106 protein-coding genes, 1 tRNA gene and 1 pseudogene (1 of these 108 cut by a window edge) are annotated in these 109,336 nt (G+C 70.9%); 52 read left to right on the forward strand and 56 right to left on the reverse strand.

The features are described 5' to 3' along the window. Positions 1-343, reverse strand: a pseudogene (locus EP26_RS39015) (hypothetical protein); the annotation flags it as partial. Positions 344-463: 120 nt separating this feature from the next. On the opposite strand from EP26_RS39015, the gene EP26_RS06405 reads away from it, so the two are divergent. Continuing rightward, positions 464-928, forward strand: a complete 465-nt coding sequence (locus EP26_RS06405) for a GNAT family N-acetyltransferase (protein WP_043337139.1) — start codon at positions 464-466, stop codon at positions 926-928. A 69-nt stretch (positions 929-997) separates the two neighbouring features. On the opposite strand, the gene EP26_RS06410 is transcribed toward EP26_RS06405, so the two are convergent. The 4 genes from EP26_RS06410 to EP26_RS06425 all read right to left on the reverse strand — a co-directional run bounded on the left by EP26_RS06410 (position 998) and on the right by EP26_RS06425 (position 5,712). Next, complete coding sequence (locus EP26_RS06410) at positions 998-1,735, reverse strand: metallophosphoesterase family protein (RefSeq protein ID WP_043337343.1); 738 nt, start codon at positions 1,733-1,735, stop codon at positions 998-1,000. Positions 1,736-1,820: 85 nt separating this feature from the next. Continuing rightward, entirely contained in the window at positions 1,821-3,464 is a 1,644-nt protein-coding gene (locus EP26_RS06415) for a long-chain fatty acid--CoA ligase (RefSeq protein ID WP_043337142.1), read from the reverse strand. Positions 3,465-3,535: 71 nt separating this feature from the next. After that, a complete protein-coding gene (locus EP26_RS06420; RefSeq protein WP_043337144.1) occupies positions 3,536-4,516 on the reverse strand; it encodes an ATP-grasp fold amidoligase family protein in 981 nt (326 codons plus the stop codon). A gap of 230 nt (positions 4,517-4,746) precedes the next feature. Continuing rightward, positions 4,747-5,712: a Bug family tripartite tricarboxylate transporter substrate binding protein gene (locus tag EP26_RS06425; protein ID WP_052388871.1), complete on the reverse strand. Its 966-nt coding sequence runs from the start codon at positions 5,710-5,712 to the stop codon at positions 4,747-4,749. A gap of 137 nt (positions 5,713-5,849) precedes the next feature. On the opposite strand from EP26_RS06425, the gene phnD (EP26_RS06430) reads away from it, so the two are divergent. From phnD (EP26_RS06430) to phnE (EP26_RS06450), 5 genes are all read left to right on the forward strand, one after another. Then, on the forward strand, positions 5,850-6,836 hold the full coding sequence (gene phnD / locus EP26_RS06430; RefSeq protein ID WP_052388872.1) for a phosphate/phosphite/phosphonate ABC transporter substrate-binding protein: 987 nt from the start codon (positions 5,850-5,852) through the stop codon (positions 6,834-6,836). 14 nt (positions 6,837-6,850) lie between these two features. Beyond that, complete coding sequence (phnC, locus tag EP26_RS06435) at positions 6,851-7,744, forward strand: phosphonate ABC transporter ATP-binding protein (protein ID WP_245624305.1); 894 nt, start codon at positions 6,851-6,853, stop codon at positions 7,742-7,744. Between the two features lie 27 nt (positions 7,745-7,771). After that, positions 7,772-8,752: a phosphate/phosphite/phosphonate ABC transporter substrate-binding protein gene (phnD, locus tag EP26_RS06440; RefSeq protein WP_052388873.1), complete on the forward strand. Its 981-nt coding sequence runs from the start codon at positions 7,772-7,774 to the stop codon at positions 8,750-8,752. Positions 8,753-8,823: 71 nt separating this feature from the next. Next, positions 8,824-9,624 carry a phosphonate ABC transporter, permease protein PhnE gene (gene phnE, locus EP26_RS06445; RefSeq protein WP_281177070.1) on the forward strand — a complete coding sequence of 267 codons (801 nt, stop codon included), beginning with the start codon at positions 8,824-8,826 and terminating at the stop codon, positions 9,622-9,624. Continuing rightward, entirely contained in the window at positions 9,621-10,448 is an 828-nt protein-coding gene (gene phnE, locus EP26_RS06450) for a phosphonate ABC transporter, permease protein PhnE (protein WP_043337149.1), read from the forward strand. The genes phnE (EP26_RS06445) and phnE (EP26_RS06450) overlap by 4 nt, the downstream gene beginning before the upstream one ends. Positions 10,449-10,469: 21 nt before the next feature. Here the strand turns inward: phnE (EP26_RS06450) and EP26_RS06455 are convergent, their stop codons facing one another. Further along, positions 10,470-10,970, reverse strand: coding sequence for a cupin domain-containing protein (locus EP26_RS06455; protein WP_043337151.1), 501 nt, complete (start codon positions 10,968-10,970; stop codon positions 10,470-10,472). Positions 10,971-11,130: 160 nt separating this feature from the next. On the opposite strand from EP26_RS06455, the gene EP26_RS06460 reads away from it, so the two are divergent. Both EP26_RS06460 and EP26_RS06465 read left to right on the forward strand, forming a co-directional pair. After that, positions 11,131-12,090, forward strand: coding sequence for an AraC family transcriptional regulator (locus EP26_RS06460; RefSeq protein ID WP_043337153.1), 960 nt, complete (start codon positions 11,131-11,133; stop codon positions 12,088-12,090). A gap of 70 nt (positions 12,091-12,160) precedes the next feature. Continuing rightward, entirely contained in the window at positions 12,161-13,129 is a 969-nt protein-coding gene (locus EP26_RS06465) for a Bug family tripartite tricarboxylate transporter substrate binding protein (protein WP_043337155.1), read from the forward strand. A 13-nt stretch (positions 13,130-13,142) separates the two neighbouring features. On the opposite strand, the gene EP26_RS06470 is transcribed toward EP26_RS06465, so the two are convergent. After that, a complete protein-coding gene (locus EP26_RS06470; RefSeq protein WP_043337157.1) occupies positions 13,143-14,105 on the reverse strand; it encodes a TerC family protein in 963 nt (320 codons plus the stop codon). A 304-nt stretch (positions 14,106-14,409) separates the two neighbouring features. Here EP26_RS06470 and EP26_RS06475 point away from each other — a divergent pair, with 304 nt between their 5' ends. The 4 genes from EP26_RS06475 to mtnC are packed head-to-tail and all read left to right on the forward strand — an operon-like array spanning position 14,410 to position 16,529. Continuing rightward, positions 14,410-14,679, forward strand: coding sequence for a twin-arginine translocase TatA/TatE family subunit (locus EP26_RS06475; protein ID WP_043337160.1), 270 nt, complete (start codon positions 14,410-14,412; stop codon positions 14,677-14,679). Continuing rightward, entirely contained in the window at positions 14,679-15,290 is a 612-nt protein-coding gene (locus tag EP26_RS06480) for a methylthioribulose 1-phosphate dehydratase (RefSeq protein WP_043337162.1), read from the forward strand. The genes EP26_RS06475 and EP26_RS06480 overlap by 1 nt, the downstream gene beginning before the upstream one ends. Beyond that, positions 15,287-15,823, forward strand: a complete 537-nt coding sequence (locus EP26_RS06485; protein WP_043337166.1) for a 1,2-dihydroxy-3-keto-5-methylthiopentene dioxygenase — start codon at positions 15,287-15,289, stop codon at positions 15,821-15,823. Before EP26_RS06480 ends, EP26_RS06485 begins: the two co-directional genes overlap by 4 nt. Continuing rightward, on the forward strand, positions 15,813-16,529 hold the full coding sequence (mtnC, locus tag EP26_RS06490) for an acireductone synthase (RefSeq protein WP_043337168.1): 717 nt from the start codon (positions 15,813-15,815) through the stop codon (positions 16,527-16,529). Before EP26_RS06485 ends, mtnC begins: the two co-directional genes overlap by 11 nt. On the opposite strand, the gene EP26_RS06495 is transcribed toward mtnC, so the two are convergent. The 4 genes from EP26_RS06495 to EP26_RS31730 all read right to left on the reverse strand — a co-directional run bounded on the left by EP26_RS06495 (position 16,511) and on the right by EP26_RS31730 (position 20,385). Continuing rightward, entirely contained in the window at positions 16,511-16,999 is a 489-nt protein-coding gene (locus EP26_RS06495; RefSeq protein WP_043337169.1) for a hypothetical protein, read from the reverse strand. The genes mtnC and EP26_RS06495 overlap by 19 nt on opposite strands. A gap of 119 nt (positions 17,000-17,118) precedes the next feature. After that, on the reverse strand, positions 17,119-18,795 hold the full coding sequence (locus tag EP26_RS06500; RefSeq protein ID WP_043337170.1) for a M3 family oligoendopeptidase: 1,677 nt from the start codon (positions 18,793-18,795) through the stop codon (positions 17,119-17,121). Then, positions 18,792-19,850, reverse strand: a complete 1,059-nt coding sequence (locus EP26_RS06505; RefSeq protein WP_043337173.1) for an LLM class flavin-dependent oxidoreductase — start codon at positions 19,848-19,850, stop codon at positions 18,792-18,794. The genes EP26_RS06500 and EP26_RS06505 overlap by 4 nt, the downstream gene beginning before the upstream one ends. A gap of 49 nt (positions 19,851-19,899) precedes the next feature. Then, positions 19,900-20,385 carry a HutD/Ves family protein gene (locus tag EP26_RS31730; protein ID WP_052388875.1) on the reverse strand — a complete coding sequence of 162 codons (486 nt, stop codon included), beginning with the start codon at positions 20,383-20,385 and terminating at the stop codon, positions 19,900-19,902. A gap of 443 nt (positions 20,386-20,828) precedes the next feature. Between EP26_RS31730 and EP26_RS06515 the strand changes: the two genes are divergently transcribed. Next, on the forward strand, positions 20,829-21,212 hold the full coding sequence (locus EP26_RS06515) for a response regulator (RefSeq protein ID WP_043337175.1): 384 nt from the start codon (positions 20,829-20,831) through the stop codon (positions 21,210-21,212). 120 nt (positions 21,213-21,332) lie between these two features. Here EP26_RS06515 and EP26_RS06520 read toward each other — a convergent pair whose 3' ends face one another. The 5 genes from EP26_RS06520 to EP26_RS06540 form a co-directional block, all read right to left on the reverse strand. Continuing rightward, entirely contained in the window at positions 21,333-22,997 is a 1,665-nt protein-coding gene (locus EP26_RS06520) for a DEAD/DEAH box helicase (protein ID WP_043337177.1), read from the reverse strand. Between the two features lie 80 nt (positions 22,998-23,077). Then, on the reverse strand, positions 23,078-25,435 hold the full coding sequence (locus EP26_RS06525) for a helicase-related protein (RefSeq protein WP_043337180.1): 2,358 nt from the start codon (positions 25,433-25,435) through the stop codon (positions 23,078-23,080). Between the two features lie 192 nt (positions 25,436-25,627). After that, positions 25,628-27,511, reverse strand: a complete 1,884-nt coding sequence (locus tag EP26_RS31735) for an ATP-binding protein (RefSeq protein WP_169747366.1) — start codon at positions 27,509-27,511, stop codon at positions 25,628-25,630. Between the two features lie 243 nt (positions 27,512-27,754). After that, complete coding sequence (locus tag EP26_RS06535; protein WP_211259389.1) at positions 27,755-28,468, reverse strand: metallophosphoesterase; 714 nt, start codon at positions 28,466-28,468, stop codon at positions 27,755-27,757. A gap of 5 nt (positions 28,469-28,473) precedes the next feature. Further along, positions 28,474-30,063: an ABC transporter substrate-binding protein gene (locus tag EP26_RS06540; RefSeq protein WP_043337184.1), complete on the reverse strand. Its 1,590-nt coding sequence runs from the start codon at positions 30,061-30,063 to the stop codon at positions 28,474-28,476. A gap of 96 nt (positions 30,064-30,159) precedes the next feature. Here EP26_RS06540 and EP26_RS06545 point away from each other — a divergent pair, with 96 nt between their 5' ends. The 3 genes from EP26_RS06545 to EP26_RS06555 all read left to right on the forward strand — a co-directional run bounded on the left by EP26_RS06545 (position 30,160) and on the right by EP26_RS06555 (position 31,283). After that, a complete protein-coding gene (locus EP26_RS06545) occupies positions 30,160-30,615 on the forward strand; it encodes a MaoC family dehydratase (protein ID WP_043337185.1) in 456 nt (151 codons plus the stop codon). 37 nt (positions 30,616-30,652) lie between these two features. Beyond that, on the forward strand, positions 30,653-30,973 hold the full coding sequence (locus tag EP26_RS31740) for a hypothetical protein (protein ID WP_052388877.1): 321 nt from the start codon (positions 30,653-30,655) through the stop codon (positions 30,971-30,973). Positions 30,974-31,055: 82 nt separating this feature from the next. After that, the gene (locus EP26_RS06555) at positions 31,056-31,283 is read left to right on the forward strand and encodes a hypothetical protein (RefSeq protein ID WP_043337188.1); all 228 of its coding nucleotides are present in this window, start codon (positions 31,056-31,058) and stop codon (positions 31,281-31,283) included. Position 31,284: 1 nt separating this feature from the next. Here the strand turns inward: EP26_RS06555 and EP26_RS06560 are convergent, their stop codons facing one another. From EP26_RS06560 to rpmB, 9 genes are all read right to left on the reverse strand, one after another. Continuing rightward, positions 31,285-32,244 (reverse strand): Bug family tripartite tricarboxylate transporter substrate binding protein, encoded by a 960-nt coding sequence (locus EP26_RS06560; protein ID WP_043337190.1) that lies wholly within the window; start codon positions 32,242-32,244, stop codon positions 31,285-31,287. Further along, positions 32,241-33,293 carry an Ldh family oxidoreductase gene (locus EP26_RS06565; protein WP_043337191.1) on the reverse strand — a complete coding sequence of 351 codons (1,053 nt, stop codon included), beginning with the start codon at positions 33,291-33,293 and terminating at the stop codon, positions 32,241-32,243. Before EP26_RS06565 ends, EP26_RS06560 begins: the two co-directional genes overlap by 4 nt. A 47-nt stretch (positions 33,294-33,340) precedes the next feature. Continuing rightward, the gene (locus EP26_RS06570; RefSeq protein WP_052388878.1) at positions 33,341-33,748 is read right to left on the reverse strand and encodes a hypothetical protein; all 408 of its coding nucleotides are present in this window, start codon (positions 33,746-33,748) and stop codon (positions 33,341-33,343) included. Positions 33,749-33,751: 3 nt separating this feature from the next. Further along, the gene (locus EP26_RS06575; protein WP_043337193.1) at positions 33,752-34,111 is read right to left on the reverse strand and encodes a nuclear transport factor 2 family protein; all 360 of its coding nucleotides are present in this window, start codon (positions 34,109-34,111) and stop codon (positions 33,752-33,754) included. A gap of 95 nt (positions 34,112-34,206) precedes the next feature. Then, complete coding sequence (locus tag EP26_RS06580; protein WP_043337195.1) at positions 34,207-35,067, reverse strand: HpcH/HpaI aldolase/citrate lyase family protein; 861 nt, start codon at positions 35,065-35,067, stop codon at positions 34,207-34,209. Between the two features lie 11 nt (positions 35,068-35,078). Next, complete coding sequence (locus tag EP26_RS06585) at positions 35,079-36,272, reverse strand: CaiB/BaiF CoA transferase family protein (protein ID WP_052388879.1); 1,194 nt, start codon at positions 36,270-36,272, stop codon at positions 35,079-35,081. Continuing rightward, positions 36,269-37,117 carry a hypothetical protein gene (locus tag EP26_RS06590; RefSeq protein WP_245624306.1) on the reverse strand — a complete coding sequence of 283 codons (849 nt, stop codon included), beginning with the start codon at positions 37,115-37,117 and terminating at the stop codon, positions 36,269-36,271. The genes EP26_RS06585 and EP26_RS06590 overlap by 4 nt, the downstream gene beginning before the upstream one ends. Then, complete coding sequence (locus EP26_RS06595) at positions 37,114-38,268, reverse strand: aminotransferase class V-fold PLP-dependent enzyme (RefSeq protein WP_043337200.1); 1,155 nt, start codon at positions 38,266-38,268, stop codon at positions 37,114-37,116. Before EP26_RS06595 ends, EP26_RS06590 begins: the two co-directional genes overlap by 4 nt. A gap of 124 nt (positions 38,269-38,392) precedes the next feature. Next, the gene (gene rpmB, locus EP26_RS06600; protein ID WP_043337202.1) at positions 38,393-38,695 is read right to left on the reverse strand and encodes a 50S ribosomal protein L28; all 303 of its coding nucleotides are present in this window, start codon (positions 38,693-38,695) and stop codon (positions 38,393-38,395) included. Between the two features lie 143 nt (positions 38,696-38,838). Between rpmB and EP26_RS06605 the strand changes: the two genes are divergently transcribed. The 4 genes from EP26_RS06605 to EP26_RS06620 are packed head-to-tail and all read left to right on the forward strand — an operon-like array spanning position 38,839 to position 42,534. After that, complete coding sequence (locus tag EP26_RS06605) at positions 38,839-39,591, forward strand: SDR family NAD(P)-dependent oxidoreductase (protein WP_043337203.1); 753 nt, start codon at positions 38,839-38,841, stop codon at positions 39,589-39,591. 10 nt (positions 39,592-39,601) lie between these two features. Then, positions 39,602-41,110 carry an amidohydrolase family protein gene (locus EP26_RS06610; protein WP_043337206.1) on the forward strand — a complete coding sequence of 503 codons (1,509 nt, stop codon included), beginning with the start codon at positions 39,602-39,604 and terminating at the stop codon, positions 41,108-41,110. A gap of 35 nt (positions 41,111-41,145) precedes the next feature. Continuing rightward, complete coding sequence (locus EP26_RS06615) at positions 41,146-41,508, forward strand: nuclear transport factor 2 family protein (RefSeq protein ID WP_043337209.1); 363 nt, start codon at positions 41,146-41,148, stop codon at positions 41,506-41,508. 45 nt (positions 41,509-41,553) lie between these two features. Further along, positions 41,554-42,534, forward strand: a complete 981-nt coding sequence (locus EP26_RS06620) for a Bug family tripartite tricarboxylate transporter substrate binding protein (protein WP_043337212.1) — start codon at positions 41,554-41,556, stop codon at positions 42,532-42,534. A 15-nt stretch (positions 42,535-42,549) separates the two neighbouring features. Here the strand turns inward: EP26_RS06620 and EP26_RS31745 are convergent, their stop codons facing one another. After that, entirely contained in the window at positions 42,550-43,446 is an 897-nt protein-coding gene (locus tag EP26_RS31745) for a calcium-binding protein (RefSeq protein WP_084112361.1), read from the reverse strand. 186 nt (positions 43,447-43,632) lie between these two features. Here EP26_RS31745 and EP26_RS06630 point away from each other — a divergent pair, with 186 nt between their 5' ends. Beyond that, positions 43,633-44,436, forward strand: a complete 804-nt coding sequence (locus EP26_RS06630) for a glucose 1-dehydrogenase (protein ID WP_043337214.1) — start codon at positions 43,633-43,635, stop codon at positions 44,434-44,436. Positions 44,437-44,476: 40 nt separating this feature from the next. Continuing rightward, entirely contained in the window at positions 44,477-46,102 is a 1,626-nt protein-coding gene (locus EP26_RS06635) for a flavin-containing monooxygenase (RefSeq protein ID WP_157033424.1), read from the forward strand. A gap of 3 nt (positions 46,103-46,105) precedes the next feature. On the opposite strand, the gene EP26_RS06640 is transcribed toward EP26_RS06635, so the two are convergent. Next, on the reverse strand, positions 46,106-46,825 hold the full coding sequence (locus tag EP26_RS06640; protein WP_052388881.1) for a GntR family transcriptional regulator: 720 nt from the start codon (positions 46,823-46,825) through the stop codon (positions 46,106-46,108). Positions 46,826-46,974: 149 nt separating this feature from the next. Here EP26_RS06640 and EP26_RS06645 point away from each other — a divergent pair, with 149 nt between their 5' ends. From EP26_RS06645 to EP26_RS06655, 3 genes are all read left to right on the forward strand, one after another. After that, positions 46,975-48,306: an aspartate aminotransferase family protein gene (locus tag EP26_RS06645; RefSeq protein ID WP_043337363.1), complete on the forward strand. Its 1,332-nt coding sequence runs from the start codon at positions 46,975-46,977 to the stop codon at positions 48,304-48,306. Then, positions 48,306-49,322 (forward strand): amino acid ABC transporter substrate-binding protein, encoded by a 1,017-nt coding sequence (locus EP26_RS06650; protein WP_043337217.1) that lies wholly within the window; start codon positions 48,306-48,308, stop codon positions 49,320-49,322. The genes EP26_RS06645 and EP26_RS06650 overlap by 1 nt, the downstream gene beginning before the upstream one ends. Positions 49,323-49,400: 78 nt before the next feature. Continuing rightward, positions 49,401-50,369, forward strand: coding sequence for a Bug family tripartite tricarboxylate transporter substrate binding protein (locus EP26_RS06655; RefSeq protein WP_052388882.1), 969 nt, complete (start codon positions 49,401-49,403; stop codon positions 50,367-50,369). A gap of 47 nt (positions 50,370-50,416) precedes the next feature. On the opposite strand, the gene EP26_RS06660 is transcribed toward EP26_RS06655, so the two are convergent. Next, a complete protein-coding gene (locus tag EP26_RS06660; RefSeq protein ID WP_043337219.1) occupies positions 50,417-51,658 on the reverse strand; it encodes an ABC transporter substrate-binding protein in 1,242 nt (413 codons plus the stop codon). Between the two features lie 275 nt (positions 51,659-51,933). Between EP26_RS06660 and EP26_RS06665 the strand changes: the two genes are divergently transcribed. After that, positions 51,934-53,112 carry a uroporphyrinogen decarboxylase/cobalamine-independent methonine synthase family protein gene (locus tag EP26_RS06665; RefSeq protein WP_043337220.1) on the forward strand — a complete coding sequence of 393 codons (1,179 nt, stop codon included), beginning with the start codon at positions 51,934-51,936 and terminating at the stop codon, positions 53,110-53,112. Positions 53,113-53,223: 111 nt separating this feature from the next. Here EP26_RS06665 and EP26_RS06670 read toward each other — a convergent pair whose 3' ends face one another. Then, on the reverse strand, positions 53,224-54,270 hold the full coding sequence (locus EP26_RS06670; RefSeq protein WP_245624307.1) for a tripartite tricarboxylate transporter substrate binding protein: 1,047 nt from the start codon (positions 54,268-54,270) through the stop codon (positions 53,224-53,226). A 205-nt stretch (positions 54,271-54,475) separates the two neighbouring features. Between EP26_RS06670 and EP26_RS06675 the strand changes: the two genes are divergently transcribed. Continuing rightward, positions 54,476-55,723 carry a Gfo/Idh/MocA family protein gene (locus EP26_RS06675; protein WP_043337221.1) on the forward strand — a complete coding sequence of 416 codons (1,248 nt, stop codon included), beginning with the start codon at positions 54,476-54,478 and terminating at the stop codon, positions 55,721-55,723. An 11-nt stretch (positions 55,724-55,734) separates the two neighbouring features. Here EP26_RS06675 and EP26_RS06680 read toward each other — a convergent pair. The 3 genes from EP26_RS06680 to EP26_RS06690 all read right to left on the reverse strand — a co-directional run bounded on the left by EP26_RS06680 (position 55,735) and on the right by EP26_RS06690 (position 57,427). Continuing rightward, positions 55,735-55,816 (reverse strand) — tRNA-Tyr (locus EP26_RS06680). Between the two features lie 37 nt (positions 55,817-55,853). Continuing rightward, entirely contained in the window at positions 55,854-56,408 is a 555-nt protein-coding gene (locus EP26_RS06685) for a hypothetical protein (protein WP_157033425.1), read from the reverse strand. Then, positions 56,405-57,427 carry a methyltransferase domain-containing protein gene (locus EP26_RS06690; RefSeq protein ID WP_052388883.1) on the reverse strand — a complete coding sequence of 341 codons (1,023 nt, stop codon included), beginning with the start codon at positions 57,425-57,427 and terminating at the stop codon, positions 56,405-56,407. Before EP26_RS06690 ends, EP26_RS06685 begins: the two co-directional genes overlap by 4 nt. Before the next feature lie 182 nt (positions 57,428-57,609). Between EP26_RS06690 and EP26_RS06695 the strand changes: the two genes are divergently transcribed. Together EP26_RS06695 and EP26_RS06700 are read left to right on the forward strand one after the other, a co-directional pair. Then, complete coding sequence (locus EP26_RS06695; protein WP_043337226.1) at positions 57,610-59,277, forward strand: peroxidase family protein; 1,668 nt, start codon at positions 57,610-57,612, stop codon at positions 59,275-59,277. A 20-nt stretch (positions 59,278-59,297) separates the two neighbouring features. Further along, entirely contained in the window at positions 59,298-59,723 is a 426-nt protein-coding gene (locus EP26_RS06700; protein ID WP_043337228.1) for a hypothetical protein, read from the forward strand. Positions 59,724-59,730: 7 nt separating this feature from the next. Here EP26_RS06700 and EP26_RS06705 read toward each other — a convergent pair whose 3' ends face one another. Beyond that, a complete protein-coding gene (locus tag EP26_RS06705) occupies positions 59,731-61,809 on the reverse strand; it encodes a BTAD domain-containing putative transcriptional regulator (RefSeq protein ID WP_052388884.1) in 2,079 nt (692 codons plus the stop codon). 37 nt (positions 61,810-61,846) lie between these two features. Beyond that, the gene (locus EP26_RS06710; RefSeq protein WP_043337231.1) at positions 61,847-63,118 is read right to left on the reverse strand and encodes a YcaO-like family protein; all 1,272 of its coding nucleotides are present in this window, start codon (positions 63,116-63,118) and stop codon (positions 61,847-61,849) included. 232 nt (positions 63,119-63,350) lie between these two features. On the opposite strand from EP26_RS06710, the gene EP26_RS06715 reads away from it, so the two are divergent. The 6 genes from EP26_RS06715 to purQ all read left to right on the forward strand — a co-directional run bounded on the left by EP26_RS06715 (position 63,351) and on the right by purQ (position 67,700). After that, positions 63,351-64,523, forward strand: coding sequence for a hypothetical protein (locus EP26_RS06715; RefSeq protein WP_043337234.1), 1,173 nt, complete (start codon positions 63,351-63,353; stop codon positions 64,521-64,523). Positions 64,524-64,808: 285 nt separating this feature from the next. Further along, positions 64,809-65,588 carry a hypothetical protein gene (locus EP26_RS34670; RefSeq protein ID WP_157033426.1) on the forward strand — a complete coding sequence of 260 codons (780 nt, stop codon included), beginning with the start codon at positions 64,809-64,811 and terminating at the stop codon, positions 65,586-65,588. A gap of 168 nt (positions 65,589-65,756) precedes the next feature. Next, complete coding sequence (gene purC / locus EP26_RS06730) at positions 65,757-66,521, forward strand: phosphoribosylaminoimidazolesuccinocarboxamide synthase (protein WP_043337239.1); 765 nt, start codon at positions 65,757-65,759, stop codon at positions 66,519-66,521. Beyond that, on the forward strand, positions 66,518-66,757 hold the full coding sequence (gene purS / locus EP26_RS06735) for a phosphoribosylformylglycinamidine synthase subunit PurS (protein WP_043337241.1): 240 nt from the start codon (positions 66,518-66,520) through the stop codon (positions 66,755-66,757). The genes purC and purS overlap by 4 nt, the downstream gene beginning before the upstream one ends. Before the next feature lie 3 nt (positions 66,758-66,760). Next, positions 66,761-66,997, forward strand: coding sequence for a hypothetical protein (locus EP26_RS06740; RefSeq protein ID WP_043337244.1), 237 nt, complete (start codon positions 66,761-66,763; stop codon positions 66,995-66,997). 4 nt (positions 66,998-67,001) lie between these two features. Further along, entirely contained in the window at positions 67,002-67,700 is a 699-nt protein-coding gene (purQ, locus tag EP26_RS06745; RefSeq protein ID WP_043337246.1) for a phosphoribosylformylglycinamidine synthase subunit PurQ, read from the forward strand. On the opposite strand, the gene EP26_RS31750 is transcribed toward purQ, so the two are convergent. Then, on the reverse strand, positions 67,701-69,146 hold the full coding sequence (locus EP26_RS31750) for an LCCL domain-containing protein (protein ID WP_052388885.1): 1,446 nt from the start codon (positions 69,144-69,146) through the stop codon (positions 67,701-67,703). A 96-nt stretch (positions 69,147-69,242) separates the two neighbouring features. Between EP26_RS31750 and purL the strand changes: the two genes are divergently transcribed. From purL to EP26_RS06785, 6 genes are all read left to right on the forward strand, one after another. Next, positions 69,243-71,447, forward strand: coding sequence for a phosphoribosylformylglycinamidine synthase subunit PurL (purL, locus tag EP26_RS06760; RefSeq protein WP_408735092.1), 2,205 nt, complete (start codon positions 69,243-69,245; stop codon positions 71,445-71,447). A 5-nt stretch (positions 71,448-71,452) separates the two neighbouring features. Next, positions 71,453-71,686, forward strand: coding sequence for a BolA family protein (locus EP26_RS06765; protein WP_043337248.1), 234 nt, complete (start codon positions 71,453-71,455; stop codon positions 71,684-71,686). Between the two features lie 18 nt (positions 71,687-71,704). Further along, on the forward strand, positions 71,705-72,043 hold the full coding sequence (gene grxD, locus EP26_RS06770) for a Grx4 family monothiol glutaredoxin (RefSeq protein WP_043337250.1): 339 nt from the start codon (positions 71,705-71,707) through the stop codon (positions 72,041-72,043). Between the two features lie 146 nt (positions 72,044-72,189). After that, positions 72,190-73,692 carry an AAA family ATPase gene (locus EP26_RS06775; RefSeq protein ID WP_043337253.1) on the forward strand — a complete coding sequence of 501 codons (1,503 nt, stop codon included), beginning with the start codon at positions 72,190-72,192 and terminating at the stop codon, positions 73,690-73,692. Between the two features lie 33 nt (positions 73,693-73,725). Then, entirely contained in the window at positions 73,726-75,768 is a 2,043-nt protein-coding gene (locus EP26_RS06780) for an NAD(+) synthase (protein ID WP_043337255.1), read from the forward strand. 36 nt (positions 75,769-75,804) lie between these two features. Next, positions 75,805-76,413 (forward strand): cysteine hydrolase family protein, encoded by a 609-nt coding sequence (locus EP26_RS06785; RefSeq protein WP_043337256.1) that lies wholly within the window; start codon positions 75,805-75,807, stop codon positions 76,411-76,413. Here the strand turns inward: EP26_RS06785 and EP26_RS06790 are convergent. From EP26_RS06790 to EP26_RS06815, 6 genes are read right to left on the reverse strand one after another with little or no spacing between them, the layout of a single operon-like run. Further along, entirely contained in the window at positions 76,410-76,721 is a 312-nt protein-coding gene (locus tag EP26_RS06790; protein ID WP_043337260.1) for a DUF4387 domain-containing protein, read from the reverse strand. The genes EP26_RS06785 and EP26_RS06790 overlap by 4 nt on opposite strands. Next, entirely contained in the window at positions 76,721-78,076 is a 1,356-nt protein-coding gene (locus EP26_RS06795) for an acyclic terpene utilization AtuA family protein (RefSeq protein WP_043337262.1), read from the reverse strand. Before EP26_RS06795 ends, EP26_RS06790 begins: the two co-directional genes overlap by 1 nt. Next, a complete protein-coding gene (locus EP26_RS06800) occupies positions 78,073-79,050 on the reverse strand; it encodes a Bug family tripartite tricarboxylate transporter substrate binding protein (RefSeq protein WP_052388886.1) in 978 nt (325 codons plus the stop codon). The genes EP26_RS06795 and EP26_RS06800 overlap by 4 nt, the downstream gene beginning before the upstream one ends. Further along, positions 79,047-80,402 (reverse strand): LLM class flavin-dependent oxidoreductase, encoded by a 1,356-nt coding sequence (locus EP26_RS06805; protein ID WP_043337265.1) that lies wholly within the window; start codon positions 80,400-80,402, stop codon positions 79,047-79,049. The genes EP26_RS06800 and EP26_RS06805 overlap by 4 nt, the downstream gene beginning before the upstream one ends. 16 nt (positions 80,403-80,418) lie before the next feature. Next, a complete protein-coding gene (locus tag EP26_RS06810) occupies positions 80,419-81,624 on the reverse strand; it encodes a CaiB/BaiF CoA transferase family protein (protein ID WP_043337268.1) in 1,206 nt (401 codons plus the stop codon). Further along, positions 81,621-82,562 (reverse strand): HpcH/HpaI aldolase/citrate lyase family protein, encoded by a 942-nt coding sequence (locus EP26_RS06815; protein ID WP_211259390.1) that lies wholly within the window; start codon positions 82,560-82,562, stop codon positions 81,621-81,623. The genes EP26_RS06810 and EP26_RS06815 overlap by 4 nt, the downstream gene beginning before the upstream one ends. 12 nt (positions 82,563-82,574) lie before the next feature. Here EP26_RS06815 and EP26_RS06820 point away from each other — a divergent pair, with 12 nt between their 5' ends. After that, positions 82,575-83,474 carry a LysR family transcriptional regulator gene (locus EP26_RS06820; RefSeq protein WP_043337271.1) on the forward strand — a complete coding sequence of 300 codons (900 nt, stop codon included), beginning with the start codon at positions 82,575-82,577 and terminating at the stop codon, positions 83,472-83,474. 307 nt (positions 83,475-83,781) lie between these two features. Here EP26_RS06820 and EP26_RS06825 read toward each other — a convergent pair whose 3' ends face one another. Then, positions 83,782-84,471 (reverse strand): glutathione S-transferase family protein, encoded by a 690-nt coding sequence (locus EP26_RS06825; protein ID WP_043337273.1) that lies wholly within the window; start codon positions 84,469-84,471, stop codon positions 83,782-83,784. Positions 84,472-84,723: 252 nt separating this feature from the next. Between EP26_RS06825 and EP26_RS06830 the strand changes: the two genes are divergently transcribed. The 3 genes from EP26_RS06830 to EP26_RS06840 all read left to right on the forward strand — a co-directional run bounded on the left by EP26_RS06830 (position 84,724) and on the right by EP26_RS06840 (position 86,682). Then, positions 84,724-85,479, forward strand: a complete 756-nt coding sequence (locus tag EP26_RS06830; protein ID WP_043337275.1) for an SDR family NAD(P)-dependent oxidoreductase — start codon at positions 84,724-84,726, stop codon at positions 85,477-85,479. Positions 85,480-85,549: 70 nt separating this feature from the next. Continuing rightward, positions 85,550-86,437 (forward strand): NAD(P)-dependent oxidoreductase, encoded by an 888-nt coding sequence (locus EP26_RS06835; RefSeq protein WP_043337277.1) that lies wholly within the window; start codon positions 85,550-85,552, stop codon positions 86,435-86,437. 5 nt (positions 86,438-86,442) lie between these two features. Further along, the gene (locus EP26_RS06840) at positions 86,443-86,682 is read left to right on the forward strand and encodes a DUF2188 domain-containing protein (RefSeq protein WP_043337280.1); all 240 of its coding nucleotides are present in this window, start codon (positions 86,443-86,445) and stop codon (positions 86,680-86,682) included. Here the strand turns inward: EP26_RS06840 and EP26_RS06845 are convergent. The 4 genes from EP26_RS06845 to EP26_RS06860 all read right to left on the reverse strand — a co-directional run bounded on the left by EP26_RS06845 (position 86,679) and on the right by EP26_RS06860 (position 91,110). Continuing rightward, positions 86,679-87,596 carry a glycosyltransferase family 9 protein gene (locus EP26_RS06845; protein ID WP_043337282.1) on the reverse strand — a complete coding sequence of 306 codons (918 nt, stop codon included), beginning with the start codon at positions 87,594-87,596 and terminating at the stop codon, positions 86,679-86,681. The two genes, EP26_RS06840 and EP26_RS06845, sit on opposite strands and share 4 nt — an antisense overlap. Next, positions 87,593-88,714 carry a glycosyltransferase family 4 protein gene (locus EP26_RS06850; protein WP_043337283.1) on the reverse strand — a complete coding sequence of 374 codons (1,122 nt, stop codon included), beginning with the start codon at positions 88,712-88,714 and terminating at the stop codon, positions 87,593-87,595. Before EP26_RS06850 ends, EP26_RS06845 begins: the two co-directional genes overlap by 4 nt. Then, complete coding sequence (locus EP26_RS06855; RefSeq protein WP_043337285.1) at positions 88,711-89,760, reverse strand: Ldh family oxidoreductase; 1,050 nt, start codon at positions 89,758-89,760, stop codon at positions 88,711-88,713. The genes EP26_RS06850 and EP26_RS06855 overlap by 4 nt, the downstream gene beginning before the upstream one ends. A 234-nt stretch (positions 89,761-89,994) precedes the next feature. Next, positions 89,995-91,110: a DUF2235 domain-containing protein gene (locus tag EP26_RS06860; protein WP_052388887.1), complete on the reverse strand. Its 1,116-nt coding sequence runs from the start codon at positions 91,108-91,110 to the stop codon at positions 89,995-89,997. 334 nt (positions 91,111-91,444) lie between these two features. Here EP26_RS06860 and EP26_RS06865 point away from each other — a divergent pair, with 334 nt between their 5' ends. Beyond that, positions 91,445-92,242: a molybdate ABC transporter substrate-binding protein gene (locus EP26_RS06865; protein ID WP_043337287.1), complete on the forward strand. Its 798-nt coding sequence runs from the start codon at positions 91,445-91,447 to the stop codon at positions 92,240-92,242. A 44-nt stretch (positions 92,243-92,286) separates the two neighbouring features. Further along, the gene (locus tag EP26_RS06870; protein WP_043337381.1) at positions 92,287-93,267 is read left to right on the forward strand and encodes a Bug family tripartite tricarboxylate transporter substrate binding protein; all 981 of its coding nucleotides are present in this window, start codon (positions 92,287-92,289) and stop codon (positions 93,265-93,267) included. A 16-nt stretch (positions 93,268-93,283) separates the two neighbouring features. On the opposite strand, the gene EP26_RS06875 is transcribed toward EP26_RS06870, so the two are convergent. The 3 genes from EP26_RS06875 to EP26_RS06885 form a co-directional block, all read right to left on the reverse strand. Next, positions 93,284-94,747, reverse strand: coding sequence for an amidase (locus EP26_RS06875; RefSeq protein ID WP_245624308.1), 1,464 nt, complete (start codon positions 94,745-94,747; stop codon positions 93,284-93,286). 96 nt (positions 94,748-94,843) lie between these two features. Further along, a complete protein-coding gene (locus EP26_RS06880) occupies positions 94,844-95,488 on the reverse strand; it encodes a LysE family translocator (RefSeq protein ID WP_043337291.1) in 645 nt (214 codons plus the stop codon). Positions 95,489-95,571: 83 nt separating this feature from the next. Continuing rightward, positions 95,572-96,843, reverse strand: a complete 1,272-nt coding sequence (locus EP26_RS06885) for a hypothetical protein (protein WP_043337293.1) — start codon at positions 96,841-96,843, stop codon at positions 95,572-95,574. Between the two features lie 172 nt (positions 96,844-97,015). Here EP26_RS06885 and EP26_RS06890 point away from each other — a divergent pair, with 172 nt between their 5' ends. Continuing rightward, entirely contained in the window at positions 97,016-98,182 is a 1,167-nt protein-coding gene (locus tag EP26_RS06890) for a fumarylacetoacetate hydrolase family protein (protein WP_043337296.1), read from the forward strand. After that, positions 98,179-98,958 carry an alpha/beta hydrolase gene (locus tag EP26_RS06895; RefSeq protein WP_052388889.1) on the forward strand — a complete coding sequence of 260 codons (780 nt, stop codon included), beginning with the start codon at positions 98,179-98,181 and terminating at the stop codon, positions 98,956-98,958. Before EP26_RS06890 ends, EP26_RS06895 begins: the two co-directional genes overlap by 4 nt. Positions 98,959-99,026: 68 nt before the next feature. Here the strand turns inward: EP26_RS06895 and EP26_RS06900 are convergent, their stop codons facing one another. Together EP26_RS06900 and EP26_RS06905 are read right to left on the reverse strand one after the other, a co-directional pair. Further along, positions 99,027-100,313, reverse strand: coding sequence for an NAD(P)/FAD-dependent oxidoreductase (locus tag EP26_RS06900; RefSeq protein WP_052388890.1), 1,287 nt, complete (start codon positions 100,311-100,313; stop codon positions 99,027-99,029). A 44-nt stretch (positions 100,314-100,357) separates the two neighbouring features. Further along, on the reverse strand, positions 100,358-101,242 hold the full coding sequence (locus EP26_RS06905) for an SDR family oxidoreductase (RefSeq protein WP_043337298.1): 885 nt from the start codon (positions 101,240-101,242) through the stop codon (positions 100,358-100,360). 79 nt (positions 101,243-101,321) lie between these two features. Here EP26_RS06905 and EP26_RS06910 point away from each other — a divergent pair, with 79 nt between their 5' ends. Both EP26_RS06910 and EP26_RS06915 read left to right on the forward strand, forming a co-directional pair. Further along, on the forward strand, positions 101,322-102,122 hold the full coding sequence (locus EP26_RS06910) for a tetratricopeptide repeat protein (protein WP_245624309.1): 801 nt from the start codon (positions 101,322-101,324) through the stop codon (positions 102,120-102,122). Positions 102,123-102,403: 281 nt separating this feature from the next. Next, complete coding sequence (locus tag EP26_RS06915; RefSeq protein ID WP_169747367.1) at positions 102,404-103,876, forward strand: glycosyltransferase family 39 protein; 1,473 nt, start codon at positions 102,404-102,406, stop codon at positions 103,874-103,876. Between the two features lie 75 nt (positions 103,877-103,951). On the opposite strand, the gene EP26_RS06920 is transcribed toward EP26_RS06915, so the two are convergent. Continuing rightward, positions 103,952-105,037: a Zn-dependent alcohol dehydrogenase gene (locus EP26_RS06920; RefSeq protein WP_043337300.1), complete on the reverse strand. Its 1,086-nt coding sequence runs from the start codon at positions 105,035-105,037 to the stop codon at positions 103,952-103,954. A 76-nt stretch (positions 105,038-105,113) separates the two neighbouring features. Between EP26_RS06920 and EP26_RS06925 the strand changes: the two genes are divergently transcribed. After that, positions 105,114-105,902, forward strand: coding sequence for an enoyl-CoA hydratase (locus tag EP26_RS06925; protein ID WP_043337303.1), 789 nt, complete (start codon positions 105,114-105,116; stop codon positions 105,900-105,902). Between the two features lie 31 nt (positions 105,903-105,933). On the opposite strand, the gene EP26_RS06930 is transcribed toward EP26_RS06925, so the two are convergent. The 4 genes from EP26_RS06930 to EP26_RS06945 all read right to left on the reverse strand — a co-directional run. Beyond that, entirely contained in the window at positions 105,934-106,302 is a 369-nt protein-coding gene (locus EP26_RS06930) for a YybH family protein (protein WP_043337306.1), read from the reverse strand. Between the two features lie 74 nt (positions 106,303-106,376). Further along, entirely contained in the window at positions 106,377-107,963 is a 1,587-nt protein-coding gene (gene serA, locus EP26_RS06935; RefSeq protein WP_043337308.1) for a phosphoglycerate dehydrogenase, read from the reverse strand. After that, on the reverse strand, positions 107,963-109,141 hold the full coding sequence (locus EP26_RS06940; protein ID WP_043337311.1) for a phosphoserine transaminase: 1,179 nt from the start codon (positions 109,139-109,141) through the stop codon (positions 107,963-107,965). Before EP26_RS06940 ends, serA begins: the two co-directional genes overlap by 1 nt. Before the next feature lie 66 nt (positions 109,142-109,207). After that, positions 109,208-109,336, reverse strand: the 3' portion of a protein-coding gene (locus EP26_RS06945; protein ID WP_043337312.1) for a DUF1217 domain-containing protein. It continues 660 nt past the right edge of the window; the window shows 129 of its 789 coding nt (coding positions 661-789); its start codon lies off the right edge, out of view — the gene reads right to left on this strand; the stop codon is at positions 109,208-109,210.

Here is a 109,336-nt window from a genome sequence, read left to right on the forward strand (position 1 = left end):
AGACGGTGTCGGGCTTGCCGTGCTCGGGGGGCAGCAGGCGCCAGGGCGCGCGGCCGCCACGGTGCTTGGTGGTGGCCCAGCGGAAGATGGCGTCGAGCCGCTCGCGTGGGGTGCAGTCGAGGGGTCGGCCGCGCTCGGCCATGCCGCAGCCCATGGCGGCGAGGATGGGGGCGAGGGCGGCCCATTCGGCATCGGTCATGGGCGCCCAGGGTCGGGGCGGGGTGAGGCAGGTGAGCGGGTCGAGGTAGATGCGGCGGAGGATGTCGTGGCGGGTGAGGAAGTCGGCGGGGAAGAGGCCGGCGGGGATGGGGTCGGGGCGGCGGGGCTTGCGGCGGAGGGGCATGGCGGGCGGCTCCCGTAGCAGTCCGCGAACATAACAGGAACGACGCCAAAATACAAGGCGCGGGGCTTCCGGGTCGTGCTGGCGGCGGCATACTCGGCGCCAAGACCGTTGCAGGCGCGCATGTTCGAGATCCGCGAAGACGACCTTTCCGGCGAGCCGACCCGGCGGCTGCTGGCCCTCCATCTGGCCGGGATGCATGCCAATTCGCCGCCCGGGAGCGTTCATGCCCTCGACCTGTCGGGGCTGACGGCGCCGGAGGTGACGGTCTGGTCGGCCTGGCAGGGCGATGCCATCGCCGGGATCGGGGCGCTCAAGCTACTCGGCGACGGGACGGGCGAGGTGAAGTCCATGCGGACCCATCCCGACCATCTGCGCCGGGGCGTGGCGGCCGCGCTGCTCGAGCACATCATCGGCGAGGCGCTGGCGCAGGGCCTCGCGCAACTCAGCCTGGAGACGGGGACGGGGCCGGTCTTCGAGCCGGCGCTCGCGCTGTACCGGCGGCGGGGCTTCGTGAACGGCGAGGTCTTCGGCGGCTATCAGGTGAGCTCGTTCAATCAATTCCTCCACCTGGCGCTTCGAGCGTAGTCTCTGAAACTGCTTGGGAATGGCGGGGGTGCATGGTCCCCAGGTCAACCGCTTCGGCCTTGGAATCTCCTAAACCCGCCCGGTCGCGGTCCAGCGCGCCACGCCCGGCTTGCCATTCCGTCGGGCCTGCCCCGCGGCCCGGTCCCAGTCATAGGCGACGGCGTGCAGCGCGGCGGACCATATTCCGCCCGGCTCGCGGGTGACCACCGCGTAGCGGGCGTGGGGTGCCCCGGCCTCGATCGCATGTGGAACCGGATCGTCATCCGTGTAGGCGGGCATCCCGATGCTACCGGGATTCACCACGGTCACGTCGCCGACCCGCACCATGCGCGGCATGTGCGTGTGGCCGCACAGCACGAGGCGCGCGGAGCCGATGCCCGCCAGCCTCGACCGGATCGCATCGTCGGAGGCGAGGACTGCCCGGCCACTCGCCACGTCATCAAGCAGGTAATCGAGATCGCCCCCCGCAGGACTGCCGTGACAGGCGAATACTTCGCCATCCGCGAGCCGCAGCGTCGCAGGCAGGGTTGCGATCCAGGCCATGTGAGCGGCCGACAGCAGCGGGCGGGCGAAGGCGACGGAGCCACTGGAGTCGTCGCCCTCCAAAAGGTTGCGCTCGTGGTTGCCGGCCAAGGTCGGGCATCCCAGGGCGATTTGCGCATCGGCGCTGCCTGCGGGATCGAAGGGCCCGGTGGCCAAGTCGCCCAGGTTGACGACGAGGTCGGGCGCCTGCCGGTGCAGGTCAGACAACACGGCTTCCAAAGCGAGCAGATTGCCGTGGGCGTCGGCGAGGACCGCGATGCGCATCGGCATGAACTCCGTTCAGGATACGATGCCATCGGAGGCGCGGGTCGGGCCCGCGCATGAGGGGTGGGGGTGGCGGCCCCTCCCCTCACCCGGCGCGGCGGGCGTCCTTGTAGCGGGTCTTGAGGTCGGCCTTCCACAGCTTGCCGGTCGCGGTGTGGGGCAGGCTCTCGACGAACTCGACCGCGTCGGGAATCCACCACTTCGCCACCTTGCCCTCGTAGAAGGCGAGGATCTCCTCGGCCGTCGGGGTGGCGCCGGGCTTGGGCTGGACCAACAGCAGCGGGCGCTCGTCCCATTTCGGGTGGGCCATGGCGATGACGGCCGCCTCCTGCACTGCGGGGTGGCCCATAATCAGATTCTCCAGGGTGATGGAGCTGATCCACTCGCCGCCGGACTTGATGACGTCCTTGGCGCGGTCGACGATCTCGATGCAGCCGAGCTCGTCCACCGTCACCACGTCGCCGGTACGGAACCAGCCATCCTCGGTGAAGGCCGCATCGCCGGGGCGGTTGAAGTACTGGCCGGCGACCCAGGGGCCGCGGACCTCCAGCTCGCCGAAGGCCACGCCGTCATGGGCGATCTCCTGGCCCTGGCCGTCGCGGATGCGGATCTCGATGCCGAAGAGGGGACGGCCCTGCTTGCGGGCATAGTCGAGGAAACGGTCGGCGTCCCAATCGGCATTCTCGGGCTTGCGGGCATTGGTGGTGCCGAGGGGGCTCGTCTCGGTCATGCCCCAGGCATGGAGGATGGGGACGCGGTATTCCTTGAGGAAGCCGGCGTTGATGGCGGTCGGCAGCGCGGTGCCGCCAACGACGAGGCGGGGTGGGTTGGCGAAGCGGCGGGAGGGGTCGGCGCGGAGCCAGTTCAGCAGCGCGGTCCAGATCGTAGGGACGCCCGCCGAAAAGGTGACGCCTTCCTCCTCAATGAGACGGTGGAGGCTGGCGGGGTCCAGCTTCGGTCCGGGGAGGACGAGGGAGGCGCCGGCGGCGGCGCTGGAATAGGGAATACCCCAGGCATTGACGTGGAACATCGGCACCACCGGCATCACCACATCCTGCGCGCCGATGTTGAAGCAGTCCTTCTGCAGGGTGCTGATGGCGTGGATCACCGTCGAGCGGTGGGAGTAGAGCACGCCCTTCGGCTCGCCGGTGGTGCCGGAGGTGTAGCAGAGCGAGGAGGCACTGCGCTCGTCGAGCTCGGGCCAGGGGAAGGTCGTTGGCTGGCCGGCGATGAGGCTCTCCTGGGCGAGCAGCTCGCAGCGGCCGCGGAGGGGGCATTCGGCGGGAAGGTCGGCGTCCGTCCCCATGACGATGACGGTGTGGAGGCTGGCGGGGAGCTTGTCGGCCAGGGCCTCGGCGCCGGCGAGCAGGGTCGGGTCCACCAGCAGGTGGGTGTCCTCGGCATCGGCGAGGATATAGGCGATCTGGGCGGGGAAAAGGCGCGGGTTCACTGTGTGCAGGACGGCGCCCATGGCCGAGATGGCGTAATAGGCCTCAAGGTGGCGGTGCTCGTTCCAGGCGAGGGTCGCGATGCGGTCGCCGCGCTTGACGCCGCGGGCCGTGAGGGCATGGGCGAGCTGGGCGGCGCGGGCGGCGATCTCGGACCAGGTATGGCGGACGAGGGTGCCGTCGGGGCGAGCGGAGACGACCTTGGCACCCTGGTGGTGGCGGGCGGCGTGCTCCAGCAGGCTCGAGATCAGCAGCGGTCGGTCCTGCATCAGGCCCAGCATCGTGGTCGTCTCCCCTTGGTTGCTTGGGGGAGACTATCGACGGTGCCGGTGCCCTGGTGCAAGCCGAGGGTTCAGATCCTCCCCGACCACATGTCGCCCATGAAGCGGTCCTGCACCATGCTCGGGAAGCGGATGCAGGCGCTGGCGGGGTAGTGGGTCAGCTCGCCGAACCAGGGCTTGCCGCCGGCGAGGTAGAGGTCGACCCGGACGAAGTCGAAATCCTCGCCGAGGCGGGACGCGATGGCGGCGAGCTGCCGGGCCTCGGGCGGCGGGGTGTAGGGGACGGGGCCGCGCCAGCCGCCGCCCATGAAAGGTAGCGGGCGGAGGTCGTCCGGCGTGTAGAAGCGGTAGCCGTACTGCTCCGTGCCGCGGTCGAGATGGATGGAGAGCAGCCGCGCGCGGCCGCGGAAGACGTAGAATTTGAAGTCTTCCGGCACGCCGCTCGGGCGGTCGCCCGCGATGAGGGACTCAGCCAGCAGACGGTGGGGGAGGTTGTAGTAGCCCCACTCGCCGGTGCGCTTGTAGTGGTCCTCGACGAGCCAGGAATTTGCCTCGCGGATGGCGGAGGCGCGGTCGAGCGTCGCCTTGTCGCGGACAAGAAGGTTCATCTGCCAGCCATGGGCACCCTTCAGCGCGAACTGGTTGGGGAGGTCGTCCCAGACGATGTCTTCGGCGCGGTCCCAGATGCCGTGGAGGGGGATCAGGAGGTCGGCGCAGCCCTTCGAGGCCACGTAGTCGCGGGCGGTGACCTTGTCCGTCGTCAGCGGGATCAGCGGGTTGCGGTCGTTGAGGATTTTCCAGGCGACGTGCTCGTTGAAGGTCCGCGGGTGCCGGAGGTTCGGCGTGTAGCCCAGCGCGGCCTCCATGCGCCGGGCGAGGCGGCGCGCCGCGCGGGGGCGGTCGAGGAAGGGTAGCGCATCGGCGGCGCGGCGGAGGGTGGCAGGGATGGTCTGACGCAATCCTTCAACGGCCGCGCGGGCTGGGGCAGCGATTTCCGCCGGGCCGAGCGGGCGTTCGGCCTGCAGTCCGGCGGGGTGGAGCATTGCGGACATCGACGCACCTTGGTTCTAACCGGACACTAATCCTCAGGACGCGGGCCGGGCAGTCTCTTTATTGGAAATGTCCTGGAATTTATCGGCATTGCACAGGTGACATGTCGTCAATCCGCGTTACGCCGCATTTCATTCTATGGACAAGACGGGCCTCGGCACCACGGCCTTCAAAGTATGTATGACGGTTTCGGATAGTTCCGATGTTACATGGATGTCATCTCTGGGTAGAATCACTCCGCTTTGATATCGGCCTGGCGGATGAGACGGCCCCATAGCTCGGTCTCGCGAGCGAGGAGGCCGGAGAGCGCCGCGGCGTCGCCGGTGGTGAGCGCCACGCCCTGCTGGGCGAGGCGGGCGCGGAGATCGGCATCCTCCGTGGCGGCGCGGAGCGCAGTGCCGAGGCGGGCGAGGATGGGGGCGGGTGTGCCGGCGGGGGCGAAGAGACCTTGCCAGAAGACGGCATCGAAGCCGGGGAGCGTGTCGGCAACGGGTGGGATGTCGGGGAGCAGCGGCTCGCGGCTGGCGGAGGAGATGGCGAGGCCGCGGGTGGCGCCGTCCTGAAGCGCGGGCAGGGCCTCGAGGACGGCCTGGAACATCGCCCCGATGCGGCCGGCGCGGAGGTCGATCAGCGCGGGGGCGCCGCCGCGATAGGGGACGTGGGTGACGTCGATGCCGGCGCGCTGGGCGAAGAGGGCGAGGGCCAAGTGGTTCACCGCGCCGGTGCCGCTGCTGCCAAAATTGAGCTTGCCGGGATTGGCGCGGCACCAGGCGATCAGCTCGGCGGTGGTCTTCGCCGGCACGCTCGGATGGACGTGGAGGACGAAGGCGCTGCGGAAGACCATGCCGATGGGGGCGAGCTCGCGCATCGGCTCGCGCGGGGTGAGGTTCGGCTGGAGGCCGGGGTTGATGGCGAGCGAGGAGGTGCCCATCAGCAGGGTATAGCCGTCGGGCCGGGCCTGGGCCGCTGCGGTGTTGGCGACGGCGGTTGCGCCGCCGACGCGGTTCTCGAGCACGACGGGGACGCCGAGTTCGCGCGAGAGGCGTTCGGCGACGGCGCGGGAGGTGACGTCGGTGACGCCGCCCGGGGCATAGCCGGAATAGACGGCGATGGGGCGGGCGGGGAAGGCATCCTGGGCGCATGCGAGGCGTGGGGCGAGCAGCAGGGGCAGGGCCAGCAGGGTGCGGCGGTCCGGCATCGTTTCCTCCATGGTTGAGCGGAAGCTGCGACGGCGGGGGCGGGCTGGCAAGGGACATGGGGATGTCATCGTTCCATCATCCGTCTGTCACGGGGCATTGGTAGAGGCGCGGCAAGCCTGAACGGAAGAGACCCCCGATGCTCACTCGCCGCCACATCGCCGGCCTCCTGGCCAGCGCCGCCCTGCTGCCTGTCGCCGCGCGCGCCGCGCGCCGGACCCTCGATGCCGATGTGGCGATGCCGCAGGCGGGCGAACGCGCCTGGAAGGCGCAGGTGCCGGTGCTGCGGATCGGCCTTCTCGGCGGCGAGAACGAGAGCGACCGGCTGGGGCGGTTCGGCGCCTACCAGAAGCTGCTGGAGGAGACCTTCAAGCTCCCGGTGCGGCTCTTCCCGGCCTCCGACTATGCGGGCGTGCTCCAGGCCTTCGGCGCGGGGCAGATCGAGGTGGCCTCGATGGGCCCCTCCGGCTATGCGGGCGCCTGGCTCGACACCAATGGCGGCGTCGAGCCGCTGCTGGTGCCGGAGGAGAAGGACGGGTCCATCTCCTATGTCTCGGTGCTGGTGGTGCGGGCCGATAGCGGCGTCACCTCGCTCGAGCAGATGCGCGGGAAGTCGATGGCCTGGGCGGACCCGAACTCGACTTCGGGCTACCTCATTCCGCGCTTCGCGCTGCGGAAGGCGGGGATCGGCGTTGAGAGCGGGCAGTATTTCAGCCGCACGGGCTTCGCCGGCGGGCATGAGCAGGGCGTCGTCGCGGTGCTGCAGAAGCAGTATGACGGGGCGATGACCTGGGCCTCGGGCCAGGGCGACGTGGCACAGGGCTATTCCCGCGGCAACCTGCGGGCGATGGTGGAGAAGGGCATGCTGAACATGTCCGAGCTTCGCATCATCTGGACCTCGGAGCCGATCATCAACGGGCCGCTGACGGTGCGCACGGCGCTGCCGGCGGGGTTCAAGGAAGACATGACGGCCTTCCACCTGGCGCTGCCGAAGAGCCATCCGCAGGTCTACGAGCAGATCGAGCGCGGCGGCGGGACCGGCTACCGCGAGGTGACGCATGCGCAGTTCCAGTTCCTCGTGGACATGCGGCGCGAGGAGGCGAACGAGCGGCGGCGGCGATCCTGACGGGGGGCCGGGCCATGGGCCTGACCGCGGGGTTGCGGCCGGTGGCGGCGCTGGCCCAGGATGACGCGGCCTGGACGGGTGCGCGCGGCATGCTGGAATTGCAGGGGCTGACCCGGCGCTTCGGCGCAACGGTCGCCGTCGACCATGTGGATCTCGAGGTGCCGGCCGGGCAGATGGTCGGCATCATCGGGCGCTCGGGCGCGGGCAAGTCCACGCTGCTGCGGATGATCAACCGGCTGCAGGAGCCTTCCGGCGGGCGGATCCTCTCGGGGGGGCGGGATGTGACGGCGCTTCAGGGGCGGGCGCTCAGGGAGTGGCGGCGCGACTGCGCCATGGTGTTCCAGCAGTTCAACCTCGTCCAACGCCTCGATGTGCTGACCAATGTGCTGATCGGGCGGCTCGCCTGGCAGCGCGGCTGGCGGGCGGCGATGGTGCTGGTGGGGGGGCGCTTCACCGCAGAGGAGCGGGCGATGGCGCTGGCGGCGCTCGACCGGTTCGGGCTGGCCGAGACGGCCTTGCAGCGGGCGGAGACCTTGTCGGGCGGGCAGCAGCAGCGGGTGGCGCTCTGCCGCGCCCTGTTGCAGCAGCCGCGGCTGGTGCTGGCGGACGAGCCGATCGCCTCGCTCGACCCGCGCAACGCGCAGCTGGTGATGGATGCGCTGCGCGACGTGAACCAGCGGGACGGGCTAAGCGTGCTGGTCAACCTGCATCATCTCGATACGGCGCGGGAGTATTGCGACCGGATCGTCGCCATGCAGGCGGGGAAGATTGTCTTCGACGGGACGCCGGCGGCGCTGACGGCGGAGCGGGTGCGGTCGATCTACGGCATCACCGAGCAGGAATTCGCGGCCGAGGCGGAAGCGCGGCGGGCTGCCGAGCGTGCCCCGGCCCCTCTGGCGGTGGCATAGTCCGGGTTTCCTGGACGGAGCTCCCCGATGCTGACGCGACGCGCTGCCCTGGCCGGCTTCATCGCCGCCCCCCTGCTTCCCTGCCCTGCCCTGGCGCAGCGGCGGTCGGTGGATGCGGGGCTCGAATTCCCTGCCGCCGGGGCGCGGGCGTGGAAGGCGCAGCTGCCGCAGCTTCGCGTCGGGCTGCTCGGCGGGGAGAACGAGGCGGACCGGCTGGGGCGGTTCGATGCCTACCGGGCGCTGCTGGAGCGGACCTTCGAGCTGCCCGTCAGGCTGTTTCCGGCGAGCGACTATGCGGGGGTGATCCAGGCCTTCGGGGCGAAACAGCTCGACATCGCCAACATGTCGCCGGCGGCCTATGCGGGGGCCTGGCTCGACACCAATGGCGGCGTCGAGCCGCTGGTGACGACGGAGGAGGCGGACGGCTCTGTCTCCTATGTCGCGGTGATGCTGGTCAGGGCCGATAGCGGGATCGCCTCGATCGAGGGGATGCGGGGCAAGGCGATGGCCTGGTCGGACCCGAACTCGGCCAGCGGCTACCTCATCCCGCGCTTCTCGCTCAGGCGGCAGGGGATCAATCCGGAGCAGTTCTTCGGGCGGACGGGATTCGCGGGCGGGCACGAGCAGGCGGTGGTGGCCGTGCTGCAGCGTCAATACGACGCGGCGGTGACTTGGGCCTCCGGCCAGGGGGATGAGGCGCAGGGCTTCACCCGCGGGGCGCTCAGGGCGATGGTCGAGAAGGGGCTGGTCGACATGAAGCAGCTCCGCGTCATCTGGCGGTCGGACCCGATCATCAACGGGCCGCAGACCACGCGCACCGAGCTGCCGGCGGCGTTCAAGGAGGACATGAAGCTCTTCCACCTGGCGCTGCCGAAGGCGCATCCGGACATCTACCGGCAGATCGAGCGCGGCGGCGGGGCGGGCTACCGCGAGGTCTCGGCGGCCGACTACCAGTTCATGATTGACATGCGGCGGCAGGAGGCGGCGGAACGCCGGCGGCGCAACTGATCCCATCCGTCATCCTCCAGGGCGAGGCCGCATACCAGGCGGCGCGGCGGCAGAAGTGGCGGGCGACGCTGCTGGGGCTCGTCATCCTTGCCGCCTGCCTGCTGGCTTCGGCGCGGGTCAGCGAGGCCTATCCCTCGACGCTGCTCGCTGGGCTGCCGCGGATCGGCGAGTATTTCGGCCGCATCATGCCGGGGCTGCGCTGGGATGCGCTGCTCGGCGGCGTGGAGACGGAGGGCAGCCTCGCCTTCTGGATGTACCGGCTGGACAGCTGGGGCTGGCTGCTCTTCGAGACCGCGAACATGGCGGCGCTGGCGACGCTGATGGGGGCGGGCGCGGCGCTGCTGATGGCCTTCCCGGCGGCGCGCAACCTCGGTGCGGGGCGGGTGGTGAACCCCTTGGCGCGGCGGCTGCTGGAGGCGATGCGGACGGTGCCCGAGATCGTCTATGCGCTGATCTTCGTCTGGGCCTTCGGCGTCGGCGCGCTGGCGGGCATCCTCGCCATCGCCGTGCATACCGCGGGCGCCTGCGGCAAGCTCTTCGCGGAGAGCATCGAGAATACCGGGCTCGGCGCCTGGGACGGGGTGCGTTCGGCGGGCGGGAGCTGGGCGCAGGCCTGCCGCTTCGCCGTGCTGCCGCAGGTGGCGCCGAGCCTGCTCAGCTATGCGCTGCTGCGCTTCGAGATCAACCTGCGCTCGGCGAGCGTCATCGGCTTCGTCGGCGCGGGCGGGATCGGCGAGGAGCTCTACAAGGTGATCGCCTTCAACTACTACGAGGAGATCAGCGCCATCCTGCTGCTCATCATCCTCGCGGTCTTCGCCATCGACCTGCTCTCGGAGCGGCTGCGGCACCGGGTGATCGGGGCGATGCGATGAGCGCGGCGGATGTGGCGGCGTGGCGGGCGCGCATCCCCGGGGCCTTCGGCGGCGGCGCGCGCGGGCGGGTTCTAGCGGTCGTGGGGTGGGCGGCCTTCCTGCTCTGGCTCGGCTGGGTGCTCTGGCATTTCGACGTGACGCCGCGGCGGCTGTGGAACGGGCTGTCGGGGCTGGCGACGATCCTCAGGCTGATGGTACCGCCCTCGCCGGGGGAGTTGTGGGTCGATATTCTGCAGGGCCTGGCGGAGAGTGTCGCCATGGCCTTCCTCGGCACCTTCGTCGCGGCGCTGGTCGCGCTGCCGCTCGGCTTCCTCGGCGCGGGGAATGTCGTCACCAACACACTGTTCCGCTTCTCGCTGCGGCGGGTCTTCGACGGGTTCCGGGGGGTGGACCAGCTCATCTGGGCGCTGGCCTTCGTGCGGGCCGTGGGGCTCGGGCCGCTGGCGGGGGTGCTGGCGATCGCCACGGCCGATGTGGCGGTGCTCGCCAAGCTGAATGCCGAGGCGATCGAGAATGCCGAGCGGCGGCAGGTGGAGGGCATCACCGCGGCGGGGGGTGGATGGTTCGCGCGGCTGCGCTTCGGTCTGCTGCCGCAGGTGCTGCCGGTGATGCTGGCGCAGGCGCTCTATTTCTTCGAGAGCAACACGCGCTCGGCGGCGATCCTCGGCGTAGTGGGCGCGGGGGGGATCGGGCTGCAGATCTCGGAGCGCATCCGAGTGCGGCACTGGGACGAGGTGGCCTTCATCATCCTGCTGATGGTGGCGACGGTCGCTGCGATCGACTGGGTCTCGGCGCGGCTCAGGCGGCGGCTGATCGGCGGCTGACCCGCCGCCGCCAGGCGGGCGCTACTGGTTGCGCGGGTCGTCGGCGGGGTTCACGTAACGGATGCCCTGCGGGCCCATGCCGTGGAGCTGAAGCTCGGTGTCCTCAGTGAACCAGGCGTAGTGGGTCATCCCCTTGGCGACGAAGGAGTAGCCGCCCGCGGCCACCCGCTCGCCCCGGCTCTCGTCCAGCCGGTCGCCGGTACCGACGTTGAAACTGCCGGACAGGACGGTGACGTTCTCATCATTCGGATGGGTGTGGGCGGGGATGCGGAAGCCGGCGGGCACGCGCAGGCGGACAACGTACATGCCCTCCTTCGACGGGTCGCCGTGCAGGACGGCGAGCTGCGCGCCGCGGGCATAGGCGGGCGGCGCCGTCCAGCGCAGCGCGTTGGGCTGCACCGTGGCATGCGGCGAATGGCCGTGCCCGCCTTGCGCCCCGCTATGCGCTGCGCCCTGGGCCTGGGCGGCGAGCGGCGCCACCGCGGCTGCCAGCGCGGCGACTGCAAATTCGCGTTTCCTCATTGCTTACCCTCCCCGCGGTCGTGATCGGGCCGGGGGCAGCCGGGCTGCCGCCGGCATTGCCCCGCGACAAGTTACAATTAGACAATCCGTCGACGGAGACGAATGACCGGGCGGCCGGATGATCTAGCCGGGCGTCCGGCTTGGTGGCGGAGCTCGGCCGATGGACCCGCTCTCGGATGTGCTGCGATCCGTAAGGCTGACCGGCGGCCTTTTCGTCGAGGCCCATTTCACGGCGCCCTGGTGCGTGACCGCGCAGGTGCCGCCCGGACTCTGGGCCGAGCTGCTGGCCGCGCCGTCCGATCTGATCGCTTACCACGTGGTGCTCGAGGGGGAGATGCGGGTCGGCCTCGCGGATGCGCCGGACCTCCTCGTCCAGGCCGGAGAGGTGGTGCTGTTCCCGCGCAACGACGGGCACGAGCTGTCGAGCGGGCCGGGGCTCGCGCCCGTCCGGGCGGATGCGCTGCTGCAGCCGGCGGCGGAGGGCAGCCTGCTGCGCATCCGCCATGGCGGCGGCGGCGTGGCGACGCATCTCGTCTGCGGCTTCCTCGGCAGCGAAGGAGCGGCCAACCCGCTGATTGCCAGCCTCCCGCCGGTGCTGCGGCTCGACTTGCGGCAGAGCGCGGCCTGGGGCTGGGTCGAGGCCTCGGTGCGCTTCGCCGCGGCCGAGCTGGCGGCGGGGCGCCTGCCGACCTCGGATGTGGTGTCGCGGCTGGCGGAGACGCTGCTGCTCGAGGCGGTGCGGCGCTACCTCGCCTCGCCTGGGCCGGCGGGGCCGGGCTGGCTGCGGGGGCTTGGCGACCCCTGCATCGGCCGGGCGCTCGGGTTGATCCATGGTGACATCACCATGCGCTGGTCGGTCGCCGGCCTGGCGCGGGCGGTGGGCATGTCGCGCAGTGCCTTCGTCGAGCGGTTCTGCGCGCTGCTCGGCATGCCGCCGATGCGCTACCTGGCCGCGTGGCGACTGCACCGGGCCGGGCAGGAGTTGCGCGAGAGCGGACGGACCGTCGGGCAGGTGACGCATGCGGTGGGCTATGCCTCGGAGGAGGCGTTCAGCCGCGCCTTCAAGCGGCATCACGGCCTCTCGCCGCGCGAGTGGCGGCAGCAGCGCCTGCCTCAATGACTCGGCGGCTTTACGGGCCGGGCGGGTTCGTGCTGGAAGCGGGGCGAATCTCGTCAAGGGAACGCCGCCCATGCCCATCCCGCGCCGCCTGCTGCTGGGCGCCCCTGCCCTGCTCGCAGCACCCGCCATCGCCCAGGCGCCCTGGCCGGAGCGGCCGTTGCGGCTGGTCGTCCCCTTTCCAGGGGGGTCGACGCCGGATATCGCGGGGCGGGCAGTGGCGGCGCATTTCGGGCAGGTGCTGGGGCAGCCTTGCGTGGTCGACAACCGGCCGGGGGCGGGCGGGAATATCGGCACGGAGACGGTGGCGAAGGCGGCGGATGGGCACACCATCGGCGTCTCGATCAACGGGCCGCTGACGACGGCGCCGGCGCTCTATCCGAACCTGCCCTACGATCCGGTGCGGGATCTGGCGCCGGTCTCGCTGCTGATGCGGGGAGCGCAGCTGCTGGTCGTCCGGGCGGATCTGGCGGTGAAGGATCTCGGCGAATTCCTGGCGAAGGTGAAGGCGGAGCCGGGGAAGTATTCCTTCGGCTCGGTGGGCTCGGGCTCGGGCGGGCATCTCGCCATGATGGACCTGTTGGCGCGGGCGGGCGGGGAGATGCTGCATGTGCCCTATCGCGGCTTTCCGCCGGCGGTGATCGACCTCGTCGCGGGGCGGATCGACGCGATGGTCATCATCGCGGCCGGCATCCTGCCGCAGTTGCGGGAGAGCCAAGTGCGGGCGCTGGCGGTGACGGCGGAGGCGCGGATTCGCCAGGCGCCGGAGGTGCCGACGCTGGCGGAGGCGGGAATCGCGGATGCGGCGAGCTATGCCTGGATCGGGCTGATCGCGCCGGCCTCGACGCCGGGCGAGCGGGTAGCGCGGCTCTCGGCCGAGGCGCAGCGGGCGCTGGCGGTGCCGGAGGCGCGGACGGCGCTGGAGGCGGCGGGGTTCGAGGTGGTGGCGAGTTCGCCGGAGGCGATGCGCGAGTACATGGCGGCCGAGGCGGCGCGCTGGGGCGGGCTGATCCGGCGGCTGGGGATCAGGGCGGAGGCCTGATCCCCTTCCTCGCTCAGGCGGCGCCGGGGCGGGTGCGCCAGAGGCTGAGCGCGATGGAGCCGCCGATGATGCTGCCGGTCAGCAGCAACGCCCATTCGACCGGCACCGCCTTGCCGCCCGCCCACCAGTTCGCCAGCATCTTCGCGCCGACGATCATCAGCACGACCGAGAGCCCGTGCTTCAGGTAGCGGAAGCGATGGATGATGCCTGAGAGGGCGAAGTACATCGCGCGCAGGCCAAGGATGGCGAAGACGTTCGCCGTGTAGACGATGAACGGGTCGGTGGTGACAGCGAAGATCGCCGGGATGCTGTCGAGGGCGAAGACGAGGTCGGTGAGTTCCACCAGAATCAGCACCAGGGCGAGGGGCGTCAGCATCCACTTGCCCGCCTCGCGCACGGTGAAGGCGCTGCCACGGAAGCCGTTGCTCACGGGCAGGTGGCGCTGCAGAAAGCGCAGGACGGGGTTGTCGCGCGGGTCGCCCTCCGGCGCGTTGACGGATTGCAGCATCTTCCAGCCGCTGAAGACGAGGAAGAGGCCGAAGACGACCATCAGCCAGTCGAATTCGCGGAGCAGGCTGGTGCCGAGCAGGATCATCGCCGCGCGCATCGCCAGCGCCCCGAGGATGCCCCAGAACAGCACGCGGTGCTGGTAGGCGGCGGGGACGCCGAATTTGGCGAAGATCAGCACGAAGACGAAGATGTTGTCGACCGAGAGCGACCACTCGATGACATAGCCCGTCAGGAATTCGAGGGCGCGGACCTGGCGGCCTTCCTCCGGCCCGTAGCTTGTCCAGAGCCAGGCGAAGAAGCCGAGGGCGAGGGCGACATAGGCCGCGGATTTCCAGAGCGCCGTGCGCACCGGCACCGCGACGGGCTGGCCGTCCGGGTCCTTGCGGGAGAGGACGCCGAGATCGAGCAGCAGAAGGCCAAGAATGGCCAGGTTGAACCATACCCAGAACCAGATGGACGGCTCCATTGCCGGTGAGCTCCTCACTGGCGCGACGGGCTGGCCTTGCGGAAATCGACGGGCCCGATCGCGCGACGTTGCACGCGATCCGACATCGCACACCCGGCAGCGGGCTCGAGGGCCAGCGGCCGGGCGGCCAGAGGGGCCCGGATCGGAACCGATATGACCAATATGGAAAGGGATGTCAAGCCTGTTGTCATGGGCCTGCCGCCACGCCATCTCCGCGTTTGCTCTATGGGGGCCGGGGCAGTAGTGTCCCGCCCGGTCAGGGCTGCCAAGCGCGGCCACCAACAAAGGGTTATCGGGGCGTCACATGGGTTCCTTCAGCATCTGGCACTGGCTCATCGTGCTGCTGGTCGTGCTTCTGCTCTTCGGCAGCGGCAAGATCAGCACCCTCATGGGCGACCTCGCCACGGGCATCAAATCCTTCAAGAAGAACATGAAGGAGGAGGATGACGCCTCGCTCGCCGAGGGCGCGCCGCCGGCGCCGGGCACGCATCCGACCGGGACGATCCAGGGTCCGGCCGCGACGACGACGCCGCACGCCTCCACCACCACGACGACGAGCCGCCCGGCGGCCTGATGACGGAACTGGCCGAGGCCACGGCGGCGATCATCGCTGCCGGGCAGCGGCTGGACCGCTTCGGTTGGGTTCCGGCGACGGCCGGGAACATCTCGGTCCGGCTGCGGGACGGGACGGTGGCGATCACCCGCTCCGGCGGGCACAAGGGCTTCCTCGGGGCCGACGGGGTGATCCGCGTCGGCCTAGACGGGCGGCCGCTGCGCAAGGGCGACCGGCCCTCCGCCGAGACGGGGCTGCATTGCGGCATCTACCGGCGCTTCCCGGAGGCGGGAGCGGTGCTGCACGGGCATTCGGTGCCGGTGACGGTGCTGTCGCGGCGTCTGGGTGGGAGCATCCGGCTCGAAGGCTATGAGTTGCTGAAGGCCTTTCCGGGCCTCGCCACGCATCAGGCGTCCGTCGGTCTCCCAATCTTCGATAATGACCAGGACATTCCACGACTGCAAGGCGTGGTCGAGGCGCGATGGGCCGAGGACGGCACGGTCCTCCCTGGGTATCTGCTGCGCGGCCATGGTATCTATGTCTGGGGCGTCGACATGCCGCAGGCGCTGATGCGGCTGGAGGCGGTCGAATTCATGCTCCGCTGCGAGCTGGAAGCAAGGAGGCTGTCATGAGCCGTCTGACGGTGTGGGAGGCCGAGGGTGGCCGCGAGCTGCTGAAGACCGAGGATGCGGCAGGGATTGCCGAGGCGTTGCGCGGCATCGGCGTGCGCTTCGAGCGATGGGAGGGCGTGAGCCTCCCCGAGGGCGCTACCAACGAGCAGATCCTCGAAGCCTACCGCCCGCATCTCGACGCGCTGATGGGCGCGACGGGCGCGGGCAGCGCGGATGTGGTGGCGCTGACGCCCGACCATCCGCAGGCGCAGGCGATGCGCGAGAAATTCCTCAACGAGCATATCCATACCGAGGACGAGGTGCGCTTCTTCGTCCGTGGCGCCGGGCATTTCGTCATGCATGTCGACGGCAAGGTCTGGGATGCGCGCTGCGAACAGGGCGACCTGATCAGCGTGCCGGCCAATACCCGCCACTGGTTCGACGCGGGCGAGCGGCCGGATTTCTGCGCGCTGCGGGTCTTCACCGATCCCTCTGGCTGGGTGGCGCAGTTCACTGGCACCGACATGGCGCAGCGCTTCCCCGTTGCCGCCTGAGGCCGTGCCGCCGCGGGTGGTGCTGACGGATATCGAAGGCACCACCACCGCCATCGCCTTCGTCAAGGAGGTGCTGTTTCCCTTCGCGGCCGAGGCGCTGGAGGGGTTCCTCGCCGCGCATGGCGCGGAGCCAGCCGTGGCGGCGATCCTCGATGAGGTGCGGGCGGCGGAGCCGGGGCGGGAGCCGGCCGAGGTGTTGCGCGCGTGGATGGCGGCGGATGCGAAGGTGACGCCGCTCAAAGCGCTGCAGGGGCTGATCTGGCGGCAGGGCTATGCGGATGGGCGGCTCAAGGGGCATCTCTGGCCGGATGTGGCGGGGTGCTTGCGGGCCTGGGCGGCGGGCGGCATCCGGCTCGCGGTCTATTCCTCGGGCTCGGAGGAGGCGCAGCGGCTGATCTTCGGGCATTCCGTCGCGGGCGACCTGGTACCGCTGTTCGGCGGCTTCTTCGACACGCGGGTCGGGGGGAAGCGGGAGCGCGCGAGCTACGACGCCATCGCCAGGGCGCTCGGGGTGGCGCCGGGCGAGGTGCTCTTCCTCTCCGATGTCGCGGAGGAGCTGGATGCGGCGGTGGCGGCTGGGATGCAGGGATGCCAGCTCGTCCGACCGGATGACGGGACCGTCGCCGCCGGGCGGCATGCGGAGGCGCGGGACTTCCCCGAGGTGGCGCGGCGGTTCGGGCTGCCGACTCACAGCCAGGCCGGCTGATCCGTCCCCTGCCCGGCGAAGCGCCGCGGCAGGATGAGGCCGGCGGAGCGCATCAGCCGGCCTAGGCCTTCCAGCGAGGCGAGCGCGAATTCGGCGCCCTGGCGCGGCAGCAGACCGGCTTGCAGCGTGGCGCGGGCGCGGGCGGGCAGGCCGGCCTGGGCCTCCGCGGCGGCGCAGAGCAGGCGCTGCTCGTCGCGCGAGAGATAAGGGCAGCAGGCGCAGCGGATATCGACCTGCCAGCGGGCGCTGCGGGCGATGACGCGCAGCAGGTGGTCGATGGAGAGCGCCGCGTCGGGGATGCCGGGGCCCGCCATCAGCCGCCCCAGCCGGGGCAGCGGGCTCTCGCCATGGCGCACGGCGTCGAGCCAGTCCCGGAGCGCGGTGAGGATGAGGGTCTCGGATGGCCAGAGATCGGCCATGGCCTGGGGGGTGCTGGCGTAGCTGGCGGCGGGGAGTCGGATATGGCCCACGACGGCCTCCCTATGCAGGCTGTTCCCGGCCGCATAGATGCGAATGACTCGCAATGTCAATTAGGTACAGGAGACACGCCTGTGGCCGCCCTGCCCTGGCAGGGCGGCCAGAAGGGGGCTCAGGCGGTCAGTACCGCCTCCGCCTCCCGCACCACATCGGCCAGCGCGCCCGGGGCGAAGGGCGAGATCAGCCCGGCCGAGCGGACGAGAGCCTGGAAGGGGGCGCTGCCGCCGCGGGCGCAGAGGGCGACATAGTCCGCCAGCGCGGCCGGAGCGTCGCGGCGGGCCTTGACCCAGAACTGCATCGCGCAGCACTGCGCCAGCGTGTAGTCGATGTAGTAGAGCGGCGAGTTGTAGATGTGCTGCTTGGCCTGCCAACGGCCGCCCTTTGCCGGGTATTCGAGGTCGCCGTAATCGGTCCAGGGCATGTAGCGGCGTTCGAGGCGCTGCCAGATGGCGTGGCGCTCGGCGGGCGTCGCCTCCGGGTTCTGATAGACCTCGTGCTGGAAGTGATCGACGCAGACGCCGTAAGGCAGGAAGGCGAGCGAGGTCTCGAGGTGCATGCGGCGGAAGCGCTCCGCCGCCCCCTCCCCCACCAGCAGGCCCATATGCGGATAGGTGAGGAATTCGAGGCTCATGGAGTGGATCTCGGCGGCCTCCATGGTGGGCCAGAGTTGGTCGATGCCGGGCAGCTCGCGGCTTTCCCAGTTCTGGAAGGCGTGGCCCATCTCATGGGTGAAGACGCCGATGTCGTGATGCGTGCCATTGAAATTGGCGAAGATGAAGGGGACGCCGACAGTGGGGAAGCTGGTGCAGAAGCCGCCGCCCGCCTTGCCGGGGCGGTTGCGCATGTCGAGGAAGCCGCCCTCCTCCATCAGCCGGTAGAAGGAGGCGAGGCGCAGGTCCATGCGGTCGAACATCGTCTGCGCCGCGGCGACGAGGGTGTCGTGGTCGCCGATGGGCTTCGGGTTGCCCTCGGGGTCGATCAGCGCCTCGTCCCAGTAGCGCAGGCGGTCCCAGCCGAAGCGTTGGCGGCGGGCTTCCAGCAGGCGGGCGATGAGGGGGACGACATGCTCGGCCACTTGGTCGCGGTAGCGGGCGACATCGGCGGCGTCGTAATCGGTGCGGCGGAGGCGGCGGTAGCCGAGGGGGAGGTAGTTCTCGTAGCCGAGCTTCCGCGCCATGCCGTGGCGGAGGCGGACGAGGGCGTCGTAGAGCGAGTCCAGTTCTTCGCCATGAGTGGCGAAGAAGGACCAGCGCAGTTGCTCGGCCTCGTGGCGGGTGGCGCGGTCGGGGTCCTCGGCATAGGGGGCGAGGCCGGAGAGGTTGGTCTCGGTGCCGCGGATGGCGAGCTTCGCAGAAGCCATCAGCTCGGTGTAGCGGGCGGTGAGCTTCGCCTCCTCCTCCAGGTCGGCGGCGATGACCGGGTCGAAGGTGGTGACGTCGGTTTCCCACAGGCGCAGCGTGTGCGGGCCGAGGGCGGCCTCCAGCGCGGCGCGGTCGGGCCATGCGAGGAGCCGGCGCTTCAGCGCCACCTCATGCGCCGTCGCCTCGGGCGAGAGGGTGTCGGCATATTCGCGGGCGGCCTTGGCCTCGGCGTTACGCGTATCCTGGGAGAAGCGCAGATGGACGAGGCTCGACCAACTCTCGTAGTCGCGGCGCTGGCGGTCCCAGGCGGCGAGCGCATCCGCGAGGGCGCCGGCGTCGAGCCGGGCGTCGAGCGCGGCGTGCTCGGCGGCGAGGCTCTCCGGCGTGGGCGTCGGGAAGGCGAGGTCGGCGAAGCGGGGTGTCGTCATGCGGCGAGGCTTTCGAGCGGGCCGAGGGCGCGTTCCAGCAGGGGACGCACCTTGGTGGCGAAGCCCTCGATGCTGCGGAGGGCGAGCGCGGTTGTCGAGGCGCCGGCCTGGAATTGGAGGAGGTAGTGGCAGGGCTGCGCGGCCCTGATCTCGGCCAGCATGCGCTCGGCGATGGTCTCGGCATCGCCGACGAGCATGTGGCGGGCCATGTCCTCGAGGCTCATCTCGCCGGGCCAGGGCTTCTCGATCAGCATGCCGCCCTGCATGTGCTGCTCGCGGTGGCGGAGGCTCTGCGAGAGGCGGATCTGGTAGCGGATGTTCTCGAGGAAGCCCTCGGCCTCCGCCTTGCTGTCGGTGACGCACATATGGCGGAGCGCGCCGAAGCGCAGCCGCGCCGGGTCCTGGCCGGCCTCGCGGTAGGTGGCCTCGAAGCGGGCGCGGGCCTTGGCGAGAAGTTCGGCGGTGTAGTGGCGGGGCGTCACCATCACGACATAGCCGCGCCGGGCCGCCATGCGGTGGAGCTCCGGGTTGTCGCCGGCGACCCAGACCTCGGGCACGCCATTGACCGGGCGGGCGGCGATATGGGTCTCGGGCAGGCGGTGGAAGCGGCCGTCGAAGCTGAAGGTCTCGTTGGCCACCGCCTGTTCCAGCATCTCCATGAATTCCAGGGTGCGGGGCGTGTTCTCGGCGAGATCGGCGCCGAAGCGCTCGAACTCGAAGGGCTGGTAGCCGCTGCCGATGCCGAGCACGAGGCGGCCATGGGTCATCTGGTCCACCATGCCGATCTCCGCCATGAGGCGGGAGGGGTGGTAGAGCGGAACGATGACCACGCCGCTGCCGAGCCTGATGCGGCTGGTCTCGCCGGCGCAGCGGGCGACCATCATCAGCGGCGAGGGGCAGACGCAGTAATTCGAGAAATGGTGCTCGGCGAACCAGGAGATGGCGAAGCCGGCCTCCTCCGCCGCCCTCACCTGGGCGACGGCGCCGTCATAGAGGCTGGCCAGGTCGGTGCCCGGCCCGCGATAGCCCATCAGGTTGAACTGGCCGAAATCCATGAGGCGCCTCCCGCTTTTGCGGAGAGTGTCGGCCCATGGCGCCGGCGCCTCAAGCCTTTCGGTCGAAGCGGATGACGACGCAGGGCACGGTGACGGCGGGGGCGGGCAGGCTGACCGTATCGAGCCGGCGGTAGCCAGGGCCGGCTTCTTCCAGCAGCACTGCGAAGCCGGTGTCGTCGGGGCGGGGCCTGCGGATCTCGACCGAATGCTGCCATTGGGCGCGGTCGGAGATGGCGTTGAGGACCATGCTCGGGCTGCCATGCAGGCGGCAGCGGGCGCGCCAGCCGCCGTCGAACCAGCGGGGCTGGAGCGGCGTGTCGAGGACGAGCGGCGGCTGGCCCTGGAAGTCGAGGGTGAAGCCCTCGCCCTCAATCAGGGTGATGGTGCGGTCCTGGCCGGCGAAGTCGGAGAACTCGGCATCCTTGTCGACCCAGGCAAAAGTGACGAGCCAGCCGGGGCCGCCGACCACATCCGCCTTGCGGCCGGCGCCGTTGCGCCAGGGGGAGACGGTGAGGCCAAAATGGTGAAGGTGCATCGACGGGTCCGGCGCGGCTGGGTTGGGTCTTGCACCCTAATGGAGAGAAAGATCGGGGGAACCCGCTACGTCCTCGCGCGGCATGTCCATTCGACGCAGCCATCGGCCTGCAAGGGGCGACAGCTGCATCTGGGCGGCTGCATCAACCATGGCACGGGGCGCACATCATCGCCGACCGGGCCCGGCTGGAAGCGGCGGCCCGCGAGTGCCATGGCGTCATCCAGGGGGTCAATGCGCGGCTGTGAGAGGCAGGCGCCGGCCCGGATCTCAACGCTGCCGAATGACAGGCAGGTGCCTCGAATGGGAGCGATGCATGCTGCACTCGCATGTGTCCAGTAGTGAACAGACGGGTTGGACAGAACCTTCCATCATCCAGCCGCTTTAGTTGCGCAATATTTCCAGGTCAGAAAAAGACTGAAGTACTCCCGGAGAGGAGAAACGCCATGCATCATTGGATCACACCCAGGCCCTCCCGCGAACTGGCCGGACGACGCGTCCTCGTCGTCGAGGATGAGGCGCTCGTCGCCATGCTGGTGGGGGACAGCCTGGAGGAGGCGGGCGCTACCATCGTCGGCCCTGCCGCTACCGTCGCCGAGGCGCTGGCGCTGATCGAGGATGGCGCGCTGGACGCCGCGGTGCTCGACGTCAACCTGCACGGCCAGCGGATGACGCAGGTCGCCGACCGGCTGGCGGGGATGAAGGTACCTTTCGTCATCGCCACCGGCTACGGCTACGATTGCGAGATCGGCGATCATGCGGGCGCGCCGATGCTGCAGAAGCCGTTCGACCTCGCGCGGCTCACCTCGGCGCTGGTGTCGGTCATCTGACGACGTCATCGGGCGGGGGATGACGGCCAAGGGCGGTTCCGCCGGGCTGGCCGTGCCGGGCCGGGTGGTCCCGCGCCCTGCCCCGGCAGCGCTAGGACAGGGAGCGAGGGCGGGCGGCTGCTACCGCTTCTCGTATTGCCGACGGGGCGCCGCCGGGCGCGGGCGAGGCGTGTCGGCGAGCGGCGGGTCGGAGGGCTGGATGCGGATATGCGCGTCCTTGGCATCGCCCGGGCGGCGGACGGCCGAGGCGAAGCGGTCGGCGGCCCAGGGGGCGACCTCGAAGCGGGTCTCGCGCTCCTGCACCTGGATGCGGCCGATCTCCTGGCGCGTGACATTGCCGCGGCGGCAGAGGAAGGGCAGCACCCAGCGGGGGTCGGCATTGCCGTTGCGGCCGAGATTCATCCTGAACCAGGCGCCGGGGGCGTTGCCGGCCGCCGCCGGGTGGGGCTGGCGGGGCGGCGGGCGGTCGCTGATCTCGGCCAGGTCCTCGGGTGCCGGGAGGGGGGCGCGGAGGGTGCGCATCAAGGCCGCGGCCAGGGCCTCGGGGGACTGGGAGGCGAGGAGCTGGCGGGCAAGCGCCAGGTCGCCGTCGATCGGCTCCTCGGCGGCGAGTTCCGTTGCCTGGACGAGGATGCGGGCGTCGTCCTTCTCGCGGATGGCCTCGGCCGAGGGGGCGGGGCCCCAGGCGGCCTGGACGCGGGCGGCCTGCAACAGGCGCTCGGCGGCGCGACGGCGGTTGTGGGGAACGAGGAGCGCGCTAATGCCCTTGCGGCCGGCGCGGCCTGTACGGCCGCTGCGGTGGAGCAGCGTCTCCGGGTCGTTCGGCAGCTCGGCATGGATGACGAGGCCAAGATCGGGCAGGTCGATGCCGCGGGCGGCCACGTCGGTCGCCACGCAGACGCGGGCGCGGCCGTCGCGGAGGCTCTGCATGGCGCGGTTGCGCTCGGCCTGGGAGAGTTCGCCGGATAGCGCCACTGCAGCGAAGCCGCGTTCGGCTAGGTTGCCGTGCAGGCGCGTCACCGTCGCTCGGGTGCGGCAGAAGACCATGGCCGAGCGCGCCTCGAAAAAGCGGAGGCTGTTGACCACCGCGCGCTCGATCTCGTGCGGGGCGATGATGAGGGCGCGGTACTCGATGTCGCCGTGCTGGGCGCCGGCATCGCCGGCGGCGATCCGCAGCGCGTCCTTCTGGTAGGTGCGGGCGATGGCGGCGATGCCGGCGGGGACGGTCGCCGAGAAAAGGAGGGTGCGGCGGTCCTCGGGCGTCGTCTCGAGGATGGCTTCCAGCTCCTCGCGGAAGCCGAGGTCGAGCATCTCGTCGGCCTCGTCGAGCACGACGGCGCGAAGGGATTGCGGGCGGAGGTTGCCGCGCTCCAGGTGGTCGCGGAGGCGGCCAGGGGTGCCGACGACGAGATGGGCGCCGCGTTCGAGGGCGCGGCGCTCGGCGATCGGGTCAGTGCCGCCGACGCAGGTGACGACGCGGCCGCCGGCCTTGGCGTACAGCCAGGCGAGTTCGCCCTGGACCTGGAGGGCCAATTCGCGGGTCGGGGCGACGACGAGGGCGAGCGGCTGGCCGGGCGCGGGCAGGCGGTCCGTCCCGCCCATCAGCAGGTGGGCCATGGCGAGGCCGTAGGCGACGGTCTTGCCGGAGCCGGTCTGGGCGGAGACGAGCAGGTCGCGTCCTTCGGTCTCGGCCTCGAGCACGGCGGCCTGGACGGGGGTGGGCTCTGCATAGCCACGCTCGGCGAGTGCGGCCTGCAGCGGAGCGGGAAGCGGGGGAAAGGGCATCAAGGTATCCGGAAAACTTACGGCGGGGTCCGGGGCCAGGCTTTGGCCCCGGCGGGGGCACGGGGGCGGAGCCCCCGCTCTTACATGACGAGCTTCGACCGCCTTTGCTGACGCAGCACATCCTCGATCCAGCGATCGAGACGGATGGTCTCGGCCTCGGCCTCGGCGCGGGCGGGGTAGGCGAGCTCGAAGCGGAGCGAGAGCCAGCGCCAGGCGACGAGGCGCTTGTGGACCTTCTCGGCGCGCTCCAGCTCCTCTCGCGCCGCGCGTTCGGGCGCGGGCAGGCGGCCGGCCATGGGCGGCGGCACGGGGCGGCCGGCGCCATGCTCCACTGCCCAGCGGGCGAGACGGGAGACGCCGTTGTCGCGCTCATCGACCGGGCAGAGGGCATAGGTCCAGCGGTCGAGGAGCGACAGGCCGGGGACGCCGTCGATGGCGGAGGCGACGGCCATGGCCTGGGTCAGGTCTGCGAGGCGGTAGTTGGGGTCGTCGGGGCGCAGCACGGCGCGCTTGATGCGGGCCAGCACGCCGAAGAGGCTGTCGGAGCCAATCTCGGCGGCAACGGCGGCGATGATGTCGGCATCGGGCTGCACCTGCGGGCGGATGTCCTCCGGCACCTCGGGCGCGGCGTTCAGCATCATCTTGACGAAGTCGGGGCTGCCGCCGCCGGCGAGGACCGCGACGACGCCCTCCTCGTGCTGGCCGAAGCGGCCGGCGCGGCCGCCGATCTGCTTCACCTCCTGGGTGTTCAGCTCGCGGCGGGACTCGCCGTCGAACTTGCGAAGGGTGGAGAAAACGACGCGGCGGATGGGCAGGTTGAGGCCCATGCCGATGGCATCCGTCGCCACCAGCACATCGGCATCGCCGGTGCGGAAGCGGGCAGCCTCGGCGCGGCGGACCTCGGGGCTGAGCGCGCCGTAGACGACGGCGACGCGCTTGCCACGCTTGACGAGTTCCGCACGGAGGTCGAGCACGTCGCGGCGGGAGAAGGCGACGAGGGCGTCGCCGGTGCGGAGGTCGCCGAGGGCGACGGGCTTCGAGGCGGCGACGAGCGGATTCTTCCGCTGCAGCTTCACCTCGTCCATCTCGTCGTCGCAGAGGCGGGCGATGCGGCGGACGAGCGTCGCGCATTCCGGGGCGCCCAGGACGAAGACCTCGCGGGCGGGGGCACCCATGATGGCGGCCGTCCAGGCGGCGCCGCGGTCGCGGTCGCCGAGCATCTGCGCCTCGTCGATCAACGCCACGTCCACCGGGTTGTGGAATGGGCACATCTCGACGGTGGCGGCCAGGTGGCGGCTGCCGGGGACGGGCAGGCGCTCCTCGCCGGTGGAGAGGGAGGCGAGGACGCCGCGCGTCGCCAGCGCCTCGCGGAATTCATGGGCCAGGAGGCGGAGGGGGGCGAGGGCCATGCCGCTTTCCGACTTCGCCAGGCGGTCGAGGGCGGTGTGGCTCTTGCCGGAATTGGTCGGGCCGGTGACGAGGGTGATGCGGCGGTTCAGCGCGCGGGCAGTCGCGAAGTGGCCGGCATAGCGGTCGAGGGCGGCGACGCGGGCGACGGCGGCGTTGCCAGCGCGGGTCGGCTTCGCCACAGCAGGGCGGGCCAGGCGGGTGCCGGGGGCCTCGGCCTCGCGCCAGGCGGGGACCTGGGGGCGGAGGGCGGTGATCTCCTTCGGATCGAACTCCCACTTCTCCTGGCCCTTGTTGCGGGTCGGGATGCGGCGGGCGACGGGGATCAGGCCTCCGCCGATCCAGCGCAGGACTTCCTTCTCGGTGGCGCCGAGGAGGTTGGGGAGGGCGCGGAACTCGACGAGGCTGCGCTCCCAGGCACGGAGGCGCTGGACCTCCTCGCGGCGCTTGGCGCGGGTCGCGGCCTCGGCCTCGCGGAGGTCGCGGCGGCGGCGGGATTCGACGGCGGCGACGGAATCGAGGAAGGCAAGTTCCGCATCGCCGCGAAGGTCGAAGGCGGCGGCGACCTCGCGGGCCAGCATGGCGTGGCGGTCGGCGGAGAGGCTGCCGGAGCCGGATTCGACCAGCTCGGCGGTGATGGCCTCGAGCGCGGCTTCCGCCGTCGGGCCGAGGTTGCGGAAGCGGCGGACCAGGGCGCGGTCGAGGGCGGCGAGGAGGGTATCGTCCTCCGGCTCCAGCTCGGCGATAGTGCCGGCGGCGGTCTCGACCTCGGCGCGGCGGACCCAGATGCGGCCGGCGCGGTTGGCGAGATCGTTCAGCCGGGCGATCCAGGCACGGCGACGGGTCTCGATGAGGGCGGCGCGGACGGCATCGGCATCGGCCGGCAGGCGCCGCTCGACGCGGCGGATGAGGGCCGGCATCTCACGCGGGGCGACGGCGAGGCCGGAGGCGAGGATCGCGGCCTCGGCGGGGGAATGGCGTGGCGCGGGGCTCTCGGCGTATGCGGAGGGGGCGCCATCGGTATCGGTCAAATCAGGAACTCCGCGGTCCTCCCGATGGAAGGCCGCGCCAGGGAACGAAGCGGGGGATAGGACCTGCCGCCTTATCGGGCCGGAACATCCGCCGGGGTATCGCCCGGCGGAGGTGGCTTGGCAACGTGTCGCAGGTCTGCTGGTTGCATATGGGGCGCCAGGCCCCGCTTCGCCAGGGGTGTTCTGCCGGGGCTATTTCGCGGCGACGAGGCTGCGGCCGCGGATATTGGCCAGGGCATTGTGCAGCTCCCAGGCGCGGAGCGGCTTCTCGACATGGGCATCCATGCCGGCGACGAGGCATTCCTCGACCTCGGCCTGGTTGGCACTGGCGGTGACGGCGACGATGGGCACCCGGCCCCGCGGTCCTGCGGCGGCGCGAATCTGGCGGGCGGCGGTGAGGCCGTCCATCACCGGCATGTGGATGTCGAGCAGCACGGCGTCCCAGTCCTGGGCGAGGGCGGCTTCCAGGGCCTGGGCACCGTCGGGCACCACCTCGACCTCATGGCCGGCGGCGTTGAGCAGGGCACGGGCGACTTCGCGGTTGACCAACACGTCATCGGCCAGCAGCAGGCGGAGCGGCTTGCCGACGGGGAGCAGGGTGGGCTCCGCCTCGGGCTCGGCGGCGGGTTCGGCTCGCGGCAGGGGGAGCTCGGCCCAGAAGCAGCTCCCCTGCCCTTTCTCGCTGTCGCAGCCGATGCTGCCGCCCATTAGCCGGACCAGCCTGGCGGTGATGGCGAGGCCAAGACCGCTGCCCTCGGCCTGCCCGGCGCTGGCGAGGCGGGTGAATTCCTGGAAGAGCGAGGCGCGCTCGGCCTCGGTCATGCCGGGGCCGGTGTCGGTCACCTCGATGCGGGTGAGGCCCCCGGCGGCGGGTAGGATGCGCAGCACGACCTCGCCACGCGCGGTGAATTTCACCGCGTTGCCGAGCAGGTTGAGCAGGATCTGGCGCAGGCGGACCGGGTCGGCCATGACCCAGCCTGCGGCGCGGGCGGCGACGTCCACCCCGAAGGCGAGGCCCTTCGCCGTGGCGGCGGGGCGGATAAGGGCGGTGGCCTCCTCGGCGAGGGCGGCGAGGCAGACGGGAGACGGAGCCAAGGCGACCTTGCCGGCCTCGATGGCGGCGAGGTCGAGCAATTCGCGGATCATGGACATGAGGTGCTCGCCGCTGGCGGTGATTTGCTCGGCGCCGTGGCGCTGGGCAGGGGTGAGGTCGGGGTCGGCCTTCAGGATCTGGGCATGGCCAAGGATCCCGTTGAGCGGGGTGCGCAGCTCATGGCTCAGCATGCGGACGAAGCCGGTCTTGGCGGCGCTGGCGGCCTCGGCGGCGTCGCGGGCGGCGGCGAGCTCGGTGGCGAGGCGGGCAAGCTCGGCATTCTTCGCCTCGAGCGCGGCCTGATGGGCGGCGAGGCTGGCGGCCATGCTGTTCACCTCGGCGGCGAGGCGGCCGAATTCGCCGCCGAAGCGACCGGTTTCGGCGCGGGCGGCGAGGTCGCCGGCGGCGATGCGGCGGACGGCGGCGGCGAAGTGGGCCATGGGCCGCAGCAGCATCCAGCGTCCGGCGAGCAGGGCGAGGGAAAGAGCGATGAAGGTGGCGCCGAGCAGCATGGCCAGCACCTGGAGTTGCAGGGCCCGCAGCGGCGCCTGGATGGCCTCGATCTCGCGGGCGACGGCCAGGACGGCGCCGGTCCCCGGGATGGGTGCGAAGCCGAAGAGGCGCGGCCCGCCAATCAGGCCGGCGCCCTGGCCATGGCCGGCATGACCCTGCAGGGCCTCCTCGAGGACGGTGCCGCGCAGGCTGCGGCCGATCAGCGCCGGGGCGGGCGGGAAGCGTTCCAGGATAGTGCCGGCGGCATCGGCCAGTAGCAGGGAATCGACCCCGACCGGCAGCTGCGGGCTGCCGGCCTCACCCGGGACGGCGAGCGGGCGGGGGCTGGCGGACCGCTCCCGCGCCATGTTCACCGCGACGGCCTGGAGGGCGAGGCCGGCTTCCTCCAGATGCGCCTCGGCATGGCGATGCTGCTCCCACACGGTCAGCATCCCCGGCGGCAGCACGGCAATCAGGATCAGCGCTATCATGCGCAACCGCAGGCTGCCGAGCCGATGCAGGGAAGAATGCCAGAGCCGCAAATCACATATCCCGTGATGGATGGGACACAGATAGTCGAATGGCTCCGTCATTCAACTAAAAGTTATTCAAGGCGCCGCTTACGCACTTTTATGTCCAGGAACTGGTAAGGTTTTCGCTCAACGCAGCTCCGGAGCGGACAAGATGCCGGCCGATGCACGCCGTGGTGGCGGCGCCGGCCCGGCAAGCGGCCTCTAGGCCTGGAGGAAGGCCATCCGGTTGGCTTCGAGCACCAGACAGGTCAGCTCCCGCCCATAGGCGGCACCGGTGTCGATGCCGATGCGGTTGCGGCGGAGGACGGGCCCCTGCGTCGGCGTATGGCCGTGGATGACAACCAGGCCGAGATCGGCCTCCGAATCGAGGAAACCGCCGCGGATGCGGATGAGGTCGTCCGGCGACTGCGCCTTGAGCGGCACGCCCGGGCGGATGCCGGCATGGACGAAGAGGTAGCCGCCCTCGCGGTGCATTAGGGCGAGCGCCTCGACGAAGCGGCGATGCGCGGCCGGGATCAGCGCCGGCCAGGTGGCCGGGTCGCTGTCCGGGTCGATGTCCCAGCTGGCCAGGGCCTCGCGCCCGCCATGCATGCGCCAGTCGGTGACGGCGGCGCGCTCACCGGCCAGCGCGTCGATCATGCTGCGCTCGTGGTTGCCGAGGAGGTTCACGGTGGGAAGGCCGGCGATCGGGTCTCCGGCGGCGAGGCGGGCGATGACGCCGCAGCTATCGGGGCCGCGGTCGATATAGTCGCCGAGATGGATCAGCAGCGGCGCCGTCACGGGACGGGCGGCGAGGTCGGCAGCGACCTGCGCATGGATGGCGGCGAGCTTCTCGTCATGGCCGTGGACATCGCCCACCGCATAGATGCGTCGGCCAGACGGCAGGCGGGCGGGGGCGGATTGGAATTCGGGCATCGGCATCACTCCGCCCGGCGGAGGCCCATGGCGAGGCTCCGCTCGTCCATGCGGGCATCGTAGCGGAGGCCGGCGCGGGTGGCCCAGGCATTGACGAGGTGGAACAGCGGGATCAGCGCGACGTCCTCGCTCGCCATGTGGACGGCCTGGCGGAGCAGGGCCTCGCGCTCCTCAGCGTCGAGGGTCGCGGTGGCGCGGTCGGTCAGGGCATCGAGCGCCGGGTTGGAGTAGCGGCCGGCATTGGAGGCGCCGCGGCGGGCGGCCGGATCGTAGGTGCCGAGCACATTGGCCAGCAGATAGCTCGCCTCGCCGGTGGTGCTGCCCCAGCCGGTGAGGCGCATGGCGAATTCCTGCCGCGCGGCGCGGGCGGAGAAGGCCGACCAGGGAAGGGCCGCAACCTCGGTGCGGATGCCGATGCGGCTCCACATCTGAGCGACGGCCTGGGCGGTGCGGGCGTCGTTCGGGTAGCGGTCGTTGGGGCTGTGCAGCGTCAGGCGGAAGCCCTCGGGATAGCCGGCCTCGGCGAGCAGGCGGCGGGCGCCCTCCGGGTCGAAGGCGGGGACGGGGGTGCCGGGGTCGTAAGAATAGACCCCCGGCGGCAGCCATTGGCCGGCGGGGCGGGCGGCACCCTCCATCACCCGCTCGGCGAGCGCCTGGCGGTTGATGGCGATGGAGAGGGCGCGGCGGATGCGGACATCCTTGAAGGGGTTCGCCGGCAGGAGCTGGCCGGCATTGTCGGTGACGAAGGGCACTGCCGTGTCGCGCGAGAAATCGGCCTGGAGGAAGACCAGGCGGAGGCCCTGGATCTCGAACAGGCCGATGCGGGTATCGGTGCGCAGCCGGGCGAGGTCGGCTGAGGGGACCTGGTCGATCATGTCGACATCGCCGGCGAGAATGGCGGCGGTGCGGGCGGCGTCATTGCCGAGGAAGCGAAGGGTGACGCGGCTCCAGGGCTCGCGCGGGCCCCAATAGGCCTCGTTGCGGGCCAGCTCGGTGCGGTCGTTGGCGGTGTGGGAGAGCAGGCGGTAGGGGCCGGTGCCGATAGCGGCGCGGCCGCCGTTGAAATCCTCCGTCGCGGCGCCCTGGGCGGCGTGGCGGGCGACGATGGCGATGTAGGCGATCTCGGTCGGCAGCAGGGAATGCGGCTGCCTGGTGTGCAGGCGGATGGTCAGCGGGGCAACCACCTCCACCTGCTTCACCATGCGGAGGAAGCTGCCATACCCGCCGGGGCTGTTCGGCACGCTGGGCGCGCGGGCGAGGGAGAAGGCGACATCCTCGGCGGTGAAGGGGCGGCCATCGTGCCAGGTGACGCCGGGGCGGAGGCGGAATTCCCAGACTGTCGGCGAGACGGCGCGCCAGCTCTCGGCGAGGCCGGGCTGGAGCTGCACGCGGGCGTCGCGCTCGACCAGGCGGGAGAAGATATGGGCGGCGAGCTGGGCGTTGGGCGCGGCATTGAAGAAATGCGGGTCGACCGAGGTGGCGGGGGCAGCGACGCCGATGGTCACCGCATCGGCCCCGGTCGTGGCCATGGGGCGCTGGGCCAAGGCAGGCGAAGCGAGCCCCATCAGGGCCAGGGCCCAGAGGATGGGCGACACGCAGTCTCTCCTTGTTCCGGCCTCGGTGCTTATGGCCAAGCCTAGCCCGGTATGCCAGGAATTCCAGCCGTCACGCGCAACACGGGAGAGAGGCGCATGCTGGAGATCGAGACGATCGGGGATCTGCGCGACCATGTCGGCAAGAGCCTCGGGGCCGGGGAATGGGTGACGGTCGACCAGAAGATGATCGACCAGTTCGCCGAGGCGACGGGCGACCACCAGTGGATCCATGTCGATGTCGAGCGGGCGAAGCGGGAGATGCCGGGCGGCAAGACCATCGCGCATGGCTACCTCACCCTCTCGCTGCTGCCGCGGCTGAACCAGAGCATCTTTCGGGTGAAGCAGCGGAGCCGGGGGGTGAATTACGGCTCGAACAAGGTGCGCTTCACGGCGCCGGTGCCAGCCGGGTCGCGGGTGCGCGGACATCTGACGCTGAAGGCGGTCGAGCCGGTTGAGGGCGGGGCGCGGCTGACCATGGAGGCGACGGTGGAGGTCGAGGGGTCCAGCCGGCCGGCATTGGTCGCGGAGACGCTGTCCTTGATCTATGAATAAGGGGTAAGGCCCGCGAAGGGCCGAGGGAGGCCTTTCGATGCGCTTCGCCTGTCTCGCAGCCGGGATGGCCGCCTTCCTCGCGCTGGGGCCGGGTGAGGCCGGGGCGCGGGGGTACCATGGCGGCTACGGGTACCATGACGGCGGCTATGGATATCGTGGCGGGTATGGGTATCGCGGGGGCTACGGCTTCCGCGCCGGGCCGCCGGGCGGGTACTATGGGCCGGGCCATCATGGGCCGCGCTTCTATGGCTATGGATATGGCTATCCGCCGCCGGCGGTCTATGCACCGCCGAGGGTGATCGTGCCGGGGGCCAATCCCTATCCGCCGGCGGGGCCGGATGGCGGGTACAAACGCTAGGGCGTCGACAACCCTTCGGCAGCCTTGGCCGTTAGGCGGACGTCGCGGATCGAATCCCCTGTCGTTCCGCCTTGGAGGACCTATGCCGGATACGAGCTCACCGCCTGCGGGATTCGAGAGTCATTGGGACGCGCACTGGTTCGCGGACAAGTCCGCCGAGTGCCGCCGCATCGCGGCCCTGCTCAGCGATCACACGCAGCGCCAGGCCCTGCTGGCCCTGGCCGAGGATTTCCAGACGCAGTCGGACCATGCCGCGATGCTGGCGCAGATCGCCATCGGGAAGCTGCAGCGGGCGATGCGCTCGCCATGAGCTAATCGAGCTGGATGCCTGCCCGGCGGATGGCCTCGCCATAGCGGGCGATCTCGGTGCGGACCAGCGAGGCGGCCTCGTCCGGGCTGCCGATGGCGGGGTCGAAGCCGGACTCGCGCAGGCGGGCCTGGAGGGCGGGGGCGGAGAGCGCTCGCGCCGCGGCGTCGGACCAACGGCGAAAGGCGGGTTCGGCGAGGCCGGCGGGGCCGTAGAGCATGTACCAGACATCGAGGTCGTAACCGGGGACGCCGCTCTCCATCACCGTCGGCACCTCGGGCAATGCGGCGGCGCGGCGGGCGGTGGTGACGGCGAGGCCGCGCAGCATCCCCTGGCGGATGCCGGGCAGCACCGAGGAGAGCGTGTCGAAATTCACGTCCACCACGCCCTGGGCCAGGTCCATCACCACCTGCCCGCTGCCGCGATAGGGGACATGGACCATGCGGGTGCCGGTCGCCTGCATGAAGAGCTCGGCGGCGAGGTGCTGGCTGGTGCCGACGCCGTTGCTGGCGAAATTGAGCCCGCCCGGCCTCGCTTTGGCGAGGGCGATGAAGCTGGCGAGGTCGCGGGCCGGCGAGTTGGCCGGGACCGTCACCACCATCGGCACGGCGGCGACGAGGGCGATCGGCGTCACGTCGCGCGCCGGGTCGAAGGGCGGGGCGCGCATGGCGAGCGGGACCTGCACCATGTTGCTCACCGTGCCGAGGGTCGCGGTGTGGCCGTCGGGGCGGGCGCGGGCTGTGGCGAGCGCGGCGATAGTCCCTCCCCCGCCGGTGCGGTTCTCGACGGCGACGGGCTGGGCGAAGTCATCCGCGAGGCGGGCGGCGAGGAGACGGGCGAGGATGTCGGTGCCGCCGCCGGGGGCGAAGCCGACCAGCAGGGTGATCGGGCGGGAGGGAAAGGCATCATCGGCCAGGGCCGGTGCGGGGAGCAGGAGCGCGGGCAGTGCCCGGCGCGGGATCATGTGGCGAGCCTCGGCGCGCCGAGCTCGTCGGCCAGGGCGTCGAGCTGGGTGCGGAGCGGGGGCGGGATGGGGATGCCTTCGGCCGTGCGGCGGGTGCGCGTTGCGGCACTCTGCTCGCCGGGGAGGAAGATGCGGTCGATGCCCGGCAGGCGCGCGCTACCGCGGATTTCGCGGGCCAGGGCGTCAACGCGGCGGCGGAACTCCGCCGGGTCGCCGAAGGCGGCGAGGTCAATGGCGAGGATGGCTTGGCCGGTATTCGTCACCGTGGTGTCGTCGGCGTTGAAGTCGACGACGTCGCGGCCCATGGCGGCGCCGTTCAGCGTGCCGGCGAGCAGGCCGAAGATCAGCGCAAGGCCGTAGCCCTTGTAGCCGCCGATGGGGAGCAGCAGCCCCTCCCCTGCCCGCTTCGGGTCGGTGAGCGGCTGGCCCTGGCGGTCGATCATCCAGCCCTCCGGCATGGGTTCGCCGCGCTGGGCCTTCACCTTGACCTTGCCGTAAGCGGCAACCGTCGTCGCCATGTCGAGGATGATGGGCGGCTCGTCCTGGGTCGGCACGGCGACGGCGATGGGGTTGGTGGAGAGCAGCAGCTCCAGCCCGCCCCAGGGCGGCAGGTGGTTGGCGCTGCCGACGGCGAGGTAAAGGCCGATCATGCCGGCCTCCATCACCATCCGCGCGTAAAGGCTGGCGGGGCCGGCATGGTTGCCGTGGCGGACGCCGCACCAGGCGACGCCCTGGGTGCGGGCCTTGGCGATGGCGGTATGCGCCGCCATGGTCGTGGCGAGGTGGCCGAGGCCGTTGTCGCCGTCGATCAGCGCGGAGGCCGGGCGTTCCTCGACGATGCGCGGCGTGGCGCGGGGGTTCATGCCCCCGGCGCGCATGCGGCGCATATACTGGGCGAGGCGGAAGACGCCATGGCCGTCGGCGCCGATCAGGTCGGCCTCGGTCATCAGCCCGGCGACGAGCGCGGCATCGGCGGCGGGGACGCCCGCCGCCTCGTAGATGCCGGTCATGAAGCGGCGCAGCGCCTCGGCGGGGATCCGGTCTGGCATCGGTCGTTCTCTCCCTTTGGGGGCGAGGCTAGACCGGGTGCCGGGACTCAGGCCATGGCCGCCGTCGCGGAGCGCTTCAGCCCGACATATTCGAGCTCCGCGATCAGCGCCGTGGCGATGGCCTGGACGAGGATGAAGGAGGCGCCGAGCCCGTTCGGCGCGATCCAGGCGGGCAGCAGGAGCAGCACGCTGTCGATCGCCCAGAGCGCGTTGCCGGCGACGATGCCGAGCACCAGCAGCCGCGGCAGCTGCGGCCGGGTGCAGGCCCAGCCGAGGACGGCGGCGAAGGCCAGCAGGACGAGGCCGGACTCGCGCAGCAGGGGCAGCGGCAGGTGGAACCACCAGCCGAGCGGGGCGGCGCAGACGGCCATCAGCAGGCCGAGCGCGGCGCAGCTCACCGCGTCGAGCAGGAGGGCGCGGCGGAGGAAGGTGGAGGGGATGATCATGCGCGTCATGGCTCAGGCCTCCGGCGCCAGGTCGATGAAGCCGATGACGCGGGCGAAGCGCCCATCATCGGCGAGCTCGGCGATGTCGGTGCCGGCGGCGACGGCGGGGCCATCCCCGGCGGCGAGCTCCCAGGCGAAGCGCAGGACGCCGTGGTGCGCATCCACCTTGCCGCTGCGGCGGAAGCGGAGGCCGGGGAACTGGGCCTGCGCGGCGCCGATCATGGCGGCGATGCCGTCGGGGCCACGGCCTTCCATCAGCGGGTCGGTGTAGGTCGCGGCCTGGGCGAAGGCCTTGCCGGCGAGGGCGGCGCGGCGGGCGGCATCGGCCTCGTTCCAGCAGGCGATGTAGGTGTCGATCAGCTGGTCATGCATCCTGGTGGCTCCCTTGGCGACCGGCGGGGAAGTCCCGCCGGCGCAGGGAGGATGCAGGGACGGATGGGGCGCCGCGATTACGTGGGAGGTCAGATTCAGCGGGCACGGGCGAGGAGGCGGCGGGCGCGCTCGACGACGGGGAGGTCGATCATCGCGCCCTCGAAGGCGACGGCCCCCTGCCCGGCCGCCAGCGCCTGCTCGAAAGTTTCGATCAGGCGGCGGGCGCGGTCGGCCTCGCCAGCGGGGACGCCGTATTCCTCGTTGATGATCGGCACATGCGCGGGGTGGATGCAGGCGGTGCAGGCGAAGCCGAGCTTCCGCGAGCGTTGCAGGCTGGCGCGGTAGCCGTCGAGGTCGCGGAAATCGGCGAAGGCGCCGATGGAGCCGAGGGGGAGGATGCCGGCGCCACGGGCGGCGGCCACCACCATCATCCCGAAGGGGTAGAGCATGTCGGCGCCGGGCACGGCCTCCAGCTCGGTCGAGAGATCCTCGGAGCCGAGGCCGAGGGCGGCCATGCGCGGATCGGCGCCGGCGATGGCGGCGAGGTGCGGCAGGGCCTGCGGCGTCTCGACGATGCCGATGAAGCGGGTATGGCCCTGCGGCAGGCCGAGGGCGGCCTCGCGCGTCGCGACCACTTCGGAGAGCAGGCGGATATGCTCGGGGCCCATCACCTTGGGCAGCATCAGCGCCGAGACCTCCGGACGGATGGCGGCGGCGATGTCGGGCACGGCGAGGTCGAGCGGGCGGTTGATGCGCACGGCGAGGGCCTGGCCTTCGGCATGCAACGCGGCCGCTGCACCGGGGAGCGCGGCGCGGGCCGCCTCCTTCTCGGCGGGCGGGATGCTGTCCTCGAGATCGAGGATGATCACGTCGGCGCCGCGGGTATGCGCCTTGGCGACGAAGCGCTCGGCGGTCGTGGGGACGAAGAGGAGGGAACGCCAATTCGGCACGGTCATGTTCGGAGTCCTCAGGCGGCGGCGCCGGATTGCAGCATGGCGTCGATCTCGGCGGGCGCGTAGCCGGCCTCCGCCAGGATCTCTCGCGTCTGGGCGCCGAGGCGGGGGGCGGGCCGCGTTTCCTCGCGCATGCCGCCGCGGAAGGTGACAGGGATGCGGGTGCGGCGGATGCGGCCCTCGGTCGGGTGCTCGTCGCCCTGCCAGAAGCCGACATCGCCGAGATGCGGGTCGTCCAGCAGATCGTCGATGGAGTTGTAGCGGGCGGCGGGGACGTCGGCCTCGGCGAAGATCGCCAGCCACTCCGCCGTCGTCTTCTGCGCCAGCGCCTCGACCTGGAGGGTGAAGTAGTCGGCGGCGTTCTGCGTGCGGGTGATGGGCGTGGCGAAGCGCGGGTCGGTCCTCAACTCGGGGCGGCCGATGGCGTCGAAGAAGGCGAAGGCCTGGCGGTTGTCGTTCGGGCGGATGGTGATGAAGCCATCCCGCGTCGGCAGGGGGCGGTAATCGGGCGAGAGCAGGCGGGCATCGCCGCTCGGACCCTCGGGCGGGTCGAAGGTGGCGGCGCCGAGATGCTCGCTGGCGACGAAGCTCGCCATGGTCTCGAACATCGGCACCTCAATCGCCTCCCCCTGCCCCGTCTTCTCCCGGCGGTAGAGGGCGAAGCCGATGCTCTGCGCGGCGACGAGGCCGGTGATGTGGTCGGTCATCACCATGGGGACGAAGCGCGGCTCGCCGATGGCGCGCTCGAAGGTGCCGGCGACACCGGAAAGGGACTGAATGATCGGGTCATAAGCCGGGCGGTTGGCGTAGCGCCCGTCGGTGCCGAAGGCGACGATGCCGCAGTGGATGAGGCGCGGGTTCGAGGGCGCGAGCGAGGCATGGTCGAGCCCGGCGCGGGCGAGCGCCGCCGGGCGGACGTTGGAGACGAAGACATCGGCGCCGGCGATCAGGCGCTTCAGCGCAGCGAGGCCTTCGGGCTGCTTGATGTCGAGGACGATGCTGCGCTTGTTGCGGTTGAAATTGATGAACTTGCCCGACATGGCGGGCGAGCGGCTGCCGGCGGCGAGGTAGCGCAGGATGTCGCCGCCCGGCGCCTCCACCTTGATGACCTCGGCGCCCTGGTCGCCGAGGGTGCGGGTGCAGATCGGCCCGACGACGACGGTGGTAAGGTCGATGACCCTGATGCCTTCGAGCGGCCCGCCGCTCACGCCGCGAACTCGCAATCCAGCTGGCCGCAGAGATTGCCATTGCGGTCCTGCACCCAGGTCGCCGTCTTTCCTGCTTCGGGTACGCGGCCGCAGAGGGTGATGGTGTCGCCGACATAGATCGGTCGCGTCAATCGTGCGGTGAAGCCGGTGAGGCGGCCCTTGGTGTGCGCCACGGCGGCGTCGAGGAGGAGCTGCATGGTCAGCCCGCCATTCTGCACGGTGGCGGGGTAGCCCTCCTCGCCCCGGGCATAGTCGGCGTCGTAGTGGATGCGGTGGGCGTTCCAGGTCAGCGCCGAGTAGCGGAAGACCAGCGGCGGGGAGAGGTGCCGCTCGACGCTCCAGGCGGCGTCCGCCGGCGCGGGGCTGGGCGGGGCGACGGGGCTCGCCTCGCCAGGCTTCGGCGCCTCGCGGTAGACAGCGTCGAATTCCTCTTCCGCCACCACCTGGCCGGCGACGCGGTAGGTGTGGCGCATCGTGAGCACGGTGATGAAGCCAGTGCGCGCCTGCTTCGGCAGGATGGCGGCGACCTCGGCGGTGCGCTCCACCATCTCGCCGATGCGCATGGTGCCGGGGATGGTCACGCGGCGGCCGGCGCCCATGCGGCGGGGCAGCGGGATGGGCGGCAGGACCACGCCGGGGTTGGGGTGGCCGTCCGGGCCGATATCGGACTGGCGCGGAGCCTCGTTGCCGAAGAAGACGAACCAGTGGGGCGGCAGCGCATCGCCCTGGCGGAAGCCGGCTGGATCCATGTCGAGCATGGCGGCGATGCGGCGGACCTGGCCGAGGGAGATGTCCTCCTCGACGACGCGGCTGCGGCCGACCCAGGCTTGCAGGTCGCCGCTCATCGGCCGCTCCATTCGGCGAGCAGCGCCTCCATGATGCGGTCCACATCCTCCATGGAGTTGTAGCCATGGAAGCTGAAGCGGATGCGGCCGCGGCCGTTCCAGGCCCAGACTCCGCGCTGCACCAGCGCCTCCGTCAGCGGGCCGGCGCCGGGGCAGGCGATGCAGACGCTGGCGCCGTGGCGGGCGGGGTCGCGCGGGGTCGTGCTCGGGATGCCGGCCGCCTCCAGCCGCGCGAGGAGCGCCGTCGTCAGCTGCTGGATATGGGCCTGGGCGGCGCCCTGCGGAAAGCCGGCGAGGTAGTCGAGCGCCTCGGCCAGGACATAGACGGCGCCATGGGCGGGGTTGCCGCGGGAGAAGCGCATGGCGTCTGGCAGCAATCGCAGGCCGGCGGCGTAGTCGGGGCGGCCCATGTCGTCGATGGAATGCCAGCCGGCGGTGCTTGGCGCCCAGCCGGGCTGGCGGTCGCGGTTCCAGTAGGCGATGGCGGTGCCGGTCATGCCGAGCAGCCATTTGTAGCTGGCGGCGAAGGCGAAATCGGCGAGGCGCAGGTCGATCGGCAGGTAGCCCGCGGCCTGGGTGTGGTCGACAATCAGCAAGGCGCCGACGGCATCCGCGGCGCGGCGCAGCGCCGCCAGGTCGTAGCGCTCGCCGGTGAGGTAGGAGACGTGGGAGACGGCGATCACCCGCGTCCGCTCCGTCACCGTGGCAGCGAGAGCGGCGGCATCGTTGGCGCGGGCGTAGCGGATGGCGATGTGCGGGTGGCGCTGCAGGGCGACGGGGGCGACGAGGGAAGGATATTCGTCGGGGTCCACCACGATGTTGTCGCCGGGCCGCCAGTCGAGGCTTTCGACCAGCATCGACATGCCCTCGGCAACATTGGCGACCAGGCCGATATCCTCGCGCGCGACGCCCCAGGCGGCGGCGACGAGGCTGCGGGCGCGCATCACCTCGGCATCCTGGGCGTGGCGGCCATGGGGGCCGCGGCTCTTGTCGGCGGCGTAGCGGGCTAGCGCCGCGTCATGGCGGTGGAGGAAGGCGGTCTCACCCCCGGCGCAGACATGGGTGATGCCGGGCGGGATGCGGAAGCCGCGCGGGTCGAAGAGCGGCGCGGCCTTCGCCGCGGGGCGCACGGCCTCCGCCAGGGTCGACATGGCTTGGTTCCTCCCGAGTTGCGCCGGATGATAGGCGGATGACGGGTTTCGGCAAGCCGGGGGCGGGGCAAACGCAAAAAGCCGGGCTTTCGCCCGGCTTCCTATCGCGGCAGGTAGCGGCGGATCAGGCCGCGGCGCCTGCCTTCTTCGCCTGGGCGCGGATGATGCGGCGCTTCAGCACCTGCGCCTCTTCCGGCAGGCGGCGGTTCGGCGTGCCGAGCAGGAAGGCGTCGAGGCCGCCATTGTGCTCGATGGTGCGGATGCCGTTGGTCGTCAGGCGCAGCTGGATGCTGGTGGCCAGCACGTCCGAGAAGAAGGACGTCTCCTGCAGGTTGGGCAGGAAGCGACGCCGCGTCTTGTTGTTGGCGTGGCTGACGTTGTTACCCGTCAGGACGCCCTTGCCGGTGATGCCGCAGCGGCGGGCCATGATGCAAATCCCAAGCGCAATGGCGCGCGGCACGGAGCCCACGCGCGGGTGGTGTTGAAGGTGGGGCGATATGCCCTGCGCCGGGGGTGGCGTCAAGGCCGAGCTTGCGCGAGGCTGGCGGAAACACCAGGGGAGAGACGCCGATGCGACTTGCCAACAAGATCGCCCTCGTCACGGGGGCCGCCTCCGGCATGGGGGCGGCGACGGCAAGGCTGATGGCCGCCGAGGGGGCGAAGGTGGCCGTCGCCGACATGCTGGAGGCGGAGGGCGGGGCCGTCGCCGCCGCGATCGGGGCGGCGGGCGGGGTGGCGCGCTTCCTCCGGCTCGACGTCGCGGAGGAGGCGGATTGGGAGGCGGCGGTCGCGGCCGTGACCGGGGAATGGGGCGGGCTCGACATCCTGGTCAACAATGCCGGCATCTCGGGCAGCGCGACCAACGACCTCTACGATACCGGCCTCTGGGACCGGATCATGGCCGTCAATGCGCGCGGCACCTTCCTCGGGGTGAAGCATGGCGTCGCGGCGATGCGGCGGCGGGGCGGCGGCTCCATCGTCAACCTCTCCTCCATCTCGGGGAATGTGGGACAGGAACGCATCCACTGCGCCTACAATGCCTCCAAGGCTGCGGTGCGGCTGCTGACCAAGTCGGTGGCGGTGCAGGAGGGCGCGGCGAAGATCCGGGTCAACACCGTCCATCCCGGGCTGATGCCGCCGATGCGGACCTCCGGGGCGACGGCCGACCCGGTGTTCCGGGCGAAGATGCTGGGGCATGTGCCGCTCGGGCGCTCGGGCGAGGTGGATGAGGTGGCGCGGGCCATCCTCTTCCTCGCCTCGGACGAGGCCTCCTACGTCACCGGGGCCGAGCTGCATGTCGATGGCGGGTATTTGGCCTGTTAGGGGGCGATGGATGGCGGTTTCGGAGAAGGGCTTCCTGCTGGTTCGCGGCGCGCTGCTGGCGGATTCCTCCAGGCGGCGGGGCGAGCCGGCGGATGTGCTGATCGAGGATGGGGTGATCCGCGCCGTCGGCATGGGGCTCGCGGCGCCGGAGGGGACGCCGGTCTTCGAGGCTGCGGGGCTGCTGATGCATCCCGGCCTGGTCAACGCCCATACCCATGGTCATAGCGGCCTCTCCAAAGGGATGGGCGATAATTGGACGCTGGAGTTGCTGCTCGCCGCCTCGCCCTGGATCGGCGGCGGGCGGAGCATTGAGGACAAGAAGCTCACCACGCTGATCTGCGCCGCCGAGATGGTGGCGAAGGGCTGCACCGCGGCCTATGACCTCTACTACGAATTCCCCCTGCCCTCCCGTGACGGGCTGGATGCGGCGGCCTCGGCCTATGCCGAGGCGGGGATGCGCGCGGTGATCGCGCCGATGGTCGCCGACCGGACCCTCTACGAGGCGATCCCCGGGCTGATGGACGCGCTGCCGGAGGCGTTGCAGGGCCAGGTGGCGCGGCTGCGGGCGATGCCGGCCGAGCAGACGCTTGGCGCCATCGGCGAGGTGCTGAAGCATTGGCGCTGGTCAGGGCAGGACATCCGCGCTGGCGTCGCGCCGACCATCCCGCTGCATTGCGCCGACGAATTCCTCTGCGGCTGCGCGCGGCTGGCACGCGAGCATGGCGTCGGCCTGCACAGCCATGTCGGCGAGAGCAAGGTTCAGGCGGTAGTGGGCAGGCAGAGATACGGGAAGACGCTGGTTGCGCATCTCGATGCGCTCGGGCTGCTGGGGCCGGACTTCACCGCGGCGCATGGCGTCTGGATGGATGATGACGACCTGCGGCGGATGGCCGACCGCGGCGCCTCCATCGCGCACAATCCGGGCAGCAACATGCGGCTCGGCAACGGCATGTTCCCGCTGCGCCGGGCGCTCGATGCCGGCTGCAATGTCGGCATCGGCACCGACGGGGCGAGCAGCGCCGACAACCAGAACATGTACGAGGCGATGCGCTATGCCTCGATGCTGTCGAAGGTGCAGACGCCCGATCCGCGATTCTGGGCGACGAGCGACGAGGTGTACCGGGCGGCGACCATCGGCTCGGCGCGGGCGCTCGGCTTCCGCGACATCGGGCTGATCGCGCCGGGCTACAAGGCAGATATCGTCTTCCTCGACCTCGGCAGCATCAACTGGGTGCCGCATCACTGGTCGACCAACCAGATCGTCCATAGCGAGGATGGCGGCGGGGTGCGGCATGTGATGACGGGCGGGCGCCTCATCTTCCGCGACGGGCGGCATGTCGGGATCGACTTGGCGAAGCTGGCGCGTGAGGCGGAGGCGGCGCGGGAGCGGCTCGAGGCGCTGAATGCCGAATGGCATGAGCTGTACCTCAGGCTGGAGCCGGTGGTGGCGAGCTTCTGCCCGGCCATCGCGGCGCAGCCCTATCACGCAAGGCGCTATCTCTGCGACGCGCCGGGCTGATATCCTTCTTCCGCCAGAACGGGAGGGGTGAGGAGATGGACACGCAAGCCGTCGCGGCGGAGTTCGCCGCGCTCTGCAAGGCCGGCCGGTTCGAGGAGGCAGGCGAGCGCTTCTGGGCGGAGGAGGTGGTCAGCATCGAGCCGATGCAGGGCGAGATGGCGGTGCTTCGAGGCAAGGCCGCCGTGAGGGGCAAGGGTGATTGGTGGTATGCCAACCATGAGATCCACAGCGCAGAAACCCACGGGCCCTATGTGAACGGCGACCAGTTCGCGCTGCGCTTCCATATCGACGTCACGCAGAAGGCCTCCGGCCAGCGGATGCAGATGGAGGAGGTCGGCCTCTACACCGTGCGGGACGGCAAGGTGGTCGAGGAGCGCTTCCTCATCCGCATGGGGTGAGGCGCTGGCACGGTATTGGCATGGGGAGACGGAACCTTGCCTTGGATGAGCCTCATGCCCCTACCCCGCCGTGCCCTGCTTGCCCTGCCCGCCCTTGTCGGCAGCAGGGCGGCCCTTGCGCAACCCACCTGGCCGGAGCGACCGATCCGCTGGGTGGTGAATTTCCCGCCCGGCGGGGCGGCGGATACGCTCTCGCGCATCCTCGCCGAGCAGATCGGCAGCGGGCTCGGCCAGCCTATCGTCGTCGAGAACCGGCCGGGCGCGGGTGGCATGGTGGGGACGGAGATCCTCGCCAGGGCGCGGGGCGATGCGCACCTGGTGATGATGTCGAGCGCCGCTTCGCATGGGATCGGGCCCGCGCTCTACCCGGCCGTGCCGTACGACCCGGTCGCGGATTTCACCCATGTCGCGCTGGTCGGCACCTTCCCGAGCGTGCTCGTGGTCAATCCCGGCGTGCCGGCGCAGAGCCTGGCTGAGTTCCTGGCGCTGGCGCGAGGGCGGCCGGGCGGGCTCGCCTTCGGCACCGGCGGCAATGGCACGATGAACCACCTCACCGGCGTGTTGCTGGCCCGTGCCGCGGGGGTGGAGCTGACGCATGTGCCCTATCGCGGCTCGGCCCCTGCCCTGGCAGATGCGATGGGCGGGCAGATCCCGGCGGTAATGGAAAGCCTGCCGATCGCCCTGCCGCATCTCCGCGCCGGGCGGCTGCGGGCGCTCGGCACCAGCGAGGCGGCACGCGATGCGGCGCTGCCGGAGGTGCCAAGCTTCGCCGAGGCCGGGTTCCCGGCGGTGCAGAGCACCAACTGGTTCGGCTTCTCCACGGCGGCCGGGGTGCCCGCCACGGTCATCACGCGCTGGCAGGCGGCGATCGAGGCAGCGCTGGCGGACGGGCGCGTGCGGGAGCGCTTCGCCGGCATCGGGGTGGTCCCCGGGCGGATGGGGCCGGCGGAGTACACCGCGCTCGTCAGCGGCGAGCTGGCGCGGTGGCGGCGGGTTATCGAGGAGGCCGGGGTGAAGCCGGACTGACCCGCCGCCCTCCGCTCAGAAAATGAAGTCGCTGGCCTGCAGGGTGTGGTGGCCGGCAAGCTCGATCTCAAAGGTGGTGGGCTGTGGGGCGAAGACGAAGGGCACGTGGAACTGCACGACCGTGTGGTCGCCCTCGGTCACGGCGCGGACCTGCAACGCGCTCCCTCCGGTAAAGTCCCCGCCGCCGAGGAAGACCGGCGCCTGCGTTCCGTCGGTCCAATTGGCATAGGCTTGCAGGTCGATCCTGTCCTGGCCGGGGTGGAAGTCGAGGATCACGTCGCGCGTCGCGGCGTCGGTTCCGGTATCGGAGGCGAAGACGCCGGGGGCCGAGCGGAAGGCGAAATGGAAGACGTCAGCGCCCCAACCGCCCGTCATCTCGTCGCGCCCGAGATTGCCGATCAGCGCGTCGCTCCCGCTGCCGCCGAACAGCGTATCACTGCCGCCCTCGCCGTCGATCCGGTCCTGCCCGGCGCCGCCATAGAGCAGGTCGCCGAAGTCACGCGCCGCGGTGATGGAGCCGCCTGCGCCGCTGGAGGCGAAGACGCCGGCGCCGTCGATGCTGTCATCGCCGTCGCCACCATATACGGTGTCGGATTGATAGCCGGCGAAGATGGTGTCGTTCCCGAGCCCAGCGAAGATCAGGTTGTCGCCCGGGCCGGCCAGGGGGTCGCCGAAGCCGCCTTCGGGCCCGTTGCCGTAGATCAGGTCGTCGCCGCTGTCGGCGAAGATGGTGTCGTTACCGGCGAGCCCATCCACTGTTTCTGCGTGGAACGAGCCGAAGAGCTGGTCGTCGCCCAGGGTTCCGGTAATGGTTGCGGATTGCGGCCTGGTACTTCCTCCAAGGTGGACAGTCGGCCGGGCGATTACTGTATCTTTACTGAAGCCTGTCCTAGGAAGATTTAAGCATTCCAATGCATATTTGCCGAATCACAGTCGCCCCATCGATATTTCCGAATTAATCATTTTGCTGATGCTTGCCGAATCGATCCGGCTGCGGGCCGCCCTGGAGGACGACTATCGGCCGGGTGCGCGGTTCCCTAAGCTGGCGCGAGAGATGCCGCACAGAGCATCCCACGTCCAGGAAACGGAATCGCATCGATGAACAGGCTCGACGGCAAGGTTGCGTTGGTTTCGGGCGCGGCGCGCGGTATCGGCGGCGAGGCCGCCCGGCTGATGGCGAAGGCGGGCGCGGCAGTGATCGTCGCCGACATCCTCGATGAGGCCGGGCGGGCGACCGTCGAGGACATCCGCGCGGAGGGCGGCCAGGCGGAGTACATCCGCCTCGATGTGACGCGCGAGGAGGATTGGCGGGCCGCCATCGGCCTCGCCACCACGCAGTTCGGCAAGCTCGACATCTTGGTGAACAATGCCGGCGTCTTCATCGGAAAGTCGATCGAGGATGTCACACTCGCGGAATGGGACAGGCTCGTCGCCGTCAACATGACCGGCGTCTTCCTCGGCACCCGGCTCGCCGTGCCGGCGCTGCGGGAGGCGGCGACGTCTTCCGAGCATGGCAGCGCCATCGTCAACCTCGCCTCCATCGCCGGCATCGTCGGCTCGCAGCTCGACCCACTCTATTCGATGACGAAGGGCGGGGTGACGCTCTTCACCAAGTCGGCTGCGCTGGAATTCGGGCGCAAGGGCTACCGGATCCGGGTGAACTCCATCCATCCCGGCGTGATCGAGACGGATATGGGCGAGCAGACCTTCGTCGCCCGCGCTCAGCGGACCGGCAGCAACGACACGGCCCCGGCGCGGAAGACCGCCATGGATTCGGTGCCGTGGGGCCGCCTGGGCGTGGCCATGGACATCGCCAAGGGCATCGTGTTCCTCGCCTCCGACGATGCCGGCTACATGAACGGTGCCGGCCTCGTGGTCGATGGCGGCGTGACCGCGGCCTGAACCTTCCGCTCGAACCGAGATTCCAAGGAGCATCGACCCTATGCCCGACATGATGCCCGCTCCGGCCGCCCGGGGCTTCGACGCGCTCATCATCGGCGCCGGCTTCTCCGGCCTGTACCAGCTGCTCTGCCTCAGGGACCGGCTGGGGCTCGACGTCCAGGTGCTGGAGGCGGGCGATGGCGTGGGCGGCACCTGGTACTGGAACCGCTATCCGGGCGCGCGCTGCGACTCCGAAAGCCATTCCTACAACTACACTTTTTCGAAGGAGCTGTTCGAGGAATGGGAATGGTCCGAGCGCTATCCGGAACAGCCGGAGATCATGCGCTACCTGAACCATGTCGCCGACCGCTTCGACCTGAAGCGCAGCATCCGCTTCGGCACTCGCGTCGTGGGCGCGCGCCGTGACGAGGCGGCCAATCGCTGGACGGTGACGACCGAGGCGGGCGAGACGCTGACGGCGCAGTTCCTCATCACCGCCGTGGGCTGCCTTTCGACGGCGAACGTGCCGGCGATCCCCGGGCTCGGCGATTTCGCGGGACGCTGGTACCACACCGGGCAATGGCCGCATGAGGGCGTGGACTTCCACGGCAAGCGCGTCGGCCTCGTCGGCACCGGCTCCACCGGCATCCAGGCGACGCCGGTCATCGCCGAGGCTGCGGCGCATCTCACTGTGTTCCAGCGCACGCCGAATTACAGCGTGCCGGCGCACAACGCGCCGCTGACGCCGGAATTCAAGCAGTGGGTGAAGGGCAACCACGCCGAGCTGCGGCGCATCATGCAGAGCACGCCCAACGGCCACCCCTTCATCATCGAGGATCGTTCGGTCTGGGACGTGAGCGCCGAGCAGCGCCAGGCCATCTACGAGGCGGCCTGGGCGAAGGGCGGCCTGCAATTCCGCGCCGCCTTCCGCGACCTGCTGATCGACAAGGAGGCGAACGACACCGCGGCGGCCTTCCTGAAGGACAAGATCCGCGAGATCGTGCACGATCCGGCGACGGCGGAAGTGCTGGCCGACATCGACCATCCCTATGCGGCGAAGCGTCCGCCGATCGACAGCCACTACTTCGCAACCTTCAATCGCCCCAATGTCGCGCTGGTCGACCTGCGGCGGGCGCCGATCGAGCGCATTACGCCCACCGGCATCCGCACCGCGGCGGCGGAACATCCGCTCGACATCATCGTCTTCGCCACCGGCTTCGACGCCATGACCGGCCCCTTGCTGCGGATGAACATCGAGGGCCGGGACGGCCGGAGCCTGGCCCAGGCCTGGGAGGCCGGGCCGCGCAACTATCTCGGCCTGCAGGTGGCGGGCTTCCCAAACCTCTTCACCATCACCGGACCCGGCAGCCCGTCCGTGCTGTGCAACATGCCGGTCGCCATCGAGCAGCATGTCGAATGGATCACGGATTGCATCGCCCGGATGCGCGCCGAGGGCCTGGCGCGGATCGAGCCGACGGAGGCCGCGATGGATGGCTGGGTCGCGCAGGTCAACGAGGCGGCGCAGGCGACCTTGCTGCCGCAGGCGCATCATTCCTGGTACCTCGGCGCCAATGTGCCGGGCAAGCCGCGCGTCTTCATGCCCTATGCCGGCGGCATGGCGCGTTACCGGGCTATCTGCGACGAGGTCGCCACGGCGGGCTACCCCGGCTTCGTCCGCAGCGCCTGACCCTCAGCCCCTCGCGCGCGTCGGCCGTGGGATGGCGGCGTCGCCCTGGAACTGCAGGGCGCCGCTCAGGAAGGCGGTCATCCGCTCGATCTCGGTCTTCAACTCGAGCGCGGCCTCCTCGCCCGCGCCGCGGCGCAGGGCGGCGAGGATCGCGCCGTGCCGGTGCGCCGCTTCGGGCGGGCTCCCCATGACGATCCAGCGGGCGCCCCAGAACAGGGGGCCGCGCCGCAGCCAGAGCGCCTCGATCATGCCGAGGAGCATCGGCGCGCCGGCCCGCCGGTAGAGGCCGAAGAGAAATTCACGGTCCTTCTGCAGGCAGAGCTCGGGACGGCCGGCGGCGCGGGCGGCATCCTGCTCGGCGACTACGGCTGCCAGCGCGTCTAGCGTCCCCGCCTCCACCCGGCTGGCGGCCAGGCGGATCGCCAGCGGCTCCAGCTCGGCGCGGATGGCGCTGACCTCCTGGAAGGCCGCGCGGGTCAGCCGGGGGACCAGGACGGTGCCCGAGGGCAGGGCGTCGAGCGCCTGCTCGGTGGCGAGGCGGCGCAGCGCGGTGCGGGCCGGCATCGGACTGGTGCCGAGCGCCTCGGCGATGCGGCGGATCGACAGCTTCTCGCCCGGGGCGAAGACCCCTTCCACGAGCGCCTGGCGCAGCCGGCGATAGGCCTGCTCCTCGAGGGGCAGGTTCTCGGCGTCGGTATCGGGAATGGAAAGAGTGATTGTCATGGGCCAGGCTTTGTGATCACATTTTTACGGCGGATGATATGTCGAAATGGGGCTTCGGCCCCGGGGACATCGTCCATCCAGCCCATACCGGAGTGCCCGCCCATGCCCAACCGGTCGCCATCCGCCCGCCCTGCCCATGGAGCCATGCCATGAGCGCCGCCCTCGATGCCCGGCGGAACAGCCTCGACCTGCCGGGGGCGGTCGAGGCGGCGCGCGCCGCCTATGCGGCGAAGCGGCCGCTCAGCGCGGCGCTGCACGAGCAGGCGCTCGAGGTGCTGGGCGGCGGCAATACCCGCAGCGTCATCGCCTACTCCCCCTTCCCGACATCGATGACGCGGGGCGAGGATTGCCGGCTCTGGGACCTCGACGGCCATGAGTATCTCGATCTCTGCGGCGAATACACCGCCGGGTTGTTCGGCCATTCCGAGCCGCGCATCCACGCGGTGCTGCATGAGGTGCTGCGGCGGGGGATCAATTTCGCCTCGGTCGGGCCGGGTGAGGAGCGGCTGGCGCGGCTGCTCTGCGGGCGCTTCCCCTCGCTGGAGCGGGTGCGTTTCACCAATAGCGGCACAGAGGCGAACCTGATGGCGCTGACGGCGGCGCGGGCCTTCACCGGGCGGCCGAAGGTCATGGCCTTCCGCGGCGGCTACCATGGCGGCGTGCTGACCTTCCCCTTCGCCGGCAGCAGCCCGGCGGCGTTGCCGCTGCCCTTCGTGATGGCCGACTACAACGACGCCGAGGGCGCCGCCGCCGCTGCGCGGGAGCATGGGGCGGAGCTGGCGGCGATCATCGTCGAGCCGATGCTGGGCTCCGGCGGCTGCATCCCGGCGGAGCCCGCCTTCCTCGCCGCGCTGCGGGCGGTGGCGGACGAGACCGGCGCGCTGCTGATCTTCGACGAGGTGATGACCAGCCGCCACGCGGCGGGCGGGATGCAGGCGCGGCTCGGCATCACGCCCGACATGACGACGCTCGGCAAGTACATCGCCGGCGGCATGTCCTTCGGCGCCTTCGGCGGGCGGGCCGACATCATGGCGCAGTTCGGCGGCAAGCTGGCCCATGCCGGCACCTTCAACAACAACGTGCTGTCGATGAATGCCGGCGTCGTCGCCATGGGCGAGATCTTCACCGACGAGGCGGCGGAGGCGCTGTACCGGCGCGGCGAGGCGCTGCGGGCGCGGCTGAACGGGCTGGCGGAGGCGGCCGGGGTGCCGCTCACCTTCACCGGCATCGGCTCCATGCTGACGGTGCATTTCCGCCGGCCAATGCCAGGGCGGCCCTATGCCTCGACCCCGGGCGAGGAGCAGCTGCGCGAGCTGTTCTTCTTCGACATGCTGGAGGCCGGCGTCTACCTGGCGCGGCGCGGCATGGTGGCGCTGAGCCTGCCGGTGGGTGAGGCGGAGTTGGATCGCTTCGCCGTCGCCGTCGCCGGCTTCATCGAGCATCGCGCGGAGCAGCTTCGCGCCGGCGGGGTGGCCGGCTGATGCGCGCCTCGGTCCTTGCGCTGCTCGCGGCGGGGCTGCTCGGCCTCGCCGCGCCGGCACAGGCCGGTCCGACCCTGGACGCCGTGCGGCAGAACGGTGCCGTGCGCTGCGGCGTGCCCTCCGGCGTCGCCGGCATGGCGCGGCCCGACTCGCAGGGCCGCTGGGTCGGGCTGCATGCCGATATCTGCCGGGCGATCGCCGCGGCGGCGCTCGGCGATGCGGAGAAGGTGCGCTTCGTCCCGCTCACGGCGCAGAGCCGCTTCACCGCCGTGCAGAGCGGCGAGGTGGATGTGCTGGTCTACCTCACCGCGCTGACGCTCTCGCGGGATGCGACGCTCGGCCTCAGCATCGTGGCGCCGCCCTATTTCTATACCGGCCAGGGCTTCCTGGTGCGCCGCAGCCTCAACATCACCCGCGCGGTGGAACTGGATGGCGCGACGGTCTGTGCCACGCAGGGAAGCGTCGTCGAGCGGAACCTGAACGACTTCGCCCAGCGCTCCAACATCCGGCTGACGACCATCGCCTTCGACACCCAGCCGAATGTCATCGCCGCCTTCTTCGCCGGGCGGTGCGACGCCATCAGCAACGACATGATCAGCCTCAGCGCCAACCGCCTCGCGGCGCCCGACCCGAACGCGGTGATGCTGCTGCCGGAGCTGATCGCCAAGGAGCCGCACGGCGCCATGGTGCGCAACGGCGATGGCGAGTGGGCGCTGCTGGTGCGCTGGACCATCTCCGCCCTGATCCAGGCGGAGGAATTCGGCCTAACGCGCGAGACCGTCGTTGCAGCCCGCGCCAGCACCACCGACCCGCAGGTCCGCCGCTTCCTCGGGCTCAACGAGAATGTCGGCGCCGGGCTCGGGCTGCGCGACGACTGGGCCTTTCAGGTCGTCCGCCAGGTGGGCGACTACGGCTCGCTCTATGAGCGGCATGTTGGCGCGCAGGGGCTCGGGCTGGAGCGGGGGCTGAACCGCCTCTGGAACCAGGGCGGCATGATGATGAGCTGGCTCTGGTGAATGGCCGCGGCGGGCGGGGCTTGATCGATTGCCCCGACGCCGCTTCCCTGCCGGCCTAACAGCAATGCGGAGGACGTCATGCGCCACAATTGGTGGAACCGGGTAGGCCGCTGCCTCGGCCTGCTTGTCCCGCTGATGACCATGGCGGCCGGCGCCGTGGCCGAGGATACCTACCCCGCGCGTCCCATCCAGCTCATCGTTCCCTATCCGCCGGGCGGCAATACGGATCTGATGGCGCGCGCGCTCCAGCAATCCTTGTCTGCGGCGCTGCGTCAGACTGTCGTGGTGGTGAACCGCGGCGGCGCTTCCGGCACGATCGGCGATGCCGAGCTCGCCCGCGCTCGGCCAGACGGATACACGATCGGCCTGTCGCCGAACGCTCCGCTGACGACGCAACCCCATTTGGTGCCGCTCAGCTACTCGCTCGACAGCTTCCGCTTCCTTTGCCTCGTCTATGACAATCCGCAGGTGCTCGTGCTGGGCCGCAACGCGCCGTTCCGCGACATCGCCGGCATGGTCGCCTTCGGCCGCACGAAGCCGGAAGCTCTGGTCTATGGCTCGCCCGGGCAGGGCAGCACCCAGCACATCCTCATCGCGCGCCTGCTGCGCCTTGCGGGGGTCGAGGCGCTCCATGCTCCCTTCACCGGCGCGGGGCCGATGGCGCAGGCGGCGCTCGGCGGGCAGATCATGGCCTTTGTCGAAAGCCCCTCGATCCCCGCCTCCACCGGCCTGCCGGTCGGCGGAGTCTTCAGCGCGGAGCGGCTCGCGTCCCTGCCGGAGGTGCCGACCGTGACGGAGGCCGGCTATCCGATCGTCGGCAGCTCCGCCGGCGGCCTCGTCGCCCCGGCCGGGCTGCCGGATACGATCGCCCATGTCCTCCAGCGCGCCTGCGGCGAGGCAGTGGCGAGCGACAGCTTCCGGACCGCGGCCGGCCGCCTCAACTCTCTGCCCAGCTATGCCGGCGGCGACGAATTCCGCGCGCGCTTCAAGGCGGAAAGCGACGGCAACCGCCAGGTCCTGCAGGATCTCGGGATGGCGCGCGACTGACCTCGGCGATTAACGCCCTGAGTGTGTTCACTCAGGGCGTGTGCAGGCTAGTTCCGAATCAGCGGGCAACCGCCTTCCGCGAGCGGGCGGAAGGCTTGCTCGGCCGGCACGGTCTCGATCAGCTTGAGAACGTCGGCGGGGCCGCGGCTTTCTTCCGGCGTCTTCACCTGGAACAGGTGGACCGGTACGATCATCTGCCCGTCCTCGCGGATCATGCCGCGGCCGAAGGCGTCGTCGTCGGTCGGCATCTGCTTCATCCGGGCGACGGTCTGCTGGCCCGACCGCTTGGCCTCGGCCACGCCCATCTCCTTCACCGTCTTGAGGTAGTGGACGGTCGCCGCATAGGCGCCGGCATGCAGCGAGTTCGGCAGGATGGTCGGCCGCTCGAGGCGCGGCTTGAGCCGGTTGTAGAAGGCGCGGGTCCGGTCGTTCAGGTCCCAGTAGAAGCTCTCGGTCATGATGAGGCCCTGGGCGAGCGGCAGGCCCATGCCGGCGACATCGGTGATGAAGGCGCCGAGGCCGGCGACCTTGGTGCCGCGCCGCGTCAGGCCGAATTCCTGCGTCTGCTTCATGCAGTTGATCAGGTCCGCCCCGGAATGCGCGAGCGCGATGACCTTGGCCCGGCTCGACTGCGCCTGCAGCAGGAAGGAGGCGAAGTCGGTGGTGCCCGGGAAGGGGTGCCGCACGCTGCCGACGACCTTGCCGCCCGCGGCGCGGACGAATTGCGAGGCATCCTCCTGCAGGGCATGGCCGAAGGCATAGTCGGCGGTGACGAAGAACCAGCTGTCGCCGCCTGCCTTCGTCAGGGCCGTGGCGGTGGCATGACCCATTGCCCAGGTGTCGAGCGGGCCATGCATGAGGTTGGGCGAGCACTGCGCGCCGGTGAGGACGGAGGACAGGGCGCCGGTGTTCAGGTGCACCTTGTCCTTCTCGCGGGCGACGGTGTTGGCCGCCAGCGCCACCGCGGTATTGCCGACCTGGACAAGGGCATCGACCCCGGCCCGGTCGATCCACTCGCGCACGATGGCGCTGGCGATGTCGGGCCGGTTCTGGTGGTCGGCACGGATGATCTCGACGCGGATGCCCGGGTTCTGCTCGGTGAATTCCGCCACCGCCTGCTGCACGCAGGCTGTCCCGGTCGGCCCTTCGACGTCGCGATAGGGACCGGACATGTCGGTCAGCGCGCCGAGGCGGATGAGGTTGTCCGCCGGCTGCGCCCTCACGAGCCCGGGCGCGGACAGGACGGCGAGCGGAGAGGCGCCGAGTAGGGCGCGCCGGCTGATGGTCATGAATCCTCCCGTGGTGGCTTTGGCGCTTCGGGGCCGGGATAGGCTGGCCGCGTCGCTGTTTCGGCTTCTGGAGTGCTGTACACGACGGAGCCGCCGGGCGTAACCGCCTGGCGGCGCAGCCCGTGCGTCGGGCTGGGCAAATCGCGGGCGGGCGATCACGAAGGCATCAGCCAAGGGCCATGTCCATCCCGGATGGCCTCCGCCGGGCCAAGGGCCGTAGGATACCTGCAACGGGCCCGCCCTGGCTGGCGCGGCACCGCGGGGAAACCGACATCATGCAGCGCTCCGAACACCGCATCCTCACCACGCATACCGGCAGCCTGCCGCGGCCGCCCGGCCTGACGCAGCTCTATGCGCGCCGGGCCCGCGGCGAGGCGGTGGACGCGGCGGCGATCGATGCGGCGGGGCGGGAGGCGCTGGGGCGCATCATCCCGGCCCAGATCGAGGCCGGGCTCGACGTCATCAACAATGGCGAGCAGCAGCGGGACAGCTTCGCGCTCTATCTCCGCCATCGGCTGACCGGCATCGGCGGCGAGAGCATCCGCACCACCTTCGCCGACATCGACGCCTATCCCGAGTTCAAGGAGGAGTTCACGCGGCAGGCCGGCACCAAGGAGGCGGTGAGCAACACCGCGCTGCTGCCCGCCGCCATCGGCCCCGTCGTCTATGCCGATACCAGCGTGATCGAGGCCGAGTGCGACGATTTCGCGGCCGCGCTCGCGGCTGCGCCGGGTCGGTATGCGGAGGCCTTCCTGACCGCGCCATCGCCGGGAATCATCGCCTCGATCGTCCAGAACCGGCACTACGACACCGAGGAGGCCTATCTGGCGGCGCTGGCCGAGGCGCTGGCGGTCGAGTACCGCGCCGTCGTGGCGCGCGGCTGGGTGCTGCAGCTCGACTGTCCCGACCTGGCCCTGGAGCGGCACTGCTCCTACCGCGACCGGCCGCTGGCGGATTTCCTCGGCTTCGTCGAGCGGGTGATGACGGCGATCAACCAGGCGCTGGCGGGCATCCCGCGCGACCGGGTGCGGCTGCATGTCTGCTGGGGCAACTACGAGGCGCCGCACGACCGGGACGTGCCGCTCGAGGACATCCTGCCGATCCTGCTGCGTGCCGATGTCGGCGCCCTGGTGCTGCCCTTCGCCAATCCGCGGCATGCGCACGAGGTCCGCTGCCTGGAGCGCATGCCGCTGGCGGCGGACCAGCTGATGGTCGCGGGCGTGATCGACACGCTGACCAATTTCGTCGAGCACCCGGAGGTCGTGGCCGAGCGGATCGAGCGCGTGGCGCGGGCGGTGGGCGACCCGCGCCGGGTGCTGGCCGGCACCGATTGCGGCTTCGACACCTCGGCCGGCCGCGGCCGCGTGGCGCCCGACGTAGTCTGGGCGAAGCTCCGCAGCATGGCCGAGGGCGCGCGCCTTGCCTCGTCGCGCCTTTTCACCGCAGCCGGCTGAGGAGGCGGCGCATGTGCTGGATCTGCGAGGTGCGGCGCGAATTCGCCGGTCTGCCGGCGGAGCCGGTGCCGCCGGCGGGGGAGGCCGCCTCCCCTCCCCCCGCCGCCCAGGTCAGCCCTTCGCCAGCCCCACATCCCGAAGCGCCTGGCCCATCGCCGCGTCAGACCGATCCATGAAGGCGGCGAAGCCCGCGGCATCGGCGAAGCTCGTTCCGAAGCCGCGGGTCGCCATGAAGGCCTGGAACTCCTCCGAGCGATAGACGCGGTCGAGCGCGGCGCCGAGGACCTGCCGGACCTCCACCGGGAGGCCTGGCGGGCCGGCGATGCCGCGCCACAGCCCCGCCGCGTAGTCGACGCCGAGCGCCTCCTTCAGCGTCGGCACTTCCGGGAAGGCCGGGTTGCGCGCGACGGCCATGACCGCGAGCGGGCGGGCGCGCCGGGCATCGACCATGCCCTTGGCTTCCGGCAGCGAGCAGGCCGCAAGGTCGACGCCGCCGGCCGCGAGTTCCTGCATCCCCAGCGCGGCGCCCTCGACCGGGACCCAGAGGATGTGCTCGGCGCCGAGGCCCATGGCGCGCAGCCAGCCGACGAAGGCCAAGTGCCAGCTGCCGCCGCGGCCGGAGCCGGAGCCCTTGAATCGCCGTGGCGGCGCCGCGCGCAAGGCATCGGCCAGGGCACGGATATCCGCATAGGGCGAGGCGGCGTTGACCATCACCGCCGCCGGATCCTGGTTCAGCAGCGCGATCGGCGTGTAGCTGCGCGGCGTGATTTCGGTCAGGCCGACCCAATGCATCATGGCGATCTCGAGCGTCAGCATGCCGATGGTATGGCCATCGGGCACCGCGCTGGCGATGGCGGCATGGCCGACGACGCCCTGGCCGCCGGTGCGGTTCACCACGACGATCGGCTGGCCGAGATCGCGCTCGAGCAGGGTGGCGATGATGCGCGCGACGGCATCCGTGCCGCCGCCGGCCGCCCAAGGCACCAGGAGCTGAATGGGCCGGGAGGGATAGCGCCCCTGGGCACCGGCCCCCAGCGAACGCAGGGCCAGGGCCAGAGCGGGCGCCGCGAGCAGGCTGCGGCGACGGGTCCGGACCCGGCCGGCCTTCGCTTCCATGACAGTCACGGGCCCGCTTGGCCCGCCATCGCGCAGCGGCATCCGTTCATCCTCCCAGATCGCCTGTCGGGTCATCGCGGCGCAGGCCCGGATGCCCCGGCGGATTCGTTGTTGCCGCGGGAAAGTGGGCGCCGCGCCGCGAGAGGTGTCAAAGAAAAATGCGCAGCCGGATCGGCCGGTGCTTTGGCAAGGCCAGGGCAACCGGGGCCGCCCGTTCGGGAAGGCCTACCCGTAAGGAACCTCCCCCATGGCTGAGCATGAGCTGCCGCGTCGCGGCCTCGTCCTCGCGGCTGCCGCGCTCGGGACCGGCGGCGCTGGCTATCCGCCGCCCTCCCCCATCGACAGCGGCCATGTCGAGGGTGGCCGGGTGCAATTTCCCGACTGGCGGGGGCCGGCCGACCCGCCGGGCGGTGGTGCCCCGCAGCCACGGCCGCCGGGGGAGCGCATCGGCTTCGCCGTCATCGGCCTCGGCCGCATCGCGCTGGAGGAGGTGCTGCCCGCCTTCGCCGAGTGCAAGGAGGCGCGGCCGGTGGCGCTGGTCAGCGGCAGCCCGGAGAAGGCGCGGGTGGTTGCGGCACAACACGGCATCCCCGAGGGTGCCGTGCATGGCTATGGCGAGCTCGAGCGGCTGCGGGAGAACCCGGCTGTGCAGGCGGTCTACATCGCGCTGCCGAATGCCATGCACCGCGAATACACCGAGCGGGCGGCAGCCATAGGCAAGCATGTGCTGTGCGAGAAGCCGTTGGCCACCAGCCTCGCCGATTGCCAGGCGATGACCGCGGCATGCGCGCGGGCCGGCGTCCGGCTGATGATCGCCTACCGTGCGCAATACCAGCCGCATCACCGGGCGACGATCGCCCTCATCCGGAGCAGGGAGCTGGGGCGGCTGCGCCTCATCGAGGCGGCCAATACCCAGGTCAACGGGCCCGGGCCGCAATGGCGCTATGACGGGCGGATGGCGGGCGGCGGCGCACTGCCGGATATCGGCCTCTATTGCCTCAACGCGACTCGCTACCTGACCGGGGAGGAACCGGTGCAGGCCTTCGCCTCCATCTACAGCCCGCCGGGCGATACGCGCTTCGCCGAGGTGGAGGAGAGCATCGCCTTCCAGCTCCGCTTCCCCTCGGGTTTGATCGCTAATTGTCTCAGCAGCTACGGCACCTACGAGAACCGCAGCCTCAGGCTGCATTTCGAGCGGGGCAGCATCGAGATGGCGCATGCCTTCGCCTATGAGGGGCAGCGTCTCACCGTGCAGCGGCGGGTCGGCGAGATCGGGGCCGAGGAGGAGCGGATCGTCAAGCCGAAGAACCAGTTCGCCCAGGAGATCGACCACTTCGCCGCCTGCGTGCGGGAGGGACGGCAGCCGCATACGCCGGGCGAGGAGGGCGTGCAGGACCAGGCGCTGATGGAAGCGCTCTACCGCTCGGCGAAGGAAGGACGACCGGTGCGGCTGGAGCCGCCGCCAGGGCCGACGCGCGGGCCCGATCCGGCCTGAGGAGAAGGGTATGGAGGGGGTTGGATTCGAACCAACGTAGGCGAAGCCAGCGGATTTACAGTCCGCCCCCTTTAGCCACTCGGGCACCCCTCCAGGGAGCCGGGGGGATATCCGGCTTCACCCCGCCCTGTCAATGCGCCGAGCCCCCTGGCGTCGCCAGGAATTCGCCGAGCCAGGGCGCCCGCCAGCCCTCCATGTGCCAGGAGAGAGATTCGACGCCGTCGAGCGCCGGGTCGGGCGTGTCGAGCCGCACCTCGCCCGCCTCGGCCAGGCCGCGGCGGAAGGCGGAGCGGCCGCCCGCCTCGAGCCGAAGCGCGCTGGCCGGGCCGTGCAGGCGGGCGAGGCCCTCGGCCGGCTGGAAGGCGCCGGCGACCGTCACCCCGGCCGGCAGATAGCGGGCAAGGAGGAAGTGATCGCCCTCCCCGGCGCCGGCCAGGCGCAAGCCGAGGAAGGTGGTGCGCGGGCGAAGGCCCAGCGGCGGCGGCGCGTCGGGCGGCCCCTCCGCCGGGCCGGCCTGGGCGATGGTGAGGAATTCGCCCTCCGCCCCCCAGCGGCAGAGGATCAGCCATTCGGCCTGTGCCGGACCGAGGCGATGCGGCGCGTCATAGGGTCCGGTGCTGAGCCGGCCCCGCAGCGCCATCACGAAGCCTTCCGGCACCATCATCCGCGGCGTCGCATGTCTCACGCGCTGTCTCCCCTTCGGACGATCTCGAGCATCTGCGTCTCGCGGTGGCCGCCCTGGACCACTTGGCAGCGGGCGGTCTCGGCCGGCGGGATGCCATGGGCCAGGCGCATCACCCCCGGCGCATCGCGGAGGAAGCGCACCCAGTCGCAGCAGGCCTCCAGGTAGCCGGCATCGGCCATGTCGCGGTCGGCATTCAGCACCACCAGCCTTCCGCCGGGCCGCAGCAGCGCGAAGCAGGCGGCGGTGACGGTATGGGCCAGCCGGTCGGTGAGGTCGTCGTAGAGCGTCGTCGCATAGATCAGGTCGAAGCCGCTGCGCGGCAGGGTGCCGTCAAAGGTCGCCTTCGGGCTGCGGTGCAGCGTCTCGATGCCGCGCGCGGTGTGCTCCATCTGCACCATGGCGAGGGAGGCGGCGTCCTGGTCGAGGGCGACGAAGCGGCCGATCCGCCCGGCCTGCACCGCCTTCGACAGCTCCGCCTCGCGCAAATGGCCGCAGCCGAGGGCGAGGACATGCGGGTTGCGCCGCTCCTCCGCCACCATGTCGATGCGGCCGGCGATCACCGCCAGCCGGGCGCGGGCGGCGACGGCGGCAGGGGCGGCGAAGTCGCGGCGGAACAGGGTGAGGCCGAGGGCGCTGGCCTGCTCGTTCTCCAGCGCCGCCTCGCCGCGATAGAGCATGTCGAGCATCGGCGCGTCGCCGGCATAGCCGCGCGGCTTGCGGTAGCCGCGACGGGCGAAGGGATTCTCGTGCAGGAGCGCCAGCAGCGGGTGGGCGCGGAGCGCGGCGACGCTGCGCTGCCAGGCGGCGGGGGCGGCGGTGTTGCGTAGCCAGCGCAACCCATCGGCCAGGGCGTCCAGTACCGGCGCCGCAGGCTCCGCCCCACGCAGCCGGACCAGCGCCTCATCCAGCAGATGGCGGGAATCGGGCGGCGCGGAGGCCAGCGAGGCGGGCGCGGCCGGGCGGAAGGCCTGGGCCAGCGGAGCGCCCTTGGCGGCGGCCTGCATCGGCATATGGGTCATGGTCGCCTCACTGCTTTTGGGGCCACCTAGCAGCGGGGGTGGCCATCGCATGACCGGACCATGGCAGGGCCTGCGTGACCTCAGCGTGATTGCGGATGCCGCTTCGCCCTGGCCCCCGAAATCACGCTAGGCTCACGCAGGCGCACGCAGCATGCCCGTGACGATAGCCGAAGGGGGCGGGGATGACGGATCGCGGTTCTCAGGGGGCCTGCCCATTCGGCGGCGCGGCGGCGAGCGGCATCCTCGGCCCGCTGCCGGGCTTCCGGCACGTCTTCGGCCCACCCGCGGCGGCGGAGCGATTCCAGGTCGATGGCCAGGATCCTCGCACCTCGCCTGCCGCGCTCGCCACGCTGCGGCGGCGGCTGCGCGGCCTCGCAACGCTGATGGGGACTCGGCCGCCAGGCGCACCGGAGAACCCGAACCTGCCCTCGGGCTACACCTACCTCGCACAGTTCGCCGCGCATGACATGGTCTCGACCAGCATGGCCTTCTGGTCGGCCGGCGGGCCCGACCCGGGCGTCGCCAATGCCCTCGGCGCGCCGCTCCGGCTGCGGACGCTCTATGGCGGCGGGCCGGGCGCCTGCCCCTTCGCCTTCGCGCCCGACGATGCGCGCGACCAGAACCGCAGCCGCTTCCGCCTTTCGGCCTTTGCAGGGGCCGGGGGCGATGCCGCCTGCTTCCGCGACATCGCCCGCGCGGCGACGCCGGGAACGCTCGGCAACCGTGGCGGCTTCTCCGGCACCGGGCGGGGCGAGGCGCTGATCGCCGATTCGAGGAACGACCAGAGCCTGCTGCTCTCCCAGCTCAGCACGCTGTTCATGCTGCTGCACAACGTGCTGCTAGACATGCTGCCGAAGCCCGGGACGCAGGCGGCCCGCAGCTTGCGCGAGCGGACGGCGGCGCGATTCGCCGTGGCGCGGGAGGCGACGACCCTCGTCTTCCGCAACGTGCTGCGCCACGACCTGCTGCCGCGGCTGCTCGACCCCAAGGTTCGCGCGCTCTACGACAACCCGGCGCCCGAATGGCTGGAGCCGGAGCCGGGACCCGGCCTGCCGCTGGAATTCTCGCACGGCGCCTTCCGCTTCGGCCATGCGATGCTGCGCGACACCTACCGCATCGGCCGCTTCACCGACGCGACGCTCGCCGACCTGCTGCGGCAGAACTCGACGCGCGGGCCGAATGCGGTGCCGCTGACGCGCGACTGGCTGGTGCGCTGGTCGCAATTCTTCCAGCTGCCGGGCCGGCCCGCGCCGAACCTCTCCATAAAGCTCGGGCCGCGCTACACGCCGATGCTGATGGGCGACGGGTTCTTCGACCCGATCGAACCGGGCGACCCGGCTGGGGTTGCCTTCCGCGACCTTATGAGCGCCTCGCTCACCGGCATGCGCTCGGTCGGCAGTCTCTGGGCGCATGTGGCGGCGCTGCGGCCGGGGCTCGCCGCGCAGTCGCCGCTGCTGGCCGACCCGGCGGCACGGCAGGCGGCGCTCGCCGAATGGCTTGGGCGCGACAGTGCCGTCAGCCTGCTGACCGCCGAGGATGTCGCCGCGCTCGCCGCCGAGCCGCCCCTGCCCTTCTACATCCTGTTCGAGGCGGAGCATGAGGCGGAGGGCGAGCGGCTCGGAACGCTCGGCTCGCTGCTGGTCGCCGAGACCGTGTATGGCGCGCTGGCGCGGGAGCGGCTGGCCTCGGAGGGCGAAGACGGGCTCGGCTCGGCGCTCGACCGGCTCTGCGCCGCCTGGCTCGGCGACACCCGCTTCCCCGATCCGCCGCTCGTCGAGGATATGCCGGGGCTGGTGGGCTACCTCGCCCGCCGGCTCGGCCTCGAGGCGGCGGACCCCGCCTTCATCTGATCCCGCAAAGGAGACAAGCGATGGCCCTGAACCCGACCGAACCCGTCGACATGACCCCGATCAACTACGAGAACTGGGGCAAGCTCATCAAGAGCTGGGCCACCGGCGATGACTATGTGCGGAACGGCCACCAGTACCCGGTGCCGAAGACCCTCGATGAGGTGAAGCGGCAGCTCGCCGCGGCGAATACCGGCCTCACCCTGCCGGCGCGCATCCAGAAGCTGCAGGTGGTGGTGGGGCGGAGCGACACGCTGCTGCTGCGCCTGCCGCCGCCCGATCTGGTCAAGGCATCGGAGAAGCGGCTGGCGACGGAGGATTACGCGCTGCCGGCCTTCTACAACGAGCACTACGACGGTGCCTCGCCGACGCCGCTGCCGGACAAGGAGGCGCGGATGAAATTCCACGCGCAGCGCATCGGCGACTACTCGATCGCCAACTGCCAGTAAGGCCGGCCTACCAGTCGCCGTGCCGGGCGCCGTAGGTCGGCAGCCCTGCGGCGGCGATGCCGTCGCGCAGGCGGTTCCATTCCTCGGCGCGGCGGATCGGGTAGAGGTGCAGCAGCCAGCGCACCATGTCGAGGTCGCTCGGCGGCGCATTGGCGAACCAGCTGTCGCGCACGCCATTGAGGTAGCGCGCGGCGGCCTCTTCCGCCTCATCGATGCGGCCGAGTCGGGCCAGCGCTGCGGCGCGCCAGGCCGGCAGGGTGCGGATGACGTCCTGCGCGCGGTCGCAGGCGTCGAGCGTGCCGGCATCGTCGCCGGCGAGATAGGCGATCGTCACCTGATAGCCCCAATGGGTAAGGCTCGGCATCAGCGACATCTCGAGCGATTGGGCCGCGAGTTCCGCCGCGCGCTCGTGGTTGCCGGCGAAGCTGTGGAACAGCGCCGTCGAGATCAGCGTCCAGCTGTCATTCGGGTTCAGCTCGCAGGCGAGGCGCATCGGCACCTCGGCCTGAGCGTGCTGGCCGCTCATCGCCAGCGACCAGCCGAGCGTCAGCTGGGCGCGCGAATCCGTTGGGTCGAGATGCACGGCGCGGCGAGCGAGTTCGACCGCGCGGGCCTCTCGTTCGCGGCTGCGGCGCTCGCCGGGATGGATGATGTGGACCGAATTCTCCATCTGGGCGAGACCGCTATAGGCCGAGGAGAAGCCCGGCGTGCGCTCGATGCATTCGCGGAAAAGCTGCCCCGCCCGCGCCCAGTTCTCCGGGCTGAAGCTGCGGATCATCGCCGTCGCGCGCAGCCAGCGGTCATAGGACTCGAGCGAGACGTCGGATTCGACGGCGAGGCGCTGCAGCCGCGCCGAGGAGATCTGCAGGTTCAGGGCGATGGCGATGCGGCGGACGATGTCGCGATGCGCCTCGAACCAGCCATCGAGGCGCAGCTCCATCCGCTCCGACCAGATGAAAATTCCGCTGTCCTGCTCGGCGAGGGTGAGAACGAGGCTGATGCGGTCGCCGACCTGGTAGGCCGTCGCGCTGATGCGGTAGCGGGCGGAGACGCGGCTGCCGGTCTGCTCGGCGCTCGGCATGGCGGGGCCGTCGACGACGAACCATTCGCGGAAGCGCACCAGGCAGGCGATGAGGTCGTGGCGGAAGCCGAGCGCCAGGTGCATCTGGTCGGGGCCGACGCCGTTCACCGCGAAGGGCTCGACGAGGAGTGCGATGCGGGCCGGGGTGCCGCTCGGGCGCGGCACCGGCGCAGGGGTCAGCGCCTCGAGCTGGGACTCGGGCAGCGGCGCGGGCTCCGCCAGGGCGATGGTGCCGAGCTTGATCTCGGCGACCAGCGCCTGGGTCGCGGCGGAGGGCTCGGCGTCGTATTCCTCCTCCAGCAGGCGCCAGAGCTGCTCATAGGCACGGAGCGCGGCGACGGTGTCGCCCGCCTCGGCGCTGCCGCGCATCAGGGCGCGGCAGGCCTCCTCATGCGTTGGGTCGAGCCGCAGGATCGCCTCGGCCAGGCGCAGGCGGAGACTGCGCGGCTGGCTCTCGACGCGCAGCGCCGATTCGAGGGCCCGGATCAGCCGGTCGTGGAAGGCTTGGCGGGTGACGCTCAGCCAGCCGCGGAAGGCCGGGTCGAGATCGTCGAGGCCCTGCAGCAACGCCTCGCTCAACCGCGGCATCGAGAGAAGCAGCGGATGGGCGATGCCGCGCTCGGCGGAGTGCAGCACGTCGCGCGCGTCGGGCCGGGCGAGGGCGAGATCGAGGCTGACGGTGAGGCGGTCGGTGCGGAGAGCGTTGCAGCCGGCGGCCTCCATCGCCTCGCGCAGCTCGTGCAGCACCTGGCGCAGCGAGGCGCGGGCCTTCTCCTCGCCCGTCTCGCTCCAAAGCAGGCCGACCAGGCGCTCGCGGCTCTCCTCGCCGCTCTCGCTCAGCAGCAGGTAGCCGAGCAGGGCGCGGGCCTTGCGGCTGCGCAGGCGCAGCTCTTGGCCTGCGAAGCTGGCGCGCAGGGGACCGAAAAGCGAGGCGTTGAGCAGCGCCGGCGCCACCTGCGCGGCCCGGCCCTCCGAGGTGATGGCCTGCTGCGGTGACTCCTCCATCCACTCCCGGCCCGGATGCGCGCGACGTAACCGGGCGTCAGAACAACGCAATTCCGCCGGTATGGCAATCGCCGCCGCCGGTGCGGGCGATAGTCGCCAGCAGCCTTTCACCTGCGGTTTCCGAAGGTTCGACCTCCAAACCCGGGACGACGATTCGGATGGCGGGCAGGCCCCATTCCGGCCGCGTCAGGTCGAGGGCGAGAACCGGCAAGCCCCGGGCGCCGAGCCGGCCGGTCAGCACGGCCATGGCGGCGGCGGGATCGGCGGGCAGGTCTGGGCGAGGATCGACGGCGCCTTCGGGGTGGAGCAGAGCGCAGCTTCCGGCCCGGATGCCGTGGTAGCGGGCGAGCAGCGCCCGGTCATGGGCGTTGAGCGCGGCCGGCCCGGCCTCACCCTGCTTAGCCAGGACGACGGCATGGGCCATTTCCATCTGCGCCATTTCCAGGATGGCGGCGCGGGCGGCGCCGGCACGCGAGGCGCGGGCGGCGAGTCCGCAGCAGAACCCCTTCCCCTCCGGCCCGGTCGAGAGCGCGGCGATGACGGGCACGCCGAGATCGGTGGTGAGGTCGAGCAGCCAGCTTCGCCGTCGCGCCTTGCCCAGGCGCAGCTGGGCGATGAGCGAGGTGGCGGCATCCATGGCCGGGTCTTCCAGCGCGACGGGGCGGCCGCGCCGTCCGCCACGCCACCAGAGGGCGGCGGCATCGCGCTCGATCAGCTCCAGCAGGGCGTGCAGCGCCGCGGCCTCCGGCGTCGGCCCGGCGGCGCAGCCGATGCTGAGGGGCCAGGGCGGGGCGAATTCCGGGCGCGGGCGGCGCAGGCAGAGATCGGCCGGCAGCCAGGCTGTGCCGGGGGCATCGAGGCGCAGAAGCTCGACCCAGTCCTGCGGTGACACGTCTCCGGGCAGGATGCGGGAGAGCCAGTCGGGCTCCAGCGGCCTCGATCGGAACCGGGCACGATTGGCCGGGGTCTCGATGGAGGAGAGCAGTTCCACCCCCTCCCCCACGCAGCCCTCGAAGGCCTCGATCAGGCTGGTGCCGACGCCTGAGGCACCGGCCAGCCCATCGCCAAGCCGCAGTTCCGCCCCAAATACGGCAAGGCCTGAAGCGGTTGGGCAGTCGAGGGTGAAGAGCCGGGTGAAGCGGCTGGCGGCAAGGAGCAGCAGAGCACGGTTGCGCTCCACCGGGCCGGGCGCGGCGGGGACGGGACAGCCGAGCCAGGCGAGGAAGTCGCCTACATCCGGCCCGGCGGGGCCGGATGGGTCGAGCAGGTGCCGGGCGGCGGCCTCGCAGAGGGCGGCGTTTTCGTGCATCCGCCGAGACTAGCCCAGCGCCCCCATCCCGGAATCCTTTGGATCTCTCCACTGGGCCACGAGCCTTCGTTTTCAGTGGCTGACTTGTCCGCGAAGCCCGCGGACAGGACACTAGGCGAAGAGGAAATCCGCCTCCCCAGGCATTGCCGGAGAGGTCTGTGAGCTGGCCGCCGCCCAGGTCGAGCCCGGCGAGCAGGATGGCCTGCGGCGGAGCGCCTTCCGGCAGGTCGAGATGGAAGAGCAGCCGCGGCCCGTCCACCCCGGCGCTGAGCGCTGCCTGCATCGGTGTGCCATCCACCATCAGGTCGAGCACCGGCGCCCCTCCGACGATTTGAACGGCTTCGGAAAAGACGAGGGTGAGGTCGACCGAACCGCCACGGACCGCGCCATCCATATGATGGAAGCTGGGCGCCGCCTGGTCGGCCGGCCAGATACTCGCACCGAGCACGGTTCCGGGCAGGGTGAGGTGCAGCGGGTTGCCGGCGGCGTCCTGCAACCGGCCATCGGGGTCCTCAAGAGCGGTGACGCGGATGCCTTCCCGCGCCAAGTCGCCCGGCTGCACGCGCAGGGTGAAGACGAGGCTGGTCGGGCTGCTGCGGAAGGGGTCGAGCAGAGCATGGCGGGCGGTGCCGCCGGCATCGACCAGCAGGCTAGGCATCGCCTGGCCATCGGCGAGGTGCAGCGCCTCGCTGGCGGAGAGGGTGAAGCGCAGCACCTGGCCGGGGATGTATCGGCCATCGTCGGGGGCGACGAGGCTCGCCGTCGGCGCGACGGTATCGACCAGCAGGTTGGCGAGGCCGGGGGCGGCCGGCAGGGTCGGCACCAGCGCATTGCCGGCGAGGTCGGTGACGGCGCCGGCGGGGTCGTTGAGGCCCGTCAATGTGACGCCATGCCCCTGCACCCCGCCGGGCAGGGCGAGGCCGAAGCGGAGCACTGTGGGGTCGGCGCCGGCGAGCAACGTCGCCTGCATCGCCTGGCCACCGATCTGGAGGTTGAGCACCGGCGCGGCCTTGCCGCCGGCGACCGCCACCGCCTCGCTCATCTGCAGGTCGATGACCAGACTGTCGCCGATGCCGACCGGGCCGGGTCTCTCCAACACCGCCGCGCGGATGGCAGGCGGGGTGAAATCGGCCTGGACCAGGACGTTGGAGAAGTCCGGCACGGTGCCGAGCGCGCCGGGCCAGGCATTGCCGACCTTGTCGGTCACAGCCCCGCCGCCGATCAGGCGGCCGAGGGTGATGCCCGCCTGAGCCTTCGCATCGGCCTCGACGACCAGCCCGAAGGAGAGCTTGTTGGCCGCCGGATGGCCGAGCAACGCCGCCTGCCAAATGGTGCCGCCGATCACCACCTCCAGCACCGGGGAAGGAGCGCCGAGTTGCAGTTGCACCGTCTCGTCGAAGGCTAGGGTGAAGACCAGTGTATCGCCCGCCCGGTGATTGCCGGGGGCGGGGCCCGTGATGCCGGTGAGGCTCGGCGGGTCGAGGTCGGCCTTGACCAGCACGCCGGAGAGGTCCGGCACGCCCATCAGCCCGCCGGCGAGCAGGTTGTTGGAGTTGTCCTTGATTGTCCCCCCGGCCTGGAGAATCTCGCCGAGGGTGATGCCGTCCTGGTCGGAAGCGTTGGCTGGCAGGGTGAGGCGGAAGGTCAGGCGGTGCGGTACCGGGCTGGAGACATAGGCAGCGGTCAGCACTTGGTCGCCGACCAGCACCTCCAGCAGCGGGCCGGCGCCGCCCGGCGGGATGGCGACGACCACAGGCTTGTTGAACTGCACGGTGAAGTCGAGCGCCTGGCCAGCTTCGTAATTGTCCGCGGTCGGGCCGGCGACGGCGGTGACGACGGGCAGGGTCGTCTCGCCAACGCGAAGGTTCAGCGTGGCGCGGGCCGAGACATTGCCGGCGCCGTCCTCGGCATCGATGCCGATGGCGTAATACTGGCCGAGCGGCAGGGTGCCGAGGGCGAGTTGCCAGGCGCCGGAGCCGTCGGCGGTGGTGGTGGTGAGGAGCCGGGTGCCGTCATAGGCGCGGATGATGGCCCCGGCCTCGGCAGTGCCGGCGACGGCGGGGGTGATGTCGGTCGTCTGCCAAATGGGCTGGCTGCGGTCCCCGCTGGTGTCGCCGGCGAAGCCGGTCAGCACCGGGGCGGTGGGGCCGGTCTGGTCCACGGCGAGGCAGAAGGCCGCGCTGTCGCCATCCGTCCCACGGGCGACGAGAAAGACGCTCCGCTCATCGATGATGTTGGCCAGCGCCTCCCAATTCCCCTGCGCGTCGGCGGTGGCGCTGCCGATCTGGATGGCGCCGAGCATCAGCCGGACCAGGGTGCCGGCCGCGGCCGTGCCATAGAGCATGGGGTTGGGATCGGCGGTGATGCCGTCCCCTGGGGTGCCGGTATCGTTGCGCAACCCGATGATGACGGGGGCCATGGCCATACTGGTCCTGTTCCGAGACCGCGACAGGATCGGAGCTGGAGGTAAAGGAAGCGTGGCCTTGCGAACGGAATTTCCATGGCCGGGGGGCCGGTGGCGGTCTCGGCAACCCCTTGCTATACCGCACCCGCCGGAGCACCCGGATGGCGGGGCCGCCGTGCGCCCTGGCTCTCGGACGCGCGGTGGGAAGTCGCCGGAAGAAGGATACCCGTCACCATGGCGCGACGCCGTCAGCTCTATGAGGGCAAGGCCAAGATCCTGTTCGAGGGGCCCGAGCCCGGGACGCTGGTGCAGTACTTCAAGGACGACGCCACTGCCTTCAACTCGCAGAAGAAGGGCACCATCACCGGCAAGGGCGTGCTCAACAACCGGATCAGCGAGTACCTGATGAGCCGGCTGATGGAGGTCGGCATCCCGACCCATTTCATCCGCCGGCTGAACATGCGGGAGCAATTGATCCGGGAGGTCGAGATCATCCCGCTCGAGGTGGTGGTGCGGAACGTGGCAGCAGGCAGCCTTTCGACTCGGCTCGGCATCGCCGAGGGGACGCGGCTGCCCCGCTCCATCATCGAGTATTATTACAAGAACGACGCGCTGAACGACCCGCTGGTCTGCGAGGAGCACATCACCGCCTTCGGCTGGGCGGCGACCCAGGACCTCGACGACATGGTGGCGCTGGCGCTTCGGGTGAACGACTTCCTCACCGGGCTGATGCTGGGCGTCGGGATCACGCTGGTCGACTTCAAGGTGGAATTCGGCCGGCTCTACGAGAACGAGGAGATGCGAATCGTCCTCGCCGACGAGATCAGCCCGGATAATTGCCGGCTCTGGGACGCCAAGACGGGCGAGAAGATGGACAAGGACCGCTTCCGCCGCGATCTCGGCAAAGTCGAGGAAGGCTATCAGGAAGTGGCGAGGCGGCTCGGCATCCTGCCCGAGGCGGGGGTGCGGGACCTCAAGGGGCCGGAGATGATGCAATGAAGGCGCGTGTGACGGTGATGCCGAAGGCGGGCGTCCTCGACCCTCAGGGCAAGGCGATCGGCCATGCGCTGGCCGGGCTCGGCTTCGCGGGTGTCGGCGAGGTGCGGGCGGGCAAGGTAATCGAGCTGGAACTGGCCGAGACCGACCCGGCGAAGGCGAAGGCCGAGGCCGAGGCGATGGCGCGGAAGCTGCTGGCGAATACGGTGATCGAGAGCTTCAGCGTGACGCTCGACTAGCTCATGAAGACCTCGCTCTTCATCATGCTGGGGCTGACGGTGCTGATCGCCATCGGCCTGCGCTGGCGGGAGGAGCGAGTGGCGGTACTGCGGCCGGTGGCGCCTACGCGGCGGAAGGGCTTCCTCGCCTCGCAGAAGCGCCGGCTCAACCGTTGGCTGACCGCCGCGACCCTCGCGGCGTTGACGACGATGCTGGTGCTGGGCGGGCTGCACTGGCTGCGCGTCTGGCAAGGGAGTTAGGCGGATGAAGGCGGCAATCGTGATGTTCCCCGGCACCAACCGGGAGCGCGACATGGCGCTGGCCCTCCAGCGTGCGACAGGGCGGAAGCCGGCCATCCTCTGGCACCGGGACACCGAGCTGCCGCAAGGTACCGACCTCGTCGTGCTGCCAGGCGGCTTCTCCTATGGCGACTACCTCCGTTGCGGGGCGATGGCGGCGCAGAGCCCGATCATGCGGGCCATCCACGATTTCGCCGGCCGCGGCGGGCATGTGCTCGGCGTTTGCAACGGCTTCCAGATGCTGGTCGAGGCGGGGCTGCTGCCGGGCGCGCTGCTGCGGAATGCCTCGCTCCGCTTCCTGTCGATGGACTGCCACATGCGCGTCGAGCGGACGGATACGGCCTATACCGGCCGCTTCCAGCGCGGCCAGGTCTTCCGCGCGACCATGGCGCATGGCGACGGCAATTACTTCGCCGACGAGGCGACGCTCGACCGGTTGGAGGGCGAGGGCCTGGTCGCGTTGCGCTATGCGACCGCGGACGGCCAGGTAACCGAGACCGCCAACCGCAACGGCAGCGCCCGGAACATCGCCGGCATCCTCTCGCCCAACCTGCGGGTGCTCGGGCTCATGCCGCACCCGGAGAACCAGGTCGATCCGCTGATCGACGGGACGGACGGGCTGCCGCTCTTCGAGGGGCTGGCGGAGGCGCTGGCCCCCGCCTGATTACAGCTTCGCCGCCTGAACCCGGCGGTTCAGGGCCCGGCCGCTCTCGCTGGCATTGTCGGCGATCGGCTCATTCGGCCCTCGCCCTTCCGCCGTGAGTCGATTGGCGGCGATGCCGTTCGCCACCAGCCACTGCCGCACGCTCTCCGCCCGGCGCTGGGAAAGGGGCGTGTTGATGGCTGCCGTGCCCGTCGCATCGGTATGGCCGGTGAGGCGCAGGCGGAGCGCCGGGTCGGCGGCCAGGGTGTCGCGGAGTTGGGTCAGCACCGGGGCGGCGTTGATGTCGAGATCGGCGGAGTTGGTGCGGAAGGTGATGTAGAGCTGCACCTGGCCGGTCCGCTGCAGCGTCTCGGCGACGGGGGCCTGGACGGGGGCGGTGGATTTCGCCGCACGCGGGTCGCCGGTGAAGCGGAAGCTGGCATTATAGGCGCCGTAATTCTGGCTCTGCACCCCGTTGCGGGTGGTGCCGGGGTAGCGCGGGGCGCCGGGGAGCATCTGCATCGAGACGCTGCCGCCGGTCTGGGCGATCATGCCGGCATGGACGGCGGCGCGGCAGGTGGCGCTGTCGGCCGTATAATTGTCGGTGCCCCAGACGGCGCCTCGGAGGGTCGCCTCGCCGGGACAGAGGCAGGTGACGGCCTCGTCGCTATCGGCAAAGCTGCTCATGTTGTCGGGGCAGAGCTGAGGGGCGCCGGGGGTGGCGGCAGCCTGCTGGCGGGGCGCGCCCTGGAAGCGGTAGCTGGCGCGGTAGCTGCCATAATTCTGGCTCTGCACGCCGTTCCGCGTTGTGCCGGGATAGCGGCCCTGGCCAGGCAGCATCTCCAGCGTCACCGTGCCGCCCTGGCGCGTGAGCAGCCCGGCATGGAGGGCGGCGCGGCAGGTGGCGCTGTCGGCGGTATAGGTGTCTGTGCCCCATACGGAGCCCTGGCCTACCTGCGCAGCGGGGCAGATGCAGGTGACGATCTCGGCGCTCTCGGCATAGGCGCTCATGTCGTCGGGGCATTGGCTGAGCGTGGCCGGCTGGGCCGGAGCCGCTCCACCCTGGGCCTGTTGCGGCGTGCCCTGGAAGCGGAAGCTGGCGCGGTAGCTGCCGTAATTCTGGCTCTGCACGCCGTTCCGCGTTGTTCCGGGGTAGCGCGGCTGGCCGGGCTGGATTTCGACCGTCACCGTGCCACCGCGGCGGCCGAGCATCCCGGCATGCTGGGCGGCGCGGCAGGTGGCGCTGTCGGTGGTGTAGAGATCGGTGCCCCAGACGGAGCCCTGGCTCATCTGCTCTGCCGGGCAAATGCAGGTCAGGACCTCGTCGCTGTCTGCGAAGGCATCCATGTTATCGGGGCATTGGCCCGGCGCGGCCGGGGCTTTGGCGGCGCCGTCGAGCGGCTGGGCGGGTGCCCGCGTGGCGGCGAGCAGCAAGAGCAGGAGCAGCGACAGGAGCGCGCGCGGCATGGCAGGTCTTCCCGGGCTGGGCGCGCCGGCCCCCTGCCAGCCGCACCTTTCCTGCTATAACCAATGAAAGTCTGGCTGCATGGGAATCCCGACCGCGTGACAATCGTTACACTCGCCCCTGAGAGAGCCCGTCAGCTGGCCGCCGAATTCGGCCTCAAACCGGACGAGTATGAGCGCGCGCTCGCCATCCTCGGCCGCGAGCCGTCGCTGACGGAGCTCGGCATCTTGAGCGTCATGTGGTCGGAGCACTGCTCCTACAAGTCGAGCCGGGTCTGGCTGCGGGAGCTGCCAACCAAGGCTCCCTGGGTGATCCATGGGCCGGGCGAGAATGCCGGCGTCATCGATATCGGGGACGGACTCGCCGCCGTCTTCAAGATGGAGAGCCACAACCATCCCTCCTTCATCGAGCCCTACCAGGGGGCAGCGACAGGGGTGGGCGGCATTCTCCGGGATGTCTTCACCATGGGCGCGCGGCCGATCGCCAACCTCAACGCACTCCGCTTCGGCAGCCCCGACGCGCCGCGGATGAAGCAGGTGATCGACGGCGTGGTGCGCGGCATCGGCGGCTACGGTAATTGCGTCGGCGTGCCGACCGTGGGCGGCGAGGTGAATTTCCACCCGCGCTACAACGGCAACCCGCTGGTCAATGCGATGACGGTGGGCATCGCGCATAAGGACCGGATCTTCCTCAGCGCTGCGGCCGGCGTTGGCAACCCGGTCGTCTATGTCGGCTCCAAGACCGGGCGCGACGGCATCCATGGCGCGACCATGGCCAGTACCGAGTTCAGCGCGGACAGTGAGGAGAAGCGCCCGACCGTGCAGATCGGCGACCCCTTCGCCGAGAAGCTGCTGATCGAGGCCTGCATGGAGCTGATGGCGACGGATGCCATCGTCGCCATCCAGGACATGGGCGCGGCCGGCCTCACCTCCTCCTCGGTCGAGATGGCCGGCAAGGGCGGCGTCGGCATCGAGCTCGACATGGAGAATGTCCCTCAGCGCGAGCAGGGCATGTCCGCCTACGAAATGATGCTCTCGGAGAGCCAGGAGCGGATGCTGATGGTGCTCCGCCCCGGCGACGAGCACATCGCCGAGCGCATCTTCACCAAATGGGAGCTGGACTTCGCCGTCATTGGCCGGCTGACCGATACCGGGCACATCGTCATCCGCCACAACGGGGTGGTCGAGGCCGATATCCCCCTCGCCCCGCTGGAGAGTGAGGCGCCGCTCTATCGCCGGCCGACCGCCGAGACGCCGAAGCAGCCGGTGCTGGACCCGGCTACGGTCACCGACCCGGTGGGGCTGGAGACGGCGCTGACGCGGCTCGTCGCCTGCCCCGACCTCTGCTCCCGCCGCTGGATCTGGGACCAGTACGACAGCATGGTCGGCGGCCAGACCGCGAAGCGCCCCGGCGCCGCGGACGCCGCCGTGGTGCGGATCGAGGACCACAGGCGCGCGCTGGCCATGACCACTGACACCACGCCGCGCTACTGTCTGGCCGACCCCGAGGAGGGTGGCCGGCAGGCGGTGGCCGAGGCTTGGCGGAATCTCTCGGCGGTCGGCGCCCGGCCGCTCGCCGTCACCGACAACATGAATTTCGGCAACCCCGAAAAGCCGGAGATCATGGGCCAGTTCGCCGCCGCCGTGCGCGGCATGGCGAGCGCCTGCACCGCGCTCGACTTCCCCGTCGTCTCCGGCAATGTCTCGCTCTACAACGAGACCGAAGGCAAAGGCATCCTCCCGACGCCGGCCATCGGCGGCGTCGGCGTGCTGGAGGATGTGGCCCAGGCGGTGGGCCTCGCCCTGCCCGCGGGTGCCGAGCTGGTGCTGGTCGGCGAGACGCGGGGCTGGCTCGGCCAGTCGCTCTGGCTGCGGGAGATCGCCGGGCGCGAGGAAGGGGCGCCGCCGCCGGTCGACCTCGTCGCCGAGCGCCGCAACGGCGATTTCGTCCGCGCTCAAATTCTCGCCGGCGCCGTCCGCGCCTGCCATGACTGCGCCGATGGCGGCCTGCTGGTGACCGTTGCCGAGATGGCGATGGCCAGCGGCACCGGCGCCTCCCTCCTCCCCGGCCCGGCCGACTGCCCGGCCCATGCCTACTGGTTCGGCGAGGACCAGGGGCGCTACGTTCTGGCTGTGACGGATGCCGCCGCCCTGCTCGACGCGGCCAAGGCCGCCGGGGTGCCGGCCACGCGCCTCGGCCGCAGCGGTGGGGAGGCCTTGGTTCTGCCCGGTGGCCGATCCATATCCGTCGCCGAGCTGCGGCAGGCGCATGAGGCGACCCTGCCCGCCTTGATGGAGGGCTGACCGGGATGGCGATGCAACCTGCGGAGATCGAGGCGCTGATCAAGGCGGCGCTCCCCGATGCCGTGGTCACCATCGAGGATCTGGCGGGGGACGGCGACCACTACGCCGCCACCGTGGTCTCGGAGGCTTTCCGCGGCCGCAGCCGGGTCCAGCAGCATCAGCTCGTCTATGCCGCCCTGCGCGGCCGCATGGGGGGCGAGCTGCACGCCCTCGCCCTGCAGACCTCCGCCCCTGCCTGAGCCAACGGAGCACACATCATGACCAACCCCGTCTTTGAGCGCATCGAGAGCGAGATCAAGGCCAACCCGGTCGTCCTCTACATGAAGGGCACGCCCGTCTTCCCGCAATGCGGCTTCTCCGCCCGCGTGGTGCAGATCCTCAGCCATGTCGGCGTGCCGTTCAAAGGCGTGAACGTGCTCGAGGACATGGAAATCCGCGAGGGCATCAAGGCCTATGCCAACTGGCCCACCATCCCGCAGCTCTATGTTCAGGGCGAGTTCGTCGGCGGCTGCGACATCGTCATGGAGATGTTCCAGGCGGGCGAGTTGCAGTCCATGCTCAAGGAGAAGGGCATCCCGGTCTCCGCCGAGGCCTGATCCTCTCCGCAACGGGGGTGTCGGTGACGGCATCCCCGCCACGGCCGCTTTCATTCCGTTTATGCTTTGACGAATTGTATTCACAAAAATAAAATGACGGTGTTGTGTACTCGCTCATCCGTGAACCGCGTGAGCGAGGCCGTCCATTGCCCGACACCAATCTGCAGACCGACACCCTCGTCGCGCCGGCGGCCGGACAAAGCGCCGATGATGGCGTCTCCGATGCCGCCCTGCTCTTCGGCACCGCCGCGAGCCCGCCGCTCTGGCTCTGGCTGACCATCGAGCCGGCCGAGCTCGCCGCGCTGGAGGCGGCGCTGTTGCGGCATCTGCGCTCTCCCCTCTTCCCCTCCCGCATCGGCGAGGATGCGGTGCGGCCCGGCGATGACGCCGCGCTGCTCGACTTCGCCGTGCGCTTCGGCGCCATCGCGCCGCGCTTCGCCGAGGGCCCGGCCCTGGTGCTGGCCGCGACGCGCATCGTCGCCGAACGTGGCGGGCCGCTCTGCCGCCAGGGCGCGCTGGCCTGCGTCGAGGCGCTGCATTACCGGCTGCATGGCGAGGCGCGGGGCCTCGGCGGCGATTCGGGGCGGCTGCGGCATTTCGTGCTGGCGGCGCGGCTCTCGGCCGATCTCTGGCTCCGCTTCCTGCCCGGGCCGGAGGGCGCCCGGCCGCTGCCCGGACGGCTGGCCGAGTCGCTGAACCTCCTGGTGCAGGCCCCTGCCCCGGCGGCCGCGCCGCCACCGCCACCGGCACCCGTCGCCACCGGCAGCCAGGCCGTAGTGCTGCAGCCCTTCACCGCACCGAACGAGCGGGGCGAGTGGCAGAGCTACCAGCCGCTGACCACGCCGCTGCCGCTGCGCCGCGTGCCGCGCGATGCGCTCGGGCGGCTCGGCAAGCTGGCCGAGGCGGCGCCGGGCTTCGCCGCGCCGCTGGCCGAGATCCGGCGGACGCTGGCGCTGGCCGCCCATGCCGGGCGGCCCTCGCCGCGGCTCAGGCCGATCTTGCTCGTCGGCCCGCCTGGCGTCGGCAAGACCTGGTTCGCCCGGCGGTTGGCGGCGGCGCTGGAGCTGCCCTTCGCCAGCCTCAACCTCGGCGGGGCGACGGACAACCGCTGCCTCCAGGGCACGGCGCGCGGCTGGTCCGCCACGACGCCCGCCTGGCCGATCGCCGAGATGGCCCGCCTCTCCGCCCCCAACCCGGTCTTCTTCCTCGACGAGATCGAGAAGGCAGGCGGCCAGCGCGACACCAATGGCCGCGCGCATGACACGCTGCTGGCGATGATCGAGCCGGAGAGCGCCTCCGCCTGGTTCGACGAGTGCCTGCGCACATCGGCCGACCTGCGCCATGCCATCTGGATCATGGCGGCAAACGAGACGCGGGGGATCAGCGCGCCGCTGCTCTCGCGCCTCTCCGTCCACCACATCGAGCCGCCGCCGGCCAGCGCCTTCGACGGCACCTATGCCGGGCTGCTCACCGGCATCGCCGAGGATATGGGCTGCACCGCCTCCGACCTGCCGGTGCTGGAGGGCGAGACGCGGGCGGCGCTGCGGCGGGGCTTCGCCGGGCATCGCAACCTGCGGCGGCTGCGGGCGCAGATGGAGGAATGCCTCGGCATCGCAGCCGAGGCGGCTCTTTCTGCCCCGCGCTGCTGACGAAAGGCCGGAAGCGGCGTTATCCTCCTCAGGATGACGCCCTTCCATTCCCTCTACCGGCACGGCTTCGCCCGGGTCGCCGCCTGCACCATCCGCTCCACGCTGGCCGACCCGGCCAGCAATGCGGCGGAAATCCTCCGCGTCGCGCGCGAGGCCGATGCGCGGGGAGCGGCCGTCGCCGTCTTTCCGGAGCTCGCCCTCTCCGCTTATTCGATCGAGGACCTGCTGCTGCAGGATGCCCTGCTGGATGCGGTGGAGGCGGCGGCGGCGGAGCTGGTAGAGGCCTCGCGCGGGCTACTGCCGGTGCTGGTGGTCGGCGCGCCGCTTCGCCATGCCGGGCGGGTCTACAACACCGCCCTCATCATCCATCGCGGCCGGCTGCTCGGCGTGGTGCCGAAGACCTACCTGCCGACCTACCGGGAATTCTACGAGAAGCGGCAGGTTGCCGAGGGCCATGGCGCACCGCCAGGCGATATCCGCCTCGCCGGGCAGTCGGCTCCCTTCACCGCCGGCCTGCTCTTCGAGGCGGAGGACGTGCCCGGCCTCGTGATTCATACCGAGATCTGCGAGGATTTCTGGGTCCCGATCCCGCCGAGCGGCGCGGCGGCATTGGCGGGTGCGACGGTGCTGCTCAACATCAGCGGCAGCCCCATCACCATCGGCAAGGCGGAGACGCGGCGGCTGCTCTGCCAATCGCAATCGGCGCGTTGCCTCGCGGCCTATGTTTACACCGCGGCCGGCGCCGGCGAATCGACCACCGAGGTGGCCTGGGATGGCCAGGCGGAGATCTTCGAGAACGGCGCCCTGTTGGCGGAAACCGAGCGCTTCCCTATGGCGGCGCAGATGGCCGTCGCCGATATCGACCTCGACCTGCTGCGGCAGGAGCGGATGCGCCAGGGCACTTTCGACGACAACCGGCGCAACACCCCGGCCGCCGCGGGCTTCCGCCGCATCCCCTTCCGCCTCGACCCGCCCGGCGCCGATCTTGGGCTGGAGCGGCCGATCGAGCGCTTCCCCTTCGTCCCCGCCAACCCGGAGCGGCTCGCCCAGGATTGCTACGAGGCCTACAACATCCAGGTCGCCGGCCTCGTGCAGCGGCTGGAGGCGGCCCGGATCAAACGGATCGTTATCGGCGTCTCGGGCGGGCTCGATAGCACCCAGGCGCTGATCGTCGCCGCCAAGGCGATGGACCTGCTGAAGCGGCCGCGCACCGACATCGTCGCCTTCACCATGCCGGGCTTCGGCACGTCCGAGGGCACCAAGGGCAATGCGCACCGGCTGATGGCCTCGCTCGGCGTCGAGGCAAAGGAGCTGGACATCCGGCCCGCGGCGCGGCAGATGCTCGGCGATCTCGGCCATCCCTACGCCGAGGGCAAGCCGGTCTACGACATCACCTTCGAGAACGTGCAGGCGGGGCTCCGCACCGACTACCTGTTCCGCGCTGCGAACTTCCACGACGGCATCGTGCTCGGCACGGGCGATCTGTCGGAGCTGGCGCTGGGCTGGTGCACCTACGGCGTCGGCGACCAGATGTCGCACTACAACGTCAACTCTGGCGTGCCGAAGACGCTGATCCAGCACCTCATCCGCTGGGTCATCGCCTCCGACCAGTTCAGCGCCGAGGTAGGCGAGGTGCTGGGCGCCATCCTCGACACCGAGATCTCGCCGGAACTCGTCCCGGCCGAGGACGGCAAGGCGCTGCAGAGCACCGAGGCCAAGGTCGGGCCCTATGCGCTGCAGGATTTCAACCTCTACTACACGCTGCGCTACGGCTTCCGCCCGTCGAAGGTCGCCTTCCTGGCGCTGCATGCCTGGGGCGATGCGGCCGCCCGCCACTGGCCGCCGCATTTCCCCGAGGCGAAACGGAACGCCTATGATCTGCCGACGATCCGGCATTGGCTGGAGGTCTTTCTCAACCGTTTCTTCGGCTTCAGCCAGTTCAAGCGCAGCGCCATGCCGAATGGGCCGAAGGTGGCGGCCGGCGGCTCGCTCTCGCCGCGTGGCGACTGGCGGGCCCCGTCTGATGGTAACGCGCGCGCCTGGGTCGAAGAATTACGCCGGAACGTGCCGGAGTAGATTGCATCCCTGCCATGTCTGCGTCGTTCACGCGGCATGGCACAAGACGAACTGCATCACGGCCCACTGACCGAAACCTGCCTGCATCTCTGCATCGACATGCAGAACCTCTTCGCCGGGCATACCGAATGGCACACCCCCTGGATGACGCGGGTAGCGCCTATGGTGGAGCGGCTGGCCGCCGCCCATCCGGAGCGCACGATCTTTACCCGCTTCATCCCTGCCGACCGGCCAGGCGAGGGAACCGGCACCTGGCGGCGCTACTGGGAGCGCTGGCCCTCCCTGACGCGGGAGCAGTTGCCGGAGGGCGCCATCGACCTGCTGCCACCGCTGCAACGGCTGGTTCCGCCGGCCGAGCTCTTCGACAAGAAGGTCTATTCGCCCTGGGTCTGCGGCACGCTGCACCCGCGGCTGCAGGAGCGGGGGATTGAGACGCTCATCATCAGCGGGGCGGAGACGGATGTCTGCGTCCTCGCCGCCGTGCTAGGCGCCGTCGATCTCGGCTACCGGGTGGTGGTGCCGACGGATGCGATCTGCAGCTCCTCCGACCATACGCATGACGCGATGCTGGCCCTTTACAACGAGCGCTACGGCCAGCAGGTGGAGGCGGTGACGACAGAGCTGATCCTGCGGGAGTGGCGTTAGACAGGGACCTCAACATCCAGTAGCGGCGCGTGCTGCTGCGCGCCGTAGACATCGGTGTCGCCGAAGTCCCCGGCCGGCACCAGCCGCGGCAGCGTCGCCTTGAAGGCAGAGGCGGTGTCGTAGGGGGTGAAGAGCACATCCCCCTCCGCCACGCCGTAGAGCTGGGCGAAGAGCGCCGCATTCAGCACGCCCGTCGCCTTGACGCGCCGGTACAGCTCCGGGTTCTCGAACAGCACGTCGATCGTGACCATGAAGGGCCCGGCATTCTTGCTCTTGCAGACCTGGGCGATGTCGCGGATCCGGGGCATCACACGCTCTCGTATTCGATGGGGAAGAGGGCGCAGGGGTTGTCCACCGCGAGGGTGTGGAAGATGCTGAACCGGTAGAGCTCGCCGAGCGGGATGTCGGACGGCGAGAAGGGGAAGGCCATGTTGCCCTCCTTGCAGAGCCGGCCCGGAAAGTCCGCATGCAGCAGGCTGGTGCGGGCCATGGCGAGCACGGCATTCGCCACTTCCTGGTCGTCGGCCAACACCTCAATGACGAAGCCGAGCTCGTGCGAGGTGACGGATTTCACCGGCTCCCACCCCGCCATCACCGCATCCCGCCCGATGACGCGGACGGCCATGCGGTAGCGCTCAGACGAGACGCCGAAGGAGGCAGCCTTGGCCTCCACCTTGGCTCGGTGCGTGGCGAGGTAGTCGTCGATCTGGCCGATCAGCACCGGGTCCCGCGTGGCGCAGATGGTGATGGCGCGGTAGCCGGCCAGTTCCACCCCCTCCAGCTTTACGGTATAGGTCTCGGCCGGCGTCCAGCGCATGCCGGCGACCTTCACCACCCGGTCGGAGACGGGGGTGAAGGTGACGTCCGAGGTGTCGAGCAGCCCACCCGGCTCGACATGGTGGGTCGGGCTGGAATTCTCGTGCAGGGCGAAATTGGCGACCGAGAGCGGCGTGCAGCGGCGGATCGGGTTGGGCGGCTCGCAAACCAGGTGGTCATCCTCGATCGTCACTAGCAGGCAGTCCGGCTCCTTGGGCGTCGTCGGCTCGGCGCCGCATTCCAGCATCTTGCCGGCATACCAGGAGGGCGCCGGCGCCATCCCCGCGCGGATGGCGGGCGCTGCCCATTGCGCCGGGTCGCTGCTGCGGCCGGCGAGGATCACCTGCGCGCCACCGTCGAGCGCCTTGGCGATGGGCTCCGGCCCCATCATGCCGACGATGCGTGTGGCGCGGTCCACAGTCGCCGCGTCGAGCGGCGGCAGCTTCGCCAGCGGCCGGGTCCGGTCTAGCCGGCTGCCGAGCATCGCCTTGTCCTGCTCGGCATGGATCAGCGCCATGCGGAAGGAGAGACCATCCTCCCGCGCGATCTCGCGCGCCAGCGCCGCCATGCTCTGCAGATGGGGCTCGCCGCCTGCCCCGCCCGAGGTGCCGATGATGCAGGGGATGCCGGCCGCGACGGCCGCCTGCAGCATCAGCCGGAAGTCGCGCTTCACCGACAGGCGCGAGCAGAAGGAGGTGCCGGAGCCCAGATAGTGCGGGCCCGGGTCGGTGGAGCCGCCATCGCAGCCGATGACCTGCGGCTGGCGGCTCATCCCGATGCGGAGCGATTCCTCGGCATATCCGTAGCCGAGGATGCCGCTCGTCGAGAGCATGGTGAAGGTTTTCATTGGCGGGGCAACAACCCTTCCTTGGCGGCTTTGGCCCAGCGGGCATCGTCGTCGCGCAAGGTGGCAGCCAGCGCTTCCAGATCCATCGGCGCAGGGTCCGAGGCCATGGTCCTGAATTTCTCCTGCATGGCGGGCGTCGCGCTGACCTCAGCGCAGGCGCGATTGAAGCGGCGGGCGATCTCCCCCGGCAGCTTCGGCGGGCCGAAGATCCCGACCCAGCCGATGAAGGTGCAATCGGGCAGGCCGCATTCGACAAGGGTCGGGCTGTCCGGCAGGAAGCCGGAGCGCTCCGGCGAGGTGACGGCGATCACCTTTACCTTGCCGCCCGGCAGCAGTGGCATGGCCGTCGCCGTGCTGCCCCAGGCGAGCTTGAGGTGCCCGCCGGTGAGGTCGCCGAGATAGGCGCCGCTGCCGCGATAGGGCACCTCGGTCAGGTCGATGCCGGCCGCCTTGGCGAATTGATTGGCGGCATAGGAGGATTGCGCATCGGAGGTTGCCTGCGCGATCTCACCCTTCGGCCGCGTCCTGGCATAGGCGATGAGGCTGGGGACGTCCTTGAAGGACGCGTCGGTATTCGCCATCAGCACCAGCGGGTAGCGTGCCATCAGCGCGATCGGGGTGAAATCCGTCATCGGGTCGAAGGGCAGGTTCGGCACCATGTGGCGGTTCATCACATGGGTGCTGGTGACGGTGACGAAGGTGTAGCCATCAGCCGGGCTGCGCGCCACGGCCTCCGAGCCGACGATTCCGTTGGCGCCCGGCCGGTTCTCGACGACGAAGGTCTGTCCGGGGCGTGCGGTCAGCGCCTCGGCCATGGCACGGGTGGTGAGGTCGGTCCCGCCGCCCGGCGCATAGGCGACGACAAGGCGCACCGTGCGCTCGGGCCAACTGCCTTGCGCACGCACCGCGGGCGCGGCAAGCAGCCCGATGCCGGCCGCGGCGAGACCGCGCCGGCCGAGAATCCCCTTCCTCATTTCGCCTTCCTCCACTCGCCATGTTGCGGCCGTTCCAGGCCGAGATTCTCGCGGAGCGTGCTGCCCGCGTAGTCCTTGTGGTAGAGGCCGCGCCGCTGCATCTCCGGAACCACGAGCCGGGTGAAGTCCTCGAAGGAGGCCGGGTACTGCGAGGCGACGAGGACGAAGCCGTCGCAGGCGCGGCCCTCGAACCAAGCCTGCATCTGGTCCACCACCTGCTTCGGCGTGCCGGTGAAATTGGGGAATTCGCGCGTGGTGCCGCGGCCGGAGAAGGTGACGAAGTCGCGCACCGTCGGGTTCTGCTTGCCGCTCAGCATAACGATCCGGTCCTTGAAGCCGCCCCACGAAAGGTCCGCCAACTCCGCATCGGTGAAGGGTTCGTCCATCGGCTTCGAGGCGAAGTCGAAGTTGAGCGCCTCGGAGAGCAGCACGACGCCGTCCTCCGCCGTCGCCAGGGCCTCGGTGAAGCGGCGCTTCTCTTCTGCCAAAGCTTCAGTCTCGGCGACATTGACATAGACGGCGGGGGCGACCGTTACTTGGTCCGGGTCGCGGCCGGATTCGGTGACCGCGCGCTTGAGGTCGGCATACTGCTTTTTGCCCGCCTCGATGTTCGGGTAGATGACGAAAATCAGCTCGCCCCAGCGGCCTGCGAAGCGGCGGCCCCGGCCGGACTGCCCGGCCTGGATCAGCACCGGATGGCCTTGAGGGCTGCGCGGCACCGGTAGCGGGCCATGAGTGCGGAAGAACTTGCCCTCGTAGCGCACCGGCCGGACCTTGGACGCATCGGCGAAGCGGCCGCTCTCCTTGTCGAGCAGGATGGCGTCGTCTTCCCAAGAGTCCCAGTGGCCCATGACCGCCTCCATGAACTCGTCGGCGCGGTCGTAACGGAGGTCGTGCTCGAGATGCTCGGTGCGGCCGAAATTCGCCGCCTCGCTGTCGTTGAGCGAGGTGACGACGTTCCAGGCGGCGCGGCCGCGCGTCATCAGGTCGAGCGTGCCGAACAGGCGGGCGACGTGGAAAGGCTCGTAATAGGTCGTCGAATAGGTCCCGCCGAGGCCGAGCCGGCTCGTCACCTGCGACATGACGGCGAGGATCGTCGCCGGGTCCATCTTGACGACGCGGATGCCGTTCTCAACCGCCGCCACATGGTCGCGCCCGTAGATGTCGGGCATCGCCAGCCGGTCGTCGAAGAAGGCGAGGTGGAACTTGCCCTCCTCCAGGATGCGGGCGACGCGGGTGAAGTAGTCGGGCGTCAGGAAGTCCGTCGCCGCGGCGGGGTGCCGCCAGGAGCCGGGGGCGATGGAGCAATTCTGGGCCTGCAGGAAGCCCACCATCTTGATCGTGCGGTTCATCTCGTTCCCTCCCGGCCTAGATGGCGCCGGACCGCCGCAGCGCGGCGATGTCCTCGGCCACCATGCCCAGCCAATCTCCAAGAATTTCTTGCGTGTCGGCGCCGCGCGCCCGCCCGGCATGGCGGAAGGTCGGCGGCGTCTCCGTCAGCCGCGGCACCGGCGCCGGCAGCGCCAGCTCCCCGGCCCGCTCGTCGATGATGCGGAGGATGTTCTCACGTGCCGCGATATGCGGGTCGGCGAAGATGTCGGCGATGCTGTTGATCGGACCCCAGGGCACCTCGGCCGCGTCGCAGGCGGCGCCGAGCTGCTTCATCGTCATCCCCGCAGCCCAATCAGCGACGATGCCGTTCACCTCGGCGCGGTTGGCGATGCGCTGCGCCGTCTTCTCGAATCGGTCCGGTGCAGTCAGCTCCGGTCGCCCCATCGCCTCGGCAAGGCGCGCGAAGATTTTGTCGCTGGTGCAGGCGATCGCCACCCAGCGACCGTCGCCGGTCTGCCAATGGCCATGCGGCACCACGGTCGGCACGTCGGCACCCATGCGCTCGCGCACATAGCCGGTCTTCGCGTAAGCGGGGGCGATCTCGTCGAGAAGGCGGAAGACGCTCTCATAAAGACCGATATCGACATCCTGCCCATGCCCCGTGCGCTCCGCGACGCGCAGCGCCATCAGCACGCCGAGCGCCCCCCAGATGCCGGAGAGGTAGTCGGCGAGCGAGGTGGAGCCGGGCACGACGGGCTTCCCGTCCGGCTCGCCGGCCAGGAAGCTGAGCCCGCCGAAGCCGTGCGCCACGCGAGCGAAGCCGGGCAGGCCACGCCGTGGCCCGGTCTGCCCATAAGCGCTGACCCGCAGCACGACGAGCCTCGGGTTGATCTCGCGCAGCGCATCCGGGCCGAGGCCCCACTTCTCCAGCGTGCCGGGACGGAAATTCTCGAGCAGCACGTCGGATTGCGCGACCAGCCTGCGGAACACCGCCGCGCCCTCCGGGTGGCGCAGGTCGAGCGTCATGCATTGCTTGTTCCGCGCCTCGCTCAGCCAGGCGAGGGTGTCGCCGCACTCGGTCGGGGTGCCGAAGGCGCGCATCGGGTCGCCGAGCTTCGGATGCTCGATCTTCAGCACCGTCGCGCCGAAATCGGCGAGGATGGTGCCGGCGAAGGGCGCGGCGAGGAAGGTGGCGATGTCGAGCACCTTCACGCCCGCCATGGGCATCGCAGGCGCGCTCATGCCTCGAGCCCCGCCTGCCGCAGGATGTCGCGCGCCATCAGCGCATGCACGGCATCGACCATCATCCCATCCTCCGCAGCCGCACCGGCCCCTGCTGCTTCCGCCCGGGCGAGCGTCGCCAGGACCTTCCTTGCCCATGCGATCCGCGCCTCGTCCGGCGAGAAGACCGCGTTGATCGGGTCGATCTGGTCGGGGTGGATCGCCCATTTCCCCTCGTAGCCGAGCGCCCGCGAGCGGATGGCCGAGGCGCGCAGTCCCTCCCCGTCGCGGAAATCCGCATAGACGGCATCGATCGGCCGCACACCAGCCGCCCGGCAGGCATTGGCGATGCGGGCCAGCGCATAGTGCCACTGGTCGTTGATCGCGCCCGAGAGCGCGTAGTCCGGGTTGGGCAGGCCGACGACCGTGTCCGGTGTCCGCATCTCGCGCATGTAGTCGCCGAGGCCGAATATCACCGTCTCGACGCGCGGATGCGCCTCGGCGATCTCCTCGACACGGCCGACGCCCTTCGCGGTCTCGACCAGTGCTGCGATGCCGATGCGCGGGCGGCCGGTCGCCGCCTCGACACCATCGAGAAGGGCGGCGAGGAAGCGGATGTCGAAGGCCTCGCCCGCCTTGGGCAGCACGATGCGGTCAAGGCGCGGGCAGGTCTCGGCGACCTCGATGATGTCGCGGTGGCACCAGGGCGTGCCGATGCCGTTCACCCGGACCGACATGATGCGCGGGCCCCAATCGACCTCATTCAGGGCGGCGATGGCGGCGGCGCGCGCCTCCTCCTTGCGACCCGGCGCCACGCCATCCTCGAGGTCGAGGACGATGGCATCCGCTGCACCCGCGGCCGCCTTGGCGAAGAACCGGCCCGAGGTAGCCGGCACCGAGAGCTCGCTGCGTTGCGGCCGCTTGGCTCTGGCCTCGACGCTCATCGCCTGCGGTGTCACGCTGCGCCCTCCATGTCCGTCAACCTCAAGCTGCTGAACGCCTTCCTGCTCGTCGCGGAGCACCGCAGCTTCCGCCGCGCCGCGGAGCTGTCCGGCCGCTCGCAATCGGCGCTGAGCCTGCAGGTGCGGGAGCTGGAGGGGCAGCTCGGCGCCCCGCTTTTCCATCGCACCACACGCGCCGTCGGGCTGACACCGGAGGGTGAGGCGCTGCTGCCGCATGCCCGCCGCGCCAATGCCGAGCTGGAGGCCGGGCTGCGCCGCGTCCGCGCCGCGGCGGCGATGGAGGCTGGGCGGCTGGCCCTCGGCTGCCCGCCGCATGTGGCGGAGACGGTGCTGCCGCCGCTGCTCGCCGCCTTCCACCGCGCGCATCCGCGCGTCGCCATCCATCTGCGGGAGATGCCGCAGGCTGCGGTGCTGGAAGGCGTCAGGCGGCAGGACCTCGAATTCGGTATCGGCCCGCGCCCGGCCCATGCGCCGAGCCTTGGCTTCACCCCGCTCAGGGAGGAGGCGATCCTGGCGCTGGCCGCGCCGCGCTTCATCCCGAAAGGCGCGCGCAGCCTGCCGCTGGCGGCGCTCGGCCGGCTGCCGATCCTCATCACCAGCGGGACGAATACGATGCGGGCGATGGTGGAGGAGGCGGCGGCGAGCATCGGCACCTCCTTCGACCCCTGCTGCGAGGTGCAGATGCCAGCGACGGCCATCGCGCTCGCCGCCGAGGGGCTCGGGGTTGCGGTGATCCCGGAACTGGCCCTGCCACGCCGGCGGCCGGCCGGGCTGCGCGTGCTGCCCATCACCGACCCGCCGCTGCTGCGCGAGATCGGCCTCGTGCAGTTGCGGGGCAGCCGGTTGTCGCCGGCGGCCACGGCCTTCATCGGCCTGCTGGAGGCGGCCCTCACCAGGCCTGCCGCGTAGGACGTCATGTTTCCACCCTGTTTTCCCGATCGAAGCGCGCCCGTGGGCCGAGCGTCCAGCGAGTTTCGGCAAGCGATTGATCGCGTTTCGCGATCACCGGCGGATGCTGTCTGCGGGTAGGGAGATCGGCGCCGGCCTGCGCGCGCGCACCGCCGCTCAGCGCCGCGTCAGCGAAATGCTGACGCAGGTCGTCCAGTCTTTAGGTCCAGCCATCGGCTTGCCGCGGGACACCGCTGCTGGGCCGGTCGGGCGGCCGCTCTCAATCCGCCGATAGTCCCTGCTGACGCTGTCCGGCGCCGGACAGGGGTCAGGCAGTACAGGCCGGCACTTCGCGCGCGAGGCCGCCATGCAGGTCGAGCATCCGCTCCTGCCAGTCATGCACCGCATCGCCCGGTTCCAGCAACGGCAGCGGGCTGACGACGCGCGGCCACATCAGCGTGCCGAAGACGCAGTAGTCGCCGTAGTCGGGCACGCTGCCGCCGAGGAAGGGCTGATGGCGCAGCAGGTGCCGCAGCGGCAGCAGCAGCGCGCGGAATTCCGGCAGCCGCGCCTCGCGTCCCACCGTCACCTGGGCGAGCGTCATTCCGAAGCGCTTCTCGCGGCTCTCGATGAAATAGGCGCGGTCCTTCGCGTCGAGCAGAGCCGGGATGTCGGAGACGATGAGCTTCGCCAGCGCGGGCAGCAGCACCGTATCCGACCAGGTGGCGAGGAAGCGCTGCGCCGCGGGCGAGCCCTGGAACAGGTTCGGCGCTTCCGGGTAGCATTCCTCCAGATATTCGGCGATGGCCCAGCTGTCGGCGACGGTCTTCGCCCCGTCGACCAGCACCGGCACCTTGTCGGTGCCGGCGAAGGCGATCGCATCGCGATCGGTGAAGCGCCAGGGGACAACCTCGGCGTCCACTCCCTTGTGGGCGAGGGCCATGCGGCTCCGCCAGCAATAGGGACTGAAGCGTCGTGCCGGATCGGTGCCGCAGAGTTCGAAGAGCTTGCGTGCCATGGTCCGTGATCCCCCGATCATGCCGCGGAACCATACCCCAATCGCAAGTGTCGCCGAAACCACCGCGATGCCGATCCGGGCATGACACCGGAACCCAAGCTCCTTCGTTGCACGTCTGCGCAAGGGCCTGGCGGCGCTTTCGCGTCATGGTTGACGCCATGGCGGGCGATCGTGGACTCCGCCCCGGGGTGGGCGGGTTGCGGCGGCGCGATGCGGGCGCCCATAGTCCGGGACCAGGGGAAGGAAACGGGCATGGCGAGGCTCCAAGGCAAGGTCGCCCTCATCACCGGCGCGGGCATCGGCATCGGCCGAGCGACGGCCGAACTCTTCGCGCGCGAAGCTGCGCGGGTGGCGGTCGCCGAGATCGACCCCGCCGCGGGCGAGGAGACGGCGCAGCGCATCGCCGCCGCCGGGGGCGAGGCCATCGCCATCCCCACCGATGTGCGGGAGGAGGCGCAGATGGAGGCCGCCATCCGCCGTACCGTGCAGCATTGGGGGCGGCTCGACGTGCTGCACAACAATGCCGGCGGCTCGACGCTGGAGGACGGGCCGGTGACGGAGGCGCCGATCGGCGAGTTCTGGCGCGCCATCACGCTCGATCTCTTCGGCACCTTCCTCGGCTGCCGCTTCGGCATCCCGGCGATCATCGCCTCGGGCGGCGGAGCGGTGATCAACATGACCTCCATCGTGGCGCTGATGGGCTTCCCGGGGCGGGATTGCTACACGGCGGCCAAGGGCGGCGTCGCGGCGCTGACCCGCTCGCTCGCCGTCGAATACGCGGCGCAGCGGGTGCGGGTGAATGCCATAGCACCCTGCGTCACCCTCACCCCAAGGGTCGAGCGGCTGCTCGCCGGCAATGCGGCGGCGCGGCAGGTGGCGGAGGGCCACCTGCTCGGCCTCGGTGAGCCGGTGGACATGGCGCAGGCGGCGCTCTGGCTCGCCTCCGACGAGAGCCGCATCGTCACCGGCCAGGTGATCCCGGTCGACAGCGGGGCGGTCGTGGCATGATGCGGCCCGATGACCGGAGCGCCGAATGGCACACAGGGCTGGATCGGCCCGCCATGCGAGGAAACCAGGCATGACCAGTATTGGATTCATTGGCCTCGGCCAGATGGGCGCGCCGATGGCGGCGCGGCTGCTCGGCACAGATGTCTCGCTCCATGTCTACGACCCGCGGCCGGAAGCGGCCGCGGCGCTCGTGGCGCAGGGCGCCATCGGCTGCCCGAGCGCGCGGGCCGTCGCCGATGCGGCGGAGATCGTCCTCGCCTGCCTGCCCAATGGTCAGGTCAGCGAGGCGGTGGCGGCAGAAGTCGCCGATGGCGGCGCCGTCAAACTCTATGCGGAGATGTCGACCATCGGCCGCGTGACGGTCGAAGGCATTGCGGCGCGGCTGGCGGAGCGCGGCATCGTCATGGTGGATGCGCCCATCAGCGGCGGGCCCGCGGGCGCGCGGGCGGGGACGCTCGCCATGCTCGCCGCCGGGGCGCCGGAGGCAGTGGCGCGGCTCAGGCCCTGGCAGGAGCGGATCGGGCGCGTGGTCTTCACCCTCGGCGAACGGCCGGGGCAGGCGCAGGTGATGAAGCTCGTCAACAACCTGGTCTTCGCCGCCAACATGGTCGCCGGCTTCGAGGGGCTCGCCATGGGCGCCAAGGCGGGGCTCGACCCGGATACCATGCTGGCGATGTTGAATGCCGGGACGGGGCGCAGTGTCGTCACCGAGCGCGTGGCGGAGGAGGTGCTGGCGCGGCGCTTCGCCTTCGGCGCGGCGATCGCGGTGGTGGACAAGGATGTGAAGCTTGGCCTCGCCGAGGCGTCGTCGCTCGACGTGCCGATGTGGGGGATCGAGCAGGCGGCGCGGGTCTGGCGCTTCGCCGCCGGGCATGGGATGGCGGGGGAGGATATCTCGGCGCTTGCCCGGCTGATGGAAGGCTGGGCCGGGGCGGAGATCAGGAGCCGGCAGGAGTAAGGCGGATGGCGAAGATCCACTACAAGATCGTCCAGCACGATGGCGGCTGGGCCTACAAGCTCGGCGATGTCTTCTCGGAATCCTATCCCACGCATGACGCCGCGATGCGGGCGGCGAAGCGAGTGGCGCAGGAGCAGCACATCCCCGGCGACGACGCCTATATCGAATACCAGGACGAGAAGGGCGAATGGCGGACCGAGTATTCGGCGGGCGGCGACCGGCCGGATGCGGATGTGACGGACTAGGACGCCACCAGCCCCGCCAGCGCCGCGCGTACCTCGGCCACCTCCAACGCGGCGAGGCTCGGGTGGCGCAGAACGGCGACGGCGCGGCCGCGCGGGGCGCAGAGGGCCGGGTCGCTCTCCGGGCCGAAGAGCACGAGCGTCGGGCAGCCGGCGGCGGCGGCGAGATGCGTCGGGCCGGTGTCGTTGCCGATGGCGAAGGCGGCGCGGCGGGCGACGGCGCCGAGGCCGGCGAGGCTGGTGCGGCCGGTCAGGTCGATCACCCTGGCCTGCCGGGCGATGGCGGCGGCGAGCGGCGCCTCGGCCGGGCCGCCCACGACGGCGACGGGCAGGCCGAGAGTCGCGGCGAGCGCGGCGAAGCGCTCCACCGGCCAGCGCTTCAGCGGGCGGCCGGGCGAGGCGCCGGGGATCAGCAGGGCGAAGCGCGCCGGCAGGCCGAGGCCGGAGATGTCGTCATCCAGCCAATCGAGGGCGGGGGCCGGGAAATCGGCGATGCCGGCCATTTCCAGCTGCTCGCGCTGGCGCTCGGCGGTGTGCATCAGGTCCCGCGCCGGGTTGGCATGCGGGTGGCTGGCGCCGGGGGCGATGCCGGACCACTCGGCGCCGTTGCCGACCATCAGCCGGTAGCGGGAGGAGCGGGAGGAGGTCTGCAAATCATAGACCCGCTCGAAGCGGGCGGCGCGCAGACGGCGGGCCAGGCGCCAGAGGGCGGGCAGGTCGGACCAGGCAGGGCGGCCGTCATCCCAGATGCGGTCGAACCAGGGGCTGCGGGCGAGCAGGCCGGCATAGGGCGGCGTCGTCAGCAGGGTGATCTCGGCGCCCGGGTGATGGGCGCGGATGGCGGCGAAGGGGCCGAAGGCCTGCACCACATCGCCGAGCGCGGCGAGCTTGATGACGAGGATGCGGCCGGCCGTCATGCCAGCTCCCGATAGACGGCGAGCGTCGCCTGCTGCATCGCGGCGGTGGTGTAGTGGGCGAGGACATGGGCGCGGGCGGCTTCGCCGGTCCCGGCGCGGGCAGCGGCGGGCAGGCCGAGGGCGCGGTCGATGGCGCGGGCCAGGGCTTCCGGGTCGCCGGGGGGGACGCGCCAGCCGGTCGCATTCTGGATCACCGTCTCGCGCGGGCCGCCGAGATCGGCGGCGATCACCGGGCGGGCCATGGCCTGGGCCTCGATCACGGTGCGGCCGAAGGCTTCGGGCTCCGTCGAGCAGTGGAGGACGAGGTCGGCGAGGAGCAGGGCCGTGGGCATGTCGTCGACATGGCCGGCGAAGCGCAGGCGGTCGCCGAGGCCGAGGCCGAGGCGGGCGGCTTCGGCTTCCAGTTCGCGGCGGTAGCGGGGGCCATCGCCGACGAGCACGGCGATGGCGTCGTGCGACAGGCGGGTCATGGCCTGGAGCAGGACCCCCTGCCCTTTCCAGCGGGTGAGGCGGCCGGGGAGCATCAGCACCGGGCGGCCTTCGGGCAGGCGCCATTCGGCGCGGAGGGCGGCGAGGCGCTCGGGCGGGACCAGGGCGGGGTCGAAGCGGCGCGCATCGACGCCACGGGGAATGATGCGGATGCGTGCCGGGTCGGTGCCGTGGCGTTCGCGGATATGGGCGGCGATGAAATGGCTGATGGCGATGACGCGCTCGCCCCTCGCCATGACCGAATTGTAGAAGCGCTTGCCGGGGAAGCCCTCGTTGTAGGTGCCGTGATAGGTGGTGACGAAATGGGCGCCGGTGCGCCGCGCGGCCAGCATCGCCGACCAGGCGGGGGCGCGGGAGCGGGCGTGGATGATGCGGACGCCCTCCGCCGCGGCCAGCCGGGCCAGCGCGGCGGCATTGCGCCATAGGCCGAGAGGCGACTTGGTGCGCAGCGGCAGGGTGATGTGGGTGGCACCCAGCCGTTCCAGCGGGCCGACCAGTGGACCGCCGGCGGAGGCGACCAGGGCGCGGCCGCCGGCGGCGATGGTGGCCTCGGCGATCTCGAGCGTGCCGCGTTCCACCCCGCCGGCGACGAGGCTCGGCAGCACCTGCAGGACGGGCGGAAGGCTCACGCCTCGATCGGCGCCGGCATGGCGAGGCCGGCGGCGGCGGCGCGGGCGGCGAGCGCGGGTGGGATGGAAGGGTGGAGGGTGACGCCGCGCGCCATCGCCTCCGCCCGGCGCTGCCAGGCGCGTTCGCCGGGGAGGCGGGGCGGCTGGCCGCCCCTGGCAGGCGGGTTGGTGCGGACGGCCTCCGTGATCCAGCCGCTTTCGCGTAGGAAGCCCTCGGCGCCGCCGAAGCGGGCGGGGTCGATCACCAGGACGAAGACATTGGCACCCCAGCCGGCGGGAGCCTCGGCGCGGCCGTGGCCGGCGAGGCCGGAGGTCAGGGCCTCGACGAGGAGGCCGAGGCCGAAGCCCTTGTGACCGGCGGCCATGCCACCGAGCGGCAGCAGGGTGCCGTCCTGGAAGAAGGCTTCCGGGTCATCCGTCGGCTGGCCTTCCGCGGTGAGGAGCGCGTCGAAGGGGAAGCGGGTGCCCTCGGCGCGGCGGCGAGCGGTCATGCCGTTGGTGGTGATGGACATGGAGATGTCGATCATCACCGGGCCGTCCGGGCCGGGCCAGCCGGCGGCGAGCGGGTTCGGAGTGATGATGCGGCGGGTGCCGCCCCAGGGGGCGACGGAGGCCGTCGCAGGGTCGGAGGACCAGATCTGGGCGACGAGGCCGCGCTCCACCAGGCGCGGGAGGTAGGCGGCGAGGCAGCCGATATGGTGGCAGCGGCGGATGGCCACCGCCGCCAGGCCGAACTCCGCGGCGCGGGCGCCGGCGAGGTCGCCGGCGCGGCGGACCAGCCAGGGGCCGGGGAGCTTGCCGCCGTCCCAGGTCTCGGCGACGGGGGTGCCGGAGAGGATTTGCGGCTCCCCCCTGCCCTGCATGTCGCCGCTGGCGAGGCCGTCGAGATAGGGCGGCAGCAGGGCGAGGCCGTGGGTGTCGTGGCCCATCAGGTCGCCTTCAACCAGGATCTCGGCGACCACCGCGGCCTTGTCGGCATCCATGCCGCCGGCGGTGAAGAGGGCGGCGGCGAGGGTGTTGAGGTCGGCGGCGGCGTAACGGGTCATCGGGGCCTCGGCGCTGCGGAGGGCGTGTTCCTCGGGCCGGCGGCGGGATTCGTCAAGGCGGGGGACGGAGGGCTCAAATTCTCAAGCAGGGCGGCGGCAAGGGATTGGTTTGGTGGGGGAATGGCGGGAAATTTAGGAATTTATGGATTTAGGGAGGGGTCCAGAGAAACAACGGGCGGCGGGAAGGGATTTGATTGTTTTCCTATAACGGGCTGGGCGCTGAATGTCGAGCGGTCAGAGCGGGGGGACGAGGTTCTTCGGCCGGTAGTCGATCAGGCTGTCCGTCGCATCGTCCTCGATGAGGCGCACGCGCTGGCCGTAGCGGAGGGCGAGGCTCGGGTGCAGAGCCTCGTTGATGGTCGGCAGGCGCGTCCCGTCGGCGGTGCGGGGGGCGTAGAGGGTCTCCCAGGGATGGACCGGGACCTCGCGGCCGCAGACCTCGCGGATGGTGGGCGTCAGCCGGTCCTTGCCGGACCAGCCGTGGCGGGATTCGTGCTGCGGGGCGAGCGGGTCGAACCAGGCGCGGCCTTGCGGGAAGAGCGCCAGCTCGTCGAGCTGGAGGCCGGTGCGGGCGGCCTCGTCGGCCATCCAGGCGAGGCTGATATCGGCGAGGCCCCGCTCCGGATAGCCGCCGCCGACATCGGAATGCGCGCCGGCGAACCAGAGCTGGCGGATGTCGCTGCCGGGGGGCGGCGTGCCGGTCCAGAGCGTTGGCACGAACTCGTCGCGGTGCTCGTCGACGGCCAGCGCATGGCGGGCGCAGCGGATGATCCGCGAGGGCTTGGTGTTGTGGAACTGGTGGGCGGCGTTCAGGCCGCTGAACAGGGTGCCGGGGATGCCGAGGCTGCCGACCGTGTCCCACACGCCAAGGAAGGTGACCGGGACCTTCTCATGCACCTTAGCGCCGGTGAGGGCGTGGAACTCCTCCGGGTCATGTGGGCCGGGGTTGCGGTAGTAGTCCCAGGCGGCAAGGATGCTGCCCAGGGACTGGCGCATCAGCAGGCCGGCGGCGCCGAGGAAGCCGGCCAGGCTGCGGGCGGAGAAGGCGCCGCGGGAGAAGCCGAAGAGGTAGATCTCGTCGCCGGGGAGGTAGTTCTGCGCCAGGAACATGTAGCCGGAGCGGATGGTCTCGTCGATGCCGAGGCCCGTGGCGCCCTCGATCACCCGCTGCATGGGGAGGCCCGTGGTGCCGACGCCGCGGAGGTAGAGGGTGATCTGCACGCGGTCGCCGCTGCTGGCGCGGATGGCGCGGGCGATGCGGGCGACGTTGGTCTCGGCGCGCTCGCTATCGGCGCTGTTCCAGGTGCCGTCGAAGCAGATGACGAGGCGCTTGGGGGGGATGGTGGGCATGGTGGGGTGTCCCCGGCTGGGTGTGGGGAGGGTAGCGGGGTTGGAGGTGGGTGGGGGTGCAAGGCGGCGTGTTGATTGTTGCAGGACCTGCCGGGCCGTGATGTTGGAAAAGGGATGGTTGCCAACCTCATCCGGATCAGGGCGCATCATCGGGCTGCGACCCGACAACTCCCACCGCATTGGTCATCGCTTGTCCGGGCGAGCTGGGTTCAGTACTGACGTAGCGGGCGGATGCGGCGCGCCCGGCGATCGTGACAACCATGCCGCCACCGCGGCCGCTTGTGCCGACACCAGAACCACGGCGGGAATGCGCCGGACACAGGGGGAGGATTCCATGCGCCGCGGACTCCCGGACGGCACCACGCGCCGCTCCCTGCTGCTCGGCGCCGCGACGCTGCCGCTTCTCCCGCGTCCCGCCGCCGCGGAGGAGCTCGTCGTCTTCTCCTCAGGCGGTTTGAATGCCGCCTACCGGGTGCTGGTGCCGGAGTTCCAGCGCGCGAGCGGGCACCAGCTCACCTCCATCGGCGCCTCCTCCATGGGGGCCGCGCCCGATGCGATCCCGCAGCGCCTCGCCCGTGGCGAGCCGGCCGATGTGCTGCTGCTGGCCGAAGGGGGCATCGCGCCGCTCGAGGCGCGCGGCTTCATCCGGCCCGGCAGCCGCGTGGACATCGCCCGCTCGCTGATCGGCGCCTGCGTGCGGGAGGGCGCGCCGAAGCCCGACATCGCCAGCCTCGATGCCTTCCGTCGGACGCTGCTGGAGGCCCGCTCCATCGCCTACTCGGCCTCGGCGAGCGGCGTCTATATCGAGACGGAGATGTTCCGCCGCCTCGGCATCCACGACCAGGTCATGCCGAAGGCGCGGCGCATCCTCTCCGAGCGCGTCGCCGCCGTCGTCGCGCGGGGCGAGGCGGAGATCGGCTTCCAGCAGGTGAGCGAGATCGTGACGGTGCCCGGCATCGCCTATCTCGGCACCATCCCGGAGGAGGTGCAGCAGCCGACGGTCTTCTGCGCCGTCGTCACCGCGCAGGCCCGGCAGCCGGAGGCGGCGGCGGAGCTGATCCGCTTCCTGGCCTCGCCCGCGGCGGCCGATGCGCTGCGGCGGACGGGGCTGGAGCCGCTGAGCCGAAGCTGAGCCGCGCGCCGCCGGTGACCGGCGCCAAACAGGAGGATGCCATCATGCCGCAGCTCGCCCCGTCCCGCCGCAACCTCCTCGCCCTGGCAGGCGCCGCCCTGCTGCCGGCGCCCGCGGTGCTGGCGCAGCGCAGCTTTCCCAGCCGGCCCATCCGCCTCATCGTCGCATTCGCGCCGGGCGGCAATTCCGACACGCTCGCGCGGCTGATCACCGGGAAGATGGCGGCGGCGCTGGGCCAGAACATCGTCGTCGACAACCGCGGCGGCGCCGGCGGCACGCTGGCGGCGGGCGCGGTCGCCTCGGCCCCGGCGGACGGACATACGCTGCTGTTCGACGCGGCCTCCTTCGTCGTCGCGCAATTCATCCATCGCTCGACGCCGTTCAACTACGAGCGCGACTTCGCGCCGGTCGGCATGGTCGCCGAGGTTCCCTACATCCTCGCCGTGCCGGCGAATGAGCGCCTGCGCGACCTGCGGGGCTTCCTCGACAAGGCCAAGGCGGACCGCGACGGGCTCTCCTACGGCACGCCGGGCGTCGGCAGCCCGGGGCACCTCGCCGGCGTGCTGCTGGCGCACCGGGCCGGGGTGAAGCTGGAGCACATCCCCTATCGCGGCGGGGCGGAGGTGGCGCGCGACCTCGCCGCAGGGACGCTGCCGGCGGGCATCCTCACCGCGAACTCGCTCAACCCCGTCGTGCAGGGCGGGCGGGCCGTCGCGCTCGCCGTCACCAGCGCGAAGCGTGGCGGCATCCCCGGCGTGCCGACGATCGCGGAGTCCGGCATCCCGGATTTCGACATCACGAGCTGGAACGCGATCTTCTGCCGCAGCGGCACGCCGGAGGAGGCGCGGCAGCGGCTGGAGGCGGCGATCGATGCCGCGACCTCGGATGCCGAGGTGAAGGCGCGCTTCGCCGAGATCGGCGCCGAGGCGACGGCCGCCGAGCCAGCGAAGCTCGGCGAGCGGCTGGTGCGCGAGCGGGCGCTGATCGAGCGGCTCATCCGCGACACGGGGATCAGCCTGGGCTGAACCCCCGCGGGGGCGCTCAGCCCGCCGTCACATGGACGGCAGGCCGGCGTCCGTCATTCCAGCGGCCGCCGATGGCGCGTTCCACCTGCGCGGCGAGTTGCAGCAGCAGGCCGTCATCGGCTTGCTTCGCCTGGGCCTGGATGCCGAGCGGCAGGCCGTTCTCCTGCGTGCCGAGGGGCATCGACAGGCCGGGGATGCCGCAGAGATTGGCGAGCGGCGTGTAGGCGAAGTTGCGCCAGAGATTGCCGAACCAGTCGTGGACGTCCGGATTGTCGCTGATCGTCAGGTATTCGGTGGTGCCGAGGCGGGGGGTGGGGAGCGCAGTGATCGGCGTCAGGATCACGTCCCACTGCTCGAAGAAGGCGCCGAAGGCGCGGGAGGTGGTGTTGAAGGCGGCCTGCATCCGGGCGCGCTCCGAGTAGGAAGTGTGGAGGCCGGCCTCCCAGATGCGGATGTTCATCGGCTCGACCAGGTCCTCCGGCGGGCGCGCAAGGCCGCGCGCGGCGATGAGGTTGGCGACCGTCTGGGCGAAATTGCTGATGTAGCAGGTGGTCTGGGCGGCGAAGGCGGCGCGGAAGTCGACGGCGGGCAAGGCCCAGTCGACATGGTGGCCGAGGCTTTCCAGCAGGCGCCCGGCGCGTTCCAGCTCGGCGACGAAGTGGGGCGTGGCGCGGTAGTCACCCCATTCGTGGGAGAGGGCGATGCGCAAGGGCTTGGGGTCGCGCTGGATGAGGGTGGTGTAGGGCTCGGGGGCGGACCAGTAGGGCATGAACTCGCCGGGGGCGCCGCCGCGGCAGTGGTCGAGGAAGGCCGCGGTGTCGCGGACGGTGCGGCTTTGGCAGCCCTGGGTCGAGACCAGGCTGGAGATGTCGGAGGCGTAGGGCGCGGTGGAGAAGACGCCGCGGGAGGGTTTCAGGCCGATATTGCCGCAGGCGCCGGCGGGGATGCGGATGGAGCCGCCGCCATCGGTCGCGTGGCTCAGCGGCAGGACGCCGGCGGCGAGCATGGCGCCGCAACCGGCGGACGAGCCGTTGGTGGTGTGGTCGAGGTTCCAGGGGTTGCGGGTGACGTAGACCGCGGGGTTCTCGGCGGAGGAGCAGCAGCCGAATTCGGGCGTCGTTGTGCGCCCGATGATGTTGAGGCCGGCCTGGCGGATGCGGGTGGTGAGGTAGGCGTCCGCCGTGGGGCGGTTTCCGCGCATGAGGCGGGAGCCCATCTCCTGCAGGCGGCCGGCGATGGTGGGGCCGAGATCCTTCATCAGCCAGGGTACGCCGGCGAAGGGGCCGGCGAGGTCGGTGCCGCCGGTGGCGGGGTCGGCGACGGCATCCTCGAAGACCTCGACCACGGCGGAGAGGGTGGGGTTGAGGCGGGCAATGCCGGCGGCGGCCTGGGTGGCGAGGTCGCGCGCGGTCAGCTCACCTTTCCGGACGAGGGCGGCGAGGCCGGTGGCGTCCTGTTGCGTCCATTCGTCCCAGCTCATGCTCAATGTCATCGGTGGTGCCTTGGCCTCGAGTCCCGGTGGTGAGGGTATTGCAAAGGCGGGGCCAGGGCGACGCGGCTCCGCCGAGCCCGGTGGTCAGCTGGCCGGGCGCCGCGCGAAAGCGAGGCCGAGGCCGAGCGCGACCATGGCGCCGCCCGAGGCCTCGCGCAGGCGGCGGACCAGGGTGGGGCGCGCCGCGGCGCCGTCGCGGAGGCGGCTGGCCGCCAGGGCGATGGCGATATCGGCCAGGGTGTTGAGCGCCACCGACAGGAAGCCGAGCAGCAGGAATTGCAGGCCGGGCCGGCCGGCCGCCGGGTCGAGGAATTGCGGGACGAAGGCGAGGAAGAAGGCGGCCGTCTTCGGGTTCAGGACCTCGACCAGCACGCCCTCGCGGAAGGCGCGCCCTGCCCCGATGGCGGGCGTGGTGGCGGCGAGGCCAGGCATTGCCTCGCGCCGGGCCATCAGCAGGGTGCGGAGGCCGAGCCAGACGAGGTAGGCGGCGCCGATCAGCTTCAGCGCGGTGAACAGCTCGGCGCTGGCGAGCAGGATGGCGGAGACGCCGAGGCTGCCGGCGGCGACATGGACCATGCCGCCGAGGCCGGTGCCGATGCTAGAGGTCACGCCCTCCGCCCGGCCGCCAGCCAGGCTGCGCGCGGCGACGTAGAACAGGCCCGGGCCGGGCGTCACGGCGAGCAGCGCGGCGGCGGCGAGGTAGAGGGCGAGTTGCGACAGGTCCGGCATGGCGAGGACCTCGGCGGATGTGGGATGGGGGCCGGTTCTCGCGCATCCCGCTTCCGCCATCAATGCGGGCGACCCGTGCTGCCTCAGCGCAGCGCCAGGCCGGTCGCCGGCGCCAGGCGGGCCCGCGCCTCACGCAGCCGGTCGAGGCGGGTGTCGATGGCGGCCAGCTCCTGGTCGAGGGCGGCGTAGAAGCGCCGGGCGAAGTTGGACATCTCCGGCGGCAGGGGGCGCTGCTCCTCGCGCAGGCGGTGCAGGCGGGCGGCGTACCAGCGGAGGTTGGGCTCCAGCGCGTGCTGGCGGGGCGTGGCCAGGATCTCGGCGAGCCAGCGGCGGTAGGGGCCGAGCGTCGGGTCGTCGTAAAAGACGAGGCCGAGTTCGGTTTCATAGACTTCGTTGGACGGCCAGGCGGGGGCGCTGAGGGCGATGGCGCCGGGGCGGACGGGCAGCGTGCCGAAATCGAGCACGGCGCGACGGGCGGCGGGGTCGGCGAAGGCGGCTTCGGGGTCGAGCAGGGCTGCGTCGCTGGCGCGGCGCATGAGGTTGACGAACTCGTTCTTCGGCACGGGGAAGTCGAGGATGGCGAGCGGCAGCGGCATGTGCGTCGGCCAGGGCTGCCAGAAGCCGGCGGCGGCGAGGGCGTTGTGCGCCAGGTGGATGCAGTTGTCCTGGAAGAGCGACCAGCGGAACTCGCGCTCGCCGCGGCGGTAGGGGGCGTTCTCGGCATTGAGGAAGCGGATCATCGCCAGCATCTGCGGGCGCGTCACCGGCACCCGCGCGCAGTAGCGGCCGCGGCCGAGGCCGACGGCGTAGTCGGTGGCGATGGAGATCTCGTATTTGGCGGCCTCGCGCGGCAGGCCGGGGGGCGCCTTGGCGAAGGCCTCGTCGTGGAAGGCGACCTCGTCATAGAGGCGGAGACGGCGGGCCTCGGCCTGAACCTCGGCGTAGCGGGCGCGGGTGAGGGTCTCGCCGGGGCGGAGGTTGCCCTCGAAGAAGAAGTCGCGGCCGGGGATGGCCACCCACTTCGCGTTGCGGAAATGGGCGTTCATCGAGAGGCCGACGCCCTCCTCCGGGCCGGCGCCGGGGGTGTCGCAGGGGATGAGGGTGCCGCCCGGGCCGCGGCAGGCGCCGTTGAGATAGAGCACGGCATGGCCGCCGATATCGCCGCGGATCTCGGCACCGAAGCCGGGGCGCTTGCGGATCTGGGAGAGGGCGCAGAACTCGGCATACCAGGGGAAGGCGGCGGCATAGCCGGGCTCGGGGTCGGCGATGCCGGGGCGGGTGAAGTCGACCGTGCCGCAGGCGGCGAGGCTGATGGCGGCCAGGAATGCGAGCAGGCGGCGCAGGAGTCCGGACATCGGCCCTTCGACTGGTGGTTGAGTGGGGCCGGAACGTTTGCGGGTCGTTCGGGTTGCGGGCCGGATGGTGACAGGCGCGTCAGGCGTCGTCCCCTCCCCCATCGCAGCGGGTGGGGCTTCGCGCCGGCCGTGGGGCGGCTAGACTGGCGGGCAATCAGGGAGAGGATGGACGATGCGCCTGGACAACACGGCCCTGCCGCAGGACTGGCCGAACGGGGCCTATGCGGCGCGGATCATGACGGCTGAGGGGCCGAGCGCCATCGGGTTGCTGAACGGGGCGGCCTTCGACATGACGCCGGCCTTCGGCACGGTGAGCGCCTGGCTGAACGAGGCGGAGCCGGTGGCGGCGATCCGCAACCGCGGCGTGCCGGTGCCGTTCGACCTGCCGGCGGTGCTGGCCAACAGCCACCATGCGGCGCGCGACACGGCGAAGCCCTGGCTGCTGGCGCCCATCGACCTGCAGGCGGTGAAGGCCTGCGGCGTGACCTATGTGCGCAGCATGCTGGAGCGGGTGATCGAGGAGCGCTGCCGGGGCGATGCAAGCCAGGCGGAGGCGGTGCGCGCCGAGGTGCGGCAGATCATCGGCGACGACCTCGCCACGCTGCGGCCCGGCAGCGCGGAGGCGCGGGCGGTGAAGGCGGCGCTGATGGAGAAGGGTTGGTGGAGCCAGTACCTCGAGGTCGGCATCGGGCCGGATGCGGAGATCTTCAGCAAGTGCCAGCCGATGGCGTCCGTCGGCATCGGCGCCAAGATCGGCGTGCATCCGACGAGCGAGTGGAGCAACCCGGAGCCGGAAGTCGTGCTCGCGGTGAATGCGCGGGGGGCGATACTCGGAGCGATGCTCGGCAATGACGTGAACCTGCGGGATGTCGAGGGGCGGTCGGCGCTGCTGCTCGGCCGCGCCAAGGACAACAATGCGGCCTGTGCGCTCGGGCCGCTGCTGCGGCTGTTCGATGACGGGTTCACGCTGGAGGATGTGCGGCGGGCGGAGATCGCGCTGACCATCGAGGGGCGGGACGGGTTCAGGCTGGAGGAGACGGGGGCGGTGGGCTCGATCAGCCGCGACCCGACGGAGGTGGTGGACCAGCTCATCGGGCCGCATCACCAGTATCCCGATGGGGCGGTGCTGTTCCTCGGTACGCCCTTCTCGCCGAGCAAGGATCGGGGCGCGGTGGGGATGGGCTTCACCCATCACCCGGGCGACGTGGTGCGGATCGCCTCGGCGCGGCTCGGGGCGCTGGTCAATGAGGTGGACCGGACGGATGGCTGCCCGCCCTGGACCTTCGGCGCCGGGGCGCTGATGGCGAACCTCGCCCGGCGGGGGCTGCCGCGGGCATGAGGGAGGAAAGCGGGCGGCTCGACCGCGGGGACGGGGTGGAGCTGGCCTGGCGGCGGGTCGCCGGGCGGGGGCCGGGGGTGGTGTTCCTCGGCGGGTTCCGCAGCGACATGACGGGGACGAAGGCGGAGGACCTGGCCGCCTTCTGCGTGGAGACGGGGCGGGCCTTCCTCCGCTTCGACTATTCGGGGCATGGGGCCAGCGGGGGCGCGTTCGAGGCCGGGAGCATCGGGCGCTGGGCGGCGGATGCGGAGACGGCGATCAGCGCGCTCACCGAGGGGCCGCAGGTGCTGGTGGGGTCCTCGATGGGGGGGTGGATCTCGCTGCTGCTGATGCGGAGGCGGCCGGAGATGATGGCGGGGTTTGTCGGCATCGCGGCAGCGCCGGACTTCACCTTGCGGATCGAGGCGGCGCTGGCGCCAGCGGCGCGGGAGGCGCTGGAGCGGGAGGGGGTGTGGCATCGGCCGAGCGCCTATGGCGACCCCTACCCCATCACGCGGGAGCTGTTGGAGGATGGGCGGCGGAACCTGGTCCTCGATGGGCCGGTGGCGCTCGCGGTGCCGGTGCGGCTGTTGCAAGGGCAGCAGGACCCGGATGTGCCGTGGGAGACGGCGCTCGACATCGCGGAGGCGGTGACGGGCGGGGATGTGCAGGTGGTGCTGGTGAAGGATGGCGATCACCGGCTGTCACGGCCGCAGGATCTGCAACTGCTCCGGCAGGTGGTCGAGGCGCTTCTCTTCACCTCCGACCCGAAGCGGATGCCCGCTTTACTTGCCTAGCCTGAAACGAACCAAGCGACCGCGCCGGACGAAGTCTTATAAAATCTAACCCCCGGTCGGACCTGTTCTCATTCGGCGGCTACCGCGGTCGGCTCGCGCCGGGCGGTCAGCAGGCCGAGCCGCTTCTTCAGTGAGACGATGTGGTAGATCGTCTTGAAGGCCATGACCGGCAGCGCCATGCGCCAGCTGCCGCGGATATTGCCGGCCAGCAGGCTGATCAGCCCGTCGCGCATGCCGAGTGTGTTGCGCGGCGCCATGAAGAGGCTGCGCAGGGCCGGCGTGTTGATGCGGTAGATCAGCCAGGCGATGCGGGCCATGGCTTGGCGCATGTCGCGCTCCATCCGCCTTGCCAGCACGCGGGCGCGGGCCGGCTCCTCCAGCCACGCATCGGCCACCTCGGCACCCCGCTCGGCCGAGGTCATCGCCAGCAGCACGCCGGAGGAGAAGACCGGGTCGAGGAAGGCGAAGGCATCGCCGATCATCATCCAGCCCTCGCCCCAGGACGTCGTGGCGTCGTAGGAGAAGTTGCCGGTGCTGACGACCTCGCCGATCAGCTCCGCGTTCCGCATGCGGGCGTTGACGGTGGGGCTGGATGCGAGCCGCTCCATCAGCAATTCATGCGGCGAGCCCCGGCGATTCCTGAAGGCCGCCTGGTTGCCGACGAAGCCTACGCTCATCACGTCGTCGGGCAGCGGGATCAGCCAGAACCAGCCATCCTCGACGAGATGGACGCTGATATAGCCCTCAAGCTCGCCTGTGCGCCGCTCGACGCCACGGAAATGGCCGAAGAGCGCGGCGGTGCTGTTGAATTTGTTGGCGCGCTTGCTGCGCAGCTTGGCCGCAAGCAGCGTGTCGCGGCCCGAGGCGTCCAGCACGAAGCGCGGCGCGAAGTGCCGTGGCTGGCCATCCGGCCCCATGGCGTGCACGCCGGCGCGGCCGCCGGGCGGGGCGAACTCCACTTCGGTGACGCGGGTGTCCTCGGCCACGCTTGCCCCGCGCGCCGCGGCGTTGCGGAACAGCATGGCGTCGAAATCCGCGCGCCGCACCTGCCAGCTGTAGGGGTAGCGCTTGTCGAGGCCGTTGGCGAAGGAGAACTGCACCGCGCGGCCTGTGTCGTCGGCGACGAATTCGGCGCCCGGCTTCAGGACGCCCATGGCCGCGACCTGTTCGCGCAGGCCGAGGCGGTCGAAGATCGCGGTGTTCAGCGGCAGCAGGGATTCGCCGATGTGGAAGCGAGGATGCGCGCCCTTCTCAAGGAGCACCACGCTGCGCCCGCGCGCGGCCAGGACGGCCGCAGCCGTGCTGCCGGCGGGGCCGCCGCCAATGATCAGGATATCGCATTCCTCGACCGCCATTCCGCTGCCCGCACATTGGTGACGCGGCCGTGTAACAGGCAGTTTCAGAAGCGGGAAGTTTCAACTCGGACATGCGCGGGCCGCTCCTCGCCGCGGAGGATCGCGGCCAGCCCCTCGCGGTAGGTCGGGTAGCGCCAGGCAATGCCGAGCGCCGCCTTGGTCGCCGCGTTCGCCACACGGCGGTTCTCGGCCCAGAAGCTGCGGCCCATGGGAGACATGGTGCGGGCGGCCTCCTCGTAGGGGATCGCGGGCGGCGGGGGGAGGCCGAGGAGGCGGGCGGCTTCCTCCGTCACCAGGGCGCTTTCGGCGGGCTCGTCGTCGACCAGGTGGAGGATGCGGGTGACGGGCGGCAAGGACTGGCGAAGGGCGGCGGCGACGGCCAGGGCGATGTCGTCGCGGTGGATCCGGCTGAAGGCGTGGCCGGGCTTCAGCGTGCGGCGGGCGGTGCCGGCCTGCATCTCCTCGATGGCGCTGCGGCCGGGGCCGTAGATGCCCCCGACCCGGAAGATGTCGAGGGCGCGGCCGGTGCTGGCCGCGCGCCAGGCCTCCTCGGCCTCGAGGCGACGGCGGCTGCGGTCCTGGCCTGGGGCGGGGGGCGTCGCCTCGTCGACCCAGGCGCCGGCGCGGTCGCCGTAGACGCCCGTCGTCGAGAGGTAGCCGATCCAGCGGAGGGCGGGGGCGGCGGCCAGGGCTTCGGCGTGGGTGGCGAGGACGGGGTCGCCGGCCTCGCCCGGGGCGGCGGTGACGAGGAGGTGCGTGGCGGTGGCCAGGGCCTCGCCGGCGGCGGCGAAGGGGATCACGCCGGGGCCGGAGGGGGCGCGGCTGGTGCCGGTGACGCGGAAGCCAAGCCGGGTGGCCTCTCGTGCTACGGCCTTGCCGGTATAGCCGAGGCCGGCGATCAGGAGGTGGGGCGAGGTCGGTTCGGTCATGTGGCTTATCTGGCGCCGCTGGGGGCGGGCGGCTAGACTGTGTGGTGTGAAGTCCGCCTCTCCTGTTCTCCTGGCCCTAATGGCCGCCGGTCTGGTGGTGGGTGCGGGCGGCATCGGCTGGGTCGCGCTGCGGGCGCCGGCCGAGGCGGAGGCGGCGAGCGAGGCCCTCCCCTTGCCGCCGGATGTGCCGCGGCTGGCTGAGGGGCCGGATTACGAGCGCTGCCTCGGGCTGGTGCGGACCGACCCGGATGAGGCGAGGAATTTCGCTGAGGGCTGGGAGATCGGTGGTGGCGGCGAGGGGGCGCGGCATTGCGGCGCCCTCGCCTTACTGGCGGCGGGCGAGCCGGAGCGGGCGGCGGAGCGGCTGGAGGGGCTCGGGCGGGCCAGCGGGGCGAGCGCGGCGACGCGGGCTTCGGTCTTCGCCCAGGCGGGGCAGGCATGGATGATGGCGGGCGATGCCGGGCGGGCCTATGGCGCGGCCACCATGGGGCTGACGCTGGCGCCGGACGATGCCGACCTGATGCTGGATCGGGCCGTCGCGCTCGGGACGCTCGGTCGCTACGCGGATGCGATGGATGACCTGAACCGGGTGATCGCGCTTGATCCGCAGCGGGCGGAGGCCTGGGTGTTCCGTGCGGCGGCAAACCGGCACCTCGATAAGGTGGATCAGGCGGCGGAGGATGTGAGGCGGGCGATCGCCCTCACGCCCGACAATGCGGAGGCGCTGCTGGAGCGGGGCATCATCCGCCAGCTCAAGGGCGATACCGTGGGGGCCAAGGCGGACTGGCAGCGGGCGGTTGCTCTCGCCCCGGACAGCGCGACGGCCGATTTGGCGCAGCAGAACCTGGCGTTGAACGAGGCAGGTCCGCAACGGCGTTGACCCTGTCGTGCGTTCACAGGGGCAGGAGACGCGGGCCGCTGCGGCTGGCGGCGCATTCCATTCATCCCGATTCGTGTCAGAAAGTTTCGACCAGTCATGGTCAGGCTTCATCGGCTTGATATCAACGGCCGCGCGAATAGGACTAGGTAATGTTCGACTTTCCTGCGGTGGCTACGCGCTCGCGGTATTTGGGCAAGGTCCTGCTTCTTGTTGTGCTCTTCGGGGCGACACTGCGCCTTCTTCATTATGCCGGTGGGCGACCGCTTTGGCATGACGAGGCGATGATTGCGCTGAACCTGTTTCGGCGTTCCTATCAGGACCTGCTGATGCCGCTGGATTACGACCAGTCGGCGCCCGTGCTGTGGCTGCTGGGGACGAAATTCGTCATCGGGCTGTTCGGGCCGGGGGAGATGGCGCTGCGGCTGATCCCGCTGCTGGCGGGGCTGGCCTCGCTCGGGTTCTTCGCGCTGGCGGTGCGGCGGAGCCTCGATGCGGCCGGGGCGGCGCTGGCGGTGCTGGTCTTCGCCATAGCCACGCCGCTGGTCTACTACGCGGCGGAGGCGAAGCAGTACGCGACCGATGTGCTGGTCTTCACCGTCTTCCTCTGGATGCTGGCGCGCTGGGGGCAGGGAATCCTGCGCTCCTGGGGCGGGGTGGCGCTGCTGGCGGGGGCGGGGGCGGTCTCGGTGCTGCTGAGCCTGTCCGCCGTCTTCGTGCTGTTCGGCGTCGGGGTGAGCCTGGCGGTGCAGCCGGTGCTGCGGCGGGATGGCGAAGCGGTGCTGCGGCTGGCCGTCATAGGTGCTGTGTGGCTGCTCTGCTTCGGCGCCGCCACCTATCTGGCGACGAGCGATTCCGGCTCGCTGGTCGCCGCGATGCGGAAATACTGGAGCGGGTGGTTCATCCCGCCCGCGCTCTTCATTCCCTCGCGCTTCGTCGCGGCGGTGCGGATCATGCTGCAGGTGCCGGAGGGGATGGGCTTCCCGGCCTCGAGCGTGATGCTGCTGGTGCTCTTCGCGGTGCTCGGGCTTTACGATACCTGGCAGAGGTCGCGGGTGCTGGCGCTGGCCCTTGTCCTGACCCTGGTCGGGGCGGTGGCGGCGTCGATGGCGCAGCTCTATCCGATGACGGCGCGCTTCGTGCTCTTCCTGGCGCCGGGCATGATCTACGTGCTGGCGGCCGGGGTGTCCTTCACCCTCCGCATGGTGCCGCGGTTGCGCTGGCCGGTGCTGGGCGTCGTCGCGCTGCTGGTGGGGCTGATGAGCTTCGAGACCTGGGCGCATCTGCGGATGACGCCGGCCTTCTCGCGGGAGCAGATCGACCGGAGCATCGAGGCGGTGCTGCGGAAGAAGCAGCCGGACGACCTTGTCTATGTCTATTACGCGGCGGTGCCAGCCTTCCAGATCTATGGGAAGGCGCTGGCGGCGGCGCCGGGGGGCGTCGTCTATGGCCGGGACGCGCGCTCGGACTGGACCTACATGCTGGCGGACATGCCCAAGCTTTGCGGCCGGCGGGTCTGGTTCCTCTGGTCGCACCCGGCCGACCTCAACGGGGTGAACGACGTGCGGCTCTTCGAATATGTCGCCGGCAGGGTGGGGCGGGTGCTGGAGCGGGATGTGTCGCGCGAGGCGGGCGCCACGCTGATCGACCTGACGGCGGCGGAACGCTGCGACGCGATGCCGATCGAGGAGCCCGGGCGGCCCTGGGTGCCGGGCCATCCGGGGTTCCGGCCGCTGCCGGCGTTGGCCAGCCCGTGATCCGCGGCCCTGGGATGCGCGGGGTGGGCCCGCGCATCCCAGGGGAGAGCCGGACAGGCCTGGTGCCGCGGCCTGTCAGCTGAAGGCGATGAGCTGACGGACGGCCTCGCCGGATTTGAGGCGGGCGAAGCCGGTGTTGATCTCGTCCAGCTTCAGCGTGCCCGAGATCAGGTGGTCGAGATGCAGGCGGCCCTGCTGCCAGAGCTTCAGCAGACGCGGCATGTCGACGCGGAAGTGGTTGGAGCCCATGGACGAGCCCTGGATCTTCCGCTCGCGCAGGAAGTCGAAGCCGTGCAGCTCGATCTTCACGCCGAAGGGGACCATGCCGATGATCGTCGCCGTGCCGCCGGGGCGGAGCATGGCGAAGCTCTGCTCGGCGGTCGCCTTCAGGCCGAGCGCCTCGAAGCTGTAGTGGACGCCGCCGCCGGTCAGCTCCCTCACCTGCTGCACCGGGTCGTCGTTGCCGACGAGGATGGTGTCGGTGGCACCCATGATGCGGGCGAGGTCGAGCTTCGATTGCAGCCGGTCGATGGCGACAATGCGCGAGGCACCGGCCAGCGCCGCGCCGTTCACCGCCGAGAGGCCGACGCCGCCGCAGCCGATGACGGCGACCGTCGAGCCTGCCTCGATCTTCGCGGTGTTGAAGACGGCGCCGACGCCGGTGATGACGCCGCAGCCGACCAGCGTCGCGCGGTCGAGCGGGATGTCCGGGTCGATCTTCACCAGGGCGTTCTCGTGGACCACCATCTGCTCGGCGAAGGCGGAGAGGTTGAGGAACTGGTTCATCACCTCGCCGCCTTTCCAGGACAGACGGCGGGACTGGCCCGGGACCATTTTCACCTCGGTGTTCTCGCAGAGCACCGTATGGCCCGTGGTGCATTGCGAGCAGGCGCCGCAGAAGACCGAAAGGCAGCCGATGACGTGGTCGCCGGGCTTGAGGTAGGTGACGTCGGAGCCGACGGCCTCCACTACGCCGGCGACTTCGTGGCCAGGGACGGTCGGCAGCGGGTGGGGATAGAGGCCCTCGATGAAGTGCAGGTCGGAGTGGCAGAGGCCGGCATAGGCGGTGCGCACCAGCACCTCGCGCGCCTTGGGCTTCTGCAGGGTGACCTCCTCGATGGTGAGCGGCTGGTTCACCTCGTGCAGGACGGCGGCCTTCATGGCGGGTTCCTCCCCTCTTGGACGGGGGGGACGATAGCATCTAGGCTCGGTCGTACCAGAGCGGGAGGAACGCCGGATGGAGCTGTTGCAGGAGCGCGCGGAGGGCGTGCTGTGGCTCACCATGAACCGACCGGAGGTGCTGAACGCCCTCGGCGGCAACATGATGTGGGACCTGCTCACCGCGCTGACCGAGGCGGCGACGGACCCCGAAATCGGCTGCGTGGTGCTGACCGGGGCGGGGCGCGGCTTCTCGGCGGGCGGCGACATGAAGGCGCGGGCGACGGGGGCGAAGCCGCCGCCGGCGACGCCCGAGGCCGGGGCGGATGAGCTGCGGAGCCGGATGGAGTGCTCGCGGCTGCTGCATGAGATGCCGAAGCCCACCATCGCCATGGTCAATGGCGTGGCGGCGGGCGCGGGGATGTCGCTGGCGCTGGCTTGCGACATGCGCATCGCCGGGACGAGTGCGCGGATGACGACCGCCTTCGCCAATATGGGCTTCTCGGGGGATTTCGGCGGGCACTACTTCCTGGCGAAGCTGGTGGGGCCGGCCAAGGCACGCGAGCTCTACTTCACCAGCGCGAAGCTCGATTCCGCGCAGATGGAGAAGCTTGGGTTGGTCAACCGGTTGGTGCCGGACGAGGAGCTGCGGGCGGAGACGGAGAAGCTGGCGCGGCAGCTCGGGCAAGGGCCGCGCGTCGCCTGGCGCTACATGAAGCGCAACATGAAGGTGGCCGAGGAAGGCACGCTCGCCGAGGCGCTGGATGCCGAGGCGATTGGCATGATGCGGACGCGCGAGACCGAGGACCACCAGGAAGCGCTGCGGGCCTTCATGGAGAAGCGGCCGCCGCGCTTCCAGGGGAAGTAGGCTCGGGCCTTCCCGTGCGGTCGGTCGCGCCTCAGGCGTCCATGTTCCAGCAGTCGACGTCCCATTTCCAGGCGCCGCCTTCCTGCTTCCATAGGACGACGTATTTCAGCGGCACCGGCGGCGCGTCCGGGGTGGTGAAGATCTCGGCGCGCCCGACTTCCGAGGCGCGGTCACCGGTGACGACCAGTTCAAGCGAGTGCAGCTTTGCCCTGGTCACGCCCAGGCTCGAGGCCGCGGAGCGCCAGTAGTCTTGGATGCCGCCGAGGCCGGAGATGGCCGGGACGCCGGGCGAGAGCAGCCGGGCCCCTGCCGTGTAGACCTGGGCCAGGATGCCGAAGTCTCGCTCGGCAACGGCCTTCTCGAAAAGAAGGTTGATGTTCTGGAATGCCTCGTTGGACATTGCCTTGCCTCCCTCCTGCCGGCGCAGCTTGCACGGGAAGGAGGGAAACAATCATCACGCCTGGTTGACGAAACCTAGAAGCGAAGCGGTACGGCCTGCACCACGAGTGGTAGGCTACGCACCTCCGCCAGCACCGGCTCCGGCATCGGCCCGTCGAGCGAGACGAGGCAGATGGCATCGCCCCCCTGGGCGGCACGGCCCAGGTGGAAGGTGGCGATGTTGATGCCGGCATTGGCCAGCGTCATGCCGAAGCGGCCGATGAAGCCGGGCTTGTCCTGGTTCGTCACGTAGAGCATGTGCGGGGCGAAGTCGGCCTCCACCGCGATGCCCTTGATCTCGACCAGGCGGGGCTTCGCGTCGCCGACCAGCGTGCCGGCGACGCTGCGGGTGCGGCCCTCCGTCACCACCGTCACGCGCAGCAGCGTAGCGTAGTCGCCGCGGCGCTCGTGGACCGTCTCGGCGACCTCGATGCCGCGCTCCTTCGCCACCACCGGCGCGTTCACCATGTTGACCGCACCCATCAGCGGGGTCAGCACGCCGGCGAGCGCGGCCGCCGTCAGCGGGCGGCGGTTGAGTTCGGCGACATGGCCCTCGTATTCGACGCGGATGGAGTGGATGGCGTCGTCCTGCGCGGCCGTGAGCTGGCCGGCCATGGCGCCGAGCAGGCGGGCCAGCTCCATGTAGGGCTTGAGGCGGGGGGCTTCCTCCGCCGTCACGCTCGGCATGTTGATGGCGTTGGAGACGGCGCCGGTCAGCAGGTAGTCGGCCATCTGGTCGGCGACCTGGAGGGCGACGTTCTCCTGCGCCTCGGCGGTGGCGGCGCCGAGATGCGGGGTGCAGACGACGTTCTCGAGGGCGAAGAGCGGGCTCTCCGTCGCGGGTTCGGTCTCGAAGACGTCGAGGGCGGCGCCGGCGACATGGCCTGATTGCAGCGCCTCGGCCAGCGCCTGCTCATCGACCAGCCCGCCGCGGGCGCAGTTGACGATGCGGACGCCGCGCTTGAGCTTCGCGATGTTCTGGCGGCTGAGGATGTTGCGCGTCTGCTCGGTCAGCGGCGTGTGCAGCGTGACGATGTCGGCGCGCTCGAGCAACTCGTTCAGCTCGACCTTCTCGACGCCCAGCTCGACGGCGCGCTTCTCGGAGAGGAAGGGGTCGAAGGCGACGACCTTCATCTTCAGGCCGACGGCGCGGTCGGCGACGATGGAGCCGATATTGCCGCAGCCGATCAGCCCGAGCGTCTTGCCGAAGAGCTCGACGCCCATGAAGCGGTTCTTCTCCCACTTGCCCGCCTTCGTCGAGGTGCTGGCCTCGGGAATCTGGCGGGCGAGGGCGAAGATCATGGCGATCGCATGCTCGGCGGTGGTGATGGCGTTGCCGTAGGGCGTGTTCATCACCACGACGCCGCGCGCGGTGGCGCTGGTGACGTCGACATTGTCGACGCCGATGCCGGCGCGGCCGACGACCTTGAGGTTGGGCGCGGCGTCGAGCAGCTCGCGCGTCACCTTGGTCGCGCTGCGGACGGCGAGGCCGTCATAGGGCGCGATGATGGCGCGCAGCTCGGCCGGCGACAGGCCGGGCCTGAAATCGACCTCGAGGCCGCGGCGCTTGAAGATCTCGATGGCGGCGGGGGAGAGCTTGTCGGAGATGAGGACGCGGGGCATCAGGCGGCGGCCTTCTGCTGCTCGGCCTCGACGCTCGTAAACGCCCAGTCGAGCCAGGGGAGCAGGGCTTCGATGTCGCTCGTCTCGACGGTGGCGCCGCCCCAGATGCGGAGGCCCGGAGGCGCGTCGCGGTAGGCGGCGGCGTCGAGGGCGACGCCCTCCTTCTCCAGCAGTCCGGCCAGCGACTTCGCCGCCTTGGCCTGGGCTTCGGCGTCGAGCGCAGTGAACCAGGGGGCCGTGATTCTCAGACAGATGGAGGTGCAGGAACGGGTCGCCGCGTCCTCGGCCAGGAAGTCGACCCAGGAGGTGCGGGCGACCCAGGCGGCGATGGCGGCGAGGTTGGCCTCGGAGCGGGCGATCAGGGCGAGCAGGCCGCCGATGGATTCGGCCCAGCGGAGGCCGTCCAGCGCGTCCTCGACGGCGAGCATGGAGGGCGTGTTGATGGTCTCGCCCTTGAAGATGCCCTCGTTCAGCTTGCCGTCCTTGGTCATGCGGAAGATTTTCGGCATGGGCCAGGCGGGCTTGTGGGACTCAAGCCGCTCGACGGCGCGGGGGCTCAACGCCAGCATGCCGTGGGCGGCCTCGCCGCCGAGGACCTTCTGCCAGGACCAGGTGACGACATCGAGCTTGTCCCAGCGGAGGTCCATGGCGAAGGCGGCACTGGTGGCGTCGCAGATGGCGAGGCCCTGGCGGCCGGCGGGAATCCAATCGGCGTTGGGGAGGCGGACGCCGCTGGTGGTGCCGTTCCAGACGAAGACGAGGTCGCGCGAAGCATCCACCGAGGCGAGGTCGGGGAGCTGGCCGTAGGGGGCGGCGATCACGCGGGCATCGGGCAGCTTCAGCTGCTTGATGACATCCGTGCCCCAGTCCTTGGAGAAGCTCTCCCAGGCCAGGACATCGACGCCGCGGGTGCCGAGGAGGGACCAGAGGGCCATCTCCACCGCGCCGGTATCGGAGGCGGGAACGATGCCAAGGCGCCAGTCGGCCGGCATGCCGAGCACGGCCTTGCTGCGGGAGATGACCTCGGCGAGGCGGGCCTTCGGCCCTGCGGCGCGGTGGCTGCGGCCGAGATAGGCGCCAGCGAGGGCGTCGAGGGTCCAGCCGGGGCGCTTGGCGCAGGGGCCGGAGGAGAATTGGGGGTTGGTCGGACGGAGTCCGGGCTTGGTGGCGCTTGCCATGATGCAGCTCCCTTCCAGAAGCGGATGCGCCCCGGTGGGGGGGCGTGGCCCGCCGGAAGGGGTAGATCAGGCCAGCAGCGAGAGCAAGGGGCTCGACGTGCCGCCGGAGGCGCTGCCGGCGGCGGCGATGACGTAGCGCTGGGCGAGCTTCTCCAGCGCCTTCGGGTCCTTGAGGTCGGCGAGTTTCAGGCGGGA

The sequence above is a fragment of the Belnapia moabensis DSM 16746 genome, assembly GCF_000745835.1.
Taxonomy (GTDB): Bacteria; Pseudomonadota; Alphaproteobacteria; order Acetobacterales; family Acetobacteraceae; genus Belnapia; species Belnapia moabensis.

Excerpts from the sequence above, each read along its gene's own strand:
- EP26_RS06405 (WP_043337139.1), top strand. The coding sequence starts at position 464 with ATGTTCGAGATCCGCGAAGACGACCTTTCCGGCGAGCCGACCCGGCGG.
- EP26_RS06410 (WP_043337343.1), bottom strand. The coding sequence starts at position 1,735 with ATGCGCATCGCGGTCCTCGCCGACGCCCACGGCAATCTGCTCGCTTTG.
- EP26_RS06415 (WP_043337142.1), bottom strand. The coding sequence starts at position 3,464 with ATGCTGGGCCTGATGCAGGACCGACCGCTGCTGATCTCGAGCCTGCTG.
- EP26_RS06420 (WP_043337144.1), bottom strand. The coding sequence starts at position 4,516 with ATGTCCGCAATGCTCCACCCCGCCGGACTGCAGGCCGAACGCCCGCTC.
- EP26_RS06425 (WP_052388871.1), bottom strand. The coding sequence starts at position 5,712 with ATGCCGGACCGCCGCACCCTGCTGGCCCTGCCCCTGCTGCTCGCCCCA.
- phnD (WP_052388872.1), top strand. The coding sequence starts at position 5,850 with ATGCTCACTCGCCGCCACATCGCCGGCCTCCTGGCCAGCGCCGCCCTG.
- phnC (WP_245624305.1), top strand. The coding sequence starts at position 6,851 with ATGGGCCTGACCGCGGGGTTGCGGCCGGTGGCGGCGCTGGCCCAGGAT.
- phnD (WP_052388873.1), top strand. The coding sequence starts at position 7,772 with ATGCTGACGCGACGCGCTGCCCTGGCCGGCTTCATCGCCGCCCCCCTG.
- phnE (WP_043337149.1), top strand. The coding sequence starts at position 9,621 with ATGAGCGCGGCGGATGTGGCGGCGTGGCGGGCGCGCATCCCCGGGGCC.
- EP26_RS06455 (WP_043337151.1), bottom strand. The coding sequence starts at position 10,970 with ATGAGGAAACGCGAATTTGCAGTCGCCGCGCTGGCAGCCGCGGTGGCG.
- EP26_RS06460 (WP_043337153.1), top strand. The coding sequence starts at position 11,131 with ATGGACCCGCTCTCGGATGTGCTGCGATCCGTAAGGCTGACCGGCGGC.
- EP26_RS06465 (WP_043337155.1), top strand. The coding sequence starts at position 12,161 with ATGCCCATCCCGCGCCGCCTGCTGCTGGGCGCCCCTGCCCTGCTCGCA.
- EP26_RS06470 (WP_043337157.1), bottom strand. The coding sequence starts at position 14,105 with ATGGAGCCGTCCATCTGGTTCTGGGTATGGTTCAACCTGGCCATTCTT.
- EP26_RS06475 (WP_043337160.1), top strand. The coding sequence starts at position 14,410 with ATGGGTTCCTTCAGCATCTGGCACTGGCTCATCGTGCTGCTGGTCGTG.
- EP26_RS06480 (WP_043337162.1), top strand. The coding sequence starts at position 14,679 with ATGACGGAACTGGCCGAGGCCACGGCGGCGATCATCGCTGCCGGGCAG.
- EP26_RS06485 (WP_043337166.1), top strand. The coding sequence starts at position 15,287 with ATGAGCCGTCTGACGGTGTGGGAGGCCGAGGGTGGCCGCGAGCTGCTG.
- EP26_RS06500 (WP_043337170.1), bottom strand. The coding sequence starts at position 18,795 with ATGACGACACCCCGCTTCGCCGACCTCGCCTTCCCGACGCCCACGCCG.
- EP26_RS06505 (WP_043337173.1), bottom strand. The coding sequence starts at position 19,850 with ATGGATTTCGGCCAGTTCAACCTGATGGGCTATCGCGGGCCGGGCACC.
- EP26_RS31730 (WP_052388875.1), bottom strand. The coding sequence starts at position 20,385 with ATGCACCTTCACCATTTTGGCCTCACCGTCTCCCCCTGGCGCAACGGC.
- EP26_RS06515 (WP_043337175.1), top strand. The coding sequence starts at position 20,829 with ATGCATCATTGGATCACACCCAGGCCCTCCCGCGAACTGGCCGGACGA.
- EP26_RS06520 (WP_043337177.1), bottom strand. The coding sequence starts at position 22,997 with ATGCCCTTTCCCCCGCTTCCCGCTCCGCTGCAGGCCGCACTCGCCGAG.
- EP26_RS31735 (WP_169747366.1), bottom strand. The coding sequence starts at position 27,511 with ATGATAGCGCTGATCCTGATTGCCGTGCTGCCGCCGGGGATGCTGACC.
- EP26_RS06535 (WP_211259389.1), bottom strand. The coding sequence starts at position 28,468 with ATGCCCGAATTCCAATCCGCCCCCGCCCGCCTGCCGTCTGGCCGACGC.
- EP26_RS06545 (WP_043337185.1), top strand. The coding sequence starts at position 30,160 with ATGCTGGAGATCGAGACGATCGGGGATCTGCGCGACCATGTCGGCAAG.
- EP26_RS31740 (WP_052388877.1), top strand. The coding sequence starts at position 30,653 with ATGCGCTTCGCCTGTCTCGCAGCCGGGATGGCCGCCTTCCTCGCGCTG.
- EP26_RS06555 (WP_043337188.1), top strand. The coding sequence starts at position 31,056 with ATGCCGGATACGAGCTCACCGCCTGCGGGATTCGAGAGTCATTGGGAC.
- EP26_RS06560 (WP_043337190.1), bottom strand. The coding sequence starts at position 32,244 with ATGATCCCGCGCCGGGCACTGCCCGCGCTCCTGCTCCCCGCACCGGCC.
- EP26_RS06565 (WP_043337191.1), bottom strand. The coding sequence starts at position 33,293 with ATGCCAGACCGGATCCCCGCCGAGGCGCTGCGCCGCTTCATGACCGGC.
- EP26_RS06570 (WP_052388878.1), bottom strand. The coding sequence starts at position 33,748 with ATGACGCGCATGATCATCCCCTCCACCTTCCTCCGCCGCGCCCTCCTG.
- EP26_RS06575 (WP_043337193.1), bottom strand. The coding sequence starts at position 34,111 with ATGCATGACCAGCTGATCGACACCTACATCGCCTGCTGGAACGAGGCC.
- EP26_RS06580 (WP_043337195.1), bottom strand. The coding sequence starts at position 35,067 with ATGACCGTGCCGAATTGGCGTTCCCTCCTCTTCGTCCCCACGACCGCC.
- EP26_RS06590 (WP_245624306.1), bottom strand. The coding sequence starts at position 37,117 with ATGAGCGGCGACCTGCAAGCCTGGGTCGGCCGCAGCCGCGTCGTCGAG.
- EP26_RS06595 (WP_043337200.1), bottom strand. The coding sequence starts at position 38,268 with ATGTCGACCCTGGCGGAGGCCGTGCGCCCCGCGGCGAAGGCCGCGCCG.
- rpmB (WP_043337202.1), bottom strand. The coding sequence starts at position 38,695 with ATGGCCCGCCGCTGCGGCATCACCGGCAAGGGCGTCCTGACGGGTAAC.
- EP26_RS06605 (WP_043337203.1), top strand. The coding sequence starts at position 38,839 with ATGCGACTTGCCAACAAGATCGCCCTCGTCACGGGGGCCGCCTCCGGC.
- EP26_RS06610 (WP_043337206.1), top strand. The coding sequence starts at position 39,602 with ATGGCGGTTTCGGAGAAGGGCTTCCTGCTGGTTCGCGGCGCGCTGCTG.
- EP26_RS06615 (WP_043337209.1), top strand. The coding sequence starts at position 41,146 with ATGGACACGCAAGCCGTCGCGGCGGAGTTCGCCGCGCTCTGCAAGGCC.
- EP26_RS06620 (WP_043337212.1), top strand. The coding sequence starts at position 41,554 with ATGAGCCTCATGCCCCTACCCCGCCGTGCCCTGCTTGCCCTGCCCGCC.
- EP26_RS06630 (WP_043337214.1), top strand. The coding sequence starts at position 43,633 with ATGAACAGGCTCGACGGCAAGGTTGCGTTGGTTTCGGGCGCGGCGCGC.
- EP26_RS06635 (WP_157033424.1), top strand. The coding sequence starts at position 44,477 with ATGCCCGACATGATGCCCGCTCCGGCCGCCCGGGGCTTCGACGCGCTC.
- EP26_RS06640 (WP_052388881.1), bottom strand. The coding sequence starts at position 46,825 with ATGACAATCACTCTTTCCATTCCCGATACCGACGCCGAGAACCTGCCC.
- EP26_RS06645 (WP_043337363.1), top strand. The coding sequence starts at position 46,975 with ATGAGCGCCGCCCTCGATGCCCGGCGGAACAGCCTCGACCTGCCGGGG.
- EP26_RS06650 (WP_043337217.1), top strand. The coding sequence starts at position 48,306 with ATGCGCGCCTCGGTCCTTGCGCTGCTCGCGGCGGGGCTGCTCGGCCTC.
- EP26_RS06655 (WP_052388882.1), top strand. The coding sequence starts at position 49,401 with ATGCGCCACAATTGGTGGAACCGGGTAGGCCGCTGCCTCGGCCTGCTT.
- EP26_RS06660 (WP_043337219.1), bottom strand. The coding sequence starts at position 51,658 with ATGACCATCAGCCGGCGCGCCCTACTCGGCGCCTCTCCGCTCGCCGTC.
- EP26_RS06665 (WP_043337220.1), top strand. The coding sequence starts at position 51,934 with ATGCAGCGCTCCGAACACCGCATCCTCACCACGCATACCGGCAGCCTG.
- EP26_RS06670 (WP_245624307.1), bottom strand. The coding sequence starts at position 54,270 with ATGCCGCTGCGCGATGGCGGGCCAAGCGGGCCCGTGACTGTCATGGAA.
- EP26_RS06675 (WP_043337221.1), top strand. The coding sequence starts at position 54,476 with ATGGCTGAGCATGAGCTGCCGCGTCGCGGCCTCGTCCTCGCGGCTGCC.
- EP26_RS06690 (WP_052388883.1), bottom strand. The coding sequence starts at position 57,427 with ATGACCCATATGCCGATGCAGGCCGCCGCCAAGGGCGCTCCGCTGGCC.
- EP26_RS06695 (WP_043337226.1), top strand. The coding sequence starts at position 57,610 with ATGACGGATCGCGGTTCTCAGGGGGCCTGCCCATTCGGCGGCGCGGCG.
- EP26_RS06700 (WP_043337228.1), top strand. The coding sequence starts at position 59,298 with ATGGCCCTGAACCCGACCGAACCCGTCGACATGACCCCGATCAACTAC.
- EP26_RS06705 (WP_052388884.1), bottom strand. The coding sequence starts at position 61,809 with ATGGAGGAGTCACCGCAGCAGGCCATCACCTCGGAGGGCCGGGCCGCG.
- EP26_RS06710 (WP_043337231.1), bottom strand. The coding sequence starts at position 63,118 with ATGCACGAAAACGCCGCCCTCTGCGAGGCCGCCGCCCGGCACCTGCTC.
- EP26_RS06715 (WP_043337234.1), top strand. The coding sequence starts at position 63,351 with ATGGAAGAGCAGCCGCGGCCCGTCCACCCCGGCGCTGAGCGCTGCCTG.
- purC (WP_043337239.1), top strand. The coding sequence starts at position 65,757 with ATGGCGCGACGCCGTCAGCTCTATGAGGGCAAGGCCAAGATCCTGTTC.
- purS (WP_043337241.1), top strand. The coding sequence starts at position 66,518 with ATGAAGGCGCGTGTGACGGTGATGCCGAAGGCGGGCGTCCTCGACCCT.
- EP26_RS06740 (WP_043337244.1), top strand. The coding sequence starts at position 66,761 with ATGAAGACCTCGCTCTTCATCATGCTGGGGCTGACGGTGCTGATCGCC.
- purQ (WP_043337246.1), top strand. The coding sequence starts at position 67,002 with ATGAAGGCGGCAATCGTGATGTTCCCCGGCACCAACCGGGAGCGCGAC.
- EP26_RS31750 (WP_052388885.1), bottom strand. The coding sequence starts at position 69,146 with ATGCCGCGCGCGCTCCTGTCGCTGCTCCTGCTCTTGCTGCTCGCCGCC.
- EP26_RS06765 (WP_043337248.1), top strand. The coding sequence starts at position 71,453 with ATGGCGATGCAACCTGCGGAGATCGAGGCGCTGATCAAGGCGGCGCTC.
- grxD (WP_043337250.1), top strand. The coding sequence starts at position 71,705 with ATGACCAACCCCGTCTTTGAGCGCATCGAGAGCGAGATCAAGGCCAAC.
- EP26_RS06780 (WP_043337255.1), top strand. The coding sequence starts at position 73,726 with ATGACGCCCTTCCATTCCCTCTACCGGCACGGCTTCGCCCGGGTCGCC.
- EP26_RS06785 (WP_043337256.1), top strand. The coding sequence starts at position 75,805 with ATGGCACAAGACGAACTGCATCACGGCCCACTGACCGAAACCTGCCTG.
- EP26_RS06790 (WP_043337260.1), bottom strand. The coding sequence starts at position 76,721 with ATGCCCCGGATCCGCGACATCGCCCAGGTCTGCAAGAGCAAGAATGCC.
- EP26_RS06795 (WP_043337262.1), bottom strand. The coding sequence starts at position 78,076 with ATGAAAACCTTCACCATGCTCTCGACGAGCGGCATCCTCGGCTACGGA.
- EP26_RS06800 (WP_052388886.1), bottom strand. The coding sequence starts at position 79,050 with ATGAGGAAGGGGATTCTCGGCCGGCGCGGTCTCGCCGCGGCCGGCATC.
- EP26_RS06805 (WP_043337265.1), bottom strand. The coding sequence starts at position 80,402 with ATGAACCGCACGATCAAGATGGTGGGCTTCCTGCAGGCCCAGAATTGC.
- EP26_RS06810 (WP_043337268.1), bottom strand. The coding sequence starts at position 81,624 with ATGAGCGCGCCTGCGATGCCCATGGCGGGCGTGAAGGTGCTCGACATC.
- EP26_RS06820 (WP_043337271.1), top strand. The coding sequence starts at position 82,575 with ATGTCCGTCAACCTCAAGCTGCTGAACGCCTTCCTGCTCGTCGCGGAG.
- EP26_RS06825 (WP_043337273.1), bottom strand. The coding sequence starts at position 84,471 with ATGGCACGCAAGCTCTTCGAACTCTGCGGCACCGATCCGGCACGACGC.
- EP26_RS06830 (WP_043337275.1), top strand. The coding sequence starts at position 84,724 with ATGGCGAGGCTCCAAGGCAAGGTCGCCCTCATCACCGGCGCGGGCATC.
- EP26_RS06835 (WP_043337277.1), top strand. The coding sequence starts at position 85,550 with ATGACCAGTATTGGATTCATTGGCCTCGGCCAGATGGGCGCGCCGATG.
- EP26_RS06840 (WP_043337280.1), top strand. The coding sequence starts at position 86,443 with ATGGCGAAGATCCACTACAAGATCGTCCAGCACGATGGCGGCTGGGCC.
- EP26_RS06845 (WP_043337282.1), bottom strand. The coding sequence starts at position 87,596 with ATGACGGCCGGCCGCATCCTCGTCATCAAGCTCGCCGCGCTCGGCGAT.
- EP26_RS06855 (WP_043337285.1), bottom strand. The coding sequence starts at position 89,760 with ATGACCCGTTACGCCGCCGCCGACCTCAACACCCTCGCCGCCGCCCTC.
- EP26_RS06860 (WP_052388887.1), bottom strand. The coding sequence starts at position 91,110 with ATGCCCACCATCCCCCCCAAGCGCCTCGTCATCTGCTTCGACGGCACC.
- EP26_RS06865 (WP_043337287.1), top strand. The coding sequence starts at position 91,445 with ATGCGCCGCGGACTCCCGGACGGCACCACGCGCCGCTCCCTGCTGCTC.
- EP26_RS06870 (WP_043337381.1), top strand. The coding sequence starts at position 92,287 with ATGCCGCAGCTCGCCCCGTCCCGCCGCAACCTCCTCGCCCTGGCAGGC.
- EP26_RS06875 (WP_245624308.1), bottom strand. The coding sequence starts at position 94,747 with ATGAGCTGGGACGAATGGACGCAACAGGACGCCACCGGCCTCGCCGCC.
- EP26_RS06880 (WP_043337291.1), bottom strand. The coding sequence starts at position 95,488 with ATGCCGGACCTGTCGCAACTCGCCCTCTACCTCGCCGCCGCCGCGCTG.
- EP26_RS06885 (WP_043337293.1), bottom strand. The coding sequence starts at position 96,843 with ATGTCCGGACTCCTGCGCCGCCTGCTCGCATTCCTGGCCGCCATCAGC.
- EP26_RS06890 (WP_043337296.1), top strand. The coding sequence starts at position 97,016 with ATGCGCCTGGACAACACGGCCCTGCCGCAGGACTGGCCGAACGGGGCC.
- EP26_RS06895 (WP_052388889.1), top strand. The coding sequence starts at position 98,179 with ATGAGGGAGGAAAGCGGGCGGCTCGACCGCGGGGACGGGGTGGAGCTG.
- EP26_RS06900 (WP_052388890.1), bottom strand. The coding sequence starts at position 100,313 with ATGGCGGTCGAGGAATGCGATATCCTGATCATTGGCGGCGGCCCCGCC.
- EP26_RS06905 (WP_043337298.1), bottom strand. The coding sequence starts at position 101,242 with ATGACCGAACCGACCTCGCCCCACCTCCTGATCGCCGGCCTCGGCTAT.
- EP26_RS06910 (WP_245624309.1), top strand. The coding sequence starts at position 101,322 with ATGGCCGCCGGTCTGGTGGTGGGTGCGGGCGGCATCGGCTGGGTCGCG.
- EP26_RS06915 (WP_169747367.1), top strand. The coding sequence starts at position 102,404 with ATGATTGCGCTGAACCTGTTTCGGCGTTCCTATCAGGACCTGCTGATG.
- EP26_RS06920 (WP_043337300.1), bottom strand. The coding sequence starts at position 105,037 with ATGAAGGCCGCCGTCCTGCACGAGGTGAACCAGCCGCTCACCATCGAG.
- EP26_RS06925 (WP_043337303.1), top strand. The coding sequence starts at position 105,114 with ATGGAGCTGTTGCAGGAGCGCGCGGAGGGCGTGCTGTGGCTCACCATG.
- EP26_RS06930 (WP_043337306.1), bottom strand. The coding sequence starts at position 106,302 with ATGTCCAACGAGGCATTCCAGAACATCAACCTTCTTTTCGAGAAGGCC.
- serA (WP_043337308.1), bottom strand. The coding sequence starts at position 107,963 with ATGCCCCGCGTCCTCATCTCCGACAAGCTCTCCCCCGCCGCCATCGAG.
- EP26_RS06940 (WP_043337311.1), bottom strand. The coding sequence starts at position 109,141 with ATGGCAAGCGCCACCAAGCCCGGACTCCGTCCGACCAACCCCCAATTC.